The sequence below is a fragment of the Flavonifractor sp. An4 genome (assembly GCF_002161755.1).
Classification (GTDB): Bacteria; Bacillota; Clostridia; order Oscillospirales; family Oscillospiraceae; genus Flavonifractor; species Flavonifractor avicola.
Window position 1 is genome coordinate 1 of record NZ_NFIL01000005.1, and the last position, 115,343, is coordinate 115,343.

General features: G+C 57.0%; 92 protein-coding genes, 1 tRNA gene, 3 pseudogenes and 1 riboswitch (1 of these 97 running past the window's edge). Of the genes and pseudogenes, 57 read left to right on the forward strand and 39 right to left on the reverse strand.

The annotated features are described in order from the left end of the window. Window positions 1–436: pseudogene (locus B5F94_RS03645) on the forward strand (metallophosphatase); the annotation flags it as partial. Between the two features lie 75 nt (window positions 437–511). Here the strand turns inward: B5F94_RS03645 and B5F94_RS03650 are convergent. The 3 genes from B5F94_RS03650 to B5F94_RS03660 are packed head-to-tail and all read right to left on the reverse strand — an operon-like array spanning window position 512 to window position 7,381. Continuing rightward, on the reverse strand, window positions 512–1,177 hold the full coding sequence (locus B5F94_RS03650; RefSeq protein WP_087327786.1) for a hypothetical protein: 666 nt from the start codon (window positions 1,175–1,177) through the stop codon (window positions 512–514). A 29-nt stretch (window positions 1,178–1,206) separates the two neighbouring features. Continuing rightward, window positions 1,207–4,050, reverse strand: a complete 2,844-nt coding sequence (locus tag B5F94_RS03655; protein WP_143383236.1) for a hypothetical protein — start codon at window positions 4,048–4,050, stop codon at window positions 1,207–1,209. Next, window positions 4,043–7,381, reverse strand: coding sequence for a hypothetical protein (locus B5F94_RS03660; RefSeq protein WP_143383237.1), 3,339 nt, complete (start codon window positions 7,379–7,381; stop codon window positions 4,043–4,045). The genes B5F94_RS03655 and B5F94_RS03660 overlap by 8 nt, the downstream gene beginning before the upstream one ends. A gap of 979 nt (window positions 7,382–8,360) precedes the next feature. Here B5F94_RS03660 and B5F94_RS16135 point away from each other — a divergent pair. Beyond that, window positions 8,361–8,648 carry a hypothetical protein gene (locus B5F94_RS16135; RefSeq protein WP_143383238.1) on the forward strand — a complete coding sequence of 96 codons (288 nt, stop codon included), beginning with the start codon at window positions 8,361–8,363 and terminating at the stop codon, window positions 8,646–8,648. A gap of 359 nt (window positions 8,649–9,007) precedes the next feature. On the opposite strand, the gene B5F94_RS03670 is transcribed toward B5F94_RS16135, so the two are convergent. The 5 genes from B5F94_RS03670 to B5F94_RS03685 all read right to left on the reverse strand — a co-directional run bounded on the left by B5F94_RS03670 (window position 9,008) and on the right by B5F94_RS03685 (window position 12,180). Then, on the reverse strand, window positions 9,008–9,379 hold the full coding sequence (locus tag B5F94_RS03670; protein WP_087327799.1) for a recombinase family protein: 372 nt from the start codon (window positions 9,377–9,379) through the stop codon (window positions 9,008–9,010). Between the two features lie 14 nt (window positions 9,380–9,393). Beyond that, the gene (locus B5F94_RS03675; RefSeq protein WP_087327802.1) at window positions 9,394–9,654 is read right to left on the reverse strand and encodes a DUF4368 domain-containing protein; all 261 of its coding nucleotides are present in this window, start codon (window positions 9,652–9,654) and stop codon (window positions 9,394–9,396) included. A gap of 144 nt (window positions 9,655–9,798) precedes the next feature. Then, complete coding sequence (locus tag B5F94_RS16665; protein ID WP_169737580.1) at window positions 9,799–9,945, reverse strand: hypothetical protein; 147 nt, start codon at window positions 9,943–9,945, stop codon at window positions 9,799–9,801. A 134-nt stretch (window positions 9,946–10,079) separates the two neighbouring features. Further along, window positions 10,080–10,433 carry a hypothetical protein gene (locus B5F94_RS03680; protein WP_242965569.1) on the reverse strand — a complete coding sequence of 118 codons (354 nt, stop codon included), beginning with the start codon at window positions 10,431–10,433 and terminating at the stop codon, window positions 10,080–10,082. 277 nt (window positions 10,434–10,710) lie between these two features. Beyond that, complete coding sequence (locus B5F94_RS03685; protein ID WP_087327805.1) at window positions 10,711–12,180, reverse strand: ParB/RepB/Spo0J family partition protein; 1,470 nt, start codon at window positions 12,178–12,180, stop codon at window positions 10,711–10,713. Between the two features lie 577 nt (window positions 12,181–12,757). On the opposite strand from B5F94_RS03685, the gene B5F94_RS03690 reads away from it, so the two are divergent. The 3 genes and pseudogenes from B5F94_RS03690 (at window position 12,758) to B5F94_RS03700 (ending at window position 14,662) form a co-directional block, all read left to right on the forward strand. Next, window positions 12,758–12,833, forward strand: a tRNA-Thr gene (locus tag B5F94_RS03690). A 172-nt stretch (window positions 12,834–13,005) separates the two neighbouring features. Further along, window positions 13,006–13,272, forward strand: coding sequence for a DUF6809 family protein (locus tag B5F94_RS03695; protein WP_087327808.1), 267 nt, complete (start codon window positions 13,006–13,008; stop codon window positions 13,270–13,272). Window positions 13,273–13,472: 200 nt separating this feature from the next. Continuing rightward, a pseudogene (locus B5F94_RS03700) lies at window positions 13,473–14,662 on the forward strand (IS256 family transposase). A gap of 6 nt (window positions 14,663–14,668) precedes the next feature. Here B5F94_RS03700 and B5F94_RS03705 read toward each other — a convergent pair. From B5F94_RS03705 to B5F94_RS03715, 3 genes are all read right to left on the reverse strand, one after another. After that, complete coding sequence (locus tag B5F94_RS03705) at window positions 14,669–16,108, reverse strand: IS1182 family transposase (RefSeq protein ID WP_087327811.1); 1,440 nt, start codon at window positions 16,106–16,108, stop codon at window positions 14,669–14,671. Between the two features lie 267 nt (window positions 16,109–16,375). After that, window positions 16,376–16,756: a holo-ACP synthase gene (gene acpS, locus B5F94_RS03710; RefSeq protein WP_158099467.1), complete on the reverse strand. Its 381-nt coding sequence runs from the start codon at window positions 16,754–16,756 to the stop codon at window positions 16,376–16,378. Window positions 16,757–16,788: 32 nt separating this feature from the next. Then, entirely contained in the window at window positions 16,789–18,342 is a 1,554-nt protein-coding gene (locus B5F94_RS03715; protein ID WP_087327818.1) for a PucR family transcriptional regulator, read from the reverse strand. Between the two features lie 234 nt (window positions 18,343–18,576). On the opposite strand from B5F94_RS03715, the gene buk reads away from it, so the two are divergent. From buk to B5F94_RS03760, 9 genes are all read left to right on the forward strand, one after another. Further along, complete coding sequence (buk, locus tag B5F94_RS03720) at window positions 18,577–19,689, forward strand: butyrate kinase (protein ID WP_087327821.1); 1,113 nt, start codon at window positions 18,577–18,579, stop codon at window positions 19,687–19,689. A 58-nt stretch (window positions 19,690–19,747) separates the two neighbouring features. Next, entirely contained in the window at window positions 19,748–20,488 is a 741-nt protein-coding gene (locus tag B5F94_RS03725) for an acyl-ACP thioesterase domain-containing protein (protein ID WP_143383352.1), read from the forward strand. Between the two features lie 60 nt (window positions 20,489–20,548). Then, on the forward strand, window positions 20,549–20,836 hold the full coding sequence (locus B5F94_RS03730; RefSeq protein ID WP_087327828.1) for a 4Fe-4S dicluster domain-containing protein: 288 nt from the start codon (window positions 20,549–20,551) through the stop codon (window positions 20,834–20,836). Beyond that, window positions 20,836–22,587: an FAD-binding protein gene (locus B5F94_RS03735; RefSeq protein ID WP_087327831.1), complete on the forward strand. Its 1,752-nt coding sequence runs from the start codon at window positions 20,836–20,838 to the stop codon at window positions 22,585–22,587. Before B5F94_RS03730 ends, B5F94_RS03735 begins: the two co-directional genes overlap by 1 nt. Before the next feature lie 14 nt (window positions 22,588–22,601). Then, complete coding sequence (locus B5F94_RS03740) at window positions 22,602–24,353, forward strand: NADH-dependent [FeFe] hydrogenase, group A6 (RefSeq protein WP_087327834.1); 1,752 nt, start codon at window positions 22,602–22,604, stop codon at window positions 24,351–24,353. Window positions 24,354–24,462: 109 nt separating this feature from the next. After that, window positions 24,463–25,761: a thiolase family protein gene (locus B5F94_RS03745; protein WP_087327837.1), complete on the forward strand. Its 1,299-nt coding sequence runs from the start codon at window positions 24,463–24,465 to the stop codon at window positions 25,759–25,761. A gap of 19 nt (window positions 25,762–25,780) precedes the next feature. Next, window positions 25,781–26,854: a phosphopantetheine-binding protein gene (locus tag B5F94_RS03750; RefSeq protein ID WP_070103852.1), complete on the forward strand. Its 1,074-nt coding sequence runs from the start codon at window positions 25,781–25,783 to the stop codon at window positions 26,852–26,854. 2 nt (window positions 26,855–26,856) lie between these two features. Next, entirely contained in the window at window positions 26,857–27,867 is a 1,011-nt protein-coding gene (locus B5F94_RS03755) for a phosphate acyltransferase (protein ID WP_087327840.1), read from the forward strand. Between the two features lie 65 nt (window positions 27,868–27,932). After that, the gene (locus B5F94_RS03760; protein ID WP_087327843.1) at window positions 27,933–29,222 is read left to right on the forward strand and encodes an MFS transporter; all 1,290 of its coding nucleotides are present in this window, start codon (window positions 27,933–27,935) and stop codon (window positions 29,220–29,222) included. Window positions 29,223–29,799: 577 nt separating this feature from the next. Here the strand turns inward: B5F94_RS03760 and B5F94_RS03765 are convergent. From B5F94_RS03765 to B5F94_RS16670, 3 genes and pseudogenes are all read right to left on the reverse strand, one after another. Further along, a complete protein-coding gene (locus B5F94_RS03765; protein WP_087327846.1) occupies window positions 29,800–29,988 on the reverse strand; it encodes a hypothetical protein in 189 nt (62 codons plus the stop codon). 54 nt (window positions 29,989–30,042) lie between these two features. Beyond that, a complete protein-coding gene (locus B5F94_RS03770) occupies window positions 30,043–30,753 on the reverse strand; it encodes a ParB/RepB/Spo0J family partition protein (protein WP_343212784.1) in 711 nt (236 codons plus the stop codon). A 147-nt stretch (window positions 30,754–30,900) separates the two neighbouring features. Beyond that, window positions 30,901–31,677: pseudogene (locus B5F94_RS16670) on the reverse strand (AAA family ATPase); the annotation flags it as partial. 288 nt (window positions 31,678–31,965) lie between these two features. On the opposite strand from B5F94_RS16670, the gene B5F94_RS03775 reads away from it, so the two are divergent. The 9 genes from B5F94_RS03775 to B5F94_RS03815 all read left to right on the forward strand — a co-directional run bounded on the left by B5F94_RS03775 (window position 31,966) and on the right by B5F94_RS03815 (window position 43,323). Beyond that, complete coding sequence (locus B5F94_RS03775; protein WP_087327849.1) at window positions 31,966–32,610, forward strand: SprT-like domain-containing protein; 645 nt, start codon at window positions 31,966–31,968, stop codon at window positions 32,608–32,610. A 403-nt stretch (window positions 32,611–33,013) separates the two neighbouring features. After that, window positions 33,014–34,570: a DNA (cytosine-5-)-methyltransferase gene (gene dcm / locus B5F94_RS03780; protein WP_087327852.1), complete on the forward strand. Its 1,557-nt coding sequence runs from the start codon at window positions 33,014–33,016 to the stop codon at window positions 34,568–34,570. A 475-nt stretch (window positions 34,571–35,045) separates the two neighbouring features. After that, window positions 35,046–35,456, forward strand: coding sequence for a hypothetical protein (locus B5F94_RS03785; RefSeq protein WP_087327854.1), 411 nt, complete (start codon window positions 35,046–35,048; stop codon window positions 35,454–35,456). A gap of 166 nt (window positions 35,457–35,622) precedes the next feature. Continuing rightward, window positions 35,623–35,958 carry a hypothetical protein gene (locus tag B5F94_RS03790; protein ID WP_087327857.1) on the forward strand — a complete coding sequence of 112 codons (336 nt, stop codon included), beginning with the start codon at window positions 35,623–35,625 and terminating at the stop codon, window positions 35,956–35,958. 573 nt (window positions 35,959–36,531) lie between these two features. Further along, on the forward strand, window positions 36,532–39,417 hold the full coding sequence (locus tag B5F94_RS03795) for a phage/plasmid primase, P4 family (protein ID WP_158100249.1): 2,886 nt from the start codon (window positions 36,532–36,534) through the stop codon (window positions 39,415–39,417). Between the two features lie 211 nt (window positions 39,418–39,628). Further along, complete coding sequence (locus B5F94_RS03800; protein ID WP_087327863.1) at window positions 39,629–39,943, forward strand: hypothetical protein; 315 nt, start codon at window positions 39,629–39,631, stop codon at window positions 39,941–39,943. A gap of 414 nt (window positions 39,944–40,357) precedes the next feature. After that, the gene (locus tag B5F94_RS03805; protein ID WP_087271997.1) at window positions 40,358–40,915 is read left to right on the forward strand and encodes a helix-turn-helix domain-containing protein; all 558 of its coding nucleotides are present in this window, start codon (window positions 40,358–40,360) and stop codon (window positions 40,913–40,915) included. A 129-nt stretch (window positions 40,916–41,044) separates the two neighbouring features. After that, window positions 41,045–41,629: a tyrosine-type recombinase/integrase gene (locus B5F94_RS03810; RefSeq protein ID WP_087271995.1), complete on the forward strand. Its 585-nt coding sequence runs from the start codon at window positions 41,045–41,047 to the stop codon at window positions 41,627–41,629. Window positions 41,630–41,814: 185 nt separating this feature from the next. Further along, window positions 41,815–43,323: a tyrosine-type recombinase/integrase gene (locus B5F94_RS03815; RefSeq protein WP_087271992.1), complete on the forward strand. Its 1,509-nt coding sequence runs from the start codon at window positions 41,815–41,817 to the stop codon at window positions 43,321–43,323. Between the two features lie 280 nt (window positions 43,324–43,603). Here the strand turns inward: B5F94_RS03815 and B5F94_RS16850 are convergent, their stop codons facing one another. From B5F94_RS16850 to B5F94_RS03870, 10 genes are all read right to left on the reverse strand, one after another. Continuing rightward, a complete protein-coding gene (locus tag B5F94_RS16850; protein ID WP_242965577.1) occupies window positions 43,604–43,948 on the reverse strand; it encodes a hypothetical protein in 345 nt (114 codons plus the stop codon). A gap of 734 nt (window positions 43,949–44,682) precedes the next feature. Beyond that, window positions 44,683–45,804 carry an ABC transporter ATP-binding protein gene (gene ugpC / locus B5F94_RS03830; RefSeq protein WP_087188317.1) on the reverse strand — a complete coding sequence of 374 codons (1,122 nt, stop codon included), beginning with the start codon at window positions 45,802–45,804 and terminating at the stop codon, window positions 44,683–44,685. Between the two features lie 192 nt (window positions 45,805–45,996). Continuing rightward, on the reverse strand, window positions 45,997–47,118 hold the full coding sequence (nagA, locus tag B5F94_RS03835; RefSeq protein ID WP_087327869.1) for an N-acetylglucosamine-6-phosphate deacetylase: 1,122 nt from the start codon (window positions 47,116–47,118) through the stop codon (window positions 45,997–45,999). Then, the gene (gene nagB / locus B5F94_RS03840) at window positions 47,109–47,861 is read right to left on the reverse strand and encodes a glucosamine-6-phosphate deaminase (RefSeq protein WP_087271979.1); all 753 of its coding nucleotides are present in this window, start codon (window positions 47,859–47,861) and stop codon (window positions 47,109–47,111) included. The genes nagA and nagB overlap by 10 nt, the downstream gene beginning before the upstream one ends. A 75-nt stretch (window positions 47,862–47,936) precedes the next feature. Further along, the gene (locus tag B5F94_RS03845) at window positions 47,937–48,842 is read right to left on the reverse strand and encodes a dihydrodipicolinate synthase family protein (RefSeq protein WP_087327872.1); all 906 of its coding nucleotides are present in this window, start codon (window positions 48,840–48,842) and stop codon (window positions 47,937–47,939) included. A 118-nt stretch (window positions 48,843–48,960) separates the two neighbouring features. Beyond that, a complete protein-coding gene (locus B5F94_RS03850) occupies window positions 48,961–49,806 on the reverse strand; it encodes a carbohydrate ABC transporter permease (protein ID WP_087271976.1) in 846 nt (281 codons plus the stop codon). A 12-nt stretch (window positions 49,807–49,818) separates the two neighbouring features. Then, on the reverse strand, window positions 49,819–50,691 hold the full coding sequence (locus tag B5F94_RS03855; protein WP_343212785.1) for a carbohydrate ABC transporter permease: 873 nt from the start codon (window positions 50,689–50,691) through the stop codon (window positions 49,819–49,821). Between the two features lie 191 nt (window positions 50,692–50,882). Next, a complete protein-coding gene (locus B5F94_RS03860) occupies window positions 50,883–52,235 on the reverse strand; it encodes an extracellular solute-binding protein (protein WP_087327878.1) in 1,353 nt (450 codons plus the stop codon). 159 nt (window positions 52,236–52,394) lie between these two features. Further along, window positions 52,395–53,252 carry a MurR/RpiR family transcriptional regulator gene (locus tag B5F94_RS03865; protein ID WP_087188299.1) on the reverse strand — a complete coding sequence of 286 codons (858 nt, stop codon included), beginning with the start codon at window positions 53,250–53,252 and terminating at the stop codon, window positions 52,395–52,397. A gap of 10 nt (window positions 53,253–53,262) precedes the next feature. After that, the gene (locus B5F94_RS03870; RefSeq protein WP_087327881.1) at window positions 53,263–54,474 is read right to left on the reverse strand and encodes an AGE family epimerase/isomerase; all 1,212 of its coding nucleotides are present in this window, start codon (window positions 54,472–54,474) and stop codon (window positions 53,263–53,265) included. A 199-nt stretch (window positions 54,475–54,673) separates the two neighbouring features. Between B5F94_RS03870 and B5F94_RS03875 the strand changes: the two genes are divergently transcribed. Both B5F94_RS03875 and B5F94_RS03880 read left to right on the forward strand, forming a co-directional pair. Then, complete coding sequence (locus tag B5F94_RS03875; protein WP_087327884.1) at window positions 54,674–56,053, forward strand: ROK family protein; 1,380 nt, start codon at window positions 54,674–54,676, stop codon at window positions 56,051–56,053. Continuing rightward, on the forward strand, window positions 56,054–56,713 hold the full coding sequence (locus B5F94_RS03880; protein ID WP_087327886.1) for a GDSL-type esterase/lipase family protein: 660 nt from the start codon (window positions 56,054–56,056) through the stop codon (window positions 56,711–56,713). Window positions 56,714–56,764: 51 nt separating this feature from the next. Here B5F94_RS03880 and B5F94_RS03885 read toward each other — a convergent pair whose 3' ends face one another. From B5F94_RS03885 to alr, 3 genes are all read right to left on the reverse strand, one after another. Next, on the reverse strand, window positions 56,765–57,310 hold the full coding sequence (locus tag B5F94_RS03885) for a hypothetical protein (RefSeq protein ID WP_087327888.1): 546 nt from the start codon (window positions 57,308–57,310) through the stop codon (window positions 56,765–56,767). 54 nt (window positions 57,311–57,364) lie between these two features. Next, entirely contained in the window at window positions 57,365–57,730 is a 366-nt protein-coding gene (locus B5F94_RS03890) for a type II toxin-antitoxin system PemK/MazF family toxin (protein WP_087271958.1), read from the reverse strand. A gap of 200 nt (window positions 57,731–57,930) precedes the next feature. Next, entirely contained in the window at window positions 57,931–59,058 is a 1,128-nt protein-coding gene (gene alr, locus B5F94_RS03895) for an alanine racemase (protein WP_087327891.1), read from the reverse strand. 272 nt (window positions 59,059–59,330) lie between these two features. Between alr and B5F94_RS03900 the strand changes: the two genes are divergently transcribed. After that, entirely contained in the window at window positions 59,331–59,663 is a 333-nt protein-coding gene (locus tag B5F94_RS03900) for a hypothetical protein (protein ID WP_087188292.1), read from the forward strand. Window positions 59,664–59,699: 36 nt separating this feature from the next. On the opposite strand, the gene B5F94_RS03905 is transcribed toward B5F94_RS03900, so the two are convergent. Next, entirely contained in the window at window positions 59,700–60,299 is a 600-nt protein-coding gene (locus B5F94_RS03905; RefSeq protein WP_087327894.1) for a hypothetical protein, read from the reverse strand. Window positions 60,300–60,323: 24 nt separating this feature from the next. Next, window positions 60,324–61,859, reverse strand: a complete 1,536-nt coding sequence (locus B5F94_RS03910; protein ID WP_242965571.1) for an NAD(P)H-hydrate dehydratase — start codon at window positions 61,857–61,859, stop codon at window positions 60,324–60,326. A 381-nt stretch (window positions 61,860–62,240) separates the two neighbouring features. Here B5F94_RS03910 and pheS point away from each other — a divergent pair, with 381 nt between their 5' ends. The 3 genes from pheS (at window position 62,241) to B5F94_RS03925 (ending at window position 69,110) form a co-directional block, all read left to right on the forward strand. Next, window positions 62,241–63,266, forward strand: a complete 1,026-nt coding sequence (pheS, locus tag B5F94_RS03915) for a phenylalanine--tRNA ligase subunit alpha (protein ID WP_087271949.1) — start codon at window positions 62,241–62,243, stop codon at window positions 63,264–63,266. A gap of 18 nt (window positions 63,267–63,284) precedes the next feature. Then, window positions 63,285–65,975 (forward strand): phenylalanine--tRNA ligase subunit beta, encoded by a 2,691-nt coding sequence (gene pheT / locus B5F94_RS03920; RefSeq protein WP_087327900.1) that lies wholly within the window; start codon window positions 63,285–63,287, stop codon window positions 65,973–65,975. A gap of 957 nt (window positions 65,976–66,932) precedes the next feature. Further along, the gene (locus tag B5F94_RS03925; protein WP_158100250.1) at window positions 66,933–69,110 is read left to right on the forward strand and encodes a M28 family peptidase; all 2,178 of its coding nucleotides are present in this window, start codon (window positions 66,933–66,935) and stop codon (window positions 69,108–69,110) included. 59 nt (window positions 69,111–69,169) lie between these two features. On the opposite strand, the gene spoVAC is transcribed toward B5F94_RS03925, so the two are convergent. Continuing rightward, window positions 69,170–69,610: a stage V sporulation protein AC gene (gene spoVAC, locus B5F94_RS03930; protein WP_087327906.1), complete on the reverse strand. Its 441-nt coding sequence runs from the start codon at window positions 69,608–69,610 to the stop codon at window positions 69,170–69,172. A 122-nt stretch (window positions 69,611–69,732) separates the two neighbouring features. Here spoVAC and B5F94_RS03935 point away from each other — a divergent pair, with 122 nt between their 5' ends. The 9 genes from B5F94_RS03935 to B5F94_RS03975 all read left to right on the forward strand — a co-directional run bounded on the left by B5F94_RS03935 (window position 69,733) and on the right by B5F94_RS03975 (window position 77,640). Then, window positions 69,733–70,383 carry a MerR family transcriptional regulator gene (locus tag B5F94_RS03935; protein ID WP_087272485.1) on the forward strand — a complete coding sequence of 217 codons (651 nt, stop codon included), beginning with the start codon at window positions 69,733–69,735 and terminating at the stop codon, window positions 70,381–70,383. Beyond that, a complete protein-coding gene (locus B5F94_RS03940; RefSeq protein WP_087188284.1) occupies window positions 70,364–70,681 on the forward strand; it encodes a YbjQ family protein in 318 nt (105 codons plus the stop codon). Before B5F94_RS03935 ends, B5F94_RS03940 begins: the two co-directional genes overlap by 20 nt. A gap of 3 nt (window positions 70,682–70,684) precedes the next feature. Beyond that, complete coding sequence (locus B5F94_RS03945) at window positions 70,685–71,404, forward strand: ABC transporter ATP-binding protein (protein ID WP_087327910.1); 720 nt, start codon at window positions 70,685–70,687, stop codon at window positions 71,402–71,404. Beyond that, window positions 71,397–72,986: a hypothetical protein gene (locus tag B5F94_RS03950; RefSeq protein WP_087327912.1), complete on the forward strand. Its 1,590-nt coding sequence runs from the start codon at window positions 71,397–71,399 to the stop codon at window positions 72,984–72,986. The genes B5F94_RS03945 and B5F94_RS03950 overlap by 8 nt, the downstream gene beginning before the upstream one ends. Before the next feature lie 86 nt (window positions 72,987–73,072). Further along, window positions 73,073–74,962 (forward strand): S41 family peptidase, encoded by a 1,890-nt coding sequence (locus B5F94_RS03955; RefSeq protein WP_087327915.1) that lies wholly within the window; start codon window positions 73,073–73,075, stop codon window positions 74,960–74,962. Window positions 74,963–75,125: 163 nt separating this feature from the next. Beyond that, window positions 75,126–75,848, forward strand: a complete 723-nt coding sequence (locus B5F94_RS03960) for a WecB/TagA/CpsF family glycosyltransferase (protein WP_087327918.1) — start codon at window positions 75,126–75,128, stop codon at window positions 75,846–75,848. 1 nt (window position 75,849) lies between these two features. Then, window positions 75,850–76,521: a dTMP kinase gene (locus B5F94_RS03965; RefSeq protein WP_087327921.1), complete on the forward strand. Its 672-nt coding sequence runs from the start codon at window positions 75,850–75,852 to the stop codon at window positions 76,519–76,521. An 11-nt stretch (window positions 76,522–76,532) separates the two neighbouring features. Beyond that, entirely contained in the window at window positions 76,533–77,078 is a 546-nt protein-coding gene (locus tag B5F94_RS03970) for a DJ-1 family glyoxalase III (RefSeq protein WP_087327924.1), read from the forward strand. Next, window positions 77,056–77,640: a 5-formyltetrahydrofolate cyclo-ligase gene (locus B5F94_RS03975; protein WP_087327927.1), complete on the forward strand. Its 585-nt coding sequence runs from the start codon at window positions 77,056–77,058 to the stop codon at window positions 77,638–77,640. Before B5F94_RS03970 ends, B5F94_RS03975 begins: the two co-directional genes overlap by 23 nt. Before the next feature lie 46 nt (window positions 77,641–77,686). On the opposite strand, the gene B5F94_RS16675 is transcribed toward B5F94_RS03975, so the two are convergent. Then, window positions 77,687–77,839: a hypothetical protein gene (locus B5F94_RS16675; RefSeq protein WP_204247466.1), complete on the reverse strand. Its 153-nt coding sequence runs from the start codon at window positions 77,837–77,839 to the stop codon at window positions 77,687–77,689. A 101-nt stretch (window positions 77,840–77,940) separates the two neighbouring features. Between B5F94_RS16675 and mltG the strand changes: the two genes are divergently transcribed. Further along, a complete protein-coding gene (gene mltG, locus B5F94_RS03980; RefSeq protein ID WP_087327930.1) occupies window positions 77,941–79,152 on the forward strand; it encodes an endolytic transglycosylase MltG in 1,212 nt (403 codons plus the stop codon). Continuing rightward, entirely contained in the window at window positions 79,145–80,359 is a 1,215-nt protein-coding gene (locus tag B5F94_RS03985) for a peptidase U32 family protein (RefSeq protein WP_087327933.1), read from the forward strand. Before mltG ends, B5F94_RS03985 begins: the two co-directional genes overlap by 8 nt. A gap of 170 nt (window positions 80,360–80,529) precedes the next feature. Here B5F94_RS03985 and B5F94_RS03990 read toward each other — a convergent pair whose 3' ends face one another. Further along, window positions 80,530–82,248 carry a stalk domain-containing protein gene (locus B5F94_RS03990; protein WP_087188274.1) on the reverse strand — a complete coding sequence of 573 codons (1,719 nt, stop codon included), beginning with the start codon at window positions 82,246–82,248 and terminating at the stop codon, window positions 80,530–80,532. A gap of 419 nt (window positions 82,249–82,667) precedes the next feature. Between B5F94_RS03990 and alaS the strand changes: the two genes are divergently transcribed. Both alaS and B5F94_RS04000 read left to right on the forward strand, forming a co-directional pair. Next, complete coding sequence (alaS, locus tag B5F94_RS03995) at window positions 82,668–85,346, forward strand: alanine--tRNA ligase (RefSeq protein ID WP_087327936.1); 2,679 nt, start codon at window positions 82,668–82,670, stop codon at window positions 85,344–85,346. A gap of 480 nt (window positions 85,347–85,826) precedes the next feature. Next, entirely contained in the window at window positions 85,827–86,006 is a 180-nt protein-coding gene (locus B5F94_RS04000) for a DUF4250 domain-containing protein (RefSeq protein WP_087268852.1), read from the forward strand. 63 nt (window positions 86,007–86,069) lie between these two features. On the opposite strand, the gene B5F94_RS04005 is transcribed toward B5F94_RS04000, so the two are convergent. The 3 genes from B5F94_RS04005 to B5F94_RS04015 are packed head-to-tail and all read right to left on the reverse strand — an operon-like array spanning window position 86,070 to window position 87,948. Beyond that, entirely contained in the window at window positions 86,070–86,714 is a 645-nt protein-coding gene (locus B5F94_RS04005; RefSeq protein WP_087327939.1) for an ABC-2 transporter permease, read from the reverse strand. Next, complete coding sequence (locus tag B5F94_RS04010; RefSeq protein ID WP_087327942.1) at window positions 86,711–87,571, reverse strand: ABC transporter ATP-binding protein; 861 nt, start codon at window positions 87,569–87,571, stop codon at window positions 86,711–86,713. The genes B5F94_RS04005 and B5F94_RS04010 overlap by 4 nt, the downstream gene beginning before the upstream one ends. Beyond that, window positions 87,568–87,948 (reverse strand): GntR family transcriptional regulator, encoded by a 381-nt coding sequence (locus B5F94_RS04015; RefSeq protein WP_087327945.1) that lies wholly within the window; start codon window positions 87,946–87,948, stop codon window positions 87,568–87,570. Before B5F94_RS04015 ends, B5F94_RS04010 begins: the two co-directional genes overlap by 4 nt. A 150-nt stretch (window positions 87,949–88,098) precedes the next feature. Here B5F94_RS04015 and B5F94_RS04020 point away from each other — a divergent pair, with 150 nt between their 5' ends. Further along, complete coding sequence (locus B5F94_RS04020; RefSeq protein WP_087327948.1) at window positions 88,099–89,169, forward strand: alanine racemase; 1,071 nt, start codon at window positions 88,099–88,101, stop codon at window positions 89,167–89,169. A 230-nt stretch (window positions 89,170–89,399) separates the two neighbouring features. Here the strand turns inward: B5F94_RS04020 and B5F94_RS04025 are convergent, their stop codons facing one another. Further along, window positions 89,400–91,382, reverse strand: coding sequence for an S-layer homology domain-containing protein (locus B5F94_RS04025; RefSeq protein WP_158100251.1), 1,983 nt, complete (start codon window positions 91,380–91,382; stop codon window positions 89,400–89,402). A 252-nt stretch (window positions 91,383–91,634) separates the two neighbouring features. Here B5F94_RS04025 and B5F94_RS04030 point away from each other — a divergent pair, with 252 nt between their 5' ends. Beyond that, entirely contained in the window at window positions 91,635–93,980 is a 2,346-nt protein-coding gene (locus B5F94_RS04030; RefSeq protein WP_087327954.1) for a SpoIIE family protein phosphatase, read from the forward strand. Window positions 93,981–94,038: 58 nt separating this feature from the next. Here B5F94_RS04030 and B5F94_RS04035 read toward each other — a convergent pair whose 3' ends face one another. Both B5F94_RS04035 and B5F94_RS04040 read right to left on the reverse strand, forming a co-directional pair. Next, the gene (locus B5F94_RS04035; protein WP_242958717.1) at window positions 94,039–94,917 is read right to left on the reverse strand and encodes a rhomboid family intramembrane serine protease; all 879 of its coding nucleotides are present in this window, start codon (window positions 94,915–94,917) and stop codon (window positions 94,039–94,041) included. 112 nt (window positions 94,918–95,029) lie between these two features. Beyond that, complete coding sequence (locus B5F94_RS04040) at window positions 95,030–97,348, reverse strand: polysaccharide pyruvyl transferase family protein (protein ID WP_087327957.1); 2,319 nt, start codon at window positions 97,346–97,348, stop codon at window positions 95,030–95,032. Between the two features lie 273 nt (window positions 97,349–97,621). On the opposite strand from B5F94_RS04040, the gene B5F94_RS04045 reads away from it, so the two are divergent. The 6 genes from B5F94_RS04045 (at window position 97,622) to B5F94_RS04070 (ending at window position 105,862) form a co-directional block, all read left to right on the forward strand. Next, on the forward strand, window positions 97,622–98,575 hold the full coding sequence (locus tag B5F94_RS04045; protein ID WP_087327959.1) for a radical SAM protein: 954 nt from the start codon (window positions 97,622–97,624) through the stop codon (window positions 98,573–98,575). A gap of 4 nt (window positions 98,576–98,579) precedes the next feature. After that, entirely contained in the window at window positions 98,580–99,824 is a 1,245-nt protein-coding gene (locus tag B5F94_RS04050) for an adenosylhomocysteinase (RefSeq protein ID WP_087327962.1), read from the forward strand. Between the two features lie 93 nt (window positions 99,825–99,917). Continuing rightward, window positions 99,918–100,014: riboswitch (SAM riboswitch) on the forward strand. A gap of 74 nt (window positions 100,015–100,088) precedes the next feature. Further along, window positions 100,089–101,270, forward strand: coding sequence for a methionine adenosyltransferase (metK, locus tag B5F94_RS04055; protein ID WP_087268823.1), 1,182 nt, complete (start codon window positions 100,089–100,091; stop codon window positions 101,268–101,270). Window positions 101,271–101,414: 144 nt separating this feature from the next. Next, the gene (locus B5F94_RS04060) at window positions 101,415–103,955 is read left to right on the forward strand and encodes an RNA polymerase sigma factor (protein WP_158100252.1); all 2,541 of its coding nucleotides are present in this window, start codon (window positions 101,415–101,417) and stop codon (window positions 103,953–103,955) included. A 121-nt stretch (window positions 103,956–104,076) separates the two neighbouring features. Continuing rightward, a complete protein-coding gene (locus B5F94_RS04065; RefSeq protein WP_158100253.1) occupies window positions 104,077–104,583 on the forward strand; it encodes an RNA polymerase sigma factor in 507 nt (168 codons plus the stop codon). A gap of 31 nt (window positions 104,584–104,614) precedes the next feature. Next, a complete protein-coding gene (locus B5F94_RS04070; protein WP_087327971.1) occupies window positions 104,615–105,862 on the forward strand; it encodes a WG repeat-containing protein in 1,248 nt (415 codons plus the stop codon). Between the two features lie 198 nt (window positions 105,863–106,060). On the opposite strand, the gene B5F94_RS04075 is transcribed toward B5F94_RS04070, so the two are convergent. Continuing rightward, window positions 106,061–107,104: a LacI family DNA-binding transcriptional regulator gene (locus B5F94_RS04075; RefSeq protein WP_087188257.1), complete on the reverse strand. Its 1,044-nt coding sequence runs from the start codon at window positions 107,102–107,104 to the stop codon at window positions 106,061–106,063. A 373-nt stretch (window positions 107,105–107,477) separates the two neighbouring features. Here B5F94_RS04075 and B5F94_RS04080 point away from each other — a divergent pair, with 373 nt between their 5' ends. From B5F94_RS04080 to B5F94_RS04110, 7 genes are all read left to right on the forward strand, one after another. Beyond that, on the forward strand, window positions 107,478–108,854 hold the full coding sequence (locus tag B5F94_RS04080; RefSeq protein ID WP_087327974.1) for an ABC transporter substrate-binding protein: 1,377 nt from the start codon (window positions 107,478–107,480) through the stop codon (window positions 108,852–108,854). Window positions 108,855–108,866: 12 nt separating this feature from the next. After that, window positions 108,867–109,739 (forward strand): carbohydrate ABC transporter permease, encoded by an 873-nt coding sequence (locus B5F94_RS04085; protein WP_087188255.1) that lies wholly within the window; start codon window positions 108,867–108,869, stop codon window positions 109,737–109,739. Further along, window positions 109,739–110,599 (forward strand): carbohydrate ABC transporter permease, encoded by an 861-nt coding sequence (locus B5F94_RS04090; RefSeq protein WP_087188254.1) that lies wholly within the window; start codon window positions 109,739–109,741, stop codon window positions 110,597–110,599. The genes B5F94_RS04085 and B5F94_RS04090 overlap by 1 nt, the downstream gene beginning before the upstream one ends. Window positions 110,600–110,712: 113 nt before the next feature. After that, the gene (locus B5F94_RS04095; RefSeq protein ID WP_087327977.1) at window positions 110,713–112,053 is read left to right on the forward strand and encodes a glycoside hydrolase family 32 protein; all 1,341 of its coding nucleotides are present in this window, start codon (window positions 110,713–110,715) and stop codon (window positions 112,051–112,053) included. A gap of 34 nt (window positions 112,054–112,087) precedes the next feature. Next, complete coding sequence (locus B5F94_RS04100; protein WP_242965573.1) at window positions 112,088–113,044, forward strand: carbohydrate kinase family protein; 957 nt, start codon at window positions 112,088–112,090, stop codon at window positions 113,042–113,044. Continuing rightward, a complete protein-coding gene (locus tag B5F94_RS04105; protein ID WP_204247467.1) occupies window positions 113,034–115,037 on the forward strand; it encodes an alpha-amylase family protein in 2,004 nt (667 codons plus the stop codon). The genes B5F94_RS04100 and B5F94_RS04105 overlap by 11 nt, the downstream gene beginning before the upstream one ends. A 6-nt stretch (window positions 115,038–115,043) precedes the next feature. After that, a protein-coding gene (locus tag B5F94_RS04110; RefSeq protein WP_087327980.1) for a glycoside hydrolase family 13 protein crosses the window boundary here: on the forward strand, window positions 115,044–115,343 show its 5' end (the start). 1,398 nt of this gene lie beyond the right edge of the window; the window shows 300 of its 1,698 coding nt (coding positions 1–300); it begins with the start codon at window positions 115,044–115,046; its stop codon lies beyond the right edge, outside the window.

Here is a 115,343-nt window from a genome sequence, read left to right on the forward strand (position 1 = left end):
TGAGCTCAATGGCAGGAAGTTTTTTACCATGGGCGGCGCTTCCTCCCATGATATCCAGGACGGCATCCTGGAACCGGACGATCCTGACTTCGAGGAAAAGTTCCAGCAACTCGAACAGCTCGGTGCGCTGTTTCGTGTGAACCATCGTTCCTGGTGGGCCGAGGAACTGCCCAGCGAAGCGGAATATCTGGAAGCCAGAGCAAATATGATGCGTGTCCACTGGAATGTGGATTACATCATCAGCCACTGCTGCCCATCCAGCATACAGGACGTGTTCAGCGGTGGGATGTTCAAAAAAGATGCACTGACCGAGTTCTTCGACGAAGTGCGTCAGAAATGTACCTTCCGGTATTGGTTCTTCGGCCACTACCACAGCAACATGGTGATCGAGAAAAAATACGCTATGCTATATGAGCAGATCATAAGACTGAAATGACATAAAAAGGGCCTGTCGCAGAATGGAAACATTCTGCGACAGGTCCTTTCTGTGTTATCCCGGCAGCGCCCCCGCTCAGGGCGCCGCAGGCGTCTTCTTGCTGGCCCGCTCCTCCCCCAATATGAGGAAATCCCGATAGGCCCGCTCCTGGGTTATGCGGTAGAAGCGCCTGCTACGAACATACATGATCCCCGCCAGCACCGGGCAGAGCACAGGCGTCAAAAGGTCACTGGCAGAGATGGCGCTCTGGTGGCATACCGATATCCCGGCGATGACAAAGATGAGGAAGGCCGCCACGGTGCTGTTGCGCCCCATCCCATAGAAGGCCTGGAACAGATTCAGCTTGCTCCCGGCAACGCCGGGGTCTGACACGCAGAGGAAAATCTCCCTCCCCACCTGTTGGCTGCCCCCGTTGGTTCGCCCCTCTTCGATGGAGCGCCCGAAACGGTCCTGATAGTACGCCGCTATTTTCGGCGCACTCTGCCACTGGGTGTGGAGGGCATCCAGCTCCTTCACCCAGTTCTTTTCCAGACGCTTGCTCAGCTCCTGGAGCAGCATACCAGACAGGTAGCTGAGCATGATGAAGTAGACGACGAGAATGACCGTATTTTCGCCAAAAAACTGGATCACCGGCGCAGTCACCCCACCCACATAGTAATTCCACGCCAGAATGAGACAGCTGCCGGGCACGGCCATACTCAGAAAGTCAATGATGGTAAACTGCTTGATAAAATGCTCCATATTCTCTCTCCTTTCCGCTCCATCGGCGTCTAGCCGCCCCGGTACCACCCCATCACCCGCGTCAGATTCCCCACAATCTCCCGCAGCTCCTCCAAGATGCACGCCCGCTCTTTTTCCCCGCGGATGAAGCTGCTGTCCATCCCGTACTGCCGCACCTTGTTAATCCAGTTCAAGATCTCCTCCCGGCCATAGCCCCGGTGTGTCAGCATGTGGTAGACCAGCGCCAGCTCATTTTCCACATTGGTATTGAACACTAGGGGGTCGTCGGAGTTAATGGACAGGAGGATGGTCATGGGATCCGGCTCAGGCAGAGGGGGCGCATTCAGCCGGGTAATGGGATAGTCCCGGAGACTGCTGATGTCCCCAATGGACACGTTGGAGGTGGGGTTGGTCTCCACATAAATGCCCAGATTTTGAATCTTCTGCCGCATATGCCGCTGTACCGCCTGGAGCATGGGCAGATCCTCGGGCAGGGTGGACACCAGCATGGGCTTCTTGTAGTGGCGGGTATAGATGGGACAGTGGTTAGTCAGCCGCAGTTTTTCCGGATCCCAGATGGGCGTCTTCTCCCTGGTCAGGGCGCAAAATGGGCGCTGCCCCTCCATGCGAAACACCGGTTGCAGCGGAGTGATCTCTTCGGTGGAGGTGAAGGCGCACGTCCGTATCTGCCGACAGAAGATGGACTCCAATGCCGTAAACTTTTGGCTGTAGGCCGACCAAAGCACATAGGGGCTCAGCCCTGTGGTATTTTTCAGAATCTGGGTGGCCAGCTTCATCAGCTTGCCCTCCAGCTCAGACCGATACTTCCCCAGCTCCTCTGGGCACTCCTCACACAGAGACCATACCCAGATCAGGTCCTCCAGGCGATCCAGGCAGGGCACGGGGACGGTCTCGTGGTCGTGAATCCACGCCCCCAGCTCCACCTGGAGCACCATGCCGTGCCCCAGCCGGTCCCCAGCCTTATAGCCAAAGTGGGTGACGACCTCGTCGATGTGACGCAGTCCGGTGAGCACATGGTGGTAGTCCTCACCCACATGGTAGGTGAGGCCGATGCTCTGCATCTGTAGTCCGGTCTTGGGGTGGAGCGGCAGCGTGTTCTCCCGGCTGCGGGCATACCGGTACACCGGGGCGTAGACCCAGGGCTCCGCCCTCAGCTCCTGGCTGGCGGCATCCAGGGCCACCACATATTCATTCAGCATGGGGACCTCCTCGATGAGCTCCCGCAGCGCCTTTAAAAATCGGATGCACTGGGCCCGCACCAGACTGACCTCATCGGTGGGGCGTTCCCCCCGCAGCGCCGCCCAGCAGCCGTTGTCCACGGGGTGGTGGACGTCCTTCTTTGAAAAATGGTAGACGATCCCCAGGCAGGGGATCGGGTTTGTCCTCGGCTGCTCCTCACATACCTGTAGATAGGCCGTAAACACCTGGCTGAGCTGCCTAGCAATGGCCCGCTTGTCCGCTTCCAGGCTTCCCGCTCCATAGCCGGAGCCGCCCACCTCGCCCCCGGGGAGCCGGGGGGATATCTTAACCTCCAGCTTCCGCAGATTGAGACAGTGGAGCTGGTTGCGGAAGGCCGCCTGGTAGACCAGCTGCTCCTTCCGCCGATCCTCGTAATCGGAGCGCCATATGGCGGAGGCCGCCGCCTCAAAATACCGGTGGAAAAACGCCAAGCCGCTGCCGCCAAAGGTCTGAAATTTATCCCGAAAATAGCTGTTCTTCATCCTGACATAGTCCAGAAATACCCGGGCAAATTGGTGGTGCTCCGGGTGCGCCTGTATGTGCCGCAGGGCAAAGTAGAGCAGCAGCAGTTCCGGCTCCGTGTGGAGCCGGCGGTAGCGCCAATAGGGACCCCGCTGAAGGACATCCAGCTCCTCCCCCCGCTCGGCGGGGCAGAGCCGCCCCAGGTGGGCCATGTACGTCTGCCCGTTCCTCAGGATGACCTCCCGCAGGTGCTCCATGCGCTGCGGCCCGAAAGGCCCGTCGAACAGATGCCGCAGAATGTGCTCCTCCAGGGGGTTCTCCTCCCGGCGGGCGGAGACGTAGTAGCGCAGGTCCTCCCGGGCCGACGCCTCGTCCTCCAGATACCTGGCCATCAGCAGACGCAGCCACCCCGCCACCAGCAGACCGCTGTACGATCCCTGCTCCTCCCGCTGGATGGGCTGGAGCACCGGCTCCCTCCGCCAGGGAAATATTCGCTGGGCGGCCGGGTCGGTGACCACCTGCCACACCGTCAGATAGCTCATTCCGGCAGCCAGGTGCATATGGGTCTCGGCGATCCCCCGCCTGGCCACCCCCGCAAGCAGGTTGTCGCTCAGCGATAGGTTATCGGGCACCCCCGCCAGCTGCCGCACATCGTCGATCCCGTTGGAGGCAAAGTAGGCCGCAATCAACACATCCGGCGTCATAATACGTGAGAGCACGCTCCATAACTCCACCTTGTAGAGCTTGCTGCTGCCCTGGAAGTAGCGGTCCTTCCCCGCCTCATCCCACATGCGGATGGAGATCTGCCCGTCCCGCAGGGTGATGAACTCCACCGCCAGCTGGAGCAGTACGCCCACGTAGTAGCCGTCCAGATCCTCACGGCCCCACCCGCTCAGATGGGTGCGCAGCTCCTCCTCCGGATAGTACATCTCCAGCAGTTGGCCCATCTCGCTCAGCCGGTCAGGCCGCACCCAGCCCTCCAGCCACTGCTCCATCCTCTCGCAGGCGCGCTCATAGGCCCTCCGGTTCGAGGCCAGATCCCCCTCGCCGGCCACCATGCGCTGGTAGGCCTTGGCCTTCGCGCACAACAGATCCTCCCGCTGCGCGGGCAGCTCCAAAAACGGGCAGAGCAACACCCGCAGGAGCATCTCTATCCGGCGCTTCCTATCCATGCTCTCCGCTCTCCAGATGCTCGATGTAGAGCGTTACTATCCGGTCCCGGGCCCTCTCCATTGCCGCTACCAGCCACTTATCCCCCTTGTCGGCCAATAGCTGGCATTTGAGCGCCTCCAGCTGCTGGTTCACCAGCTCCTGCCGGGGATACTGCCCTGAGCTCATGCTGCGCCAGGACTGGACACCCAGCCTGTCGCCCTGCTGAACCAGCCTGGCCGCAAAATAGGTGGGCATCAGATACTCCACCATGCTCAGCATCAGCACCACCCACAGATTCATGGGTACCTCGACCACCTGCTTCTGGCCCGTCTTGTCCGAATAGACCAGCTGCCTGGGCTCCTCCCCGGGCAGAACCACCGGGTCGAGACTGCCCACCAGCTCAAAATAGCCCCGGATCATCTCCGCCTTCCAGTACTCCTCCGTGCTGTCCTGGATCAGATGGATTTTGGCGTGCTCCTTATACAGCAGCCGGGTATACTTCAACAGCCCGGACAGGGGAAACAGCACCTTCTTCGGGGGCTCCTCCGCAGCCTTTTTCCGGATGTCCTCCGGCTCACCGTCGGCCGGGCTCTCCTTCTTGAGCGGCTCCTGCTCCGCCGCCTCCTGCTCCTGTCTGCAGGCGTTGCGCACCTGGCTGCTGCTGGGCTTGGTCACCGGTATATCACTGAGCAGCTCCTGCTCTGCCGCCTCCAGCTCCAGCTGGCAGGCGCTGCGTGCCTGGCTGAGATTGCTATTGGTCACCGGTATTTTACTCAGCCGGCTATACAAACTCCGGCACCCCTCCAGCGTCAGCATGATCCCGCTCTGCCCTATCATGTACTTGCCCAGCGTCTTAATGGCATTCTCCACCGTCTGGATCACCCACCTGCCAAAGCTCTCCCGGGTCGCCTCCTCTTTTCCCTCGTCGATACCCTCCGCGATACACCACTCGGCCAGCCGCTCCTGCTCCGTCTCGCTGAAGCTCTGGTTGTACCAGTTGAACACTGCATAGATGGTCTCCCCGTCATGACCCTGAAGCAGGTCGATCCGCCCAGCCTCCAGAGCGGGGTCCCGCTTCTCAAAGATTCGCTGATAGCTCTCCTCCAGATACTGCCGCAGCGCCGTCTGGGAGATATCACGCTTCACCACGTCGGCCAGGCTCTCCCTGATACGCTGGTTCAAATGGCCGCCGAAGCCAAACTGCTCCAGAATCTCCCGGTCGTCCTGGGCAAAGCGCAGGATGTCGGCGGGCAGGTCGGCCAGACCGCTGCTCTGGAGGTAGAGCATGGCCAGTACCGTTTCCACCCAGGCCTGATCCTCAGAGAGTCCCAGGGTCAAAAGCATCTCGGGGCTGCACTGGCCCCACCAAATCCGCTCCTCCGGCGTCACCGTATTCTTCTTTTTGCCCTTAAAGTTCTCACAGTCGGCGGTGGCGGCATAGAAGGTGTCCATCAGGTATTCCTGTACCTTGAGTCGGTCGAAGGGGTCAAACTCCAGGTAGTGCTCCACGTGCTCCAGGGCATAGGGGGAGCGGATCAGAAAGGCCTCCACGTCCAGGTGCTGGGGAAAGAGCTTCAGCCAGCCCCAGCTGCGCTGGAGTTCCGCCCTGGCGGAATAGGTCATGCTGCCACCGTTGAGCAGATTGGCCAGGCCCTCTCCTCCCACCAGCCTCCCATCCCCCGTGGCGGATTGGCCGCCGGCCAACGCCCACAGCCGGTCCACGAAGGTGAGCATCACCAGCAAGGTGGTCATCTGCCGCTGGAGATTGCCCCGCCGCTCCTGCTCCTGCATGCGGAGCATGGCCTCCAGAAGCTCACTCTCGTCCTGCCATTTGGCCATCTGCTCATAGTGCTCCAGCTCCTCATCGCCCAGCGCTCGGCACCTTCTGTCATAGAGGTTCCACAGCCCGTCGTAGTCCACCCGGATCTCCCCGTCTCCCCCCTGGTAGAGCAACCCCAGCACCTCACCCCCCAGCTCCTTGACCATCCGGTTGGAGGAGATGAGCACGGTGAGCAGCTGCCGGAGGGCGTCATAGGCCTCTCCCCAGCGCTGCTGCTTGGCGTCTTTCCCCCGAACCGGCGTCTGACACCCCTTCAGCCTCGACACACAGTTTAAAATGGCCAGACAGCTGTTGGCGATGTTGCGGCTCTTGTCCCCGAACATCAGAAGATAGGCCTCCCGGAGCGGCTCGGCGCCCCCCTGAATAAAGAGCCCACTTTTTTGGGTGGTGAGCGACCGGATCTGCCCCACGAGAAAGTCGCTCAGCTGGATGGACACCTCCTCCTGGGGGAGATGGAAGCTCTGCCCCATGCTGGCATACCGATACCGCTTCCGATCTGCGATGGTGAGATACCGGCGCAGATGATAGCGATTGGCCGGCGGCACCACCTTGTCGTAGTACTCCCGGGCCATCCGGTCGATGCTCCCCAGGCTCAGTTTCCCCGTCCGATCCTCCCCCATATGCTCCGTCTTATAGAAGTCCGTGAACAGGGACTCGTAGTGGGAGCCCAGCATCCGCTCCAGCATCTTGGTCCAGATGACCTGCTCCAGCACCTTCTCCGCCGCCGTCAGAATGAGCACGATGTTGGGGTTGGTGAAGTACTGGAAGGTGGAGTTGAGCAGCTCCAGACTGCGCTCCGGAACCAGGTCCACATCGTCAAACATGAGGATAATCAGCGGCTGAACCGGCTCCCCCGCCCTGCCCTCCTCCTGCAGGCCCTTGATCGCCTTCCAGTAGGTGGTCACGTCCTCCCAAAACCGGTTGAGGTTGCGAACCAGGGTGTACTGCTTCTGGGACAGGTGGACCTGGAGCCCCACCATCTCGTCGTAGGAAAAGGCCCCCCCGGACGTAAGGTCAGGGATGCAGTCCCGCTTCAGAGACTCATACCGCTCCCGCAGCCGGTTGTTGTGCTGGAGGTGGCAGTCCTTGAAAAAGCCCATGGGATCCCGGGGCAGATGCTCGCAGACCCACGCCCCGCCCCGCCGATCCTCCAGCCCCCGCAGCTGCTCCTCGATGCTGTCGATGACCTGCTCCGCCATGGCCATGATCCAGCCCAAGATGGAGCAGTGGGGGTCGCTGATGGCCTCCGGGATGATGATGGGGAGAATGATGTCCCGGCTGTGCCCGCTGTGCTGGAGATATTCCCACAGACTTTGAATCACCGAGCTCTTACCAGCCCCTCTCCCCCCAAGTATAGCGAATACATTATCATACATTTGAGGATGAATTTTCCATGACTCCACCCCGCCAAAGCTCCTGCCCACAAAGTCCGCCACTTGCCGCTGATCCTCGATCCGATCCAGCAGAGCACGGTAGTCCGGGAAGTTGGCTTCCATTTGTTTCTGATCCAAATATTTCGCACCCAAATTACTGCTCGGGGATCTCCCAAATACTTTGCTATCCAAACCAATCACCTCTCCAGATGTCCGCGGCGCTTCCGCCGTCGGGCCATTTTTTATGGACGAATCGCATGGTTACGGGCCCGTCTCCCGGCATAGAATATGGTTGGGGGGGGTGAGAGAACCCGTTGGCACACAAATTGTGCTTGCAAAAGCAGCTGTACTGTGGTAGAATGATACATCGATGTTTGTGGGTCTTTTGCACTCCCTCAGCGGCTCGCCCTCCCAGTAGAGAGGTGGTAGGCAGAGGTTCACAATCAGCGACAAGTTTTTGCCTCTCAGCCCGTGGAACTACCTCGGAGGTGACTTTTAGACGGGGGAGGCAAGGAGGGGAGTACAATTATTATTACTTCGGCACAGACCAAACCTGTGAAGGCGCAGAAGCGCAGTGTCGTAGACAGTGTCTCTCTCTATGCTGCCTTAAGTCGGATGGATGGCCATAAGAGTATCCAGCACACCCAGGGGTATCAAATGTTGCGCCAGCTCTCCTACGCGATGCAGCAGGAATTGGCCAATGGAAGCGAGGTCGTGGGCGTCTCAACGAACGATTGAGCGGCCCTGTCGAGGTCGGCCCGATTCTACAGGAAAATTATAGCACCCTTGTGAATTTGCTGCAAGGGCCTCTTTCAAAACAGCCAGCGGTGTCACCGTTGGCTGTTTTGGTCTGTTACAGCAAGACGCCGCTGCGGCGAACTAAAGTCCACTCCGCTCCCTTGGCTCTCCTTCTCCTCATGGGCGTCCGCGGCGCGGACGCCCATGAAGGCCCCTTTTTTCCCACCCACCCCGCTTCGCTGGGCTTCGTTTGGGTCTCCGCGAATATAGGAAGGCGCCCCGCCGGCCAGTAGGCGCCTTCCTATGCTATCCCACGCACGGCGGGCTGCCGCCCCCTCGCGCTCCCCCCGCTTTTTAAGCAGAGAGGGTTCTTTGCAAAATGAGTGAGATCAGCAAATTTTGCGATATCGTTCAGTTTTTATATCACAACGACGATGATTGTTTTCAATTTGATTTTAATACGAGAACATTAGAATTGATAGTTGCAAAAAGTTATTTGCCCACACAAAGCGGGATATTTCAGTTAGCACAGTTCCTTTCCTATTCTGAGATAGTAGAATATAGGCGAGCAGAGGAAACGCAAAAAGACTTTACTCATAAATATCCGGGTATGATTGCTGGCTTGAAAACATTCGCTGACTATTTGAAAAACTGTAGATGCAATTAATCTACTCTTGGTAAAATCAATCTTCCAAACTTTCAGATTTCAGAAATTTGAAGAGCTCGATTTTCTCTTTGAATCTATTTGTATTTGCAGTAAAGTTTCAACTTGTCAATATTCGCTTGAAATCTGCAGCATCTATAGTGTTGCGATGTTCCACGTCGGAGCAAAATCCGCTTTGCTCCAATGTCTTTTTATGCCCACGGCAAAAAAGACGTCATCCGCCCGCTCACTTGTTCCTCCTCTCCAAATCGAACCCACTTCGCTGGGCTTCGATTTGGTCTTTGGTGCAGACTTGTGGGCTGCTGCATCTTTTTTGGCAACAAAAGGCATGCGGAGTGTCCTTATAGGATCTGAGTATCCGACTAAGGACACTCCGCATTTTTTATTGCCAAAATTGGGGTAGCGCCGTTCTCGTCGAACAGCAGCCGATCCCGGATGCACAGGAGCTTTACCTTGTGCTGGGTGAGCAGGTCAATGTAGCTTTGGGTCATGCCCCACTCCCGGCCTATCCGGGTCAGGTTGTGGACTAACACCACATCCACCCTGCCAGCGATCACGGCCTCGGTCACTTTCTGGAGCGCCGGGCGGTCTAATGTGAGCCCGCTGCCGTATTCGTCAGCAGCGCCGATGATGGTATATCCCGCCTGCTTTGCGTAGAGCTGGAGCAGAAACCGCTGGTGATCCAATGCGAAAGAATCTTCATGGGCGACACGGCAATAGAGAAATGCTCTCATATCCCACACCACCTTTACACCGCCGGGGCGTAGCTTAATGCTACGCCTTTTCTCGTTTCCAGCAGAACATCCCGCTCGGGGATTTTCCGGCGATCCGGCACCTCAAAGGCCCCGATGCAGTTGTAGTGGATCGTCACCCGCTGATTGGTAACACCGTCCTCCTTGACCGCAGGATAGACCTCGATATATTCAATGAGTTCGGCAACCATGCGCTTGGTGATGGTGGTGGCGTCGGTGTAGCGTCGCACCGTTTCCAAGAAGGTGTCCACATCCATCCGCTTAGAGAGCGGCTGTGCCGGTGGAGATTTTCTTGCTTGACTGTTTCAAAATATCCTCCTTCCTGCAATCAAGCAAGAGGTTCTTATCTATGTATATTATACCTCTGCCGACTGCCCGTGTTAAGGATGTCGATGGAACAGTTAGGCTGGCTCCAGATCGGCCAGCATCAGCTTCAACAGGATGTCACGCATGGACTCGCCTTTGTCCTTGTAGACGGGCGTGACAATGAATTGGATTTTGCCGATTTGATAGGTGTATTCCTCCTTGACGGGTACGGGATCTTCCATGTGGGCCTCCTTCCAGAGCGATACGAAACAATGACCGACAGTCCCCCTTGTCCCGTGGGGAAACGCAGAAAGGCGGCACCTTCGGCGGTGCCGTCCTCTTGCCTTGCTCCACTTTGGGACAACTTGTCCCAAGGTCAATAGGGGCTGTTCTCAAAGTGCAGCTGGGCCTCCTCCAGCCCGCAGAAATCAAAGACCTCATGGAGCTCCGCCACCACACGCTGGATGTCCGAGGGAGAAAACCCGCAGTTTTCCATATGGCCGCACACCACCAGCACATGGGAGCGCCGCAGCAGGTCACGGCTAATGTCGATGCCGTTCTTGTGCTCCTCGGGAACGGCGTCGTTGAGGAACAAGGGCAGATACAGCGTAGGGCAGATGGGCGAAAAGCCAGCCTCGTACACCGCCCGGCAGTACCGGGCCGCCTGTTCCGTGTTTTTGTAGTCCTCGCCGCACCATGCGGCGGTAATATAGGCAAGGGGTCTTTTCATAGAAAACCTCCGTTTCTTTGTGTTCAACCCTTTCCCCCCGCCCTTTCCCATTCATGGGAAAGGGGGCGGCTCTGGAGGATATGCCCCCGTCACGCCTCCGGGAATGGCACAGCCGGGGCCGCCCGTAAAGGGCAAGCCGCCGCAGGGCGGCGGTGCGATGCACCCTTGACGAACAGCGCCCGGCCATGCCGTGTAAAAGGCGGCGACGGGGGATAAATCCCAAGAGCCTTGAAAGAGGGAACGAAAAAGACCTCGGGACAAATTGTCCCAAGGCCGGTTACTTCTCCATATCCTTTTTCTTGTCGGGCTTGCCCAGCTCCGGGGGCTGCTTCTCCTTCCACTCGTCCAGCAGGGCCAGAATGGTGTCCTTCATCTCCCGGGGCGTCTTGTCTTTGCCAAAATACTTTTCCAGTTCGGCGCTATTGATGATCACCTTGTCAACCTCCTTTTTCTGTTCGCTCAAAATACCGTCGATCACATCGCCGTTCAGCTTGCCCTCCTTATCCAGTTCCCGCATCTTCTGCGCTTGGGAGAGTGACGGAGAGGACGCCTGCCCCTCAATGGCAACGGCAATATACTTCTGGTGCTTGGGGCGGATGAAAGAAATCTCCACGGCGGGAGTAAAGGCCAGTTTACTGGCATCCACCATATCCCGCAGTTCGGGGACAAGCTCGGTCAGGCGGATATACCGCTGCACCTGCTTGTAATTCATGCCGTTGCGATCCCCGACAATCTGCGTGGAGCGTTTTCCAGCGTCCTTATCAGCCTCGCCGGGCCGGGCTCCTTGATGCTTGATGGCCTCAACCTGCTGTTTCAGCGCAGCCCCTCTTTCTGTGGGCACGATCTTCTCCCGGTGCCGCAGGTTGTCATCCGTCATGGCGAGGATGGCCTCGTCATCGGTCATGTTGCGGACGATACAGGGCATATTGATAAACCCGGCCATTTCGCTGGCCCGCTGGCGGCGGTGTCCGGCGATGATCTCATATCCGCCGCCCTCACGGGGCCGCACCAGCGCAGGCTGATTGACCCCGGCAGCCTTGATCGACTCCACCAGCCCCTGCATTTCCGCATCGTCACGGACGCTAAAGGGATGATTTTTGAACGGGTGCAGTTCGGAAAGATTGAGATACACGATCTCCTCTTTCACGCCACGGGTGGCATCCCGAGGGGCGGGCGGCTGCTCGGTTGCAGCCGGGGCCTCCGTCGTAGCGGGAGCGCCTTTCCCGGCAGGCGGTTTGCTTTGGGACATTTTGTCCCGAGGTTGCGGCTTGGCCTTGTCGGGGGCCGCCTTGTCAGCCCTGGCCGGGCGGCCCCTGCGGGGCTTGGCCGCATCCTTCGCTTTATCCGCCTGCTTGCCCTTATCCGGGGCCGCAGCCTTTTCCGGGGGCTTGCCCTTCGCCGCCCCATCCCGGGCAGCGGTAAAATCCACCACCTTTCCGGCGGGGGCTGGATCTCCCATGCCGGGGATCGTGGTCTGCTTCTCGTCCTTGCCCGGCTGCGGTGTACCCTCCATAGACGGAGCAGGAGCGTCCTTATCTTTGGGAGCCTCCTTATCCGCCGGAGCCGGTTGCTCCGCCGCAGGGGGCGTTGCCACTTTGAACGCACCCTCTACCACGGAGGCATCCGCTTTGGCCGGAGTGGGCTGATCCTGCACCGGGGGATCAGCTTTGACAGGCTCTACCTTTTCCGGCTTGGGGGGCTCGTCTACCTTCCCGGCATCGGGAATATTCTTTTTATCGTCAGCCACTTAAAAACCTCCTCCGTTGTGAAATAGAAAAAGCCAGCCCGATGGCTGGCCTGTGGGGGAGCACCCCTCCTTTCTCGTTGGGATATATGAAAACGCCGCCCATAGTCCCGTTGGGCGGCGTAATTCTCAAAGAATAAATTTTTTAGATAAAAACCTCTTGCTTGCTGCTTGCAAACCATTGATATGACTGGATTTTTCCAAGTCCTATAATTACACTCCGACCATGCGGAGTGTCCTTATAGGATCTGAGTATCCTGCAAAGGCACTCCGCATTTTATTTACATCCATAGCAACACAAAACGCTAGATTGTGTGGAGGGCTTACCATAATGTCAGAGCATTATGAGCAGCTCCCCCACCACCGAGAATTCTCCTTGACAATTTGTTTCTTCTATTGTATCATGTTACAGGTAATTTGGAATAAATTATGCGCTAGTGTGGCTCAGAGGTAGAGCAGCTCACTCGTAATGAGATAGTCGCAAGTGGGGTGTGAGAAAGTCCTTGCCCCACTTGACTTTTCTTCTATTCCAAAAATGAGATAGTCGAAAAGGCCAAAAAAGTGATCAAAAATGCTGTTTGCTGGAATAGCTCAGTCGGTAGAGCAGCTGATTCGTAATCAGCAGGTCGCGTGTTCAAGTCACGTTTCCAGCTCCAGAAAGACCGTTTACCACATTGGTAAACGGTCTTTTTGTTGCCCACCTGTTGCCCATTTGGTCAACGATGGTCAACAGGACATTTTGAAGATACATCTTCAAAAACTGGCCCTTGGCTCTTCCCTTTGGAAGAGGTATCATGTCCCCACCAAAAGAATATAGGTGGTGAGGATATGGGCATTTTGGAAGAATTCTTTCTGGGTGAAGTCAGACCTTGGGAACAGTTTGGGTGTTCAGATGATCCAGTCTACAAGATGTACTCCCGCAAGATTGAGCAGTTGGAACACTCCCTGATGGTGGGTAGGTCTAAAAAAGAACAGAAAGTGTGCCAGGAGTTAAAGCATTTGAGGACAGTCCAGAGTAATATGGAGTTACAAAGGATGTTTATGTATGCTTTCCGTATGGGTGCTACTTTTGCTCTTGACCTTTTTGTGGAATAATTGGAAACACGGGTTGCCGATGTCGGCAACCCGTGTTATATTTAGTTCAGGAAGTTTTCAGGTTCAGTCAAACTCCAGCAGCTTGGATGCTGGTACTTGGGTCAGGTAGAATAAGTTTCGTAAAAACAAAAAGAGACATGGTTTGCAGATCTCTGGTAGAATGAAGTCGCGACACACCATTCGAAAGGAGACAGCAAACCATGTCGGAAAAGATTGTACAGCTAAATGAGGATGTTATCAAGGGCCAACTCAAGGAACTTGTGCGTGGAAGTGTAGAAGAAACGCTCAACGAGTTGCTGGAGGCCGAGGCAGAGAAATTGACCCAAGCGGCCCGGTACGAGCGCAACGAGCAGCGCCAGGGCTACCGCAGCGGCCACTATAACCGCAACCTCACCACCACTTCCGGGGATGTCACTCTCAAGGTGCCTAAGCTCAAGGGAATCTCCTTTGAGACTGCCATCATTGAACGGTATCGCCGCCGGGAGAGCAGTGTGGAAGAGGCTCTCATTGAGATGTACCTAGCCGGCATATCCGTCCGGCGTGTGGAGGACATCACCGAGGCCCTCTGGGGCAGCAAGGTCTCTCCCTCCACCATCAGTGAGCTGAACAAAAAAGCGTATGTCCATATTGAGGATTGGCGGAACCGTCCTCTGCAGGGCGGACGCTATCCGTATGTCTATGTGGATGGGATCTACCTGCGCCGCAACTGGGGTGGGGAGTTTGAAAATGTGGCTATTCTGGTGGCAATCGCGGTCAATGAGGATGGATACCGTGAGGTTTTGGGCGCCGCTGAGGGTATGAAGGAGGACAAGGCCAGCTGGATCAGCTTCTTTCAATGGCTCCGTGGGCGTGGCCTGGATGGCGTGAAACTCATTGTTGGCGACAAGTGCCTTGGTATGCTGGAGGCCGTGGCGAAGTGTTTCCTGAGGCTAAATACCAGCGGTGTACCGTCCATTTTTACCGTAATGTGTTCTCAGTCACACCTCGCTCCAAGGTAAAGCTGGTAGCTAAAATGCTCAAGGCGATCCACGCTCAGGAGAGCAAGAAAGCTGCCCGTGAAAAGGCTAAGGCTGTGGTGGAGGAGCTGCGCTCCATGAAGCTGAAAGAGGCTGCCAAGAAGGTGGAGAATGGCATTGAGGAAACACTGACTTACTGCGATTTTCCCAGCGAGCACTGGACTCGTATCCGTACTAACAATGTCATTGAGAGGCTGAACCGGGAGATCCGCCGCCGCACCCGTGTAGTTGGCAGCTTCCCGGACGGCAACTCTGCTTTGATGTTGGTCTGTGCCCGGCTCCGCCATGTGGCTGGTACCCAGTTGGGCAACAAGAAGTACATGAATATGAAGCATCTGGAGGCTTCCGTTGAGGATGCCTCCATTGCTGGCTGACTTCATTTACAACAGAGTCTGCGAACTAAAGTGCGAAAAATTCTGGACCTGTTGACAAAGATAAAATATGGGCCGAAAAATTATATTCTCAGCCCATATTTTATCCATATGTATTGCGGAAAAGATGGCCTTAACCATCCTCTTGAGATTTAATGCCATGGCAGATAGGAGGCATTCCTCCATGGCTGAGAGAATGCCCCTCTTATGTATTGTGGAAAGATTGTGTTCGCGCTTCATAACCGCAAAGCTGCCTTCGGCCCAGATTTTTCGTTTCCTCATCATGTGTAGGTATTCCGAAGTATTGACCCTTAAATGCCCTCTGTAAAACGCAGGATAGCAGCTGCTGGCCAAAATTCTTCTACGCACACTGGCCGTATCAAAACAAGCCTTACGGGAAGTGCATTTCCGGCAGACATCCCCTTGCACCTGGTAGCAGCGAAGGTATTTCCCTGTGGACTTATTGCAGTTCAGACGGTGATATACAAGGGGCTGTCCCATGGGGCAAATAAATGTATCCTGTTGCGGATCATATGAAAATCCATATTTACTTGGGTCATTGGGAAAACGGATGGTGGGAATATAACCGGTAATTCCCAATAGTTCCAAACCCCTGTGAACGGCACCAGTATCATACCCTCTATCCAAAGCAACTTTCTCCATAGACAGGCCCAACTGTTTTTGCTGCCGTTCAAGATGCCGCAAAACCAAGAGACTTTCTTTTTCATTTGCCGGGAATACGTCTACTCCTGTAACAATCCCATGCTTACAATCTACGGTCGCTTCCATGAGGTATCCCACACCTCGTTTGCTCCCGTGGTGGATATAGCCACACTCAGGATCTGTTGTACTTGTTGTAATCTTTTTGGTGATTGTATGACTCGCCGGCTTTTTAAATCCCGGCTGTGATGCAAGCTCTTGGTCCAGATCGTCAAGATAGCTCAGCATACTCTGCTCGACTTCAACTTCTATATCGATCCAGCTGTTCCTTGAAACTTCGGCGGGGATGTAGCTGCCATCGGCGGCCATCTCTTTGCCGTCTATCAAGTCCTGTTCCATACAGCGTCGGACAATTTTCAGAAAGATCTGTTGGAACAAGCTACTCTCATTCCACTTGCGGACTCTTGTTTTGCTGAAGGTAGAATGATCCGGTATTTTTTCTCCAAGTTCAAAGCCACAAAACCAACGATAAGCAATGTCTAGCTGAATTTCCTGGACAAGTCGGCGCTCTGACTTAATGCCGTAAAGGTATCCCACCAGCAGCATTTTAAACATACTAACAGGGTCAACAGATGGGCGGCCATTTGCAGGGTAATATGGCGCTACAAGATCGTAGATAAAGTCAAACGAAATCATCTGATTGATTTTCCGAAGTAAGTGATCGCGTGGAATTAATTCTGCTATATCCAGAATCACCATACTCATTTGACCGCTTTGCCGTCCCATCATGCTCCATTCCTCCCTTATTTCAATTATACCATGGGAATGGGGTATTTGGGACTTTTGTCAACAGGTCCAATTCTGGACACAACCTATAGAAAACAGTAGGAACTTTGATACACTCGTCATATAAGCACCTTTACAGTATTCCATATAGTCACGCCTTTCCCATATAAAAATATGCCGTACCTGAGTTGGTCAGGTACGGCATGACTCTTTTTGACACAAAATTGTACCTTCCACGCATGGCAAGGATTTTAATGTCAGGTCATAAACTCACGATTCTGCAACAACAAAAGCAGTGGCCATGCCGCCGGTTGTTGTGATGGAAACGAAAAGCGATGTGATCTCGGCACAGTCCAATATCGCTTGGAGAAAGCTGTCAACATAGATATATGGGCTTCCGTCCTCATTGTTTCTCGTCTCGATTCGGCGGTAGTCAAATCCCTTGTCAGCCAGCCTTGGGGCAATTGCTTTAAACGCAGCCTCTTTTACAGCAAATCGGGAGGCAAGATATTCTGCCGGGCCTGCCTTTTCTTGGGCGGCGGACAATTCTCCCTGGGTAAATACTTTGGACAGAGTGCCTTTGCTCATACGTTTTAACAGACCCTCGACGTCTCCGATGACGACCGTATCAATTCCGATCCCCCTGATCATGGCCATCTCCTCCTGCTCCCCTGTATGTTTACTCAACATTCCAGCGCGGAATTTTGAAACTGATACGAAAGGATATAATACTGCCGTTCTGTGGCAGATTCAGGTAGTTCTCCCAAAAGCTCGTTGATTTTTTCAAAACGATAATTGAGGGATGAACGGTGCATATTCATCGCCTTTGCCGTTTGGACTAGATTTCTGTCGTTCAAATAATACATATAGAGGGTATATGCCAGTTCAGTGTTGTTTTTTTGATCGTGTGCAGAGAGACATTTCAGTGTGGGGCAGAGGAAAACCTCCAGAGGCTCCTTTTGCAGGAACAAATTTTTCAAATGCACAAGATAATAATCTTCGTATCGGTAACAGCCGGGCACGTCGTGAATGGCCCGTGCCGCTTCCAAAGCCCTCAGTGCCTGAATATAGTAGGAACGGATCTCCATAATATTGGAAAAATGGTTGCTGAGGGAGGCATAGAGTTTATTTTTCACACAGAACGTGCAAAACGATTTGAGCGATGCTTCCGAAAGCCTGCCGTTGGGCATGACCGGGACCAAGGCGAGGAGCTTTTTCTCATAAACGACAATCCTGCTGTTGGCAAAGAGGTATTCAAGCTGATTGCGTATTTGCAGCATATTGACAGCGCCCGGCGTCAGCTCTGTTGAAATAACAAGGCAGCGCATATTGCCGGGGAAGGTGCGGTCCAGCTGATAAATAAATGCCTGATAGGCGCCGCTCACGACCACCGCCTCATCCAGCAGATCGAGGATAAAATGCTCAGACGGCCGTTTCCCATTTTGGTGCAGAAGCTCATCGTGTTTCATTTGCAAATAGATATAGCTGCGCAGAACCATCAGAAGCTCCCTGTCCATCTCAGTAAAGGTGTGCTCGAACTCATTGACCACGATATGGCCGTAATCCTTCTCGGCGCAGACAGATACCAGCAGCTGGTTGATCTGCATCTGCTCATGGAATGCCATGATCGGAATTTTGCTCTTTTTGACCCGGCTGTGGAGTGCCCCGCGATTTGCGAACGTGTAATCCCCGCTGGAAAATCCCCCGTTTTCAAGCAGCAGATCTGTAACCTGCATTTCTTGGGCCTGAAGTGCCTGTCTGGTAAGGCCAGCGATCCAGTAGGAGGAATCGAAAACCACGAGAGGGTTCCGCAGGAACGGATAGGCCGCATCCACCAGCGTCTGAACCCTTGCGCCCCCTGTCAAGGCATCCAAAAGCACAGCGCTCATGGCGCTTTTTTGATCCTCTATGAGAAAGCGTTCCCGAATGGTTTGGACGATGCGCCCTGTCTGTTCTGTTTGGATGAACAAAATGCAGCCCTGCCATGCGTTCAGCAACTGCGCTTTCTCAAATGCGGGGCCGGTGCAGAACACCAGATGGCCACAACCGCTCTGCGTCTGCCGCTTAACCGCCTCCAAGCTGTCGCTGATATACACCGTGTCCGGTAGCGGAGAGACATTCTGCTCCCGAAGGATCTCCCAGCGGGTCAGGCGGTCGTCTCCGAGGGGGGCGCCCAACAGCTCGGTTTTATCATGGGCGTCGAATAATTTCTGAAGCAAACTGACGGTAATACACATGAAACCTTCCTCCTCTGGAAAACTCTCATGCCGTTTTCTGTCGTATCTTTGTAATTATAGCAAATCGGTTGCCTACATTCATCGTACAAGTTTGTAGGAAACGGGTTTGCTTTTTCCAAAAGCTATGTATGTGGCATTTAGGGACAACCCGATTATAATTATATTATTCAAAAACGAACTGGTTCGCAACAAAAAATTCGTGGAAGTTTATAGGGGAACAGGAGGAACATGCTGATGAAAAACGCCTACACGATTCTAACGGTGAATCCCGGTTCGACGGGGACAAAGCTCGGGCTGGTCCGTGGGGACGAGATTTTGCTGGATCTGAACGTGGACACCCCGAAAGGGATGTTTCAGGACTGCCCGAATTTCGAGGATCAGGTACCCAAGCGTGAGCAAATGATTTGGGATATGCTGCGGGAGGCAAAGGTCGAACTGGAATCCATTGACGCCGTATCCGGTCGGGGCGTAGGCGTCCATTCCTGCACAGGCGGTACATATCTCATCAACGACCTCGCCTATGAGCACGCGCTGCACGACGTGGAAGGCATCAATCATCCTGCCACACTGGGCATCGTGCTTGCCGCCAAAATCGCGGCAAAGCTGAATGTGCCCGCCTACTTCGTAAATCCCATGAGTACGGACGAGTTGAGCGATGTGGCCCGGATGACCGGTATCCGAGATTTGTACCGGCCCTCCCACGCCCATCCGCTGAATATGAAGCAGGTGGCCATTCATCACAGCGAACTGATGAAGAAGCGCTATGAGGACTGCAATTATGTGATTCTGCACATGGGCGGCGGGACAAGCATCGCCGCCCACGAGAAGGGGCGGGCTGTGGACAGCACCCGCATCGGGGACGGCCAAGGTCCGATCTGCCCGAACCGGAGCGGTGATCTGTGCATTGACGATGTGATGACCCTGATCCGAAGGGGCATGACGCCGGAGGAGATTAACGAGATTGCCTCCCGCCGGGGCGGGCTCATGCAGCTGTGCGGTACCGACGATGTACGGAAAATCCGCAGCGAACTGATTCCTGCCGGAGATCAGCGGGCTAAGCTGGCGCTGGATGCCATGGAATATACGATGGTCAAATGGGCCGCCATGATGGCCGGGGCCCTGCGGGGGCAGGTGGACGCCATCCTGATGACGGGCGGCCTTGCCAACGACAAGGTCTTGGTGGAACAGCTCACCAAGGATCTGAGCTGGATCGCCCCCGTCTACGTCTATCCGGGCAGCTTCGAGACCGAGGCGCTGGCATCCGGGGCAATCCGTGTCCTGAGCGGCGTGGAGGAAGTCAAGACGTACACGGGCAAGCCGGTATGGAGCGGTTTTGCGTTTGACTGAGACAGGGCGGGCACAGTTTCCCGCGTTCACGGCGCACTGTCCCGAGGGTGTGCTGGAGATGAAGTTCACTGTCTCCCACTGTCACATAGACTCGTCCGGGCGGATGCCACCCCATGTGCTGGCCAAAGTGATGGAGGCCGCTGTAAAACGGCAGATGGAGGCGTACGGCTGGGACAGGGAAACGGTGGAGAAAAAGAATATCGCCTTGGTCGTCGGGTGGACCTCCATTCACATCAAGCGGCTGCCCCGTTTGGATGAGAACCTTTTGGTGCGGATCTGGCCGGGCCGGAAAAAATGCTCCATGCACGTTCGGAAATACGCGTTTTTCGCCGATACGGGCGAGACGCTGGTCAGTGCCGCGGTGTTGTTTCTGCCCATGGATCGAGCCAGTCGGAAGCTGACGGCGGCAGAAATCCCGGTTCTGCCGGAGGTGGTGATATCCGGAGAGGCAGATGTCCCCAGCCTGCGCAGGGCGTTCCCCGAGGAACTGCCCAACCGATTTGTACGGACAGTCTGTGCCTATGAAATCGACGAGAATGGGCATATGAACAACACTTGTTATCTGCAATGGGCCGATGAGCTTTGGGCGGGCGGTCACCATGGGCAGTATGAACCGCGCTCCATCTGGATGCAGTATATCAACGAGTTGATGGAAGGCCAGACGGTGGCGCTGGGCTACGCCGTAGAGGGACAGTGCCTGTATGTGCGCGGGAGCGTTAACCAAGTGGATTCGTTTCTTGCCGTGATCCAATATGAATCCTGTGACGTTCCTGCCGGCGGCAGGGATCGTCTACAGTAGATAAAATACACCGAAGGAGAAACACAAACAAAACTATTTTGAACGGAGGGGCAAGGAAGAATGGTCGTAGAAAACAGAGGTCAACAGCAGAGCGTGCGGTATGTGGTGGATACAGACCGCTGCTGCGGGTGCAGGCGGTGCATCCGCAGGTGTCAGGAGAACGTGTGGCAATGGGACGAGGAGCACCATCACGCATATCCGAAGTACCCGGATGAATGTGTCCTGTGCTATCAGTGTGAAATGGATTGCCTGAACAACGTCATTGACATTCAGGCAATCGCTACGCTGCAGGTCGATCCGCTGGAGTACAGTGCGGAGTTGATGAAGAAAAAGGAGGCGGAACAGTAATGGCAGATGTGAAGGATTACGGTGAACTGTTTACTGCGGATATCTTGGTTGTCGGCGGCAGCATGGCCGGCCTGACCACTGCCATCCGAGCCAAGGAAAAGAACCCGGAGCTGGATATTCTGGTGATCGACAAGGGCGTCATCGGCTGGAACGGGCAATCCACAAAAGCCGGCAACGGGATCCGAGCCACCTCAAAGCATCCGGACGGCGTGATGAACGCCTTGGGTTATCTGGTGAACGCCCACACCCCGTTTTTGAACGATCAGGAATTCCTCAAGCGGTACTTAGAGGTTCATCGGGACAACATTGACTACATGAAGCACTGCGGCGTCCAGCTCTCCTGCGATGAGCAGGGCAACGCCACGCCGCTGCCGTTTATCCCTGACGCACTGGATATGGCGGGCATCTCCATCAACGTCAACGCTCAGCTCCGGTCCTTTGCCCTGAAGCTGGGTATCCGCTTGATGAGCCGTGTCAACATTTTTGAACTGCTGACCAGCAAAACTGGCAAGGTCATCGGCGCCATCGGCTTTGATATGGACCACGGCGAATGCAAGATCTTCCACGCGAAGGCGGTAGCTATGGCCACGCAGGGCTGCCATTTCAAGAAGATCGGTTTGGAGTTTATGGGATACGGCACCGGCGTAGGCGCCATGTACCGCGTCGGCGCGGTGATGCGGAACGTGGAGTTCTCCACCCAAGTGGACGTGGTATTCAAAAAGACCAACACGCCCATCTATGGCGGTTTTAACATGATCTGCAACAAGCACGGGGAGAACCTGACCCAGAAATATATCGGCCACATCGAGTGGGAGGTGACCCCCACCTTGGTCAACGCCATGGTGCAGGAGATTGCGGCGGGCAATGGGCCGCTGTGGGTGGATCTGGAGAAGCCTGACGAGGTCCGTATGATGATCGGCGGCACGGACATGGACGAGTCCACCCAGCGTATGCTGCGCGACAAGATGGCGTGGGAGCATTTGGTGTTCACCAAGACGGCGAAAAACATCGGCGATGTGGGCACGAAACCGGAGGCCACCATCAAAACGGTCATCCAAGTGGAGCCAATCAAAGTGGATACCGACATCAAGACAGATGTGGAGGGCCTGTGGGCCCCCGGCAAGGTCTCCACCCAAGGCAACGCTTACTTCGGCTGGACCCGGGGCGACGGCTTGGGCAACGCCGCCACTACCGGCATGATGGCCGGCGACAGCATCGCTCCCTATGCGGCGGCCGCGGATTGGGATGAACTTGACCTTGCGCAGGTGGCCACACTGAAGGAAAAGATTTACGCTCCGCTGAACCGTCCCAACGGGCGGCAGCCGAAGGAGATCTATGATATGATCGAGCGCTATATCTTCGATGTCAACAAGTGTGTCCTGAAAAGCGAGGCTGAGATCCATAAGGTCTATCAGGACATTGCGGAGATGAAAAAGCTGATCCCCCAGCTCACGGCGGACGACCCCCACACGCTCTCCAAGTGCTTGGAGGCGGCGGACACCATCCTGTGCTTGGAAATGATCTTCCGCTCCGCGGATATGCGCAAGGAGAGCCGCGGCATCATGTATCCCCACTACCGGACGGACTATCCCGAGACGGATAACGAAAACTGGCTGAAGTGGATCAATATCCGTCAGGGCAAGGACGGCGAGATGGAGCTGTTCACGGAGGACATCCCCATGTGGAGATATCCCATCCGCCCGGAGGGGTACCAGATCCCTGAAGGCCATGTGGAAGAATACTACAAATAAGGAGGGGTGCGGGAATGAACACAGTCAATATCAAAATCAACGGCTATGACTATACCATGAAGCGTGGGATCACAATCTTGGACGCGTCCTTTGAGACACTGAAATTCCAGCGGGAGTTTTTACAGCAGCCGATCCCCACCCTTTATTACCTGAAGGGCGTCGTCGATGTGGACGATTCCGGCGTCTGCGTGGTGGAAGTGGACGGCAAGCTGATGAACGCCTCCACCACCCGCATCCGTGAGGGCATGGAGATCCAGACCCGGAGTGACGCGGTGATGGCGGCGCGGCGGGAGGCGCTGGCCAAGATCTTGGCGATCCACAACAAGTCCTGCGTCTATTGTATGCGCTCCACCCAGTGTGAGCTGCAAAACCTGCTCCATGAGTACGGTTTTACAGACGAGGCGGAGCTGCCCATGAGCAGCATCCAGCCCTTAGACCTCTCCTCGGTGGTGCTGGTGCGGGACAACAACAAGTGCATCCGCTGCAAGCGCTGTGTCAATGTATGTGCTAAGATGCAGGCTGTCTCCGCCATCGCCGCCACCGGCACCGGTTTAGAGGCCAGCATTGAACCAGCGTCCCCGAAGGGCCTTGCCGCGGCCAGCTGTGTCAACTGCGGCCAGTGTGTGGCCGTGTGTCCCGTGGGTGCGCTGACGGAAAAGCCCCAGTGGGAGCTGGTAAAAGAGGCGATTGCGGATCCCGACAAGTTTGTCGTGGTACAAGTGGCCCCGGCTGTCCGGGCCGCCCTGGGTGAAAACTTCGAGTTCCCCATCGGCATCGATACAGAGGGCCGGATCGCCGGTGCGCTGCGGCGGCTGGGCTTTGACAAGGTGTTTGACACCAAGGTGGGCGCCGATCTGACCATCATCGAGGAGGCCAACGAGCTGATCGAGCGGATTGAGAACGGCGGTGTGCTGCCTATGCTGACCTCCTGTTGCCCCGGCTGGGTAAAGTATGCGGAGCATTTCTACCCGGATATGCTGGACAATCTCTCCACCTGCAAATCCCCCCATACCATGTTTGGCGCCATCATCAAGTCTTGGTATGCGGAGAGGATGAACATACCCAAGGAGAAGATCATCACCGTCAGCGTCATGCCCTGCACGGCGAAAAAGTTTGAGATCACCCGCCCCGACGAGTGCGGCGCGGATGTGCCGGACGTGGACTATGTGATCACCACCAACGAGCTGGGCACCATGCTCAAGGACGCCGAGATCCAGTTGGAGGCCATCTCCCCCTCGGAGCGATTTGATGAACCTCTGGGTGAGGGAACCGGCGCGGGTGTGATCTTCGGCGCCAGCGGCGGCGTGATGGAGGCCGCCCTGCGCACCGCTGTGGAAAAGCTCACCGGGAAGCCTCTGGAGAACCTGGAGTTCACCGACGTGCGCGGCATGAACGGCATCAAGGAAGCCTCTTACGACCTCAACGGCACCCAGGTCAAGGTGGCTGTGGTCTCCGGTCTGGCCAACGCCAACGCCCTGCTGACCCGTATCAAGACCGGTGAGGCGGACTATCAGTTCGTGGAGATCATGGCCTGCCCCGGCGGCTGCGTCAACGGCGGCGGACAGCCTCACCAACCGGCGGTGGTACAGGCACTGCAGGATGTCCCCGCAGTGCGGGCAGCCGCGCTCTATCTCAACGACGACCAGAGCGTCCTGCGCAAGTCCCATGAGAACCCGGAGCTGAACAAGATCTACGCGGACTACCTTGGAAAGCCCGGCAGCGAGAAGGCCCACAAGCTGCTGCACACCAGCTACATCATGCGGTAAATCAGGCAAGGCCGGAAAACTCAATGGAACCATGCGGCGATCCGACTTGCCGCATGGATCCATTAACTTCCAACCAATCAATTCTATCAGACAGGAGGCTAGAAACGAAATGAGTTTCAACGATAACGTCCCGAAACTGAAGCCCTATTCCAGAAGCGTATCCATCATCGGCGTGGGCGCCACTCCATTTGTGCGCGTCCTGGACGACCCCGCCGTAGACGGCCTGTGTGAACCGGAACTCTTTGGCTACGCCGCCCGGGACGCCATGAAGGACGCCGGGATCGACGGCAGCGACGTGGAGTTCTACATCCACGGTCAGGCCGGCCCCGGCTGGACCAGCAACTACGCCACCCCCAATATGCACGTCGCCAACTGGATCGGCATGAAGGCCAAGGGTTCCTACCACCACAGCGAAGCCTGCGCCACGGGCTATGTGGCTCTGGAGACCGCGGTGCAGTTAGTGGCCTCCGGGCAGTATGACATGGTGCTGAGCGGTTGCATCGAGATGCCCTACTCCATCGCCTATCCCACCCGCGTGCTCACCAAGCGCCGCTTCGGCACCGACGCCATCTTCCATGAGACGCTGTGCTCCACCCTGCCCCGGGATTATACCCTGTTCACCCGCGGCGCCCTTCCCTTCAACTCCGAGTCCTGGCTGGACTATTACGTCAAAGAGAACAATATCAGCCCCGAGGACGTGGACGCCTTTATGACGGCGCTGTCCATTCACAGCCGCCGGGCCGCCGCGCTGAATCCCCTGTCCGCCATCACCAGCAAAACCTATGACGAGCTGGCCGCCGAGGCGGGCATGGACTCCGCTTATGAGTACCTCCACTCCAAGTTCAACCCACTGATCGGCAAGTATATGCGGGGTGCTCACTTTGAGCAGCGATGCGACGGCGCTGCCGCCGTAATCGTCTGCCCGACGGAGAAGGCTTACCAGTACACAGACCATCCCATCGAGGTGCTGGGCGTGGGCCACTCCTGTCTGGAGAACAGCAACCCGAGGCTGGAGATGCAGGCCACCACGAACGCCTACCGCCAGATGAAAGAGCTGACCGGCCTGACCGGCGCGGATATGGATCTATTCCTGACCAACGATTTCTATAACCAGTCCCAGATGCTGGCCGCCGAGATCTGCGAGTATCTGCCCAAGGGAGAGGGCTGGCAGTATGTCCGGGATGGCCGTATCGCCTTTGACGGGGACCGCCCGGTGAACTCCAACGGCGGGCGCTGCCATTACGGCCACGCGGCGGGCGCCTCCGGTCTGCACGATCTCTACGAGGCCGTGCACCAGATGCGCGGCGACGCCGGGGCCACCCAGGTGAAGCACGAGGTGAAGCGCACCATGCTCCGCGGCTTCGGCGGCGCGCAGAACCTGCTGAATATCATGTTGGAGAAAAAGTGAGATGGGAGGAAACGCTGTCATGACAAAGTATGATTTGAAGCCCATCGTAAAGACCTTTTATGACGCACTGGAAGAGGGCACGATATTGGGCCGCAAATGCCTGCGGTGCGGACACATCGAGTTTCCCCCGTTCCTCTGCTGCAACGCCTGCGGCGGTCTGGACACCGAGTGGGTGGATCTGACCAATGTGCGGGGCGTGGTCAAGCAGGCCCTGCCCACCAAGGGTGCTTTCGGCGACCCTGATTTCCGCAATCAGCACGGCGACTACTTCGCCGTCGAAGTGGAGATCCCCGGCGCCGACCCCTTTAACACCAGCCTTCTGCATGTGGATTACGACAAATACGCGGAGTTCGACAAGGCGATCAGCGAAAAGCCCGTGGCGGTCAAGCCGCTGATCATCCAGGACGAGGATGTCAAGGTCGTGGTGTGGGAGATCGACGGGGAGAGCGAGTTCAAGAAGATCCCCGAGTTGAAGCCCGCGAAGAAGGCCGAGGAGTCCGCCCCCGCGGCGGTCCCAGTCCCAGCTGGACCCGCCGGCGCGGACGATGAGATCGCCCAGACCGTCATCAGCTGCGCGGCGGAGGCCTACGGCGTAGACAAAGCGGCCATCACCCTGGACACCGACATCCGCGAGGACCTCTCCAACGAGTCCATGAAGATGATCGTGATGATCTCCGAGATTGAGGAGCGGCTTCAGGTCACCATCGAGATCCAGGAGGCCAGCCTGCTCAACACCGTCGGCGAGTTCGTCGCCACGGTAAAGGAGCGGAAGGGCATCACTGTCGATCCTCAGCCCGCGGGGACGCCGAACGCACCCCAGGCCAAGGAAAGCGCCGCGAAACGCGCCGCCGCCCCCGTGGACGACCCGGTGGGCCAGACCGTTATCGAATGCGCGGCCGAGGCCTACGGCGTGGACAAGGAGACTATCTCTCTGGACACGGACATCCGTGAGGACCTCTCCAACGAGTCCATGAAGATGATCGTGATGATCTCTGAGATCGAGGAGAGGCTCCAGGTCACCATCGAGATCCAGGAGGCCAGCCTGCTGAATACCATCGGCGAGTTCGTCGCCAAGGTGAAAGAGAGGCTTTGAGCATGAGCTTTATTGATTCGATTTATGAAAAGGCGAAGGCCGATGTAAAAACCATAGCCATTCCTGAGTACGACAACGACTACATGATGAAGGCCGCTGTAAAGGCCCATCACGACGGGATCGCCAATATCCTCCTGGTGGGCCCCGCCGCCGAGGTACAGGCGCGGGCGGACGAGCTGGGCCTGGACATCGCCGGCATCCCCATTGCTGACCCGGGGGACGAGACCTTTGTCAGCGCCCTTCTGGATCGCTATGCCGCCCTGCCGGAGAAAGTGATGCCCAAGAGCTTCATTGCCAAACGGATCACCAGCCCCCTGTACCTGGCTCTGGTGATCGAGGCCGTGGGCGACGCGGACGGCACGCTGGCCGGGGTGAACGCCACCACCTATGAGTTCATCATGGCGGCCAACAGCACCATCGGCCTGAAGCCCGGAGTCCCCACCGCGTCCGGCATGCTGATCGTGGAGGCGGAGGACTTCGGCGGCCAGCAGGGTACCTGCTTCGGTATGTCCGACGGCGCGGTCTGCATTTCTCCTACGGTGGAGCAGCACGCCAGCATCGCCATTGCTTCCTGTGAGACGTTCCGCGCAATTACGGGCGTCGAACCCCGGTGCGCGTTCCTCTCCTACTCCACCGACGGCAGCGGCGGTTCCAGTGAACCTGTCAAGAAGATCCGCGATGCGCTGGCTTTGGCGCAAAAGCTGCGCCCGGATCTCAAGATCGACGGAGAATTCCAGACGGATGCCGCCATTGACGAACGCGTCGGGGCAAAGAAGGTGAAACGCCCCAGCGAGGTTGCCGGCAGGGCCAATGTGCTCATTTTCCCAGATGCGGCAGCCTGCAATATCGGCTCGAAGCTGGTGCTTCGCTTTGCGAAAGGCGTGAAGCAGTACGGGCCTCTATATCAGGGGTTCCGCCTTCCAATCTTGGATTGCTCCCGGAGCGATACTGATGTGACTCTCTACAACAACATTGCGCTGCTCAGTGTGCTTGCGGCGGATCAGCAATCGTAATAACGCAGTGTAGCGCCAATTTAGAAAGGACCGTCTGGATATCTTGACAAGGGAGGAACTTCACTATGGACAGCAAGCAGTTGACCAACAACCGCTTCGGCAAATGGGGCTGGAGCATGATCATCTACACACTCCTGCTCTACTATATTTACGCAGGACTCTGTGTAGACAGCATGAACCTTTACCCGGATGTGTTTGCGGGTATGTATGGAATGGACCGAAACCTGCTTCTGGGTTTGGCCACCCCTGCCGGTGTCATTGGTGTATTGGGCGGTGTGGTATTTGGCCACATCTGCATGAAAACAGGTGTCCGCCTGATGTCCGGCATATCATTGATTATCGCCGGTATCCTGTATATCATCTTTGGTTTTGCCAGCACCCCCGTTTTATATTTGATCGTACTCACTGCGCTGTGCTTTGTGGCCAACGCTTTCGGACTCATTTCTACCGCCACCCTGATGGGCAACTGGTTTCCCCGCAAGAAAGGCATTGCGCTGGGCTGGGCCACCATGGGCGCGCCTTTGGCCACAGCCACCTTTGTAGCCCTGTTGAGCACCCTGTACGGTGCCATCGGTCTGCCAATGACTTCTGCGGGCGTGGGTATCGTGGTGATGCTGATGGGAATCATCACCTTCTTCTGGGTAAAGGATTATCCGGAGGAGGTAGGAGTCTATCCCGATAACATCAAAGAAGGCGGCGAACAGCTGTCTGCTCAACTCAACGAGATGAAGTCCTACAAGAGCAGCTTCACTGTGGGACGTCTGCTGCGGGATAAGGATATGTGGCTCATTGCCGTCGGCTTTGGCCTCCTGTGGATGGTCACTGTAGGGATCGTGTCCCAGTTTGTGCCCCGGATGATCAGCGTGTGGGCTCCCGCTATGGGAGCTGAAGCGGCCCAAGGCAAGGCTATGCTCATGCTCACCGTAGCCGCGTTGATTGGGCTGGTCGGCTCCTATTTTTGGGGTTGGTTGGACCAGAAGGTGGGGACCAAGCCCGCTTCTTGTGTCTACTCCCTGTCTTATATCGCCGCCCTACTGTTGCTGATTTTTGCACAGGTGGAGATCCTCATCTATATTGCCGTTCTCTTTGTGGGCTTTGGCATCGGCGGCCTGCTGAATCTGATGCCTTCTCTGGTCATTTCCGTGTATGGCCGGCATGATTTTCAAGCTGCCAACAGTTTGGTATCTCCCATTGCCTCTCTGCTGCAAAAGGCTGCTTTCGCCTTGATGGCTGTTCTGCTCACAATTTCCAATGGTGACTACACACTGCCCTATGCTGTATTTATCGGGGTGGATGTGCTGGGATTGATCCTGCTGCTGTGTGTCACCAATCAATGTAAGGGCCGGCAGGATTGAATTGATTGACCAATCCTGTTCTCCTCTCTTAGCCCCCCGTATGCTCTTTATACGGGAGGGCACCCTTTTATCGAGCACAGCAGTTTCCGATTAACCAGAAAATCAATACCATGTGGTCTGGCCGGCAGCTCAGCATCCAATGCTATGATTAATACAAGAAAAATATAGCAATGAAAAGAGAAAAAATATATGGTGCTGCTGATATACGTGCATCCAAAACGCAGGTTGCTCTGCGAAAAAACATTATACGTCTGTTCCTTTCTTGAAATCCGATGTTTCTGTGAAACATCGGATTTCTGTTTTTGTCGAGTTTTGATGGTTCATGTCGAAAAATTGTGCAGCTGGGACGACACCACAGTGTGGCAGCCCTATATCGCCAAATACCCATGATCACCAGCCTCAGAGTTCCACCTAAGAGGTCTGAAGCTGGTAACCATGTGCAGGTTGGCCAGCGCAGACCCCACAGCCTTTTTGCCACGATCTCCAACCTCAGATCCTCCAAAATTCTGAGATTGGAGACTATACATATGAGCTATGACATAACTGAAAGTGGGAAGCGTATTCGCCAACTCTGCATTCAAAAAGGATGCACACAAGAAAAAATGCACGAACGCTGAATATTGACAGAAGTTTTTATGGCCGCATTGAATCTGGGAAAAAGGGTTGCTCTGTGGATCCCAAGACGCCGGGCCGCTGCCGCCCCGCCGATCTCGTCCGCCAGCTTCAATGCCTCTGCTCGCTCCTCCGCAGTGTACCTCTTTCCCATGTTGAGCCCTCCTCAGCTTTCTCTATTTTACCATCTTTCCTTGCGTTCCGGGACTCAACTTTTATGATAACACTCCATTTTGAATTGCTCCACCTGATTTGGCTTTTCCTCCTGCATGATGGACAGGATCACATCCGGGTTTAACTTGCCTTGCTCTGAAAAGCTCCGTATTTTGATGGCCTGGGCATGGGACGGAGTGCGGTCCTCGCCCTCCATAACCTCCAGCAAGGCGGTCTGCTCACTTTCTGGCAGATAGGACAGCTCCACGGCGGGGCGCAGGGCCATTTGCGGCTTGCCCGTTTCTTTCAGCACAGTATTGTCAACCATGCTCAAAATTAGGGGAATCAGGTTTATTAGGCGGATATAGCGGTGGATTTGCCTGGAACTATCGGGGGCTTCCGCGGCTAAATCGTTTCTGGAATTGATAGTAGCAGACTTTTGGCCCACTGGGCCAAAAGTTAAATCTGTGCATTCTCCCTGTCGCTTCATGGCATCCAGCTTCATTTTGTAGGCAAACGCTTTTTCTGATGGTAAGACCTGCTCCCGCTGAAGGTTGCTGTCCACCATGACGATGATGGCTTCATCGTCGGTCAGCTCCCGGACAATGCAGGGAACCGTGGGCAGGCCCACCAGCTCTGCAGCCAGCTTGCACCGGTGGCCGGACACCATTTGATAGCTGTTGTCCGGCATGGGCCGCACCAGCACCGGGGAGAGGATGCCCCGTTCCTTCACACTATCCACCAGCCGCTCCATCTCCTCGTCCATCCGCACTTTGAACGGGTGGGAGGGAAAGTCGCTGATCCCGGTGGTGGGCAAGTCGGTCACATAACTGCGCTGGGCGTTGTCCCGTTCTGCCTGGGTCGAAACCAAGTCATTATAAGCCTCGTCAGGCCCAGATCGATCACGGTTCCTTTGCTCAAGGGCAATCACCTCCTTCACCAGCGCGGTATACGCCACCGCCACTTTTCCCTTGCTGTCATGGGCAAAGATTCTCTTTCCCTCCACGCTGCACTCCGCCGCACGGACGGAAAAGGGGATCTCTGTGTTCAACACCCGAAGATAGCTCCCGGTCTGCCGCAGGGCACCAATGATGCTTTTAGCGTTATTGGTGCGGTTGTCCACCATGGTCAGCAGGATACCGTCGATCTTCAGCGCCAGATTGATTTGCCGCCGCACCTTTGCAACTGAGCCCATCAGTAGCTTCAAGCCCTTGGTGGACAGATAGTTTGCCTGGCATGGAATGAGCACCAGCCATGGCATTGATAGTCAGCATACCCAGCGAGGGCATACAGTCGATGAGAACATAGTCATAGCTCTGCTTGACTGCCTCTAGGTAGCCCAGCAGCACAAACTCCCGGCTCATGGTGTTCACAAGGCTCACCTCAAAGCTGGACAGGCCGATGTTGGATAGTACAAGATTGACACCCTCAATGTCCTTCAAGATACCTCGGTCCATCGGTGAAATCACCGCATTCTCCACAACGCTCTGCATCAGGTCAGAGATGGTCGTGTCCAAGTCATCCGGGTCCTTCACGCCCAGACTCACCGTAAGACTTCCCTGGGGTTCTGTGTCCACCAGCAGCACCTTTTTCCCCTGCTGTGCCAGTCCCACACCTAAATTGACCGTGGTGGTCGTCTTTCCACCCCGCCTTTCTGATTGGTGACAGCAATCACCTTGCACTTGTTCATGGATTTCTGCCTCCTTTCTCTGGATATACAATTTAATCCAGAAGAAAGATTCAAGAAAGAAGATAGAGTTTGGAACAGTAATGGGTTGGGGTGTATTTATAAGTTTGGTATTTTTGATGTTCTTTTTATTAAAGGGTTGTGAAAGTGCCTTTGCTGTTTGATTTTTAGGGATTTATAAAAAATAAACTAAAAATGAACAGAATAGGCATAAATAAATCTGTCCTCAACATAAACGGGGACAGTTGAACTTATTCTCTTTGAAGATGTTTTTTCAAGGAGGATTTTTTTATGCGTGTAAGTGAGATAACAGAATTTTTGGAACACGCCTACGGCGTGCTGAATGAGGTCTACTTTGAGAGCAGCCTTCCCCCTGTGGTTATCACGGTCCAGAGCAGCCCTAAGGCTTATGGTCACTATACTACTTGGGATGCGTGGCGTCAGGATGAAAAGGGATATAGGGAAATCAATCTGGGGGCAGAAAGTTTGAACAGACCCATTGAATTTACCATAGCCACCTTGATACATGAGATGGTACACCACTACTGTGCTATGGCTGGTATCAAGGACACCTCAAGGGGTGGGACCTACCATAACAAGAAATTCAAAGCAGAAGCAGAAAAGCGTGGCCTGGTGATTGGGTATGATAGTAGGATTGGTCACTCCCCTACCAGCCCCTCAGAGGGTCTTATCGCCTTTATAGAGGGCCAGGGGTGGACAGGTATTGACCTGAGTAGGACAGGCTGGTATGGTGTGTCTGGTGGTGCTGAGGGTGGTTCTGGTGGTGATCCTGATGGTGGAGCAGAGACAGGAAAGAAAAAAAGTAATGTCAGGAAATACCTGTGTCCCTCTTGCGGGTGCAGCGTGAGAGCCACCAAGGAAGTACATATTGGGTGCCTGGACTGCGACTGCCCTATGGAGCTGGTGGAGAAGTGAATTTTGATATTATGGACGATTAAGCAGCCGGAGACCACCAACGGGTGGTCTCCGGTGTCTTTAGATGCTCAAAATCGTAAAAAATTGTTTTTGACAGGAAGGAAAAGTACAGACAGAGCAAGGAATTAAAACCCTTGCCAGACCTGAGAAATCAGGATGCTGCTGTTTTCCTTGTCCTGTAAGGGTTTTTGAGTGGTATGTCTAAAAATGAGATCTGGAGCTGGATTTTCAGGAGGATGGCTGCCTTTCCCTTACCCACCTTTTGTTCTTTTGACCTACTCAAAATATGGGGGGTGGGAGTGACACACTTTTTGTTCTTTTGTTTGAAAGTGTATATTCAAGATTGCCACTATCTCAGTCTTGGGTTATACTGGTAGAAAAAGAACAAAAGGTGGGCTGATGTGTGGGAGAGAACAAAAGATACAAAAAGAGTGAGAAGTACAAGGGCGTCTATCAGAGGAAAGATGGAACCTGGTTTTATAGAATCAAAATAACCCTTGGAGTTGGGGAAAAGCCTACATATATCCAGCAAGGTGGTTTTGACTCTGAAGAAGTAGCACATCGCAGCAGATTACTCAGATTAAATATAGAGTTGTACTCAGCAGATAAATGGAATGGGACTGCCAAATCAACAGCCATTGATAATACCTTTTCTACGGTGTTCAGCAGTTTTTTAGCAGACTGTGAGAGCAGCAGTTCCCAAAAGAAGTATCAGGCGTTATATAATGCTCACTTAAAAAGATGGAGTAGTAAGGATATTGCAGATATTCAAGATGGAGATATTGACATTCTCCTGCTTGGCCTGTCCCTGAAAGGGTATTCAGAAAGTTACATTTCCTCTACCAGAAAACTTGTGAAGAAGTTTTTTCAGTACGCACATCATATAGGAAAGTGTAATGGTGGGATTGCCCAAACTCTTTCTTCAAAGAACTACCAACTAAGAGTGCTGACACTTTTTAGCGGGATAGGCGCACCTGAGCAAGCACTGAAAAATATTGAGCAAAAAAGAGGAATTACTTTTCCATCAGTGGGATATTGTGAGGAGAATAATAGAACCTCGTTGGCCTACTCTTTGCTCCACAATATCAATATGGATAATGACCTTGTTGATGTTATGGAGATGGATAGAGAAGCTTGCAAGCACAATTTATCGGGTTATGACTTAATGATTTTTGGTTCACCTTGCCAGGATGTCAGTAATGCGGGAGAGCGTGCTGGCCTTTTGGAAGAAGGGAAATCTCACCCAAGTTACATTGACCTTCTCTATGATAGGGTAGATGGGCTGACCCGTAGTGGACTTTTTTATAGAGCCTTGCAGATAGCTTTATGGACACAGCCAAAATTTTTGATATTTGAGAATGTGGCGCAATTTTTGAAGTACGACTTTGAAATCGTCTCTCAGAAGATAGAGGAAGTAGGTTATAAACTCTATTATAGAACATACAACAGCAGGAATTTCAATGTTCCTCAGAATCGTTCTCGGGTGTTTTTTGTGATGATCAGGAAAGATATTCCCATCACCTTTGATTTTCCAGACCCACCCATCAACAAGGACACAGCCCCTATTGACATTATAAAAGCAGAAGATTGGTATGAGAAAAATGTATCGGACGAATATTATCTTACAGAAAAACAGGTGCTTAAAGCAAAAGAGCGTATAGCAAATAAAAAGAGTTATATTCCAAATTTCAGGAGAACTTACATTTCCTGTTTAACCACAAATGCAGGAAAAAATGATCCTTATGTACGTCAGACCTTGGTTGAAGATGAAAAGGGTGTGCGTTATCTGAGCAGTGAAGAACTGATGCGTTTTCAAGGTTTTCCTATGGAGTATGGAACCCTACTCAGAGAAAATGGATTTACTAATGAGGAAGTAGGAAAGTTGGTAGGCAACTCCATTACTGTTCCTGTCATTCAAGCCATTTTGGAAAAGCTGATTGATACTATTATTGAAGGATAGTTCAGCACACTTTTTGTTCTTTTGAAGATGTATATTCAAAATATCCCCCCACCATCATTGTATCAGCCCCGCCGGTGAACCGGCGGGGCTTTTCGTATCCCCTCTACTCTATCAATTGGAGGTTTTATACACACTGTGCTGGATTTTATACAAACAGGCAGGAGTTTTATAAAACATGAAGAAAATGTAGATTTTATAATAGTTTTTTTGATATTATCAATTTTATGCTATCAAAATAATACATTTTTGCAATGTTACAATTATGTTACAACGCTTTTATGGGTCTTGCTTTCACAAAAACAATGCGTTAGTATTCATTCACGCTAAAGCGAAATAATTTTGGGCATAAAAAGAAGTTTAGCGACAGTTAAAATTATATTATAACAGCAGGACAGGTGTTTTACAGGATGGTTCGATTCCTCCTACTGCTTTTGCCCCTTGTGGGTAAACCAAATATTTTAAGGAGGAAACTGATATGGTAAATAATGAGATTTTTGAAGTTGAGAATGAGGAAGAGATTGAGGTGCTGGGTAAGTGTCCTATCTGTGGTAAGGTTTGTACTAAGGAAAATGATAATGAATTTACTCATGTTTATTTCTCTGAAACAGAAGACTATGAGTATGTGTGTGAAGATTGTAAAAAAATAGTTGGTTTTGTGATTTTTGTGCAGAGTGCTATCCATGTATCAGACCTTCTAATGAGTTTGTTAGCCTGTGGGTATCAGAAGATGAAACTGTATGGATTTGCAAAGACATTGCTGATTCGTCTTATGAACAGTGTAGTAAGTGTGGTTGGTATTGTTATGAAGGTGTACTTTCAGAAGATGGCCTATGCCCTGACTGTGAATACGACAGGATTGAAGAAGAAAGAATTTGATAGAAAATAGTTTTACGCTTGTCTGAACATAAATAAATTACCTCAACGTGCAAAACTGGTAGAGCAGAATGGTTACATAGGTGGTTCGATTCCCCTACTGCTCATATCCACTTGTGGTAAGTGTTTTTTCCTGCTACTTGTGGATGAAAAATAATTTTTAGAAATGAGGGATTTTTATGTTAGGTGCAATCGTGCATAATAAGAAGTTTGAAGATGGTGAGCAGATAGACTGCTTTAAGGTGACAGCATCTCTCCCCTTTGCGGGTGGCGTGTCTACCTTTGGAAAAGCAGAGGTGGTGGAGTTTCCCCGTATAGACTGGGGAGAAGGTGCAATTCTCTTTAAGTTCAGAGGGCTTGAGTTTCAGATTTCGTTGGATGAATTTGAGCCTGTTGGGGTGGATGAGCTTCAGGATTGGTGTATTGAGGATTTTGACGCTGCAGACATTGATTGGCTGCATGGGGTGATAGTCTTTACATACACCACCACCCACCAGCTCCCCAAAGCGGGTTGATGGATGGCGGGGTAGACACCGGCGCTGCCGGTGTCTACCGATAAGGGTTTTTGGTGGTTTGGGTAGTTTGGGAAGTTGATCCTGCTCCCTTCCCCCAAAACCCTTGCCACTACTGAGAAAAAGGGCAATTACCCATTTGGGAGACTGCCTTCCCAAAGAAAACCTACACCAGATAAGGATTTTGAGCCATTTGGGAAGTTGGGAGACAGAATTTGAAAACTTTTTTATAAAAAATTATAATGGGGTATCGCCCCGTTATCTAAAAAATAAATTTACATTTTTAATTTTGAAAAAGTTATGAAATGGGATTACCCAAATTCCCAAACTGTATTTTTTCCTTATGTGGCAAGGGTTTTTGCTTGGGTAAAAGTTTGGATTTGGGAAGTTGAACTTCCCAAATGCTGAAAATGCAGATATAACAAGAAAAATTAAGGGTGGAATCAGGAAAAAGCAGAAAACGAAAAATGCTGAAAAACGGGGATACTTCCTTTTCGTATTTCAGATTTTGGGAAGTTGCTGATTTTCCTTGAAGGGAGTGGATTTTATAGAGTGATGAAAGTGAGGTATTCGTATATGGTGAAATTAAATATAGATGGTATTCCAGAGGAGTTGAAAAAGAACAGAAAGTGGGTAGGCTTTAAGATTGGAGAGCAAGGGAAAAAGCCCATTGACCCCAAGAGTATAGGTGGATTTATCACTTATGCCAGCATATCAGACCCATCTACCTGGGGTACATTTGAAGAAGCAGTTAAGCTGGTTGAAGCAGGTCTATGTGAGGGTATAGGGTACGCTATAACCAAAGACGATAAATTGATTTTTATAGATGTAGACCTGCATCTGGATAAGTTGACTCCTGAGGACGAAAAGCAGAAAGCAGAGAAAGTAGTTCACGCTTTTTGTAGAACCGTAAAGGATTTCCAGACTTATATGGAAACCAGTATTTCAGGAAAAGGGGTCCACCTTTTGGCAAGAGGAGCTTTGGACGAGACCTTGAAAACAGGGGCTTCGCCTATCGCCCCTGTTGAGATTTACGATAACAATCGATTTATCATTATGACTGGTAACAAAGTTGAAGATTTTGATATTTCAGATGATGAACGCACAATTCAAGGCATCAGGAATCTTCACAAACATTATTTTCAGAAGAAAAGCCCATCTTCTGAGTATGAGGTAGGACAGGGCAAAATAGACCCCTTAGACGGGGAGAAATACTCAGACCAGCAGGTATTAAGTGTGGCCCTCAAAGACAAGAAATTCAGTCTGCTTTGGAACGATAAGTGGGCTGAGGTAAAAGATAACGAGGGACAACCCCTCTACACACAGCAGCACTACGCTGATTTTGCTTTAATTTCAAAGTTGACCTACTATACGGGTAACTGCCCTACTCAGGTAGAAAGGCTTTTCAAGCAAAGCCCCTGTTATCTGGCTTATGGTAGGAATGGGAAGTGGAGCAAATACGAGAGTGATATACGCAAAGATATTGAGAAGGCAAGTTCCACCTGTACCAAAGTCTATACGCCTGCTGAGGTAGTCCAGGTGGATACTCAGGGTGATACGGGTAAGGTGGATGGGTCACAGATAGTTTTATTTGTAGATGATAAGCCACAATTTCAGTCTATCAAAAAATGGCTGGGCGATGGGCAAGACCCCTTGGTCAAAGACCCTGAATTAAAATCATATCTGATGGAGTACATAAAAAAGTATGAGAGCAAAAATATCATCTGCATCCCAGACCTTCATAAAGAGGATAACAATGTTAATGGGTGGAGTAGTATTGTAAGGCGTGTTTCTGGGGAGCAGTTGAAATTCAGCAGCAAGTTTGGGTTGTACTATATATGGAGGAAAAATAGATTTTTGGGGTGTATGGACCCTGAAATACTCATAAATTACATTACAGAAATATTAGGGTTGGTGGAACATTCTGCTTTTCAGTATGTAGTTGAAAAAGCAGCCACAAGGGATGATAAAAATGCTGAGGACTTTGAGAAATGGGCGTTGAAACTGCTGAACTCCAGCAAAAGGTATGTGTCAGTCGCACACACAAAAGATGTGCTGAAGAAGTACAAGGGTATGGATGTAGGAAATGACCTGCTTGGGTACTATGAAAGTCCATATATCAATATGAAAAATGGTGTTTTAGACCTTACCGCAAAGCAGCTCCTCCCTCACTCACCAGCATATAATCAGCACAAAATTACTGGGTGTGCGTATGATCCTGACGCCACCTGTCCAGAGTTTACAGGAATGATGGAGAGATTACTCCCCGATAAAGCCGTCAGGCGTGAATTCCAAAAGGCTGTAGGCTTGTGTCTGGCAAAAGAGCAGTTACCAGCAAAAAAGGTGCTGATGCTGCTGATTGGACCCAAAGACACTGGCAAAACAACTGTACTTAATATCTTGGTCGATGTTCTGGGTGAGTATGGAGCGTCCGTAGACAATTCTCTTTTAATGCAGACCAACAAGGATAAAACCCGTGGACCAGAGATGTATGATTTCAGGGAAACCTTGATGATTACCACCTCAGAAGCAAGCGAAAATGACAAGTTGGATACGGGTAGGGTTAAGGCTCTGACTGGTGAGACCACCATAAGTGTCAGAAATAATTACAGCACCAGTATGGATAAATTCAAAATGATAGGCTTAATTTTTATTGACAGTAATTTCAAGCCGTATATCCCACCCAGAGATACAGCAGCCTGGGGTAGGTTACGCCTATTCCCGTTTGAGCAGGTCATTACTCAAAAAGACCCCACCCTAAAGAGTAAGTTGGAGCAAGAAAAAGCAGGGATTTTCAACTGGATTTTAGAAGGTTTAGATTTGATTTTAGAAGAAAAAGAGATTTTTGAGACCGATAGTATGCAGGCTTATAAGGGTGAGTATAGAAAAGAAATGGATATCACTCAGCAGTTTATTGAGGATTGTTTGGGAAAAAGTGAAAATTCAACTGATAGAATACAAACCACCTTGCTTTTCTCCACTTATAAAAATTGGTGTAGGGACAACAACTTTAAGCCCACTATCCGTAACAAATTCTATGAGGAAATAAGTAGGTCATTTGAAAAGAAAAAGAGTGGTATAGAGTATTTTGTTGGTGTGCGCCTAAATGAAATGGGTGTTCTATATGCTAATATGGAGAAGAAAACCTCACAGCAGTTTGCCAAAGACAAAAAGAAGTTACTTGGTGGAGAGGGTGTAGGACTGACTTATGAAACCCTGAAATACGCTCATTTCAACAATTCCAAAGGTTGGTTTATCCAAAATATCAGGTCTGAGTGTCAGTTTCACGATAAAGGCAGTATGTATGATAGGTACAATGAATGGTGTATAGAACATCACCTGATGCCCATAAAGAAACCTGATTTTATCGCAAAGGTCAGTTATCTGTTTGAAAATATGGCTGGCTCTACCGTATCAGCAGACGATTTGGAAAAGGTCAAGGAGATCTGGAGTCAGAGTTGAGGATTTGAATATGTACATTCAACACTAACCCCACGCCGGTACCGGCGTGGGGTTCATCTTTGTCAGCAGCACTACCCACTATTTGTTCTTTTCTCAGAAAAATGAAGGGCATAAATGGAAAAGAAAGACACAGTTATAGGAAATGTGGGACAGTAATTTTTATATTGAGTAGTGGTTCAGGAAGATGGACTAAGAAAAAGAGGTGGTGTTTATGGAAAAAGCGGTAATCGCTTTGAAAGTCAAGAGTGATAAAAGTGGTATTAGGACAGCAGTTTATCAGGCCTGTCAACTCGCTATGCAGGCTTGGAAAAGTAATATTGAGGTTATTGATTGTATTGTAACTTTTGGTGGTTCAAAAGATATTCTTAGGGAAGTCAAGGTAATTGACGCAAAAGCAAGGTTTGACACGCTGCTGATTTACTCACCCAGTCAGATATGTAAAGATAAGATTGAATTTTTAGAGTTTGAAAATTTTATGACTGAGTGTTTCAAAGTGCAGATTAAGTTTCTACGCTCAGGAACTTAATGAGTGTGTCAAAACCTTATGGGATTGGGGATGGTTCTGTTATCCTTTGGATTGTAGTCCTTCCCCTTTTCCCTGATGGGTTACGGGAAAGTGTCAAAGTCCATTGGGATTTTGGTCATAATTCAATTTATTACCAAAATAGGATGAATATGGGAATTTAAATTATTTCCGCATTCTCAAGGGAATAAAGGCAAAAATATTTATTTTTTGAGCATCTAAAGTGTTATTTACCTATATTTTATGGTGCTGAAAATATTAGATGCAAAAAATCAGCAAATATTTTTATTTATTACCAAACCCCTTAGATTGTGGTCATAAATCCAAAATGTCAAGGGATTTTGATACAGTTTTCATTGTGTAGGGAATACGGGAAGTTCCCCTATTCCCTCTTAATAACAGGAAGGGGGTGTACCTATGGTTTGGGCCTATGTGATGGAAAATGGGAATGGTGTAGAAAAGCACAGCAATCAACCAGTTTTTCAACTGATCCAGAAGATGGGGCTTACAGATGAACAGCTTGTCTTTGACCAGGATAATAACAGGGGTGAATTCTGCAAACTTTTGGAGAGTATGGATGTAGGCGATAAGTTAATTATCAGGAGTGTCGCAGATTTGGCAGATGATTTGATGAATTTGATAAATGTATTTCAAAAACTGACTGACAAGCAGATTTCACTATGTAGCATTGAAGAACCTTTTTTGTCTGGTGAGGACTACTTGGGGAGCATTACGGAATTTACCCGCTTGTATGTGCTTTTCCAGAAAAAGAAACAGCAGGCAGGTTATAGAAAGGCTTGTGCTGAAGGCAGGGTGGGTAGGCCACCTACCAAGAGCAAGGATATTGAGCAGGCCATTGAACTTTATAAAAGTGACGCCTGTACCATCAGCCAGATCACCGCTCTTACAGGGGTCAGCAAGACTACCCTGTATAGGGTGCTGAAAGAACAAAAAGTGGGTAGACCAGAGGGTTAAAATCCCACTTCGTTAAATAGATAGATAAGGAAAAATGACACTCTGGTGTATGGTGAAATCTCAAAGGGAGAAAAGAACGAAAAGCGTGTCAGGAGTTAAACGAATATTTTTAGATAAGGGGTTGAGGAAATGGCAAATAAGAAAACACGGGCAGTCGATAAGGAAGAATTTGAAAAAATCATAAGTACCATAAGGACAGGCTTTGTCCTCCCTGGTGGGGATAGGGTCAGACCTAATGAACGAGTGGCAACAGCACTCACGCTGCAAGCAAATTTGGGGTTACGGATTGGCGACATAGTACATTTGAGGTTAGCAGATATCCTTTTTGAGGGTGGCAGGTATCACCTTGACATCGTGGAGCAGAAAACGGGAAAGTCCAGAACATTCACTGTACCAGCAGAGGTTTATATCTACTTACAGGACTACGCTTTGAAAAATGGGCTAAAACCTACTCAAAAGTTATTCCCACTTACAGTCAGAGCAGTCCAGCTCCATCTTCAAAAGGTGTGTAGGTATCTGGGGATCACTGGTGTCAGCACACATTCATTCCGAAAGTTCTTTGCAGTCAGCATCTATATAGAAAATGATTACAATGTAGAACTGGTACGCCAGCTGCTCCAGCATAGTAGTGTGGCAGTTACACAGCACTATTTAAGTGTGGAGCCTAAAATCGTAGAGCAAGCCTTACAGAAGCATATCGTATTACCCGCATAAAAAAGGACAGTTGAGCGTGATTGCTCAACTGTTTTCTTTTTTGAAGGACATAAATATATTTTATTTTGACATATACACTTCAAAAAGAACACAAAAAACGAAAAACACACTAAAACGATGACAGTTTTCCTTAATCAATGCAGAAACAAGTGGTTTCTATAAAATTGGTTAAGGAGATTTGATATATGAATAATAGTTTATTGATAAGTGTACCTTCAGCAGCAAAGAAGTTGGGAGTTCCCAAGAAAGCAGTCCTGTCAATGATTAATACGGGTGTTCTGGTAGGTATCGCCGCAGCTGGCGATACCTACATTACCACGCAAAGCATAGAAAGCCTTGCGGGACAAAATTCAACTGTTGATTCTGGGCAACATCCCAGTGGATATCCAGAACCCCAGGAGGTATCATGCCTGTTGACCAAAAATGATGTAGTCGTTGAGCCAGAGAAAGCAGGTGCAGATATGGTTTACAAGGGTTCTGTTTCATCCTTAAAGGATGGTAGGTTTATGGTGCAGATAGACCTTGGGAAGACCCCTGATGGCAAGAGGAAAAGAGAGAGCAAGAGTTTCAAGTCTCAGAAAGAGGCTGATGCCTACCTTGCTAAGAGGTTACAGGAATTGAATGGGGTTCAGGTAGTCAGCACACCTTTTGTTCCTGCTCAACCTATGGCATCCCTTGCCCTCTCCCAGTACACCCAACTGACCTTTGAGGAATACGCTATTGAACTGTTGAATTCTGGTGTTGGCAAGGCCACCACTCGCACGATTGAAAATTACAGACGAGGAAGCAAAATGATGCTGCCATACATAGGCAGCAAGAAGATGGTAGAGATTACAGAACAGGATATCAAAAAGGCTTTTGAAAAAATCAGGTACGCTTACGCTAAAAGTGGCGTAAGACACAGTTTCAATACAACCAAACTGATTTTTCAGACAGCCCTTGATAACAACGATATACCAGTAGATATTATGAGAAGATTAAGGTGTCCTACCAGTAAAAAGCCTGTCGCCAAAGACAAATATCCTACTTTCTCAGACGAGGATATAGATGTTCTGTTTCAAACCAGCAGAAAATACAGTCTGGAACTTTACACCATTTTTGCAGTTTTAGAGTGTACTGGAATGCGTCCTGGGGAATTGAGGGCTCTGGAATGGGATTCATTCGACCCACTCCAAAAGACAATCCGAATTCAGCAGGCTGCAACCGTGCAGTATGAAGAAATTACTACTTTGAAACGACAGGCAAAGCATAGGGACATCATCTCCACCCCTAAGTCTGAGTATAGTGTAAGGACACTCCGACTGTCTGATCTGGCCGTAAAAGCCTTACAGGAGTGGAAGCAATTTGTCAGTAGGAGCAGGAGTGCAGGCAAGCGTAACAGTCAATTTATTTTTTCAGATAAGGTAGGTAATGTCAGGTCAGAATCATCCTATCAATCTCTGATTCAAAGATACAGAAAGCAGTATCATATTGAGGATATGGGAATCAATCTCTATAAATTCAGACATACGATGTGTACTCGCTTGATCCTATCTGGTCAGCCAATCTCAGTCATCCAAAGAATAATGGGTGACAACACCCCAGATATTATTATGAAGATTTATACCCACGTCAACGAGGAAATGGCTATGAAAGCAACAGAGGGTTTTTATGATGAACTCAATCGAAAAAATGCCAACAGGATGGTAGTGTGAGCATAAGGGTGGTCAACAGACCACCCTTCATTTTTTGTTGACATCCGATGTCAAAGACGGTACAATAAGTGTGATTTTTGACGCAATTTATGTCATCATGCCAACAAAAACACATTTTGTCAACAAGTTAATTTCTTTACCATATCTCCCCAAAAGGGTGTTTCAGGAAGCGCTCGTAATGAGCAGGCCGTGGGTTCGATTCCCACCACTAGCTCCAAAAAAGGCACGACGTATGTCGTGCCTTTTTTGTTATTTTCCGGCGTTCTTGGTGCCCTCGCTGTCAAAGCGCCCGGCGCAGCTTCAGAATAGTTAGATTAATCTCTCCATCCACCGCATCTCCAGAGCCGGAATAGGTCAACGTAAACGTTGTGGCTGCTGGCGCCCGCAGAATAAGAAAGCTTGAGCCTGCCGCACTCCCACCGGCTGTATTGACAGCAAAATAGATCCCTGTCTCCAAATGGGTGGTACCGTTATAAGATGGCGTTACCTGCATATAGTTGGCCTGCCGAAAAACCGCTGATACCTTATAAGAAATCAAATAATAGCCAGGTTCCAGCGCAATAACCGTGGGACTGGCCTGGGTGATCTGCCCGGTTGGATCTGTCACATCCGGAAACACCACCAACTGACTCCCTCGAACAAGTGGATACTGATAATTCACATACGACGCAAACACATCATCCGGAGCGGTGCCGGCAGATCCAGTAGGGCCTGTGGGACCCGTGGGACCTTCTCCCCCCGCAGGGCCAGTTGGCCCCTGCGCTCCCGTCGGCCCTGTGGGGCCGGTGCTGCCCACCGCTCCTGTTGGGCCCATGGGACCCGTTGCTCCTGTTCCCGCAGGGCCTGTGGGGCCTGTAGGACCGACAGGGCCCGTATCACCCGCTGCCCCTGTTGGACCTGTTGGACCTGTGGAACCGGCGCCATCGGCCCCTGCAGGGCCTGTAGGACCTACTGGGCCAATACTGCCAGTCGCCCCTGTGGGACCCGTAGGGCCTGTGGGACCGGTACTGCCCACTGTCCCCGCCGGACCCATGGGACCTGTTGGGCCGGCATTGCCCGTTGCTCCTGTGGGGCCTGTGGGACCAGCACCGCCTGTTGCCCCTGTAGGGCCGGTAGGTCCCTGCCAGATACAGCAGGGCGGTCCGCTCAGGCGAAGCGGGTCCGGATTATAATATCGATACTGCTCGTTTTCCCATCGCCGCACGGCCGCTCCCTCGTCTCTCCTTAAATTCTCCGGCAACTCATGAAAGGATTGCCGTCTGCTTCATCCTATTCTCTCCCCTGGCCGCTGGTGCTGTCGACAAAGAAAAACCGGCCCCTGCCGCAGCTGCGGCAGGGGCCGGTTCTGTCTGCTGGAGATCAATACAGCAGGTTCTTCTCGGTCTGAGGATCAAACAGGTGAATGAGCTCAGGACGGAACGCAAAGTTGATGGCGGTACCATAGGGGATACCGGCACGATGCTCCTCAGGCAGCTCGGTGGTGGGAATACGCAGCACCACGTCCTTGCCGGCGGCGGTCACATGGAGGTACACCTCGCTGCCCATCATCTCGGACACATCCACCGTGCTGGACACGGTGTGAGGACCAGCCACAGGGGCAAAGGAGATGTGCTCAGGACGGATACCGGCCACCACATCCATGTCGCCCACACCCTTCTCGGTGAGGATCTTCTGGGCCTTGTCAGCCAGCTCAATCACAGCGTCGGCCACAGCGATCTGATACTTGCCGTCCTTCTTCTGCAGCTTGGCATCGAAGAAGTTCATCTGGGGAGAGCCGATGAAGCCGGCCACAAACAGGTTGGCGGGACGATCGAACACTTCCTGAGGAGTACCGATCTGCTGAATGAAGCCATCCTTCATGATGACGATACGGTCGCCCAGGGTCATAGCCTCGGTCTGATCGTGAGTCACGTAGATGAAGGTGGTGTTGATGCGCTGGCGCAGCTTGATGATCTCGGCGCGCATCTGGTTACGCAGCTTGGCATCCAGGTTGGACAGAGGTTCGTCCATCAGGAACACCTGAGGATCGCGGACGATGGCGCGGCCGATGGCCACACGCTGACGCTGGCCGCCGGACAGAGCCTTGGGCTTACGATCCAGGTACTGGGTGATATCCAGGATGGCAGCAGCCTCACGCACCTTCTTGTCGATCTCATCCTTGGGCACCTTGCGCAGCTTCAGGGCAAAGGCCATGTTCTCATACACGGTCATGTGGGGATAGAGCGCGTAGCTCTGGAACACCATGGCGATATCGCGGTCCTTGGGCTCCACATCGTTCATCCGCTTGCCGCCGATGAGCAGATCGCCCTCGGAGATATCCTCCAGGCCGGCCACCATCCGCAGAGTGGTGGACTTGCCGCAGCCGGAAGGACCGACCAGCACGATGAACTCCTTATCCGCGATCTCCAGATTGAAGTCGTGGACAGCGGTCACCTTGTTGTCATAGATCTTCTTGACGCCTTTCAGAACTACAGTTGCCATATACATGGACCGTAAGGGCAATGCCTCCGCAAATACCCTCTCGCTCCGGGAGAGCAAAACTCCCAGAACGTTACGACAGGTCTCCACACTGCCGCACCGCCGGTCCGGCGGATTTTCCTCCTTTTTTTCGACTCTTCCGGCCTATAGGAATGGAGTAGGACCGGAAGGCCTGTATTTGGGGGTGCGCTCTATTCAGCCGCGGACTAATTCGCCGCGGAAGAATACATCTTTCAGTTCCAGATTCTCATCCAGAACAACCACATTGGCCCGCTTGCCGGGCTCCAGGCTGCCGGCCCGGCTGAAAATGCCGATAGCCTTGGCAGGGTTGACCGCAGCAGCCCGCACGGCATCCGCCAGAGGGATGCCAAAAGACACAGCGGTCTTCATACAATTCATCAGATCGGTAACAGAACCGGCCAGGGTGCCGTCCTCCAGGGTAGCATACTTGCCCTTTACCTTGACGGCCTGGCCGCCCAGAGTATAATCGCCGTCAGGCATACCGGCAGCCCGCATGGTATCGGAAATCAGGATGACCCGCTTGGCACCGAACATCTTGAACACCGCCCGCACCACAGAGGGATGGATGTGAACGCCGTCACAGATCAATTCCACATTGCACAGCGGAGTGTCCAGAGCCGCGCCCACCACACCGGGAGCCCGGTGGGTAAAGGCCGGCATAGCGTTAAACAGGTGGGTCACCTGCCGGGCGCCCAGCCGGAAGGCTTCCATAGCAGTGTCATAGTCTGCAGTGGTGTGGGCCAGGGAGATGGTAACCTCACTCTCCATAGCCTCGATAAACTCCATGGCGCCAGGCTCCTCGGGAGCCAGGGACACCAGTTTTACCAGGCCCTGAGAGGCAGCAATAAGGCGGCGTAGCATATCCACATCAGGGGCATGGAGCCAATCGCCGTTCTGAGCGCCCTTCTTGGCCATGGAGAGGAAGGGCCCCTCCAGATTAATGCCGCACAGGGCAGCGCCGGGCTTATCGGCAGCTTTATGGGCGGCCGCCACCTGGCAGACCTTGGTGAGCTGATCCTCCAGCAGAGTCATGCCAGCGGGGCAGATCTGAGTTACGCCCCGGGACAGCTCGTACCGGGCCATGATCTCCAGGCCCTCGGGGTCGGCGTCGGAAAAGTCGCGGCCCTTGCAGCCGTGAAAATGCACGTCGGTCAGACCGGGGATCACATAGCAGCCGGTGGCATCATAGGTCTTGCCATCGCTGCTGGAGTTGGAAAGAAGCCGACCGTCAAAGCAGACGTCCCGCTTGACAAATCCCTCCTGCAGGTCAAAAACCTGGCAGCCGGTTATCCGCATACGGGAACACCTGCTTCCACAAGCTTATGGAGGGCAGCCTTATCGCCCACCAGGGTTACGTCGGGATGGAGCTGGAGCACGGAAGCAGGCACGTCCTTGGTGACGGGGCCGGTAAAGGCCTCCTTCACGATGTCGGCCTTCTCCTCGCCGCTGACGATAATCAGGATGCGGCGGGCATTCATGATGTTCTTGATGCCCATGCTCAGAGCGTGGCGGGGCACCTCGTCCCGGCTCTCAAAGAAGCGCTTGTTGGCCTCGATGGTGCTCTCGGTCAGGTCCACCAGATGAGTCTCCAGGCCGAAGTCGTCGCCCGGCTCGTTGAAGGCAATGTGGCCGTTGTGGCCCATACCCAGCAGCTGCAGGTCAATGCCGCCCAGATCCCGGATCAGCTTGTTGTAGGCCTCGCACTCGGCCTCGGGGTTCTTGGCCAGGCCGTTAAGCACATGGGTGTTCTCCGGCTTGATATCAATGTGGTCGAACAGGTTATCCTGCATAAAATAGCGGTAGCTCTGCTCATGGTGGGGAGAAAGGCCCAGGTACTCGTCCAGGTTGACGGAGCGGACCTCGGCGAAGGACAGATCGCCCTTCTTGTACCAGTCCACCAGCTGCTTGTAGGTTCCCACAGGGGTACCGCCGGTGGCGAGACCCAGCACGCAGTCGGGCTTGTAGATGACCTGGGCGGAGATGATGTTGGCCGCCCGGCGGCTCATGGCCTGATAATCTTCCGATTGATAAATACGCATAATAATGTAACTCCTAGCCTTTCATATCAAAGTGGGGCGGGCGGGTCACCGCCCGCCCCGGAACTTGATCTGGGATCAGCAGTATTTGGCAATGGCGGCGGTGATCATGGCATAAGCCTCGTCCACCAGGTTGGCATCGCTGTCGATCAGGCCGGGCATGGGCTTACGGACGGAGCCGCAGTTCACGCCGTTCTTGGCCAGGATGGCCTTCATCACGGCATACAGGTTGCCGTGAGCGGAGCACATCTTATAGATGATGCGGCAGATATCGTTCTGAATCTGGCGGGCAGGCTCCATCTCGCCCTTCTGGAAGTGCTCATACACCTTCAGGAAGAGCTCGGGCATAACGGCATAGGTGCCGCCGATGCCGGCGCAGGCGCCCATGGCCAGACCGGACACATACTGCTCGTCGGGACCGTTGAACACGATGACCCCGGCATCCTTCCACATCTGGATATCCTGAACAGGCATGGAGGAGTTCTTCACGCCGATGACCCGGGGATTCTTCTGCATCTCAGCCAGCAGAGAGGGAGTCAGGGCCACACCGGCCAGCTGGGGAATGTTGTAGATGATGAAGTCGGTGTTGGGAGCGGCAGAAGAGATGTCGTTCCAGTAGCCGGCGATGCCATACTCGGGCAGGTGGAAGTAGATGGGGGGAATGGCGGCAATGGCATCCACACCCAGGCTCTCAGCATGAGCAGCCAGCTCCATGCTGTCGGCGGTGTTGTTGCAGGCAACGTGGGCAATGACGACCACCTTGCCCTTGGCCTCGGCCATCACGTTCTCCAGTACCACCTTGCGCTCAGCCACGCTCTGGTAGATGCACTCACCGGAGGAGCCGCCCACATACAGGCCATTGACACCCTTGCCGATCAGGTAGCGGGTCAGGGCGCGGACCTCGTCGGGGGAAATGTTGCCGGCCTCGTCATAGCAGGCGTAAAAGGCCGGAATCACGCCCTGGTATTTTTTCAGATCGCTCATTTCAATATTCCTTCTCTCAAAACGATAATAAACGAACTTCTAAGATAAATCAACCCTTAAATACGCACACCGCAGGGTAAAATAACTGTGCCAGCGGAGCAGCGTCCGGTCAGCGGGATCAGCCCTTGACCGCGCCCATGGCGATGCCCTGGGTGAAATACTTCTGGAAGGCGATGAACACGGCCACGATGGGGATGGCGGCCAGGGTGGCGCCAGCCATGATGAGGCCGAAGTCGCTGGACATCTCGCCCTGCAGGCGGGCAATACCCAGAGAGATGGTCCAGTTGACACGGCTGGTCAGCATGATCAGCTGGAGGAAGTAGTCGTTCCAGGAGTTAACGAAGGTAAAGATAGCCAGAGCACCGATACCGGGCTTAATCATGGGGAATACCACGCTGAAGAAGGTGCGCAGCTCCCCGGCGCCGTCCACCCGGGCGGCCTCCAGGATCTCATTGGGTATGGTCTCCGAGAACTGTTTCATCAGGAACACGCCGAAGGGCCAGCCTACGGTGGGCAGGATAACGGCCCACAGGGTATCCGCCAGATGGAGGAGGTTCATCTCGCGCAGCAGGGGGATGACGATAACCTGCTTGGGCAGAGCCATGGCGCAGATGATGATGGTGAAGAGGAGGGCCCGGCCATAGAACCGCTTCTTAGCCAGAGCGTAACCAGCCAGAGCTGCGGTGAGGCAGGTGAGCACCAGCGCGCCCACAGCCATAATAATGGTGTTAAGCAGCCACTGGCCAGCGGGATTCTTGAACAGCTTGGCGTAGTTCTCCAAAGTAGGACTCAGGGGGAACCACTGAGGGGTACGGGCGTTGATGGTCATGGCGTCCTTGAAGGAGCCGGTGACGATCCAGTACAGCGGGAAGATGAAGAAAATTGCCAGGAGGACCAGGATCACGATGGTGATCGCCTTGTAACCGGTGGAAGTACCGGCCAGCTTGCTTTTCGCGTTATTCATCTTCTCACCTCCTTAACCGTTGTCAGTCTTCGCGAACTTGAACTGGATGGCAGAGAAGATCGCGATGATGATGGCCAGGACCACACCCATAGCGTTGGCGTAGCCGAAGTTCTGGTTGTTGTACGCCATCTGGAAGATGTAGTACATAATGGTGTCGGTGGCATGGTTGGGTCCACCGGAAGTCAGCAGCTGGATCAGTGCGAAGCACTGGAAGGAGTTGATGGTGGTGATAACCAGGATGTACAGGGTGGTGGGCATGATCTGGGGCCACTTGATCTTCCAGAACACCTGGAGCTTGGTGGCGCCATCCACCTGAGCAGCCTCCACCAGAGACTGGTCCACGTTACCCAGGGCAGCCACATACAGCACGATGGGCTGGCCAATGGAGGTAGTGAACAGGATCAGGATGATACACCAGATGGCGGTGGCGGAATTACCCAGCCAGTCATAGCCGGTGGTACCAAAGATCTGATTCAGCAGACCGTTATAGGGGTTGAACATCCACTTCCACACCACGGTAACTGCCACAGTACCGGTAACCACAGGCAGGTAGAACACGCAGCGGAAGAAGGAGCGGGTCACTGCCTTCATCTGATAGATGGCGGAGCTGACCCACAGGGAAAATGCGGTAACGGCGGGCACCGCTACCACCACGATGATGACGGTGTTCAGGAATCCCTTCCAGAAGATGGGATCCTGTGCCATCTTGACATAGTTGTCAAACCCAATAAACTTGGTGGCGGAGCTGTCCAGGCCCATTTCCTGCAAGCTGAACACCACGCACATGATCATTGGAATTACCACGAAGCCGATGAAGAAGATCAGGCTGGGCAGCAGGAACAGGTAGGCGGAAATAGTCTCCCGCCGGACCAGGGCCTTGCTCATGCCGGAGAACTGGGACCGTTTCTCCTTCTTGGGCTTCTTACCGACCGTTGCTACGGCGTTTTGTGCCATGAGTTTCTCCCCTCTTTTCGAACTTATTTGCACGCTTCTCCAAATCATTTCGGAAAAGCAACTGTGCCCGCCCCCTCACAGGGAGCGGGCACAGAAAGTGCGTCAAATCATACTTGCGCCGCTTAGCCGATGGCAGCGTTGCTGGCGCTGACGAACTCGTCAGCAGCAGTCTGGGCGTCCACGCCGCCGGTCAGGATCTTCTGGAGCATATTCCACCAGTTGGTGCGCTGCTCGGTCCAGCCGCCGATGACGTTGTAGTAGTCGCCCATGTAAGGCATCAGGGTCAGGAACTCAGCGGCATCAGCCTCGGTATCGGTACCCTCGTACACGTTGCCCAGAGAAGCACGGACGGGGAAGAAGCCGGTCAGCTGCACGCTCTCCTTGGCCTGCTCGGGATCGTCGCAGATGTAGCGGATGAAGTCCTTGGCAGCCTCGATCTTGGCCTCATCGCCATTGTCGAAGATACCGAAGCCCCAGATGCCGCCGCACAGCTCGGGCTTGCCGTCGTCAGAGGGGAAAGCCATGGCATAGGGAGTAAAAGCAACCTGAGAAGCGTACTGAGCCTTGTTGGAAGCGTTCCAGCAGAAGGTCACAGCAGCGGTGCCGTTGGCAAACTGCTGCAGCTCGTCAGCAGCCTGGAAGCCGGCGTTGGCGTTCAGGGAGCCATTGTCCACCATGGACTTGATGAGCTCCAGAGCCTTCACGTTCTCGGGAGAGTTAGCAGTGTACTCAGTGTGGTCGGCATTGGTGTAGGTGCCGGAGTACAGGTTGTTGACAAGGGCGCGGGTGCCCTGGTCGCCGCCCTGGCCGCCGCAGTAGACGATGCCGGGCACGGCCACCAGACCGGAGTCACGGATGGCCTCCATGGCCTTCACGAAGTTGTCGGTGGTCCAGGTGCGGGTCTCCTCGTCGATGTACTGCAGAGCACCGGCCTGCTCAAAGACCTCATAGTTGATGGCCATGCAGTGGGTGGTCATGCACAGAGGATACTCATAGTACTTGCCGTCCAGCTGGCAGGCATTCACAACAGCCTCGCTGGTGGCGGCGATGTCGGCAGTGGCCTCTTCGGTCCACAGGTCGGACAGGTCCACCATCAGGTTGTTGGCGCCCCAGTTGGTAACCAGACGCTCAGGACCCTCCATGATGATGTCAGGAGCGGTACCGCTGGTAATAGCGGAAGTGACCTGAGTATCACCGTTGGTGTAGTCCAGCAGCTCGAACTTGATGGACACGCCGGGGTTGGCGGCGGTGTACTCATCGATCAGAGCCTGCATGGTGTCATAGTCACCAAACTTGCCGATGGGGTAGGTCCAGATGGTCAGCTCCACAGTCTCGCCGGAGCCGGAGGGAGTGTTGCCGGACGGGGTGTCGGTGTTGCCGGCGGGGGATTCGCTGGTGCCGCCGCCGCCGCAGGCAGCCAGGCCCAGAGACATGGAGGCAGCCAGCATGAGCGCAAGAATACGTTTCTTCTTCATCATTCATCCTCCTCATTTTTGATAATTTTCGTGATTACTCAGTGGTAACCCGTTGTGTAGATTGTACAGTTCAACACAAGATTTGTCAATAGCGAATTGCACATTTTCTTTCTTCTTTTGCGGTGTCTGCAAATTTTTTTCAAATTCCACTGTTGACGGTCAAATGTGTTTGTCCGACAACACTTCAGCCACCAGTTCCTGTCTGGCACGGCAGCCCTCCCGATCCCGGCGGCATACCTCATGGAAGAGTACATCCATCAGATAGAGCTGGGCAATACGGGCAGCTACGGAACCGCCCTGGAGGGGGCCCTCCCGGGAACCGCATTGAAGCACAATGTCGGCATAGGCGGCGCCGGGAGACTTGGGGAACCGGGTAACCAGGATAATCCGTGCTTTCCGGTCCCGGATAATCTGGAGGTTCTTCATCAGCTCTTTGGTGGAGCCGGAGTAGGAGAAATAGATGACCAGATCGCCGGGGGTGAGCTGAGAGGCGGCAATCGCCTGAAGATGGGAGTCCATGACCGCTGTAAAATTCAGCTGAATGGTGCTGAACAGGTGGGCACACTCCTGAGAGAGGATCATGGATCCTCCCTGGCCCATGCACAGTACCCGGCCGGCGGAGACGATCATATCCGCCGCCTTGCGCACCGCATCCGCCTGGATCAGCTCCAGAGTCTGGGCCAGGGCCTCGGAATCGCTGCGATAAACAGCGCGGCACATTCCCTCCACGCTGTCCTCTTCCTCCAGCTCTCCCGCCTCTGCGGCACTGTGATCCATCCGGCCGGCAGTAGCGTTGGCAATGGCCAGCTTAAAAGCGCTGTAGCCCTTGTAACCCAGCCGTTTGCAGAAACGGGAGATGGTGGCCTCGGCCACGCCGGCCTCCTCCGCCAGTTCCGAGATGGACATAAACTGGGTCTGCTGCTGGTGGATAACGGCGTAGTCGGCCACCTTTTTCTCCGCGCTGGTCAGCTGGTAGTACTCGCTGTTGATCCGTTCAAAGACATTTACTAACGGCATTGCCGCCCTCTCAATTCCGCTCCAGGATCTGGCCGATCATCTGATCGCACATGATGAGCATCCGAGGCAGGTGGAAGGGACCTTTGAAGGTGGAACCCTTGCAGGGAGGCTCGGTGGGCTTGCCGTCCCGGCGCAGATAGCCGTACCAATCGCCGTACTCAGGATCAGAGAAGTATTTCTTGCAGTAATCCAGGGTCTTTTCAAACCACTCCAGATACTTCTCGTCGCCGGTATCACGATAGATCATCATAGAGGCGATGAGGATCTCGTCGTGAGGCCACCACAGCTTCATGTCGTGCTCGTAGGCCTCGGGGGGACGGCCCAGGCAGTCAATAAAGTAGAGCAGTCCGCCGTACTCCTTGTCCCAGCCAGCATTGATGGCCTGGTCAAAGATCTTGATGGCGGTGGCGTGCTGTTCCTTGTTGCCCCGCAGGTTGGCGTCCTCCATCAGGAACCAGGAGCACTCGATGTCATGACCGGGGTTGACCACACGGCCCTCGGTCACATCGCCCCGGAACTCGCCGTTGGGACCCACGCTCTCCAGAGTGCAGCCCAGCTCGGGCTTATAGTGGTAGCGGAAGATCTCGTCCACACACTGAGCGGCCCGCTGGTTATACAGCTCAGCCTGCTCGGGGTCCACCCGGCGCAGCACGGAGGTGATGTTCAGGTAGATCATGGGGTTGGCCAGAGCGCGGCCGGAACGGGTCTCAGGAATGGTCTTGGAGCCCAGTCCGGTGGGGTCCTTGATCAGGCCCTGATTCAGATTCCAGATCAGCTCATAGGCAGCGCGGGCACGCTCCAGGCACTCCTTGTCCCCGGTAACACCATAATATTCGGCGTTGGCGATGGCGTAGAACCCCTCGGAGAAACAATAGCGGCGCTGACGCAGGGGCTTGCCGTCACCGGTCACGGTGAAGTACATCCGGTTGCCTGCCTCCCGGTTGATGCAGCAGCGCTCCATAAAGTCCAGGCAGCTCTTGCTGGCAGCCAGCCACTCGTCCTTCACCCCATAGGTGTGGCACAGATAGGCAAACATCCAGGCGCAGCGGCCCTGCATCCATACGCTCTTGTCGGTGGAGAAGATCTTGCCTTCCCGGTCCAGGCAGGTGTAGACGCCCCCGTTTACCGGGTCCATGCCATTTTTCAGCCAGAAGTTGACGCTCCGCTCCAGCTCTTCCTTGATCCATTTCTGATGATCCTGCAGACGTGCAGTGATATCCATAATCGCAATTCCCACCTTTCCATTGTTGGGAGATGATCCCCCGTTGGTTCCATCATACCCGTCGGTCCATCCCCCGTCAAGACCTGGGAAGAAAATAATTTTCAGAATCCTGAAAATATGCTTGACAGATTTAAAAAAACTGGTAGCCTATACATATAACGAGCTTTCTGTTTCCCATATATGTTAAGGAGGATGTCTCATGAAACATCTTGGCATTGAAGTCCCTGTCAAACACGTCCCCGAGCTGGACCCCGGTTTCCTCCCCCTGGGCAAATTTTTTGCATCCTTCCTGAAGGACGCCAAAAAGCCTCTGGATCTGGCCGTTGAGCGGGCCGGCGGCGAGGTAGCCGTCTACAAGACCTTCATCCACGGTACCCCCGACATGGCTGAGGCCGACCGCTACTATGTGGACCGGCTCATCAAGACGATGCTGTGGTATATGGGCGGCTTCAAGGTCTACATCAGCGGCGACAAGGATATCTTCGAGGCTATGAAGGCCACCTACTGCGTGGGCGGCAAGCGCTCCTTCGACGCCGACTTCATGTCCAATGTGTATGAGAAGCCTTTTGAGGTGGTGTACTGCGACCAGGTGCCCGCCGAGAAGAGCAATCCTCAGGCCGTGGGCCGTCACCTGGGCGGCTGCCGCATCGGCTTTGACGCCGGCGGCTCGGACCGGAAGGTGTCCGCCGTCATCGATGGCGAGCCTGTGTTCAGCGAGGAAGTGGTCTGGTATCCCAAGATCACTGCCGACCCCGACTACCACTACGAGGGCATCGTGTCCGCCCTCAAGTCCGCCGCCCAGCATATGCCCCGGGTGGACGCGGTGGGCGTCTCCTCCGCCGGTATCTACATCGAGAACCGCACCATGGTGGCCTCCCTGTTCCTGAAGGTGCCCAAGGAGGACTTTGACGCCAAGGTGAAGGACATCTATATCCGCGCCATTAAGGATACCTTTGGCGATGTGCCCTATGTGGTAGCTAACGACGGCGACGTGTCCGCTCTGGCCGGTGCCATGAGCCTGGAAGAGAACAACATCATGGGCATTGCCATGGGCACCAGCGAGGCCGTCGGCTATGTGGACCAGAACGGCAACATCACCGGCTGGCTCAACGAGCTGGCCTTCGCCCCCGTGGATGCCAACCCCGACGCCATGGAGGACGAGTGGTCCGGCGACATCGGCTGCGGCGTGAAGTATTTCTCTCAGGACGGTGTCATCAAGCTGGCCCCCGCCGGCGGCATTGAGCTGGACCCCGCCCTCTCCCCCGCCGAGAAGCTGAAGGTGGTGCAGAAGGCTATGGAGGAGGGCAACCCCGGCGCCGCCGCGGTGTACCGCTCCATCGGCGTATATCTGGCCCACTCTCTGGCTCTGTACTATCACTTCTACGGCTTCAAACACGTGCTGCTGCTGGGCCGCGTTATGTCCGGCAAGGGCGGCGACCTGCTGCTGGACACCTGCAAGAGTGTGCTGGCCGACGAGTATCCTGATATCGCCTCCAAGATCAACCCCACCATGCCGGACGAGAAGGCCCGCCGTGTGGGTCAGTCCGTGGCCGCCGCCTCCCTGCCCGAGATCAAGTAAATGCGGCGCCACATCGTCTGTCTGGGAGACTCCAACACCCATGGCTACTGTCCCGATCCTGCCGACTGCGCCGACGGTTCCTGCTTCCGCTTCAATGAGGAGGAGCGTTGGACCTGCCGGCTGCAGCAGGCTCTGGGAGACAGGTATCTGGTGGTGGAGGAGGGTTTGTCCGGCCGCACCACCGTGTTTGACGACCCGGTGGAGGAGGGCCTGTCCGCCCTGTCCTGCCTCTATTCCTGCCTGAAAAGCCACAAGCCGGTGGACCTGCTGGTGGTCATGCTGGGCACCAATGATTCCAAGGAACGCTTCGGGACCAACGCCTACACCATCGGCCGGGGTATGGAACGGCTGGTCCGGGCCGCTCAGACCCTGGACTGCTGGCCGGACGGCAAGCCCAACATTCTTATGATTGCTCCCAAAGCCATTGAGGAGGGTGTCTATACCTCCCCGGTGGCCGATGAGATGGGACCCGGCTGTGTGGAAAAGACCCGGGGGCTGGCGGCGGAATATGAGGCCGTGGCCCGGCTGACCGGCTGCGCCTTTCTGGACGCCAACACCCTGGACCTTACCTGTAATACGGTGGATTATATGCACCTGACCCGGGAGAGCCACGCCAAACTGGCCCAAACTCTGGCCCAGTTGATTCCCACCCTGATCTGAATAAAAAATGTGGACGGCAATGCCGTCCACATTTTTTATCTTTACACATTATTATTTAATGGTATAGCTACCACGGACCATGATGGTCACATCGGCGGAGGCCTTGACCCCCCGGCCATCGATGGTTGCCAAATACAGGTGGTTGGTGGTCAGGTTTTTCCCGCCGGCCAGGGCCGAGCCGTCAGTGGTGTCGATGAGGCCGGGGGCCGTATCGGACACACAGACTGCCGTGCCGGTCCGCAGCAGAAATTCGCAGGCCGCGGTGCCCACCACAGTCTGTCCCGCCTTCAGATTAACGATCTGGAACACACCGCCGGCGGAAGTGGAGCCAGAACTGCCGCTGAGGGCTTTTTCCACCTCATCCACATAGCCGTCCACCACATCGGACAGCTTCTTCTCCAACTCAGACTGCTTGTCCGCCACTTTGTCATCCACCTGATCCAAAATGGCTGGGATCGCCTGATCCTCCAAATAGCTGAGGGTGACCAGGGGATCGTTCTTGCTGCCCTGCTGTCCGGCAGCCACCGCCACACCCACCAGGGCCAGGGTGACCAAACCGCCGGAGATGAGCCGGACCAGTCCTTTGCTCTGCTTCATATGTACCTCCTGTCTGACGGGGAGCCGCCCTTGGGGACGGCTCCCCTCTTGTCCTTAAACCATGGTTTCTGTGTGCAGGCCAAAGCTGACCGCGATGGCGTTGTCCACCCGCTGCATCTGCGCTTCGTCCAGCCGGCCCATGTGCTCTCTCAGCCGCCTTTTGTCCAGCGTCCGGATCTGTTCCAGCAGCACCACCGACTCCTTGGGGAGACCGTAGGTGTTGGCTGAGAGCTCGATGTGGGTGGGCAGACGGGCCTTGCCGGTCTGGGACGTAATGGCCGCCGCGATCACGGTGGGGCTGTGCCGGTTGCCGGTGTCGTTCTGCACGATGAGTACCGGCCGCACGCCTCCCTGCTCGCTGCCCACCACGGGGCTCAGATCGGCATAAAAAATGTCTCCGCGTTTTACGCTGTTGTCCACAAAAGCTCACACTCCGCCGGAAAATAGTCACCAGCGTCACACGACCGGAGGCCTATGTAACGCGGTCACTATGATTCTCCCACGGGGCGGCGGGAATTATACCCGTCCTGCAAAATTTCGCGGGGCAGGCCGGTCCTCCGCCGCCTGGCCGGACCTTTCTCCCCCGGCCCATTGTATGCGCCCGCCGGCCAGCCGGTGTCTCAGTCCAGATAGGCCCGGTGAACCCGGGGGGACACGGCGCACAACAGCTCATACTGAATGGTGCCCGCCAGAGCGGCTACATCCTCAATGGGCAGGTGCTCGCCGAACACCTCCACCTCATCTCCCGGCGCCACGTCCAGCCCGGTGACGTCCGCCATACACATATCCATACAGATCCGGCCCACAACGGGAGCCCGCTGGCCGCCAATCAGCACCTCCAGCTTGTCGGAGCACAGCCGGGGCAGACCGTCGGCATAACCGATGGTAAGAGCGGCCAGTTTGGTCTCTCGATCCAGCACATATGTGCAGCCGTAGCTCACCGGGGTCCCGGCAGGCACAGCCTTTACCGAGGCCACCCGGGTCTTGAGTGTCATCACCGGCCGCAGTCCGGGGCCGTCCAGCCCCTCGCAGGAGGGATCTGGATAGTGTCCGTACAGGGCGATGCCAGGCCGGACCATGTCCAGGTGGGTGCAGGGGAACTTCAGGGCAGCAGCACTGGCGGCGCAGTGACGGATGGCAAAGGTGATCCCCCGCTCCTTCAGCGCCTCCAACAGATCCAGAAAACGGGTAAACTGGAGCATGGTATAGTCCTCATCCCCGTCGGCGTTGGCAAAGTGGGTGTAGATGCCCTCCGCCTCCAGGCCGGGCAGAGCGCACACCTGGGCAATGGCCTCCACAGCGGCGCTCTGATCCTCCCCGCCGCACAGCCAGCCCAGCCGGGACATCCCGGTATCCGCCTTCACATGGATCTTCAGGGTCTTGCCCGCAGCAGCTGCCGCGTTGGATAGGGCGCGGGCCATCTCCACATCATAGACCGTCTGGGTAATGCCATTGTCCAGCAGAGCTTCCGCCCGCTCGGTGGGCGTATAACCTAGAATCAGGATAGGGGTGGTGATTCCAGCCTGGCGCAGCTCCAGAGCCTCGTCCAGGCAGGCCACTGCCAGATATTCCGCGCCCAGCGTCTCCAGTCGCCGGGCCACCTGTACCGCGCCGTGGCCATAGGCGTCCGCCTTCACCACGCCCAGAAACCGGCAGCCCTGGGGCAGCATGGCCCGCAGCGCCCGATAATTATGTTCCAGATTGGACAGGTCGATCTCCGTCCATGTTCTTGTCTGCGTTTGTTTCATCTGATTTCCTCTTTACCTTGAGATACAAAATGCCCGCCGCCGGGCGGCTGACACAGCAAAGCTGCCAAAGGGCAGTTCATTGGTCCTTATTATACTACGCCGCCCCGCCGGTCACAACCCCGAACCGAACGGTCTTTCATGGATTTTTCATCTAATGTTCATACAATTTCCAAGACATTTTTCCTGCTTCCGGATATACTATAGGCATAGAAACAGTTTTCGCACCATGCTCCCGCCGCCTGTATCAGGCGGGATCTAAGGAGGTTTGTTCCATGATGGAAGATGTAGGAAAGGTATTTGCCGATGTAGGCCTGGCCAGCGTAGGCCTGGTGGCTCTGGCCGCCGAGCAGATGGGCAAGGCCGGTAAGTTCCTGGTAGAAAAAGGCGCCGCCGCGGTGGAGGAAGGCCGCAAGCACGGCGCCGAGCTCCAGCGCAAATGTCAGGAGGAGGCCCAGCGCCGCCGGGAGGAGCAGTTCGACCGGCACGTCAGCCAGATGAATGCCCAGCAGCGGGAAGAGCTGCGCCGCCGTCTGGCAGAGCTGGACGACCTGGAGCAGGAAGCCGCTCAGGCCGACTCTGAGGACAACGATACCACCGCATTTTAATACAGCGGGGTGCTGCCAGGCAGCACCCCGCTGTATTTATTCCATCGTTGCAAAGCCGGAAAAGACGCACTGGATCACGGTAAAGCCATCCTGGGACAACTCTCCCCGAAGGAGGGCGTGGCTGTCCGGATCAAACCAGAGGGAGCACTCCTGGCCCTCCCCTGCCTTGGCCTCCGGGTCCCGGCAGATCACCCGCAGAACCTGCCCCTCTCCGGTCTCCTCCATGGCACACTCGGCGATAAAACCCTCGGTGGCATAGCGCAGTAAGACGGGTACCGCCTCCATGGGACTCATACCGCTTTCATCCAGGGGGCCGGTCTCTACCCACACGCCGTCATATTCCAGATACCCGCTGCCGTCCTTCAGCCGGGCGGTCACTCCGGCCACGGCGTCCGGGCTGGTGACGGTGAGCACACTCTCCCCTTCCCGCCGGTACTCCAGATCCAGGCCGTACTCATAGACCCGCTGTCCATAGTCAGCGGTCACAGTTAATTGGGCGGTACAGCCCTCCATGGCCAGATATTCACCCCGGATGTCCAGGGCCAGCTGCTCTGCGCCGGTGGCCCCGCCGCCGCAGGCAGCCAGAGCCAGGCACAGGGTTATCGTCAGTACGCACAAACCAAACCGGCGGCGCACTCCGTCTCCCCCTTTATTCCATGCTTATTCCACAGATTCCTTGATCACCCGGGGCAGCGCCGCCACCACGTCGGTAGGCGTCATGCCGTACTCCCCAATCTCCTGGGCGCACAGATCACCGGCCGCGCCGTGGAGCCACACCGCCATGGGCACCGCCTGCCGGGCGGGCAGGCCCTGTCCCAGCAGGGAGAGGATCACTCCCGCCAGCACGTCGCCGCTGCCTCCCTTGGCCATACCGGGATTGCCGGTGGTGTTGATGTAAGCAGTACCGTCCGGGAAAGCAGTGATGGTGCGGTGGCCCTTGAGCACCAGACAACAGGTGTGCTCCATGGCAAAACGCCGGGCCGCTCCCAGCCGGTCCCCGTCGGACAGATCGCCTCCCAGCCGGGCAAACTCCCTGTCATGGGGGGTGAGCACCGTGTGAAGGCCCTGCCGGGCGTCCAGTACATCTATATGTCCTTCCAGGGCGTTTATGCCGTCGGCGTCCAGGATCACGGGGATATGGATCTCATGCAGCAGGTGACGCACCACAGCCGCCACACCGTTGCCCCGGCCCAGGCCGGGGCCGATCAGGCACACACCGCAGCCCGCCAGCTTATGATGGATCACCTCTCCAGCCTCCAGAGACAGCTGGCCCTCCTTGCCTGCCGGCAGAGGGTAGGGCATAGCCTCGTCCAGCTTGGCAGCAGCCACCGGCCAGATGGGGGCAGGCACCCCCACCGACACCAGCCCCGCGCCGGAGCGCACCGCCGCCTGGGCCGCCAGCACCGGAGCGCCGGTATAGCCCACGCAGCCCCCCAGAATGGCGCACCGGCCGAAGTCACCCTTATGGGCGTCCAGAGGCCGGCGCGGCAGCTTCACACCAGCAGCCTCCACAGTGCTCACCGGACAGTCCAGGGCATCCACCAAATCTTTGGGAATCCCAATATCGGCTACCGTCAGCTTGCCGGTACACAGTCCGCCTTTCCCTACATAATGGCCCGCTTTGGGCAGGGTGAAGGTAACAGTACGGGCGGCGTGTACCGCCTCCCCCAGCACCCGGCCGGTGTCGGTCTCTACTCCGCTGGGGATATCGGCGGACACCACAGGGATGTCGCAGGTATTCATCATATGGACGGCGGTAAGGGCATCCCCCCGCACATCGCTGTTCAGCCCGATGCCGAAGAGGGCGTCCACCATCACATTGGCCTCCAGGCACCAGGCGGCAAACTCAGCATCATCAGGCTGGAAGGGTTCCAGCTTTCCCCCTGCCGCCGCCAGTTTCGCCTCCATGGCTCGGGTATCCTGGGTCATCTTCTCATGGCTGCCCACCAGGACACATCGCACTTCAAATCCCGCCTCCAGCAGCTGCCGGGCGCAGGCCACGCCGTCGCCGCCGTTGTTGCCCGGCCCGCAAAAGCACACTACCCGTCCAACGCAGTCCCCCGTTAGGTTCATGACCTCCTCGGCCAGGGCCGCTGCCGCCCGCTCCATCAAGCCGGTGGACGGGATTCCCCGTTCCTGAATGGCGATCCGGTCCGTCTCCCGCATCTGCTGTGCTGTGGCGATCCGCATATTCATACACACTCCTGTTCCTTGGTTCTTTCGTTCAGGCAGCCCCATTATATGCTGTCCATCCCGTCCCGTCAATTTTAATCTTGCACTTTCTGTCAAACTGTGCTATAAATAATCTTACTTGCGAAGAAGGGAAAAAGATCGGTTCCCCGCCCGGCAGAGAGCGTCCGTCACCGGCTGAAAGCGGATGTGGGGTTGGCCCGTTCGGTTCGTCCTGGAGCGGCCCTGGAGACAGGGACGGATTTGCCCCACGTTATCGGGGCCAAAGTGCCCGCTGCGTGCGGGAATTGCGGGTGGTACCGCGGAAGGTTTGCCTTTCGTCCCAATGGATTGGGATGGAAGGCTTTTTTGTTTACAAATCGTATCACTGCAAAAGGAGCTGCGAATATGAAGGAAACACTGGAGACCATACGCCGGGAAGCGCTGGCCGCACTGGACGGCGCCGGCAACGCCCAGGAGCTGGACGCCCTGCGGGTGAAGTACCTGGGTAAGAAGGGCGAGCTTACCGCCGTTCTGAAAATGATGGGCAAGCTGTCCGCCGAGGAGCGCCCCGCCATGGGTCAGCTGGCCAACGAGGTCCGTTCCGCCCTGGAGAGTGCCCTGGAGGCCAAGGGTAAGGAGCTGGAGGCCAAGGCTCTGGAGGACCGGCTGAAGGCTGAGGCCCTGGACATCACTGTCCCCGGCAAGGCTGTTAAGGCCGGCCACCGCCACCCCATGTATATCGCCCTGGACGAGATCAAGGAGATCTTCATCGGCATGGGCTTCACTGTGCTGGATGGCCCCGAAGTGGAGCTGGCCAAGCTGAACTTTGACCGCCTCAACGCCGAGGAGGGCCACCCCTCTCGTGACTGGTCGGATACCTTTTACTTTGATGAGGACAGCCGTGTGATGCTCCGCTCCCAGACCTCCCCCATGCAGGTCCGGGCCATGGACACCATGGAGCTGCCCATCCGCATCATCGCCCCCGGCCGGGTGTACCGCAAGGACGAGGTGGACGCCACCCACTCCCCCATGTTCCATCAGGTGGAGGGCATGGTCATCGACAAGGGTGTCACCATGGCCGACCTGAAGGGCACTCTGAATACCGTGGTGGAGCAGCTGTACGGCAAGGGCACCAAGACCCGGTTCCGTCCTCACCACTTTCCCTTCACCGAGCCCTCCTGCGAGATGGACGTGCAGTGCCACAAGTGCGGCGGCGTGGGCTGTCCCACCTGTAAGGGCGAGGGCTGGATCGAGCTGCTGGGCGCGGGCATGATCCATCCCCGCGTGCTGGAGATGAGCGGCATCGACCCCAATGTGTACTCCGGCTGGGCCTTCGGCATCGGTCTGGAGCGTACCGCCATGCGCCGGTTCAAGATCGCCGACCTGCGGCTCATCTTCGAAAACGACGTGCGGTTCCTGGAGCAATTCTAAGAAAGGAGTGTAGGAACAATGAATCTGAGCAGAAAATGGCTGAATGAATTTGTCACTGTGACTGCCTCCGACAAGGAATTTGCCGAGGCCATGACCCTGTCCGGCTCCAAGGTGGAGCTGACTCACGACCTGGGAGAGGAGATCTCCAATGTGGTGGTGGGCCGCCTGCTGTCCATGGAGCGTCATCCCGATTCCGATCATATGTGGATCTGCCAGGTGGACGTGGCTCAGGAGGAGCCCATCCAGATCGTCACCGGCGCCTGGAACATCCACCCCGGCGACCTGATGCCGGTGGCCCTCCACAAGTCCACCCTGCCCGGCGGCGTGAAGATTCAGAAGGGCAAGCTGCGCGGCGCGGTGTCCAACGGTATGTTCTGCGGCCTGGCTGAGCTTGGTCTGGATACCCGCGACTTCCCCTACGGCGTTATCACCCCCGCCGCCATTCTGGGTGACTATCACCCCCTGGACAAGGACAAGCCCTCCATCCCTGCCGACATCCAGCCCGGCCACAAAGTCTATGGCCCTGTGGTGTGCGCCAAGGTGACCGGCGTCACCACCACCGGCTATTCCACCTATGACGTCACTCTGGATACCGGCGACGGCACTGCTACCGTCTCCACCACCTGCCCCAACCTCCACGAGGAGGACCTGGTGGCCTACAACGCCAAGAGCAATACCATTTGCACCCTGGAGGATCTCCACGCCCAGCAGGCCGAGTTCCCCCACTGCATCCCCGACGGCATTTTTGTGCTGAACGAGGACTGCAAGCCCGGCGACGACATCAAGCCGGTCATCGGTCTGGACGACCATGTGGTGGAGTTTGAAATCACCCCCAACCGCCCCGACTGTCTCTCCGTCATCGGTCTGGCCCGGGAGGCCGCCGCCACCTTTGACGCCCCCCTTACCCTCCACGAGCCTGTGGTCAAGGGCGGCGGAAACGGCATCCTGATGGAGCTGCTGGACGTGGAGACCCCCGCCAGCGACCTGTGCCCCCGGTACACCGCCCGGATGGTGCGCAACGTGAAGATCGCCCCCTCCCCCAAGTGGATGCGGGAGCGGCTGCGCTCCATGGGCGTGCGTCCCATCAACAACATCGTGGACATCACCAACTACGTCATGCTGGAGTACGGCCAGCCCATGCACGCCTTTGACTACCGCTATGTGAAGGGCGGCAAGATCATCGTCCGCCGTGCAGAAGAGGGCGAAGAGCTCACCACTCTGGACGGCCAGGTGCGCAAGCTCAACGCCAACCACCTGGTCATTGCCGATGAACATCGGGCCGTGGGTCTTGCCGGCATCATGGGCGGCGAGAACAGCGAGATCGTGGACGACACTGTGGACGTGGTCTTTGAGTCCGCCTGCTTTGACGGCACCTGCATCCGCAAGGGCGCGCTGGCTCTGGGTATGCGTACCGAGGCCTCCGCCAAGTTTGAGAAGGGCCTGGATCCCCTGAACACCCTGCCCGCCGTCAACCGGGCCTGTGAGCTGGTGGAGCTGCTGGGCGCCGGCGAGGTGCTGGACGGCACCATCGATATTCTCAACTACGTGCCCCAGCCCCGGGTGCTCAAGCTGGAGCCCGAGAAGATCAACGGCCTGCTGGGCACTGACATCGCCGAGAGCGAGATGGTGTCCATTCTGAAGAAGCTGGACTTCCAGGTGGAAGGCGATCAGGTCACCGTACCCTCCTGGCGCGGCGACGTCATCGGTATGGCCGACCTGGCCGAGGAAGTGGCCCGTTTCCACGGCTACAACAACATCCCCATCACCCTCATGAAGGGTCAGACCACCCTGGGCGGCTTCTCTGTAGGGGAGAAGCTGGAGCGCCAGCTGGGCTCCCTGTGCCGGGCCATGGGCTTTGATGAGATCATCACCTACTCCTTCATCTCCCCCACCTGCTATGACAAGATCCGCTGGGACGCCCACGACCCCCGCCGTCAGTCCTTCAAGATTCTCAACCCCCTGGGTGAGGACACCTCCATCATGCGTACCACCGTACTGCCCTCCATGCTGGAGATCCTGACCCGGAACTACAACTACCGCAACCAGAACGTGCGCCTCTATGAGGTGGGCCGCATCTACCTGCCCGGCGGCGAGGACGGTCTGGCTGTGGAGAACAAGGTGCTGTCCATGGGCGCCTATGGCAGCGATATGGACTTCTACGCCCTTAAGGGCTGTGTGGAGGCCATTCTCAAGGACCTGCGGGCCGAGGACGTCCACTTCGAGGTTCCCAGCGTGACCAATCCCTCCTATCACCCCGGCCGGGTGGCCGATGTGTACGCCGGTGCCCAGCGCATCGGTGTGCTGGGCCAGGTCCATCCCCTGGTGGCGCAGAACTACGGCGTGGATGCCCAGTTCTACTGCGCTGAGCTGGAGCTGAACGCGCTCATGGCCGCCAAGGGCGCCGATCCCGAGTATGTGCCTCTGCCCAAGTTCCCCAACCTCACCCGCGACATCGCCGTGGTGTGCGACGAGGTGGTGACTGTGGGCGCGCTGGAGGCCTGTATCCGCAAGGGAGCCAAGGGCCTGCTGAAGGAGTGCAAGCTCTTCGACATCTACCGCGGCAAGGGCGTGGAGGAAGGCAAGAAGTCTGTGGCCTTCAACCTGGTCCTCCGGGCCGACGACCGCTCCCTCACCAGCGAGGAGGCCGACGAAGATGTGAAGAGCATCCTGGCCGCTCTGGAGAAGGAACTGGGCGCCGTACTGCGCTAACTTCCCCAAAATGTGAAAAGTCCCCCCGGCATTGCCGGGGGGACTTTTTATGTTGAGAGGTTTGCCGCATTTTTGCCCAGGAACAGCACAACCCCCCGGCCATCCATCGTGACCGGGGGGCTACTTTTCGACCTGGGGTTCAATCACTTGGTCTACCTCTACTTTCTACAGATTTGCCACGCATTGGGAAGGACTCGGTTTTGGGATTCGCCTGGATCACTGTCTCCTGCAACGTACTACCCTGATTTCCGTCTTCAGCGAACTTCGCATCTGAGGTTTCCGGGTCTCCTCGCTTCAATGAGTTTGTTGGGAACACGTGTTGCCTAAAACGAACCGTTCCTTTTCCTTCTGCGTTGAGGCTTTGATGATTTGGACTTTACTAGCCCATTGGGTTCACCTCTTTCTTTCTGGTTTTAGTATACTATTGGGTCTGCCGTTTGTCAAGTCTTTTTTATTTGTTTTTCATAATTTCTTATCTTTTCTCTTATTGGCTTCCAGTATATTTACACATACCCGGATCCATCCCACTTACCCGAAATTCAGGATTGACACCTGCATTGACCTGTGGTATAAATTGTATGTTCGTTTTTGAACGCCTGTGCGAATGCACGTCCTGACCATCCTTTCACAAGGATCAAGGCTACACGGACGGCCGGGTCAAATGCCGAAAACCCGTCGAAGAGCCGGGGACCGTACCGCGGGTACGGACTGGCAACTTTGTTGCCTTATTGATTGAGCGGAAAGGCTCAAGTTTTATAAGTTGGTTACTTCATAACCGATGCGTAGATACGCACATCAACTTGTGAACGGTCAATAAGAGTGATGAATCGGACTGCACGGTACGGGCCCCCGTAACAGGCGAACTATAACTCTCTTTGTGTTCCAGCCATGGTGTGTATCTGCGCCATGGCTTTTTTGCTGCCTTTCCGCTCCACACGTTTGGAGGAGAGAAAAAAGATGAGGAAACGTCTGATTGCCGCAACCGCCGCAGCAGCTCTGCTGCTGTCCCTGACCGCCTGCTCCCAACCGGATGAGCAGCCGGAACCCTCTGCCGGACAGGATACCCAGGCCCTGGTATCCGCCTATCTGGAGCAGGTAGACCAGGAATACGCCTACCAGATCGCCGAGACCCTGGCCTACGATCCCGCCTACCTGTCCAACGAACTGGGCTGGCGCACCGCCGGTTCCGATGCCGAGCACGCTGCCGCCGACTACATCGCCGCCGAGATGGAGTCCATCGGCCTGACGGTGGAAAAGGTGCCTGTCACCGTGGATAAGTGGCAGTTCAACGACGCCTCTCTCACCATCGCCGACACCGATATCCAGATCATGCCCGCCTCCTACGCCACCAACGGCACGGACGCTGACGGCATTACCGCCCAGCTGGTGGATGTGGGCACCGGTACCGCCGCCGAGTACGAGGGGGTGGACGTGGAAGGCAAGATCGCTCTGGTGGGCGTGGACCAGTGGAATGTGGCCTGGATCGACCAGTATATGAATGAGGCCGCTCTCCACGGCGCCAGCGCCATCGTCACCTACGATGTGGGCGGCTACGCCACCTATTCCGACGACATGATCAATATGCAGGACGTTTGCTCCAAGGATGTGATCCCCTGCGTCAGCATCAGCAAGAACCAGTATCTCCAGCTGGCGGAGGCTCTGGCCGCGGGACACGACACCGCTACCCTGATGGTGGACAACGTCATGGAGCCGGAGCAGGGAACCAGCTACAATGTGGTGGGCACCCTGAAGGGCCGCAGCTCTGAGCAGCAGATCCTGGTGGCAGGCCACTATGACGTCTACTTCAACGGCTTCCAGGACGACAGCTGCGCCATCGGCCTGGTGCTGGCCATGGCCAAAGCCATGGTGGATTCCGGTTACCAGCCGGAAAACGATATCCGCTTCATCGCCCACGGCTCCGAGGAGTGGGGCGCCTCGGGCACCCAGTTTGACTGGACCACCGGCGCCTGGGAAATGATCAACACCGCCCATCCCGAGTGGGCCGGCAAGACCATCGCTCTGCTGAACTTTGAGCTGCCCGCCTTCTACGACGGCATGGAGGAGGGACAGATCAGCTGCGTCCCCGAGTTTTCCACATTGACCCAGTCCTTTGTGGAAGAATCCGGTCTTTTGACCCAGCCTGTTAACAACGTGTACCCCGGCGGCATCAGCGGCCAGTCGGTGGACACCAACACCATGGAGGACGGCGTCTCCTACCGGGCTTCCGGCGTCCCTTACTTCATCAACATCCCCGGCACCCAGGACGGCGAGGAGGGCTGGATTCAGCAGCGCTACCACACCGCAGCCGACGACCGGGATACCTACAGCGCCGACGTGATGCACACCAATCTGAACATCTTCGGTACGCTGGCCATCTACCTGGATCAGACGCCCGCCCTGGAGCTGGACCTGACCGCCACCTGCGACGATCTGGCGGAGGCTCTGGACGCCGATCTGGTGGCCGCCGCCGGCGGCGACGGCGAAGCCTACACCACCGCCCTGGAGACGCTGCGGACAGCTGCCGACGGGTGGAATCAGGAAATCGCCGCTGTCAACAGCCGCTATCAGCAGGCTCTGTCCGAAGGAGCCAGCCAGGAGGACCTGGACGCCATCCGGGCCGAGGGCCGGGCGCTGAATGCTAAGACCCTGGAGGCCTTCCGCTTTGTCCAGGACCACTTCATCGGCATCGCTTCCACCTCCACCATTCTCATCAAGCATCAGGCCTATCAGGAGAATATCGCTCTGATCTCCGGCGTGGTTGACGCCCTGGAGCAGGGAGTCCTGGGCAATGAGGAGGGTACCGGCGCGCTGGATCTGGCTTGGATGATCAACGGCGGCACCGAGTACGGCTACTATAATTTCAGCCTGGAGACCAACGCCCGCTCCAAGGATGCTCTGCTGGAGGACTCCAACCCGGGCAACCTGTTCTGGGGTACCGGCAAGGGCTCCATCCTGGCGGAAACCTATCCCGCCACGATGTCTCTGCTGGCCAAGAGCATGGAGGAGGCCCCCTCCTTTGATGAGGAGATCGCCCTCTACAACGATGCCCTGACCCAGCAGCAGCAGCTTCTGGCCCAGCAGGTGGCTGCGGAGACGGCCGCCATGGGTGAGCTGACCCAGCTGCTTCAGGCTTAACCCAATGAAAAGACGCGGAGCACGGCTTTGCCGTGCTCCGCGTTTTCTGTTTATAGCAATCAGGCACTCAGCAGTACCAGGATCACACCATAGATCACACTGGCCACCAGGCCATAGACAATGACCGGCCCGGCGATGATAAACATCCTGGCGCCTACCCCCAGCACCAGTCCCTCGCTTTTGAACTCCAGGGCGGGAGAGGCCACCGCATTGGCAAAGCCGGTGATGGGTACCAGAGTACCCGCTCCAGCGTGCTGGGCCAGCTTATCAAACCACCCCAGGGCGGTGAAAAAGGCGGAAAGGAAAATCAGCGTGACGGACACCGCTGTCCCTGCGTCGGTCTTATCCAATCCCCAGCTCTGGTACAGGTCGCTCAGCCCCTGTCCCAGGGTGCAGATCAAACCGCCCACCAGAAAGGCCCAGATCAGATCCTTCCACAGGGGAGAGGGCTTGGCCATCCCAGCCACATAGCGGCTGTACTCCTCGTTGGTCATGTCCATGGTACGCGCCTCCTTTTCCTTCATTATGTCCGCCAGCCGTGGGAATATGTGCAAGGGTATATTTTTTACTTGACTTTCCACCGGGTAGAGGGTATATCTTTTTTGCATCGGAGGTGAGCGGCATGAAGATCAACGAGGTGGAGCAGCTGGTGGGCGTCACCAAGCGCAACATCCGCTTCTATGAAAAAGAGGGGCTGCTGAACCCCGGACGCAATGCGGACAACGGCTACCGGGATTATACCGACGCCGACGTGGAAGCACTGCGTAAAATCAAGCTGCTGCGGAAGCTGGACGTGCCCATGGAAGAGATCCGAAAAATGCAGCAGGGCATCCTGACCCTGGACGACGGCCTGCGCCGGCACATCATTCAGTTGGAACGGGAGCAGGCCAACCTGGCCACCATCCGGACCCTGTGCCAGACATTGGCCGACGCCGGCCAGCAGCTGGCCGACCTGGACGCGGACCGGTGGCTGTCGGAAATGGACCGTATGGAAGGAGAGGGGACCCGCTTTGTGAACATCCATAAGAAAGATACTGTGTCCCACTACATCCCGCCGGTGGTATGCGCCCTACTGTTCGTGGTCCTGATGGGGGGCGTCATGGCCCTGGTGGTGTGGGCCGCTGTGGCCTTCCCCACCGACGCGCCCCCGCTGCCGGTGGTGGTGGTACTCACCCTGATCCCGGCTGTGTTCATCGTCGGGGTCCTGCTGGCCCTCATCCAGCGCATCAAACAGATCCAAGGAGGAGAAGAAAATGCTGCTTCTAAATATTGAGTACATCCCCGGCAAAGAGATCCAGGCCCTGGGTATCGCCAAGGGCAGCGTGGTCCAGTCCAAGCACTTCGGCAAGGACTTTATGGCCGGTATGAAGACCCTGGTGGGCGGCGAGATCGAGAGCTATACCAAAATGCTCACCGAGGCCCGTCAGATCGCCACCAAGCGCATGGTGGATGACGCCGAGGCCATGGGGGCCGACGCCGTGGTGGGCGTACGCTATACCTCCGCCTCCATCATGCAGGGCGCGGCTGAGATCACCGCCTACGGCACCGCCGTCAAAATCGTGGAGGGATAACCCATGCTGCACATCGAACACTTTTCCAAGACCTACCCCGGCGGCAAGCGGGCGGTGGACGACCTGAGCCTCCATGTGGCTCCCGGCGAGATCTTCGGGTTCATTGGCCACAACGGTGCGGGCAAGACTACCACCCTCCGGGCGGTGGCCGGCGTCATGGACTTTACACAGGGCACCATCACCATTGACGGGCACAACGTCCGCACCGACGCCCTGGCTGCCAAGAAGGTCACCGCCTTCCTGCCCGACAACCCCGACCTCTATGAATTTCTCACCGGCATCCAGTTTCTCAATTTCATCGCCGATCTATACGAGATCTCCGGGGATACCCGTCAAAATCTCATCGCCAGGTACGGCGACGCTTTTCAGCTCACCGGCCATCTGGGCAGCCCCATCGGCAGCTACTCCCACGGCATGAAGCAGAAGCTGGCCCTCATCTCCGCCCTCATCCGCCAGCCCAAGCTGCTCATTTTGGACGAGCCCTTCGTAGGCCTGGACCCGTCGGCGGCCCACCTGCTCAAACAGTTCTGGGCGGAGCTGTGCGCCGCCGGCAGCGCGGTATTCTTCTCCACCCATGTGCTGGAGGTGGCCGAAAAGCTGTGCCACCGAGTGGCTATCATCAAGCAGGGCAAGCTGATCCGCATGGGCAATACCGCTGAACTGGTGGGAGACTCCACCCTGGAGGACGTATTCCTGGAACTGGAGGGAGACGGGCATGGCTAAATTTCTCGCCCTGCTGAAGCTGAATTTCCGGGCCCTGCTCTCCGCCATGCGGGTGGGCCGGAAGAAGCGCTCCTTCTCCGGCATAGGCGCCCTGGCCCTTCTGGCCGGGTTGTCGCTCTATATCTCCGGGGTGTACAGTTCCCTGCTGGCCGGACAGCTGGCGGCGGTGGGGGCCCTGCCCCTGCTGCTGGTGCTCATGTCCCTGGTGGCGGTCCTGCTGGGTTTCTTTTTCTCCCTCTTTGCAGCCCAGGGCGTGGTATATGGGGCTAAGGACAACGACCTGATGCTCTCCCTACCCATTTCCCCGTTTACCCTTATGCTCTCCCGTACCCTGGCGCTCTATCTGGAAAACCTGGTATCCACCGTGTTCGTGCTCCTCCCCGCCGGGGTGATCTATCTGTGGTACGGCGGGCCGGGAGGTTGGGCGGTGCTCCCGCTACTGCTGGTTTCCGCCCTCTTTCTCAACCTGCTGCCCACCCTGCTCACCCTCATCATAGGCTTTGTGCTGGCCTGGCTGTCCGGCCGGTTTTCCCGGAAGGCCCTGGCCTCCACCCTGCTCCAGCTGCTCCTGCTGGCTCTGATTCTGGTGGGCTCCTTCTGGCTGAGCGCCGCTGCCAACAATATGGAAAATGCCGCCCCCGCCATCCTGTCCTTCTTCCAGGGCTGGGGCCGTCCCTTCCTGCTGCTGGCAGAGGGGGTGAGCGGCGGAAATCTGCTCCAGCTGGCGGCTCTGTGGGCCCTGTGCCTGGTCCCCTTCCTGGTGGTAGTGTGGCTGTTGGCCTGGCAGTATAAGGCCATCATCACCCGGCTGTCCACCCACCGGACCCGCTCGGATTACAAGCTGGGCAGGCTGTCCTCCTCCAGCCAGCGGGGCGCCCTGCTGCGGAAGGAGGCCCGCCGGTGGTTCGGCACCCCCAGCTATGTATTCAACACCGGCATCGGTCTGCTCCTGCTGCCCGGCGCCGGGGTAGCCGCTCTCATCTACCGGGAATCCATCGCACAATTTTTAGAGATGGCTGGCGGCCTAGCTCTGGCTCCGCTGCTGCTGGCAGGCATTACGTTCTGCCTGTCCACCGTTGCCATCACCGGCTCCTCCATCAGCCTGGAGGGCAAACAGCTCTGGCTGCTCCAGTGCGCCCCCGTTCCGGTGACCACCATTCTGGGCATGAAGGTGGCCTTCCAGCTGCTGGTCATCCTACCCTGTCTGGCAGTGGGGTGGCTCATGCTCTGTCTGGCCTTTGCCCTAACTCCGGCAGAGTGGATACTCCTGCTGGTTGACGGATTACTCTTCGCCCTGATGTGCGCCCCCTTCGGGCTCTGGATCAACCTCCACTTCCCCAAGCTGGACGCCGTCAACGACGCCGTGGTGGTCAAGCAGTCGGCCGCCGCCATGCTGTCCACTTTCCTGCCCATGGTTCTGGTCCTGCTCTTTTTCCTGCTGTGGTTCTTTTCCCTGGAACCGCTGGGCAGCGTGGGTCTGCTGCTGGTATACGCCGTTATTCTGGCCGCTGCGGCTGTCCTCTCCTTCTTTGCACTTGTGCGCCAGGGGCCCGCATTGTTCCGCAGTCTGGAGGAAAAATGACAAATTGCTACAAAGTGGGGACGGGCCTTGCGCCCGCCCCCGCTTTGCTCTAAAATGGGGTTACATAATATTACGGGAGGCGTACTATGAAACTTCGCTTTCGCCTGCCGGCCGTCGGGCTGGCCGCAAGCCTTTTGCTGACAACTGCTGCTCAGGCGCTCAATCCCTCTCAGGCTCTGACGCTGCTGAACTGGTACTACCTGGACCCTCTTCCCGACCAGGTATTTGAGCAAACGGATATGAACGGGATTATCCAGGCCCTCGGAGACCCCTACACCGAATATTTTACCGCCGAAGAGTACGCCGCCTTTCACGCCTCTCTCTCCGACTCTGAGCTGGTAGGCGCCGGCGTTTCCATTCAGCTGGCTGACGATGGTCTGCTGGTAACCCGCGTGATCCCCGGCTCCGCCGCAGAGGCGGGTGGTCTGCTGGCAGGAGACGTAATTACCGCCATCGATGGCCAGTCTTGTATGAAAATCAGCCTGGAGCAGGCCTCCGCTCTGCTGGGCGGCGAGGTGGGGACCTCCTTCCAGCTGACTTATCTGCGGGACGGCCAGGCCCACACCGTCACCCTGACCCGCTGCGCCTTTGTGGTGCCCACCGCCTATACTGAACTTTGGGAGGACCACATCGGCTATGTGGCCTGCGACGCCTTTGGTCCTGAAACCGCCGGTCATGTGCAGGAAGGTTTGGAAACCTATGGCAGTCAGGCCGACCACTGGATCATGGACCTGCGCAACAACGGCGGCGGAGAAGTGACCGCCGCCCTCAACACCATCAGCTATTTTGCTGGTCCCAACGATCAGCTGGTTTATATGCGGGCCAGCGACGGCTCCATCAACGCCCAGGGCAGCCAGAGCGCCCAGATCACCGATGAACCGCTCATCGTCCTGACCAACTTCTATTCGGCCAGCGCCTCCGAGCTGTTTGCCTCCGCCATTCGGGACACCGGCTCCGGCCTGCTGGTGGGAGACCGCACCTACGGAAAAGGAGTCGCTCAGATCCTGTTGGACAGCACCCTCTTTCCTGCCTTTTTCTCCGAGGGCGATGCTCTGAAAATGACCGCCTATCGCTTTTTCGGGCCCGCCGGTACCAGCAACGACACCATCGGGGTCATGCCGCACCTGCTGCTGGACCCGTCTCTGGCGGACGAGGCTGCCGTGCTTCTGTCCAGTCCAGAGCCCCAGGGGGACACCTCCGGTACGGCGCGCATTGATCTGAACGGCGCCTGGTACATCGATCTGGAGCAGGCCTGCTCCGCCCCCTACCGGGCAGCCTTTACCGCGCTGCTGGAGGCCCTGCCCGACGGAGTCCTGCTGCGGACAGGCACCGGTGATGGCTGGGAGGCCACCACCGCCGCCGATCTGGCCGCCGCCTGCGGCCTCAGCGGCTATCATCACCGGGGGTTCTCCGACACCGCTCAGTCCCCCTATGCCGATGAAATCGGCCTGCTGGCCACCTACGGCGTGGTACTGGGCGCGGGAGACGGCACCTATCGTCCCGCGGAAGCTCTGACCCGGGGCCAACTGTGTACCCTGCTGGCCCAGGCCCTGAACTGCAAGGTTCCTACCGGGGAGAGCGCCTTTACCGACGTGTCCATGGACGACTGGTACGGTCCCTCCGTCAATGCCCTGGCCTCCATGGGACTGGTAAACGGCGTAGGCGGCGGTCGCTTCGCCCCCAACGATCCGGTGAGCCACGAGCAGTTTATCACCATCCTGTCCCGCCTGGGCAGGAAACTTGATCTGGATCTGATCCAGACCTGGCAGAATCGTCCGGAGGCGGCGTCCGCCGAGTATCAGAACTATTCCTCCTGGTCCTGGGAGTCGGTATGGCTGCTGGCACAGGATGAGGACGGCCTGCTTTGGGCCGCCCCCAGTGAGATCGATCCCGCCGGAGTCACCACCCGGGAGGAGGCTGCCGCCCTGACCTGCACTCTGCTGTGCAAGCTGAATCTGCTTCCCTCTCTGATCTGAGCAAAAGCGCCCTTCGCTGTGCGAAGGGCGCTTTTCCGGCTTTCTTCACAGAAACTTTATCATTTCTGCCCTCCTTTCTCCCTGTTTCCGCATGGACTTTTCTCTTCCGCTATGGTAGAATGGTGTGAAATTATGGACTTGATCCAATCGGAGGCAATTCATTTTGAGGACAGATGTTTTGGGCGTCGGCTTCGACGACCTGACGTTGGATGAGGCGGTACAGACTGGCTCCGGGCTGGTGGAAGCGGACGGCTTTCACTATGCTGTGACCCCCAACCCGGAATTTATCCTGGCCGCCCGGAAAAACCCCGAATTCAAGCAGGCCCTGCTGGGGGCTGACCTGGTGCTGGCCGACGGCATCGGTGTGATCTACTCCGCCAAGATTCTGGGCCGCCCCCTGAAAAGCAAAGTGCCGGGCATCGATTTTGCCCAGCGGCTGGTGGCATGGATGGCGGAACACGGAAAGCGGCTCTTTCTGCTGGGCGCCAAACCCGGCGTGGCCGAGCTGGCCGCTGCCAACCTGAAGAGTACCTATCCCGGACTTATTGTCTGCGGTACCCACGACGGCTACTTCAAGGAGGACGGTCCGGTGGTGGAGGAAATCCGCGCCGCCGCCGCAGATGTGGTCTTTGTCTGTCTGGGCGCGCCCAAGCAGGAGTTCTGGATGGTACAGAACGGTCCCGCCACCGGCGCGCACCTGATGATCGGCCTGGGCGGCTCCCTGGACGTCTTTGCCGGCGTGGTGGAACGGGCTCCCAAGGCCTTTCAAAAGCTGGGGCTGGAGTGGCTCCACCGGCTCATCAAGGAACCCAAGCGCATCGGGCGCATGGCCAAGCTCCCTCTGGTGCTGTGGTATGCCGTAGGCGCCCGGATCAGGAGGCGCTGACATGGCAGGAAAGCTGATTGTGTTTGAAGGAACCGACGGCTCCGGCAAATCCACCCAGTTCAAGCTGCTGTGTCAGCGGCTGGAGCAGGAGGATATCTCCTTCCGCCGTCTGGTCTTTCCCCAGTATCAGGAGCCCTCTTCCGCCCTGCTGCGGATGTATCTGGGCGGTGAGTTTGGCTCCCATCCCTCTGACGTAAATCCCTATGCCGCCTCCACCTTCTACGCGGTGGATCGGTACGCATCCTGGAAGAAAGTGTGGGGAGACTACTACCGGAACGGCGGGCTGGTACTCTCCGACCGGTACACCACCTCCAACGCCGTCCACCAGGCCAGCAAGCTGCCTGAGGACCAGTGGGAGGAGTTCTTTCATTGGCTCTTCGACTTTGAATGCTCCAAGCTGGGCCTGCCCTTCCCCGACCAGGTGATCTATCTGGATATGCCCACAGAACGGGCCGTGGAGCTGCTGCGCAGCCGGGAGGCGGCCACCCATACCAAAGGCGATATTCACGAAGTAGATACCGATTATCTGGCCCTGTGCCGCCGCACCGCTCTGCGGGCGGCTGACTGCCTGGGCTGGCACAAGGTCCCCTGCGTGGACCAGACAGGACGTCTGCGCTCCACGGAAGAAATCCAACAAGACATCTGGGCCATGGTAGCCCAAATCATAAAATGAGGTGCTGTTGAATGGTAGCGATTTTACTGGGTAACGGGTTTGAAGAGAGCGAAGCTCTGGTCCCCGCCGACCTGCTGCGCCGGGCCGGCGTCAAGGTAACCCTGGTGGGCCTGGACGGACTTCAGGTCACCGGCAGCCACGGGATCACTGTCACGGCGGACACCACCCTGGACCAACTGGAGCCCGACCAGCTGCGGATGCTTATGCTCCCCGGCGGACTGGGCGGCGTGGAGGCCATCAGCGGCGATATGCGGGCCCAGGCCCTCATCCAGCGCTGCTATGATCACGGCTGCTGGCTGGCCGCCATCTGTGCTGCTCCCACCATTCTGGCCAACCTGGGGATGCTGGACCGCCGCAACGCGGTGTGTTACCCCGGTATGGAGGATCTGATGGGTTCCGCCGTGGTGCAGAAGGGCTCCTCCGTAGTGGTGGACGGCCATATCGTCACCGGCGAGGCCGCCGGTTCCGCCTTCCCCTTCGGCCTGAAGCTGGTGGAGATCCTGAAGGGACCTGCCGCCGCCGCCCAGGTAAAGAATGCCGTCCACTATCACGGCTGAGAAGGCCCGCCTGCGCCGTCAGGCGCTGGACTGGCTGGCCGCGCTGTCTCCTCCGGAGCGGATCGCCGGAGATGAATCCCTGTTCCGCCGTTTTCTGGCCCTGCCTCAGATAGAGTCCGTCCGGACCGTCCTGCTCTACCACGGCATGGACACCGAGCCGGACACCGTCCGGCTGCTGTCACCCCTGTGGGATATGGGAAAGCAGGTGTGTCTGCCCAGGTGCCTGCCGGGGAACCAAATGGAGGCCAGGCTCGTCCAAAGGGACAGTACCCTCGTCCGCCATCCCTACGGAATGCTGGAACCGGGCCCGGACTGTCCCCTCATCCCGCCGGACCAGATCGATCTGGTTCTGGTGCCCGGGCTGGCCTTTGACCGCTCCGGCGGCCGGCTTGGGCGGGGCGGCGGGTATTACGACCGCTGGCTGGCCGGATTTTCCGGCATCACCGCCGCGCTGTGCCGGGATGGACTGCTGATGGAGGCCATTCCCCGTCTCCCCCACGACCTGGGGGTGGATCTGGTGATCACTGAAACCAGCCTGTACGGCCCGTCCGCACCGGGATAGGAGAAAAGCGGGGCCTGAGGCCCCGCTTCCCCGCGGTACGTACGGCTCAGCAGCAGCCGTCGTTGCAACCGCAGTTGTTATTGCAGCCGCAGCTGTTGCCGCAGCTGTTCCCGCCGCCGCAGCAGCAGCACAGCAGGATGATGATCAGGATGATCCACAGGCAGTTGTTGCCGCCAAAACCGTTATTGCCGAAACACATTGTCGTCTCACCTCACTTGCTTTAACTGACCTATTCTATGCGGAGGGAGCAATCGTGGTTCCGGCAGGCCACTGTTTTTCATTCGGTTAGGAGTTGAACCTATGTCTCAGGAAGATTATCACAACGAGGGCCGTCAGGAGACCTCTTCCCATGCCAACCATGGCGGAAAACGTCTGGCGCCTTCCAGCCGCTCGTCCGGCCGTGCCCCCTCCGCCCCGGAGGGGCAGCAACGGTCCCGGCCCCGCAAGAAGCGCAAGCGTCTGGGCTCATGGGGTATTTTGATCTATGTGGTATGCGTACTGGGCGCCTCCGTTCTGCTGGCAGGTGTCAGCTGGATGTGGGCCAACGACATCCTCGCTCTAAACAAAGCCCCCCTCACCGCTGTGGTGGAGATTAAGGAGGGCGATACAGTGAATCAGGTTGCCGACAAGCTGAAGGATGCCGGCCTGATCGAATACAAGTTTGTCTTTAAACTTTTCTGCAGCTTCACCCACGTCTCAGGTCAGGCTGGAGATGACGACGCCAAGATCACCCCGGGCAGCTACGAGCTGAATACCGACATGGACTATCGGGCCCTCATCAGCAGCATGGGTTCCAGTTCCGCCAACCGGCTCACCACCACGGTGACCATCCCGGAGGGCACCACAGAGGCTCAGATCTTTGAGATGCTGGAGAAGGCCGGCGTGGCCACGGTGGAAGATCTGGAGGCGACCGCCGCCAACTATGACTTCAAATTCTCCTTCCTCCAGGGCGTGCTGCCCCTGGGCGACGCCAAGCGGCTGGAGGGCTACCTCTTCCCCGACACCTACGAGTTCTATATGGGTGAGGACCCGGTGAGCGTGCTCAACAAGATGATCCTTCGTTTTGACCAGATCTTTACCGATGAGATGCGCCAGACCATGGCCGACAAGGGCATGAGCGTAAATGACGCCGTCATCATCGCCTCCATGATCGAAAAGGAAACCGACGGCAGCGATCAGGGTAAGATCTCCTCGGTCATCTACAACCGGCTCAACAACCCCACCAGCGAGACGGCGGGCTATCTGAACATCGACGCCACCATCCTGTATGTCACCGGAGGCACCCAAGTAAACACGCAGGCGGATACTCCCTATAACACTTATACCCACAAGGGACTCCCCCCCACCGCCATCTCCTGTCCCGGTGTGGACGCCCTGAAGGCGGCGGTGAACCCCGACTCTACCAATTACTACTACTATGCGCTGGGCGACGACGGGGTACACCACTTCTTCCGCTCCAGCAGTGAGCACCAATCTTTCCTCAATAGCCAGGAGCTGTACAAGAATGACTAAACAAATCGAACTGCTCTCCCCCGCCGGGGACATGGAACGGCTGAAAATGTCCCTGGCCTACGGGGCAGACGCGGTCTATCTGGCGGGCAATGATTTTGGTATGCGTGCCTTTGCCGGCAACTTCACCGAGGAGGAAATGCGTCAGGCAGTGGAACTGTGCCACAGCAAGGGCGTATCCATCCACGTTACCTGCAACACCATGCCCCGCAACGACGAGGTGGCCCGGCTGCCCCAGTGGCTGGAGTACCTCCAGTCTCTGGGGGTGGACGCCGCCATCGTGGCCGACGTAGGTGTGCTCTCTTTGCTGAAAAAGCACGCTCCCAAGGTCAAGGCACACATCTCCACCCAGGCCAGCATCTCCAACTATCAGGCTGCCCGTGCCTGGTACGATCTGGGTGCCAGCCGGGTGATTCTGGCCCGGGAGCTGTCCCTGGATGAGATCCGGGAGATCCGGGCCAAGGCCCCCAAGGAGCTGGAGATCGAGGCTTTTGTCCACGGCGCCATGTGCGTCAGCTACTCCGGCCGTTGCCTGCTGAGCAACTATATGACCGGCCGGGACGCCAACCGGGGCGCCTGCGCCCAGCCCTGCCGCTACAAGTACGCTCTGATGGAGGAAAAGCGCCCCGGGGAATACTTCCCCATCGGCGAAGATGAGGGCGGCGCCTTCATTATGAACTCCCGGGATATGTGCATGATCGACCACATTCCGGAGCTGATGGAGGCGGGCCTGAACTCTCTCAAAATCGAGGGCCGTGCCAAGAGCGCCTACTATGCCGCCGCTGTCACCGCCGCCTACCGCCACGCCATCGACGCAGCGGCCGCCGGTCAGCCCATGGACCCGGTGTGGCGGGAAGAGGTGGACAAGGTGAGCCACCGCCCCTACTCCACCGGTTTCTACTTCGGCCAGCCCGGCCAGTATACCGGAGACGCCCGGTATGTCCGGGAGTGGCAGGTGGTTGCCATCGTCACTTCCTGCGATTCTGAGGGCAACGCCACCCTGTCCCTGCGCAATAAGTTTGCCGTGGGAGACGAGCTGGAGCTGGTGGGCCCCGACGTGGCTGCCACCCCCTTTACCGCCGGTGCCATGGAGGATGAAAACGGCTGGCCCCTCACTGAGCCCCGTACTCCCCAGATGGTATTCCGCATGAAGCTGCCCCGTCCGGTGCCCCCTCTGTCCATCCTCCGGGCCTGCCGGGAAAATTCCTGATATGCAAAAGTCCAGGCGAACTTCGCCTGGACTTTTTTTGTGACCTGGAGGCCTGCCCAGTCCGGTCTTCACGCAATCTCTCCGAATCCGCGGCCAGCACAGTTGAACTGCACTCTGACAGCGGAGCTGCTGCGTCAATTCGCAGCAGCCCCGCTGTCCTCCCAAAGTTTTCAGTTTTTCACACCGGAGCCCCCGCAGCCGATGCACAGCCGCCGGCCGGTTCCGCCGCAGTAAGTGCAGCTCTGGGGAGTCTCCATCCCCATGATGGAGATAGACTGTCCCTGACCGGTGCCTCTGCAATAGGGACAGGTCACCATTCCGTCGCCGTTGCAGACGGCGCAGGGCTCGGAACCAGCAGTGGAGCCACCGCTGCCGGTGCTGCTGCCGCCCGAGGCGCTGGTGCCGTTGTTCCATATCTCCTTGACGTTGTTTCCATTACTATCCATGATATAAATGGAGGTAGCCCCCCAATTATTAGACCCATAATTGAATCCGTTCTCGTTCTCTACAAAAACCACCTTGGAGTCGTTATTGGCCAAGCGTCTGCACTGGTAGTGGCCCTGATAGAGCACCTCCTGGAGGTCGGTGCTGCGGTTGACCCGCACCACCTTGGTCTGGCTGTGGGTATAGCGCCAGTCTGCCGTCCAGGTGTAGTCGTTGGCATCCAGATAGTTATTCTTGGCGGCGTTGTAGCTGCTCTCGCTGACGGTCTGGCGGGCGCCGGTGGAGGCATTGTGGAAGTAATAGGTCTTTACATCGCCATCCTTGACATAGAAGTAGATGCCGGAGCCGTCTGCGGCACAGAAAATCTCACGCCCCACATCGTCATACTTATACAAGGTCCGACTGGCACTGGTAGCCGGATCGGCCTCAATAATGGAGTGGGACCAGCCGGAATCGGAGTCGAAGTAATCATTGAGATAGATTTTCCCATTGGCGGCAGTCATGGTAATATAACTGGAAAAATCATCGTTTTGGTAGAGCAGTTTGCTGCTTCCAGTGTTCAGGTCCACAACGTATACCGATGCGGCCAGAATACTGCTGTACTTCCCTGAGGGATCAGTATAGTGATCTGCAACACGAACCAACAGGTAGTCACGGTAAATCATCATCTCTTCGATCTCCAGCTCCCCGTTCTGGTTAAACACCATCGTCCGGGAACCGGTACTGGGGTCTATACAGAAGATGGTCTGATTGCTGTGGTTTCCGTAGTAGTAAACCTTACCGTTGTAAGGAATGATTTCAGAAGGATAGACCTCAGAATCGTAGGAGGTAACAGAGACACCGTCATACCGGTAGAGCATTTGCCGCCAGCCAAAGGAGAAATAGACAATGTCCCCATCAAACACCGCCCTGCACGGAACCTCCTTATAGCTGGTATCAGAATACACCCTGTTTTCATCCGTCGCGTTTTCATCCGCCGCCGTCTGGCCGCCAGAGGTGATGACTACCCGGTTGTTGGCGCCATCCCACTGCACATTGCAGTCCAGGGACTCAGACACCGCCCGGACAGGTACTAGAGTCCGGCCATTGAGGGCGATGGGAGCTACGTCCAGTTCGAAGTACTGAGCCTCACCGTCGCCTATCTGCTTTGCCAGCACATTTTTCCCCAACTGCATGGCAATCAGGGTATCGCCCCTCTGGGCCGCCACTCCCTGGTATTCTGGTACCCACTCCACTGTAGCACCCAGCTTCTCGAAGATGGCTCGGAAGGGCACCAGCACACGCCCGTTCTGGGCAATGGGCGGCTGGTCGAAGGTCAGCTTCTCCCCGTCCACATATACGGCAATCTCGCCCCCCGCGGCCTGGGCCACCCCTCCGGCGGGTATAAAGACCGCCGTCAGCAGCAGAGCAGAAAGTAATAGAGATAAGAGTCTGCTTCTTTTCATAGAGTTCACTCCAATTCCATTTTATTTTTCATGGAAAGTATTATACCATAATCATCCTTGAATATCAACTATTTCCTGCACCTGCCACCAGTTTACTTCTTTACTGACCGCCGCCTCCGTTTGCCGGGAAAAAGGTTGACAACGGCGAAAAATGTGATAGAATAAGGCAGTTGAAGCGCAATGACGAAGCCAAGCAGACCACGCCGCGACGAGCGAGAGGGGACGGTGAGAGCCCTCCGCGACACGAGCCTGCGCGCCACTTCTGAGCGGCCCGGGAGGACCGGGACGATTCATCCCCGTTACCGGATGCAATGAGATGCGCTCTTTGGGCGCAGATCAGGGTGGTACCGTGGAGTGAACCTTGCTCCGCCCCTGACATGGGGGCGGGGCTTATTTTTTTGCAGAGGAGATTGAATCATATGCCCAAGAAGTTCGGTCTGAACGAACTGCGCGAGATGTTCCTGTCCTTCTTTGAGACCAAGGGACACCTGCGCCTGCCCAGCTTTTCCCTGATTCCCCAGAACGACGCCTCCCTGCTGCTCATCAACAGCGGCATGGCGCCCATGAAGCCCTTCTTCACCGGCGAGCAGGAGCCCCCCCGCCACCGTGTGACCACCTGCCAGAAGTGCATCCGCACCGGCGACATTGAGAACATCGGTCACACCGCCCGTCACGGCACCTACTTCGAGATGCTGGGCAACTTCTCCTTCGGGGATTACTTCAAGAAGGAGGCCATTCACTGGGCCTGGGAGTTCCTGACCTCCCCCGAGTGGGTGGGCCTGGACCCCAACCGCCTCTACCCCTCTGTGTTCGCCGGCAATGAGACCACCCCCGCCGACGACGAGGCCTTCCGCATCTGGAACGAGGAGATCGGCATCCCTGCCGAGCGCATCTTCAAGTTCGGCAAGGAGGACAACTTCTGGGAGCATGGCTCCGGCCCCTGCGGCCCCTGCTCCGAGATCTACTACGACCGGGGCGAGCAGTGGGGCTGCGGCAAGCCCGGCTGCACCGTGGGCTGCGACTGCGACCGCTATATTGAGGTGTGGAACGTAGTGTTCTCCCAGTTCGACAACGACGGCGAGAACCACTACACCGAGCTCAAGCAGAAGAACATCGACACCGGCATGGGCCTGGAGCGTCTGGCCTGCGTGTGCCAGGATGTGGCCTCCCTGTTTGACGTGGACACCGTCATGAACATCACCAACAAGGTGAGCGAGATCACCCACGCCCACTACGGCGAGACCGCCGCCAAGGACGTGTCTCTTCGCGTTATCACCGACCACATCCGCTCCGCCACCTTTATGATCTGCGACGGCGTGCTCCCCTCCAACGAGGGCCGGGGCTACGTCCTCCGCCGCCTGCTCCGCCGGGCCGCCCGCCACGGCAAGCTGCTGGGCGTCAACGATCCCTTCCTGTATGAGGTGTGCGACACCGTTATTCACGAGAACGAGGGCCACTACCCCGAGCTTCGGGAGCGCCAGGACTATATTACCAAGGTCATCCGCACTGAGGAGGAGAACTTCGCCCGCACCATCGACGGCGGCCTGAAGATCTTCAACGATATGCTGGAGGGCCACAAGGCCGGCGGCGAGACCGTGTTCTCCGGCGCTGACGCCTTCAAGCTGTACGACACCTACGGCTTCCCCATCGACCTGACCATCGAGATGGTGGAGGAGCAGGGCATGACCGTGGATCAGGCCGCCTTCCAGAAGCTGATGCAGGAGCAGAAGGAGCGTGCCCGTAAGGCCCGCGAGGCTCTGGGCGATCTGGGCTGGGCCGGCGTGGAGTTCGGCAAGGACGTGCCAGAGACCGAATTCATGGGCTACGAAAACACCTCCATCACCGGTGCAAAGGTGGTGGCTTTAGTGGTGGAGAACGAGCAGGCCGAGGAACTCATGCCCGGCGTGGAGGGCATCGTGGTGCTGGACAAGACCCCCTTCTACGCTGAGATGGGCGGCCAGGTGGCTGACCACGGCGTCATTGCCAAGAGCGGGGAGGACGGCTGCCTGTTCCAGGTCACCGATGTGCAGAAGAACAAGGGCGGCAAGTATATGCACTACGGCAAAGTGACCGAGGGGGTCCTGAAGCTGGGGGACACTGTCTCCGCCCAGATCGACGTGCCCCGGCGGAAGGCCATCATGCGCGCCCACTCCGCCACCCACCTGCTGGACAAGGCCCTGCGCACCGTGCTGGGAGACCACGTGCATCAGGCGGGCTCCCTGGTGGAGCCCGACCGGCTGCGCTTCGACTTCACCCACTTCTCCGCTATGACTGCCGAGGAGCTGGGCCAGGTGTCTGCCATGGTCAACGAGGCCGTGCTGGAGGGCTACGACGTCCACACCGACGTGCTGCCCATCGAGGAGGCCAAAAAGAAGGGCGCCATCGCCCTGTTCGGTGAGAAGTACGGCGACACCGTCCGCGTGGTGGACATGGGCGAGGGCTACTCCGTGGAGTTCTGCGGCGGCACCCACCTGGACAACACCGCCAAGGTGGGCGTGTTCCACATCGAGAGCGAGTTCTCCGTGGCCTCCGGCGTCCGCCGTATTGAGGCCACCACCGGCGCTCAGTCCCTGAAGATTATGAACCAGAACCAGCAGAAGCTGTTTGAGGCTGCTGCCGTGCTCAAGGCCAAGCCCAGCGATCTGCGGGAGAAGGCCGAGCAGACCATCAGCGAACTGCGTGAGCTGCGCCACATGGTGGAGAGCTTCAAGGCCAAAGAAGCCATCAATCAGGCTGGCAACTTCCTGATGGGCGCCAAGGACGTGGGCGGCCTGAAGGTGCTTACCGCCACCCTCAACGACGCCGATGCCGACCGTCTGCGCAAGATGGGCGACTTCCTGCGGGATAAGGACTCCAGCGTAGTAGCCGTTCTGTCCAGCGTGAAGGACGGCAAGATCACCTTCCTGTCCGTGTGCGGCAAGGACGCCGTGGCCAAGGGCATCAAGGCCGGCGACCTGGTGAAGCAGGTGTGCTGCTGCTGCGGCGGCAAGGGCGGCGGCAAGCCTGACAGCGCCATGGGCGGCGGCTCCGACGTCCTCAAGCTGGACGACGCTCTCGCCAAAGTGGACGACTTTGTGGCCGAGAAGCTGGGGCTGTAAGCCGCCCAGCGCTTAGGGTGCAGACGACGCCCTTCCAAGCGTTTTGATCCGGCATCGCCGGACCAAAACCTTGATGCCGGGGCAATTCACTTGCCCCGCGCAGATCAAATAAACGGGGTCCCCATGAAATGATCTCATTTTATGGGGCTCGGCGGCAAGCCCGACAGTGCCATGGGCGGCGGCTCCGACGTCCTCAAGCTGGACGACGCTCTCGCCAAAGTGGACAACTTTGTGGCCGAGAAGCTGGGGCTGTAAGTCATCTAGTTGTCCTAGCGGACGTCGTTTAGCCCCGCCGCAAGTGCGGCGTTCCAAGCGTTTTGCCAAAGGCAAAACCTTGATGCCGGGACAATTCACTTGCCCCGCGCAGATAAAATAACAGGGTCCCCACACGACAGGGTCGTGTGGGGCGGCCGAGAAGCTGGGGCTGTAAATCACCCCCACTTTGAAGTATTTTAGACACAGAAAGTAGGCACATTTTTCATGTTTCCCCAAGATCCCATGATTCTGCTCAGTTATGTCAACACCAAACTGCGGGACTTCTATCCCTCCCTGGACGCCCTGTGCGACGATCTCCAGGCAGATAAGGACGAAATCTCCCAAAAGCTGGCCGTGCTGGATTGCCAGTACGATCCGGACCGGAACCAGTTTGTACGGATGTAATCTGCACAGAATCAATTTGGGCCCGCTGCATAGCGCAGCGGGCCCATTTTTCTGTTCTGGTATTCAAAATTCCTTTTTGGCGTAGATCCCCTGTGTGATGAAGTAGGAGATCAGGTAGCCGCCAATAGCCAGCAATCCCAAGAGGACGGGCAAGGCGGTCAGCAGCCACGCCGGAGGCGTGGGCAGAGTGATCTGGTTCTTGGCCAGTCCCCCAAGCAACACAGCGCCGCCAAAAATCACTACAAAGGTGATCATGCTGATCACTCTGGCCTTCTCCGCCCCATACTTGAGCAGGAAGGGCAGAATGATGGCGTCCAACACCAGCGTAAGCACGCCGCAGGACAGGGCAATGAGTACCAGATCATCCAGCGTTGTCTCGGTCAGTCCGGCCAAGGAAAGGCACACCATCAGGCCCGCCGCCACCGCCACACTTACCACGATTACCAACAGGGTGAACACATATTTCCCGGCCACCACCCCCCGCCGTCCGGCGGGGGTGGCCACCGCGTACCGGTCCCAATGGGCGGCATCGTCCAGTGCCACCGAGGACACGGGAATGGTGAGACCGAATACGGCCACCAAGGCTCCCAGGATGGAGAAATCAAACACCCCGGTCACGCAGAAGCCTCCGTACACGATGAGAAAGAGCAGCAGGGTGGAAAGCTGCTTGCGCAGGGCCACAATATCCTTATAGATCAGCCCGGTCATTTTTCATTCCCCTTTCCGGTAAAGACCATGATATCCTCCAGGGTGGCGGGGTCCACCGTCAGGCCCGGATAGTGGCGGGCAAAGGCGTGCCGGTCCTTTACCAGGGCCTCACACCCGAACTGTCCCACCCGGCTGCCCGCCAGCAGGGACCGGTCCACCCGCTCCAGATCGGTGCGGCTGCACACCAGCTTGCCGTAGGAGTCCAGCAGTTCGTCCTTGGCGCCGGACAAAACTACCCGCCCCTTGTGGAGATAGGTTACATAGTCCGCGGCCTTCTCCAAGTCGCTGGTGATATGGCTGGAAATGAGGATAGAATGCTCCTCGTCCTGAATAAAGTTGAGAAACTCATCCAGAATCTCATCCCGCACCACCGGGTCCAGGCCGGAGGTGGCCTCGTCCAGGATCAGCAGCCTGGGTTTGGCTGCAAAGGCAGCCGCAATAGCCAGCTTCATTTTCATGCCCCGGGAAAAGGTCTTGACGGTCTTTTTCTCCGGCAGCTCAAATTTCCGCAGATAGCTCCCGTAGCACGTTCCATCCCAGTTGGGATAGAGTTTGGACAGGATCTTGCCAACCTGGACCGGGTTGAGGGTATCGTGGAAGAGGGACTCGTCCAGTACCACCCCCACCTGACTCTTTACTGCCCGCTCGTCACGGACAGCGTCCAGCCCAAAGACGGAGATCTCCCCACCATCCCGGTGGATCAGATTCAGAATACATTTGATGGTGGTGGACTTCCCTGCCCCGTTCTCCCCGATCAGACCCATAATGGTGCCGCCGGGCACAGTGAAGGATACGTCGTCCAGCTTAAAGGAGCCGTAATCCTTAGTGAGATGGCATACTTCCAATACGTTATTCATACGATTTCCTCTCCATACAGAAGGCTGAGGGTCTCGGTCAGCTCCGCCAGGGTGATGCCGCCGGTCTTGGCGATGTCCACCGCCTGGGAGAGATGCTCCTCCGCCCGGCGGAGGGTCTCCTCATGGACCAGCTCCAGGTTTCGTGGGGCTACAAAGCACCCCTTCCCCGGCACGGTGGTGATAAAGCCGTCCCGCTCCAGCTCTTCATAGGCTCGTTTGGTGGTGATGACAGAAATACGCAGTTCCTTGGCCAGCAGCCGCATGGAGGGAAGGGCCTCCCCCTCGGCCAGCTCTCCCCGGAGGATGAGGCCCTTCATCTGCCGGGTGATCTGGTCGTAAATGGGCACGCCGCCGGAGTTGCTGATGATGATATCCATGGTGCACCTCGTTGTCATGTTGTATATACTTGACATATACAGTAATAACACATAGATACACAGTTGTCAAGGGGCAGGAAACATTTTCTTGCCATTGGGCCACAGACCCGGTATGATGGTGGCAAAGGATCCATAAAGGAGGAACGTGTCATGTATGCGCCTATCCTGGAGATCAACACAAAAAAAGTGACCGAAAACGCCAAAAAGCTCCATGATTTCTGTGCATCCAAGGGGGTGGAGCTGGTCTTTGCCACCAAAGGCTTCTCGGCCCGGCCGGAGGTGATTCGGGTGGCCATGGCAGGGGGCATCACCTCCTTTGCCGACAGCCGGATGAAGAATATCATGGCCGCCAAGGATGCCATCCCCGGCCTCAAGTACCTGCTCATCCGTATCCCCGCCATCCCGGAGGCCGAGGAGGTGGTCCGCTGGGCAGACTGGAGTCTCCAGAGCCAGATCGAGGTGATCCGGGCAGTATCAGAGGCCGCCCTCCGGCAGGGCAAGGTCCACCCCATCATCCTGATGATTGACGTGGGAGATCTGCGGGAGGGGGTGTTCGGCCGGGAGCAGCTGGACGAGATCGTACCCCAGATTCTGGACTGCCCCGGTGTGAAATTGGTGGGGTTAGGCACCAACGTGGGATGCTACGGCAGCGTACTGCCCTCGGTGGACAACACCGCCATTCTGGTGGAGCTGCGGGACTACCTCAACAACACCTACGGCTGCTCCATCTCGGTGCTGTCGGCAGGAGGTACCTGCGCCCTCAAGCTGCTGGAGGATGGGGTCATGCCCGCCGGGATCAACCAGCTGCGGGTGGGCGAAGCGGTACTTTTCGGCGAGGACACCACCGGCAATCGATTTTTGGAGGGCTATCACCACGACGCCTTTTTGTTCAAGGCCCAGGTGGTGGAGCTGCGCCGCAAGCCCTCGGTGCCCATCGGCGAGCTGGGCCGGGACGGCAAGGGGGACACCCCGGAGTATCCTGACCGTGGTGTGCGCCTGCGGGCCATCTGCGCCGCCGGAAAACAGGACGTGGCCTGGGCCGCCCTCACCCCCACCCTGCCGGGGGCGGAGATGATCGGAGCCAGTTCCGATCACCTGATCGTGGACGTGGAGGACTGCGGCGGGCAGGTGCAGGTGGGGGACTGGCTGGAGTTCCGGTGCGGCTATATGGCGGTGCTGGACGCCACCACCTCCGCCTATGTGGATATTGTGGTGAAGTAAATAAAAAAGGTCCCGGATCAACGCTCTACCGCGATGCCTCTTGGTGCGGCATCTCTCCTATGCCGCTATAGACCTGCTCTTAAGCGGCAGTACTCAAATGTGTGTCACTTGGCTTTCCCATGACAAGACCCCCTGATGTAGTCTGTTTCCTACATCAGGGGGTCTTTTGTCTCAGTCTGTTGTTACAGGGCCTGCCTCTTTTGTCCTTTCGGCCCCACTCTTTGGTCATCTCAGGAAATCTCTATCACATATACGGAGGTTTTGGTCCTGGAAACGGTACGGTCGATCCCGGTAAGCACGTCAGGCTCACGGGCTCCATAGGTATATGTGACCTGAACCCGTGCCACCCCACTGGCCAGGGCACGCACGGTACAGGTTTGGCTGCTGGTGTTGGTCAGGGAGATAAGGGTATCTCCAGAGAGGATCTCCCAGGAATAGGTTTCATAGGCGGGTAGGAACTCCCGATTATTGAAAGAGAGCGCCTGGCTCTCTCCACGACGCATCTGGACACGTTCCCCCTCCGACGGGTTCTCCCGGCTTACCGGAGCAGCGGCCAAAAGTTCCAGCTCATAGGGTGCGGTGTCAAAGCGGGCGTACACATAGAAGACCGCATCGCCGCTCCGGTCCAAATAGAGGACCCGAACAGTTGCTTCCCGCAGGGTGGAGGCGTTATCGTAGAGCGGGGTGGTCCACGCCCCGCTGTGAAGGACGCCCAGGATGGTGCCCCAGTCGATACCGGTAAGAAATCCCTCATCCAGCGTACCGGGAAGCAGAATACCTTTTCCCTCCCGTTCCAGCTCCCGCTGGGTATACTGGTCGCCGGAGATCATCTGACCCGCCGGAGCGGTAAAATAGACCTTTTCATTGCGGTAGTAGTCCTCTACCCACAGCTCGTCCCGTGTCTCCGAGGAGACGAAAGATACGTTGCCGGTCAGCCGAGCGCCATCCCGAAGTATCATGGCGCGGCCCGAGGTAGTGCGGAGACGGCCGTCGGTGGTCTCATAGCTGCCGTCAGCCAGGCGGTAGAGCCCGGCGGAGGCGGAGGGACCGGAAGGCTGCACCGACACGTTCTGGCTTCCATAGCGCAAGCCGGCGTCAGCAATGGAGATCTGCCGGGGCACATAAATCTTCACCTTGATCCGGGAGGAGGTGACGGTACCCCACACGCACAGGTTGCAAGAAGAATCGTCATCCAGATACTGGATGTTCATCGTGGAGAGCGCATCGGCATTTGGCCCGGTATAGTCCAGCCCCCAAGAGAAGAATCGCTCCCTGGAGTAACTGCGGTCATAGCTGTCCACTACCTGGAAGCCTTGCTGGCAGAGCAGCTCTATATAGGCCTGCACCACGTCCATGTCTTCCGGTTCGCCTTTGAAGGAGCGTACCACAAAGCCATTGTTCTCCGAAGGCTCTTCGTACGAGAAGGCGCCGTTGCAGTAGTCGGCAAAATCCTGGATCCAGGCCCCTTCCGGGGCAGAGGCATTCTGACTCAGAGGGCTGGAGATCAGTTCCTTACCGTTACCGGAGCCTGCGGAAGGACGGGTCTGCAGCTGAATATGCTTGCGTTGGGAGGGAACGGCGATACGGGAAACCAAAGCCGCTACCTCGCTTCTGGTAATGGTGGAGTTGGGGGCGAAGGTGCCGTAGGCGTCGTTCCCGGTCAGGATCCCGGCCCGATAGAGGAGATAGATCTCATCCTTGGAGGAGACTACGTCGCTGAGGCTGCCGTCAGCAATGGTATTAATGGCAGGGAAGGCAGAGGCAGGCAGGGCGCGGGAAAACAGCACCGCGCAGGTCTCCCGGGTGGCCTGTGCAGTATAGTCGGAGTAATCCCGGGGCAGGATATCCTGCTCCAGAGCATAGTCCACATAGACCTGATACCAGGGCGAACTCTGACGGAAGGCCTCCGTGCCGGTGTAGTAGATGCTGTGAAGCCGAGCGGCCAGAGCCACCGCTTCTCCCAGTGTCATGGTGCCGCCCGGCAAAAAGGAGGAGGCACCCACGCCTTTCATCAGACCCAGCTCATATGCCGTCTCAACACTGGAGGAAAACCAGTCGGAATCCCTGACGTCAGTGAAAAGGCCGCTCTGATAGGTAGATACAGCGGTAAAATTGGACAGGCCCTGAGCTGCGGAGGCGCTCGTCAGGAAAAGTGTGCTGCTGAGGAGAATCGCAAGGCAGACGGAAAGCAATCGCTTGCAGCGGGTTTTCATAGCTGACATCCTTTCTTTTTTTGCATGGACACTGGTGCCGTCCGGCCTAGAGTGACTACAATATAGCACAATTCCCCTAATAAAGCAATCCCAGGGAGTCCCACAGGATTAAGTAAACATAGAAGAAAAAGCCTTCATATAACCCACGCATCACACGCCGCCTTATTGCGACCATATTTTTCCAGTTTATGGGTTACACTGTCTCTGATACCGGAAGGGCAAATACGCCCCAAAGCAAAGGAGACAGGGACCATGGCAACAAAAGAGAAGCTGAAAACCAAGGCGGCGCGGCTGCGGGAGGAGGCCCGGGAGACGGGAAAGGTGGTATTCCGTGCCCCGGCGCTGGTGCGCTTTGCCGAGTGCGTCATCCGCTTTTTGCTGGGGGCCCTGCTGGCGGGGGCGGAGATCTTCGGGGGCTATGCCCCCTTCGGACTGGGACTGGTGGGCGCCTCCGGCTCCGGCCTGGACGGCTTCTGCGCCCTGCTGGGGGCCTGCTTCGGCTACCTGACCATGGAGGGCTTTGTGGAGGGCCTGCGGTACGCAGCGGCCTGTGTGCTGGTCTTTTCGGTGGCCTTCGCCTTCTTTGACGTAGGGGCCTACCGGAAAAGCTGGTTTATGCCGCTGGCCGCCGCCGCCATCGACGGGGTTACCGGCTTCATCTACCTGTCCGACCAAGGCTGGACGCCGGAAAGTTTGATCTTCTTCGGCACTGAACTGCTGTTGTGTGGGGCGTCGGTATACTTCTACCGCATTGCCTTCACCCCCTGGACCGAAAAGCGTGAGGAAGAGGGACTGACCGCCCGGCAGACCATCAGCCTGCTGCTGCTGTTGGGAACCCTGCTGCTCACCCTGTCCAAGCTGACCCTGCTGGGGGATCTGTCGGTAGGCCGCTTTGCTGCCGCGGTGGCGGTGATGGCGGTGGCCTACAAGGGAGGCGTCAGCATCGGAGCCACCGTCGGCGTGGCGGTTGGTCTGGGTATGGACCTGTCCACCGGCGGGATGCCCTTTTACGCCATGGCCTACGCCCTGTCCGGGGTGATGACCGGTGTGTTCCACCGCCAGGGCAAACTGGCCGCCACCCTGGCCTATGTGCTGTCCAACGCTCTGGCGGTACTGTGGACCTGGAAGGACGGGCTACACATTCCTCTGCTCTACGAGGTGTTTGCCGCCTCGGTGGTCTTTCTCCTGCTGCCGGACAAGCTGCTGCGGCAGGTGGGCGCCCTGGTGGCCCGGGAGCCCAAGCACGGCACTCAGGAGCGAGCCATGGCCTATGTAAAGGGCCGGATGGAGGACACCGCCGCCGCCTTCAAGAGTCTGTACGAATCCATGCGGGGTACCCTCCACACCGGACGCCCCAACGATAACGACACTGCCGCTATCTTTGACCGGGCGGCGGACCGGGTGTGCAAGCGCTGCCCGCTCCAGACCTCCTGCTGGCAGCGGGATTATGTGTCCACCTACAACGCCCTCAACGACGCCCTGCCCGCCATGCTGGAGCGGGGCCGGGGCGAGGGGGGCGACTTCCCCGCTTATTTCTCCAACCGCTGCATGAAGTTTGCCGACTTCCTCACTTCCGTCAACGAGGAGCTGGCAGGACTGCTCTACCGGCGGCAGTACCAGAGCCGTCTGCGGGAGAATCGGGCGGCGGTCTGCCGGCAGTACGGCGAGCTGGCTGAGGTGCTGGGCACGGCGGCGGCGGAGCTGAGCGCCGAGCTGATCCCCGACCCGGTGCGGGAAAAGCGGCTGCGGCAGTATCTCACCGCCCAGGGGGTGGAGTGCGAGCTGGCCGTGTATTACGACGAAGCGGGCCACTTACGGGTAGAGCTGGAGGGGGCCGGTCTCTCTCCCCTGCGGCAGAGCAGCCAGGTGGACAAGCTGGCCAAGCTGATGAACTTCCCCCTCCGGCTGGTGGAGGAGGGCCGCCGGGACAGGCTGGTGCTGGTGCAAAGCGAGCCGCTGATGGCGGTGGCCGGGGTGGCCGCCCGAAAGAAGGACGGGCAGACCGTGTCGGGTGATACGGGGGCCTGGTTTAAACACGACGACGGCGCCCTCTATGTGCTGCTGTGCGACGGCATGGGCTCGGGACGGCTGGCCCAGCGGGAGAGCACCCTGGCGGTGCGGCTGCTGGAGCAGTTCCTCCGGGCGGGCGTGCGGCCGGAAAATGCCCTGCGGACTCTCAGCTCCGCCCTGGCCCTCCGGGGTGAGGATGAAATCGGCTTCACCACCATCGACCTTTTGCGGGTGGATCTTTTCACCGGCGAAGGCGACATCTACAAATACGGCGCGGCCCCCAGCTATGTAAAAAAAGGGACCGCCGTCAGCCGGGTTACCGGCTGCGCCCTCCCCGCCGGGCTGGCGGGGGGCGAGGGAGGCGCCCCCGACGTGACCCACCTAAAGCTGGAGGCGGGAGACTGCGTACTGCTTATCAGCGACGGAGTCACCGGCGGACAGCCAGACCAGTGGGTACGGGACAAGCTGTCCGCCTTTGACGGCCAGAGCCCCCGGGATCTGGCCCAAGAACTCATAGACGAGAGCGAACAGCAGGCCGGCGCGGCGGACGACCGCACCGCCCTGGTACTCCGGCTGAGCAAACGGTAACACCACACAAGAAAGCGCCCCCATCGGAAGGTTCCGATGGGGGCGCTTTTGGTATCTTTTATTCGATGTGAACGTGGTTGTGAATGTGCTCCGAACAGTAGCAGTAGTAGCCGTTGCACTTGGAGCAGTACCGGAACTCCTCGTCGGGGTAGTCGGTGTCGGTCTTGCCGCAGACGGCGCACTTGTGAATATAACCCTTGGTTTGCTGGGCGTGCTTGGTAGCCTGCTTGAAGTTGACGGTCTGGCGGGAGTGGCGGTGGGCCGTCTGCCGCTTTACCCGGCCCAGGCTGGCCATCAGGTCATCCCAGAAGAAGATCAGGTAGTTGAGGATAGCCACGATGGGAGCCACGATGCCCGCCAGTGCAAACATCCCGACCGTGGGGAGCTGCACCAGGTTGTAAATGATGTCGTAGGCAAAGAGAGCGGCGTCCAGCCAGGCCAGCCATTTGACCTTTACCGGAATCACGAAGAAAAGCAGTACCTGCATTTCCCCGTACAGGGTGGCAAAGGAGAAGAACATAGACAGGTTGACATAGTGCATGGTGGCGGTCTCCACGGGCAGAGGGATGAACAGATAGACCAGGAAGCCCGCAATAATGTTAAGCACCACCCCAAGCAGGTAGAACACCGTAAACTTGGTCACGCCCCACTGCCGCTCCAGGATGGAGCCGATCCAGTAGTAGAAATACAGGGAGATGGCCAGGAAAAAGAGATTACTGGTCGTAGGCACAAAGATAAAGGTGAGCAACCGCCAGATCTCGCCTTTGTGGATGATATAGTAGGGCGCAAAGCACAGGGCGGACGACAGGGAAAAGCCCTGACTGAACTGATCCAGCAGCCACACCAGAACATTGCCGATGACCACCACCAGCATCAGGTTGGGGATACCGAACCGGGGATGCTTATAGCAGAACCGGTCCAGCCAGCGTTGTATCACACTCAAAAATCATTACCTCCCGAGGGGCGGCTCCACCGCCCCGCTTCCATGTGTGCCCAGTGTATCAGGGCATGGGAGAAAATTCCCAAACAATTTGTAAACTTTCCATCCGTTATTTCAGGATCTTGCGGATCTTCTCTTTCATCTTGGGGGTGAGCACCTTAGCTGCCGCCCGGTAAGGCAGCGGAGGCGGGGTCAGGTATTTCTGCTCCACCTGCTCAAAGGGCATGGCGGCAAAGGCAGCGAAGAAGGCCCCACGCTTGGCGTTGTGGGTCAGAGGATAGGCCAGCCGGGGATTGCCCGCCACAGCCTCGGCCAGAGGCCGCTCCACCTGGCCCAGCTTGTCCGCCAGGGCGTCAAAGACCTTCTGTCCCTTGGCGCTGTTGACCAGCACCAGAGAAACACCCTTCTCCCGGTCGGTGGGCAGCTTCAGCTTGGGGTCAAGACCCCAGAAGTCACCCAAAGTCAAGTCCGCCGGACGGCTGACGCTGGTATACCGGCACTTGGCACACACCGGACGCAGGAAGAGCTGCATCCCGAAGCCCCGGCCGAAGGTGGTACGGTGGAGGGGGATCGTGGTGCTGCCTCCGTCGGCAAAGCGGACCGTCATATGGGAGTGGGACCAGCCGTGGGCCTTGTCCCGGAACCGCAGCCCGGTGACCGGCGCGCCGTGCTCCATCCCCAGCTTTTTCAGATAGGCCTGGAATACCGCCGGAGAGGGTACGCCGTTACACACCAGATCGCAGGTGAGCAGGTTGTCGTAGTCCCGGCCCAGGTAGTGCTTCAGGCCGTCCACCTGACAGGCAAGGCCGGTAAAGAGCACCGGCTTACCCGCCTCCAGCTGCTCTTTCACCTGATGGAAGGTTTCCCCAAGATCGCTCTGAACATACTTGGAGCCCCGCATGGCGGCCACTTCCTCCATGGAGGCGGCACAGGTATGGCGCGCCGCCATGTAGCCGTCAAAGGCAGCGCCGTACACCACGCCTCCCTGGTCCAGCACATGGCCGGCCAGCAGAGAGAATACACCGCCGGAGGAGCTGCCCGAGCGCACCTCGTCATTTTTGTTCCACACCCCGTGGGCGCAGTTGGGATCGGGGCCCTTTACCGGCTCAGTCAGGGCGGGACAGGCGTTTTCACACTTGCGGCAGAGGATGCACTTCTCCCCCACCACAGGCCGCAGGAAGCCCTCATGGTCGGGTTTCATCTCAATGGCCCCAACCGGGCAGACAGCGGCACAGGCGGTGCAGCCGGTGCAGTCCTCCGCCTTGCACAGGTTGGGCTTAGCCTGCTCCTGGGCCGTGCCCATTTCCTCCGGCAGGGCGGTGCCCTCCACCGCCGCTTTCAGATAGGCCAGGGAGTCCGCCCGGGCAGCCTCCAGCTTTTCATAAACCTGGTCATAGTCCATCTTGGCGTCGATGGGCACAGTGGTATCCAGACCGATGATGCGGTCGGCGCACCCCAGCCGGGAGAGCAGGCTGTAGATCCGGGAGAAGGTGGGCTCCCGCCGCTCCTTGGGGGACATGGAGGTGAAGAAATCCTTCTTGAACTGGAGGGAGAAGGCCGCCCCGTGGAAGGAGTTGGTCACCACTGCGGCGGCGTGCTGGAACAGGCCCAGGAACTCCCGGGGGCCGGCGTCAAAGACGATCTCCTTGGCTCCGTCGATCTTCCGGCGGGCTCCCGCCAGCTGGACGATGGGCCACCCCGTCTGTCTGGACAGCGCCTGGGCATAAGGGGCCGCCTCTCCGGGATCGGAGACAAAGTAACACAGGATGTAAGGCCCCTGGTGTCTGGGGGCCGCGGCCAGCTTGCCCCAGTCCTCGCCGTTCAGCAGCAGGGTGGGGTCCAGCACTACCCGGGCCTCCCGGCCGGCTGCCTGACGTACCAGCACCTGGCCCCGCTTCTCACGGACCGACAGGGCGGAAAAGGGCGCCAGAAAGCGCTTCAGCTCCGCAGCCTTGTCCTCCGGCAGCTGGGGCACGCCCAGGCTGGGGGCATAGGCAATGCGGCGGCCCTCCTGCACAAAGTCCAGCAGGAAGGCGGGGTCAAACTGCTTGGTCTGGAAAATGTAAGGATTCCAGATCTGATCGCTGCCCGACACATAGACATCGTAGGCCGGGGGCGCGTCCTGAAGTTGTCTGAAATCGGTATACCGCTGGGGAGACAGCTCCATCTCCTCCGCCACAAAGGCCTCAAAGCGCTGGAACCGGCGCTGGAAGGCGGCGTAATGGAGGGCGGTATGGGCGTCTGACGCCATATCCCGCACAGAGGTGCTCTTCTTGAACAGCTGATTGGTGCGGGTGGTATGGGGCAGGCGGTAATCAATGATCTGGCACTCATGCCCCAGGCGCTGAATGGCCTTCATCGTGGCCAGGGCCTGGAGCTGAGCGCCGTAGTGATGAGCAAAATGGAATGTGATGAGACCGGTGCGCATAGGCTCACTCCTCGTTTGCAGGCTATCCGTAATGATTCTATTTAGTATACCACAGGAATGGGCTGTTGTATATCGTCAGAATGGAAATCCGCTGCTTTCATAGACATTCCGCTCCTTCTGTCGGAAATATTGACAGGATTCCCATTTTGTCTATGGCATTGCGGACGTCAAACCGGTATGATATGCTATAGATTATTATGGACAGGCTGTCCCCTGCCCTTTTGGGGGGACGGGCCTTCTTCTTACTACAGGGCGAAAGGAGGGTATACATCAATGAGCATTCCGGCCCGGCTCAAGGCATTCGGCATCTCCAAGGCCCTGGATTATCTGGATCGCGACCCGGACGCCAACCTCCCCAAGCTGATGGAGTGGCTGGACAGATACGCGGGGGTACATCTCTCTCCCCCTTACCAGTCGCTGTTCCACCAGGCAATGACCGATCCGGACAACAACTGGCATCAGTTGATCCGCAGTATGTATACCGATATTGACAGCAGTATTCTGAAAAAGATCTTTGAGAACTTTATCATTCACGGGGGCCTGCTGGAGTGGCCCGGCAAAAAGGAAGCCGGCGCTCTGGGACAGGACGAGGCCCCCTGGTCCGTTATCATCGACCCGTCCTTCCCCTGCGCCATGAACTGTGCCGGCTGCGGCGCATCCATCTTCGGCGTACGGCCCTCCATGGAGTTTGACAGTTTGGATGAGGAGCTGGAGGCCCGTAAGGCCAGAGGCTGTCATCTGTTTATTTTCAACGGCGGCAATCCCCTGGCCCGTCAGGAGGAGATCATCGCTCTGTGCAACAAGCACACCGACTGTGTATTCGCCGTGTTTACACCGCCCGCCTCCATTACCCCCTCCCTGTGCGAGGATCTGCTGCGGGTACGCAACCTCTTCCCTGCCATTCAGGTGGATGTGGACCCGCTGGACGCCGAGCGTGCCTCCGTACTGCTGCGGACGCACAGGCTCCCCTTTGGCGTAGCCTGCCGCTGTACGGCGGAAAATGCGGACCGGGTAGCCACTGAGGAGTACTATGACCGGATCATTGGCAGCGGAGCCAAGTTCTGCTGGTTCTTTACCTGTCCCGCTTACGGCGGGCCCACCTCACCCACCCAGGCGCAGCTGCTGGACCTGCACCAGCGGGTCCAGGCTTTCCGGAAAACCAAGCCCCTGCTTACCCTTGATTTCTGGGACGGGCCCAGCCCCTCAGCGGCCCCCCAAGGAGGTTAATGACATGAGTATTGTAAAAGATCCTTCCCTGGCCCCCTCTGGACGCCGCAAAATCAACTGGGTGCGGGACTTCATGCCCGCTCTGGGCGGCATCGAAGCCCGTTTTGAAAAGGAGAAGCCCTTTGCCGGTCTGCGGGTGGCCGTATCCGTCCATCTGGAGGCCAAAACTGCCAATCTGGGCTATGTGCTGGCCAAGGGCGGCGCTCAGGTACATCTGACCGGCTCCAACCCCCTGTCCACTCAGGACGACGTAGCCGCCGGTCTGGCCGATATGGGCGTAGAGACCTTCGGCATCCACGGCGCTATGGGCGAGGACTATGAGCATCTGCTCATTGAGACCCTGAAGTTCAAGCCTCATCTCATCATCGATGACGGCGGCGATCTGGTGGATCTGCTGGGCGGCAAGTGCGCCGATCTGGGCGAAAACCTCATCGGCGGCTGCGAAGAGACCACCACCGGCATTCTGCGTCTCAAGGCCCGGGAGCGGGAGGGCATCCTGCCCTGCCCCATGATGGCGGTCAACGACGCCAAGGCCAAGCACTACTATGACAACAAGTACGGCACCGGTCAGTCCGTGTGGGACGCCATTATGCACACCTCCAACCTGGTGGTGGCCGGCAAGACCGTGGTGGTGGCCGGCTACGGCTGGTGCGGCAAGGGCGTGGCCATGCGTGCCAGCGGCATGGGCGCCAACGTGATCGTCACCGAGGTGGACCCCTTCAAGGCACTGGACGCCACCATGAACGGTTTCCGTGTCATGCCCATGGACGAGGCCGCCAAGTACGGCGATATCTTTGTCACCGTCACCGGCTGCAAGGACGTCATCACTCCCCGCCACTTTGCCGTTATGAAGCACAACGCCATCCTCACCAACGCCGGTCACTTCGACTGCGAGGTAGACGTGAAGAGCCTGGCCGAAATGGCTGTCAAGCGTGAACTCCGCCGGGATAACATTGAGGGCTTCACCCTGCCCGACGGCCGGGTGCTCAACGTCATCGGCGAGGGCCGCCTGGTCAATCTGGCTGCCGGCAACGGCCACCCCGCCGAGATCATGGATATGTCCTTCTCCGTCCAGGCTCTGGCTCTGGAGTGGCTGCTCAAGCATCAGGATAGCCTGGAGAAGAAGCTCTATCAGGTGCCCGCCGAGATCGATGACGAGATCGGCCGGGTCAAGCTGGCCGCCATGGGTTTTGCCATCGACAAGCTCACTCCGGAGCAGGTGGACTACCTCAACGGCTGGAAGGCCTGAGGAAGCAAGTTCTTCTAACTCTATACAAAGCCCGGTTTTTGTCTATTGAAAAAGTGGGAAAAAGTCGATAAAATACCCACAGTCAATTGAATAGCCTTATCGAGAGTGGTGGAGGGAACGGCCCGATGAAGCCCGGCAACCTGCTTTGCTGCAAGGTGCCAAATCCGGCGAGGAAATCGAAAGATGAGGATGGAAGAGCCCAATGCGCTCCGCCGTCCGGCGGAGCGCGTTTTTGCTCCAGCTTAGAAAGGAAGGTAATTACCAATGGCAAACCGTCTGTTTACCTCGGAGTCCGTTACCGAGGGTCACCCCGACAAAGTGTGCGACCAGATCTCCGACGCTGTCCTGGACGACATCCTGGCCGCCGACCCCACCGCCCATGTGGCCTGTGAGACCTTCACCACCACCGGCATCGTCACCGTAATGGGCGAGATCACCACCAGCCACTACACCGACATTCCCTCCATCGTCCGCCGCACCGTGCAGCGCATCGGTTACACCGATCCCGCCTACGGCTTTGACTATCGCTCCTGCGCGGTCATGACTGCCATTGACGAGCAGTCCCCCGACATCGCCATGGGCGTCAACCAGTCCTTTGAGCACCAGGAGGGCGGCACCGACGAGGCCGACCTTATCGGCGCCGGTGACCAGGGCATGATGTTTGGCTACGCCTGCGACGAGACCCCCGAGCTGATGCCCGCCCCCATCTCCATGGCCCACAAGCTGTCCCGCCAGCTCACCGATGTGCGCAAGGCCGGCAAGCTGAAGTGGCTCCGCCCCGACGGCAAGAGCCAGGTCACCGTGGAGTACGACGACAACGGCAAGGTGCTCTCCTGCCCCGCCATCGTGGTCTCCACCCAGCACGACCCCGATATCGCTCTGAAGGACCTGCGTGAGGCCGTGGTGGAGGAAATCATCAAGCCCATCATCCCCGCTCAGTACATCACCAAGGACACCAAGTTCTACGTCAACCCCACCGGCCGCTTCGTGGTGGGCGGCCCTGTGGGCGACACCGGCCTCACCGGCCGTAAGATCATCGTGGACACCTACGGCGGTTCCGCTGCCCACGGCGGCGGCTGCTTCTCCGGCAAGGACCCCACCAAGGTGGACCGCTCCGCTGCCTACATGGCCCGCTACATCGCCAAGAACCTGGTGGCTGCCGGCCTGTGCCGCAAGTGCCAGATCGAGCTGGCCTACGCCATCGGCGTGGCTCACCCCGTCAGCGTGCTGGTAGACACCTACGGCACCGGCGTCCTCTCCGAGGAGAAGCTGTCCGCTATCGTCAACGAGTGCTTTGATATGCGTCCGGCCAAGATCATCGAGAAGCTGGACCTGCGCCGTCCCATCTACGAGCAGACTGCCGCTTACGGTCACTTCGGCCGTACCGACATCGATCTGCCCTGGGAGCACACCGACATGGTGGAGAAGCTGAAGAGCTATCTGTAAGCTTTCTAAAAAGACCTGCCGTCCGCATTTTGCGGATGGCAGGTCTTTTTATTTTTTGCACTCTGATTTCCAGCACTTGTCCCATTTTCCAGCTTATGAGATAATACATAAATAAAGCTTCTCATGAAAAGGGGCGATGTGTTCATGGAGCAGGACCGGAAGCTGCTGGCCCTTCTGGACCGGGATCCGGAACAGGGCATGGCGGACTTGATCGAAGGGTACAGCGGCCTGCTTTGGTCGGTGTGCCGCACTTATCTTCAAAGTGCCGAAGACATCAAGGAGTGTGTCAACGAGACCTTCTCGGAATTCTACTTACAGAGGGACCACTTTGATCCCAGCAAGGGCACCCTGAAAGGATACCTGGCCGTCATCGCCCGGCGGTGTGCCATACGCCGGCACCAGGAAAATTGCCGTTGGGAACGTTCCTCCTCACCACAGCCGGAGGAAGTAACGGACCCCTTCGCCCATTTGGAACAGCAGGATGAACTGGAGCGGGCCCTGTCGGCGCTGGACCCGGTAGACCAACAGATCATCCGCCTGAAATATTACGGCGGACTGACGGCCCGTGAGATCGCCGCCTCCCTGGGCCTGCCCTATGAGACGGTGAAAAAGCGGCAGCAGCGCAGTCTGAAAAAGCTGCTGCGGGCGCTGTCCCTGGGTCTGCTGGTGGCCCTCATCCTGGCCGCGCTGGCTGCCTGCGCCTACATGATCCTGCGCCACTTCGGCTTTGTACCCGGTTACGGCGTGGACTCCGATCCTCAGGCCGGCACCTACATTCTGGAGCAAAGCGCTGTCATTCAGGGTGAGCTGTACGAGATCCATCTGGAGGACGCCTATTGGCAGAACGGCTCCTTCCTGGCCGATCTGAGCCTGTACGGCCAAACCAGTCCCTACCTCACGCCTCTGGATATCTCTCTCAGCGGCCTGGATAACCTCCAGCCCATCTCCATCAGCCAGAACGGGCTGGACGTTCTCGGAGCTTACTCCCTGCGGCTGATCTATGAGGGAGATCTGCCGCAGTCCTCCGCCTCCTCCCTGGAGCTGATTCTGACCCTGGATGGTACCGACCTACCCATCACCCTGGTGGCCGCGGAGGAAACTGCCCTGGAGCAGGCCGGATTCTACTCGGTGACTGAGGCCGACGGCGGCCTGCTGGCGGTGCCCCGGCTTGAAAATGGGGAGCTGGTGGTCTCCATCCATCCGCTGAACACCGGCCCGTTCAACACCTCTCCCTCCCTGACCAAAGGGATCTGGAGCCACTACGGAGGACCTCAACTGCCCATCACCGTCACCGCGCCGGACGGCACCGTACTGGAGGGCGAGCCCACCTCCTATTCTCCCTTCAATGGCGATACCTATCTGAACTGGTATTTCGGCCCTGCTGAGCCGGGGGATTATGTGCTCAACGTCCCCTATGTCTATCAATATCCAGCCGCCGGTACAGACTCCCCCACGGTACAGCTGTCCCTCTCTGCTTCTGACGGAGCACCGGTCTCCCTCTCCCTGCCCGGCGGCACGCTGACCCTGGATCGCCCCTTCCCCATTGACGACGTCACCGCCTACTGTAGCACCATTTCCCACTCCTATGACGAGGCTGGCTACACCTGGTGGGCTATGGAGGCCACCTGGGAGGGAGAGGACCCGGAGCGTGTCCCGGCAGCCATTCCGGTATTGGAGGACGGGGCCGGCACTGTGATACTGAACAATACGACCTACCACAATGTGGAGGCCGGTCTATGGACAGAGCCGGTCTATGATTCGGACGGGCAATATACCCAGTTCCGAGGCTATGTGGTAGGCACACTGAACGGGCTGGATCAGGCCACCCTCTCTCTGCCTGCGGAAAAACTCTGTTACCGCTGGAACCACCCCTTCACCATTTCCATGACGGTACAGCCCGAGCCGGAGCGGCCTTCCTATACCGGCACATCGGGAAACTACAGCCTTACCGCCACGCCACGCCGGACCGACGGCGCAGTGATTCTTAATTTGTCCCCCGCCTCCTCCGACAAATATATGATTCCCACCAGCACGCTGACCCGCAGCCCATTGACTGCTCTGGGCGCCACGGACGCGCCCATTACCCTGACGGCCGCCGACGGCACCGTATATGAGGGAGAATATCAGCCCGGACGGCAGAATAACGCCAGTGACTGGAGTTTTGGAGACATCCCCGCCGGGGATTACACCCTCCATGTCCCCTACCTCTACCTGACGGCGCCGGAAAGCTGGCATATGGCCATTCCCCTGCCCCAGCAGCAGGGACAGGTTCTGCCTGTGGGACCGGTCTATACCTGCTTCTCAGGCCGGATCGAGCTGTCATCCATCACCGGGATAGGGACCGACCCGGCGATTCTGGAGCAGTTTGCCGCCGCCGTCATCACTTACCCCTCCGGCGGGATTAACCAGCCCCAGGAGGCCCCTCTGGTGTCCCGGCTGGACCTCTCCCTCCACTCCGGCATGGAGGACTATACCCTGGTAGATGTGGGTCTTCAGCTCTTTTTGACCGACGAGGCCTACTTTTCCGGCGCCTGCGAGCGACAATATGTCTTTGAGGAGGGTGAACCCCGGCTGACCAGCCTGCTGCTGCGCCACGCACCCGGCCTCTATGCCACAGATCTTACCTTTACCGATCCTGTCTTACGCTGGAACCACCCCTTCGATATCCCCGTCACCATTCCATAGTACCTCTATCAAATCCGCCTCCTTCCCCATTGGAAGGAGGCGGATTTTTTCCCAATCTTTTGTCCAGCTGTCCCCTTTTTCCCTTTTGCCTGCAATTAGTATGTGGAAGGGAGGGACACACTTGGACGATCGACAGCTGCTGGAACTGTTGGATGCTGATCCCACTGCAGGTATGGACCTGCTGTGGAAGCGCTACGGGGAGCCGGTTCGCTTTGCCGCCGCTCAAAAGCTGGATTGCGACGAGGATATTCATATTTGCGTGCAGGATACCTTTTCTGACTTTTATCTGCAAAGAAAGCAGTTCGATCCGGAAAAAGGAAGTCTGCGAGCCTATCTGACGGCCATCTCCGAGCGCAAAGCCATTCGGCGCTGGAGGCAAAATCAGCAGCAATGGCTGGCAGCACAGTCGGCAGACCCGCCTGATGATCCCATCGCAGTCTGGGAACAACAGGAGCACTTCCGTCAGGCGCTGGCCCGGCTTCCCGAACTGGACCGAGAGATCTTGCAGCTGAAATACTTTGAAGGACACACCATCAGAGAAATCGCCATCCGCTTGAATATCGACTACGAGCGGGTCAAAAAACGGGCCCAGCGAGCCCTGAAAAAGCTGCCCCAATTTCTCGAATAAGCCACCCTATCTGAAAAGGAGATCTGACACTATGAAGCGCACAACCGGAAAAATTTTTGCACTGACAGCGCTGAGCAGCCTGCTTCTGCTGGCCTCCGCCTGCGGACAGTCCTCCGGCCAGTCCCCCTCCGGCTCCGCCGGTGGATCGGAGCCGGCCGGCGGCAACGCCTCCTACACCGACACCTACGATCCCGACGCCCTGTTCCAGTACGGCATGACCCCCGCCAAGGACAGCGAGACAGGAAAATACGGCTACAAAAATCCCCAGGGGACATGGGTAATCGAGCCTCAGTATACCTTTGCCCGTGATTTCCAAGTCAACGGCACCGCCTTTGTCCGCACCGGCAGCAACAGCGACGAGTTCCGCCTCATTGACCGGGAGGGCAACTTTGTCTCGGACTATATCTTCATGCGCTTTTTTGACGAGCTGGCCTTCTCCGCCAACGGCATCGCCGTGGGGACGGTATGTGAGGCCGACGGCACCAAACTGGGCACCGGCTACTTCTACCTGGAGGACGGGGAGATCGTCTTTGAGCCTCGGGAGGAAGAGAGCTTCACCGCCTTTTCCGACGACGGTTACGCTGTGGTGGACAACAAGGCCGTCATCAACGATCAGTTTGAGTATGTCATTGAACCCCAGGAGGACTACTATCTGGTCCAGGTATCCAATGGCATGGTGAGTTTTGATTTCAAGAACACCCCGAAGGGGTACTCTGAGTACGGCTACATGGATGTGGAAGGCAATATCGTCATTCGGGGCCTGAGCTCCCGGGGCGGTCCCTTCGCCGACAACGGCATCGCGGTGGTGGAAAACCAGCTCATCGACAAGAGCGGCAACGTGGTTTTTGATGTAGCCGACAGCCACTATTCCACCATCACCAGCAACTTCAACAACACCGACTGGGTGGAGGTCTCCTCTCACCTCTCCAGTCGGGGCGGTACCGACTTCAACTTCATCAACGCCGAGGGCGAGACCTTCTTCCCCACCGACGCCTACGAGCACTCCCACATGGACGGCTCCCTGGCCATCAAGAACGGGGTCTATGTGGGTCCGGCGCCCGTCCTCAAGGATGATCAGGGCAACATCACCGGCATTGGCGGCACTGAGGACTACGCCACTGTTGCTGTCAATGAGGATATGGAGATCCTGTATGTCCCCTACGACAAGGGTATCCAGGATGTGAGCGCCTATTATTCCGACGGCTATGCCAAGGCGGAAACCCAGGATGAACAACGTGTGATCGTCGATCTGGAAGGCAATATCGTCATGGAATATTGACGCTGTGCCCCGGAGCTGTCTCCCCGCTGCTGCAAATGTCAGACAGTCCCTCTTCGTCTGCTGCTTCCATTCCTTTCCCTTCATTCAGCGGAACATTTTGACTGTCTCTTGCCGCCCCGGAAGTTCCGGCCAGAACGTGCGATAAAAAACCGGCGGACTGCTGTAACAGCAGTCCGCCGGTTTTTTATCGTTCAGCCCTCAAATCACATCCACGCCTCCAGCGGTGGCCCGCCGGAACAGGACAGGAGGGACAATTTTATGGACGGGGGCCGACTCCGCCAGCGGCTTTCCCTGTTTGCGGACCTTGATTTGGTCCACCAACAGCTGGACCGCCTCATGGGCCAGCCGGTCCACCTGCTGCCCAACTGTACTGAGCGGAATAATGGCCTCTCTGGACGTGGGCGAGTTATCAAACCCAACGATGCAATACTCCTTGGGCAGATAACCATACCGCCGGATAATCAGGTTCAGCAGGGTGTTGGCCGTAGTATCGTTGGCCATAAACACACCGATTTTCTTGCGGGCATATTTCTTGTCCCATTCCCTCAAAATATCCTGCAGGATGGCCTGGTCCTCCTCATAGGACCGGTCCAGCTCCCGCAGAATCACCTCATGAGCCAGACCGTTGGTCTGGCAATAATCCTCAAACCCCCGGATGCGCCCGTAGGCAGGGATGCGGGGATCTGTAGGGGAGTTGATATGGATCAGAATATCACACTGCTGCTCCTCCAGCAGGGCAGCCGCCTGCCGTCCTCCCGCCTCATTGTCGGTATTCACGCTGCACACGAACTGGTCCTCCCGCTCGATGGCCACCACCGGGATCTGAAACTGGGCCAACTCCTGGGAGGAGAGAGTGTGGCTCAATACAATCATGCCCTCGATCTGATAGGAGAGCAGCTCTTTGATGTACCGGCGCTCGCTCTCCTTATTATTGTTGCCGATAAACACCAGGAATTTATAGCCAAAGGTCTCGTAAGTGGCCAGAATCTGGTTGAGCACCTCTGAATAAAAGCGGTGGTAAAACTCAGGGACGATGACGCCGATGAATTCCGTCTTTCCCATGGCCAGAATGCGGGCCACCCGGTTCTCATGGTAATCCAGCTTCTCCAGTGCATCGGAAATGATCTGCTGGCTTTTCTCCGTCAAAGAATCCGGGTCGTTAAAATATCTGGATATGGTTGTCTTGGAAAAATTGGTATATCTGGCAATGTCGTCAAAGGTCACTCTTTTTTTCTCTTCCATATCAAGCCCTTCAATCTGCCGAGGTCATGTACCAATCTGCTTTGGCGCAAACAGAACACACGGCTGGTAAAACCTTGAAGATAAATGCGCGATTTCTTCTCGGAATTGATTGAATTTTATTATAGCAAAGAGAAGAAATGGATGCAATCCCTTGGTCTCGGGGAAGCTGGGTGTAATTGTGCATAATTTCAAGCACTGGAAATGAGGCGGATTTTACAAAAATATTTCCAGCGGGGGAAAAGCATTGACGGAAGCTCATCATAAGGAGTAATATTATTTAAGAATAACCGGTTCCATTACCGGTTACATAACCGGTTTTTATATTCTTTCGTCACCAATTCAAAGAAAAAAAGAGGAAACAGGAGGAGAGACAATGAAGAAACACGCATTGACCAAATTCATTGCGTTGGGTCTTTCGGCTTCCCTGATGGCTGGAATGCTGTCGGGATGCCGGTTCGGCTTTGCCAGCGATCCGGACGACCCCAACGCGGTGGAAGCGGTGGAGCCCATCGATATGTCGGTGGACACCTTTGAATACGACCCGTCCCTGAGCGGCACCAACATCACCCTGCTCAACTCCAAGGCCGAGATCCAGACCGCTCTGGTGGAAATGGCAGCGGCCTTCGAGGAAAAGTCCGGTGTACACGTGGAAGTCATGCCCGTCACTGACGGCGACTCCCCCTATACCAAAGTAGTCAGCCTGTACAACTCTGGTAATCCCCCCACGCTGTCCATTTTGGACACCACTGACGTCATCGCCCTGGCTGAGGAAAAGGCGGCTGACCTGTCCGACCAGCCCTGGATCGCCGAGGCAGAGGGCTATACCACTGAAATCAACGGCAAAGTGTACAGCTTCCCGCTCTGTATTGAGGGCCGCGGCATCATCTACCACAAGGAAGTCATCGAGGAGACCCTGGGCGAGCCCTTTGATCCCACCACCATCCGGACCCAGGACGACTTTGTGGCCCTGCTGGACCGGCTGGTGGAAGCCGGCATGGAGCACCCCATCTCCCTGGCTATGGAGGACTGGTCCCTGGGCGCCCATCACCTGCAGTACATCTATGAGACCTACGACGGCACCTCTGACGGCGCCGCGGAGTGTATCAACCTGATCAAGGACGGTCAGCTGGATCTGACCACCTATGACCGTATGTCCCAGTTCCTGGATATGTTTGATATCCTGAAGAAGTACAATGTGGCCTATCGTGACCCTCTGGGCGCCGACTATGACGAGATGGCCATCGACCTGGCCGACGGCAAGACTGCTTTCTGGTTCAACGGCAACTGGGCCTGGCCCAACCTGGCCGAGGCCGACGCCGAGGAGGACGATGAGTACGGCTTCCTGCCCTACTTCATGAACAATGACCCCGACGATTTCGTGAACCAGCAGATCCAGGCCTCTCCCTCCAAGCAGGTCATGCTGGACGGGGTCGTGGCCACGGAGCAGGAGCAGGCTGCGGCTAAGGAGTTTTTGAATTGGATCGTGTTCAGCGAGATCGGCCAGCAGATGCTGGTCAAGACCTGCAAGATCATCCCCCCCTTCCAGAACAACCCCTATGAGCCTTCTGATCCCCTGAGCCGGGACATCTACAGCCGGGTGCATGAGGGTACCGCCTTCAACGCGTCCGCCATTGTTCCCAACGACCACTGGTCTGTTCTGGGCGCCGCCATGCAGAAGTATCTGGCCGACAGAAGCGACCGGGCGGAGCTGATCGATTCCATCGTGGCCTATTGGGACGAGCAGCAATAAGGAGGAGCTAGGATGAAAAGAAAAAGCGGAGGAAAAGATTTCTGCGGATTTGCCCTGCCCGGCCTGTTCTGTTTCGCGGCAGTGGTAATCATCCCCTTTATCTACGGTATTTATCTGACCCTGACCGACTGGAACGGCGTCTCCGATACAAAGAACTTCATCGGCGGAGCCAACTTCCTCAGTGTACTTAAGGACAGCCAATTCTGGTCCTCCCTGCTGCTGACCTTCAAATATGTGGTGGTCGTGGTAGTGGTGGTCAACATTCTGGCCTTTGCCATCGCCTACCTGCTGACCCGCGGCTTTAAGGGTCAGAACTTCTTCCGGGCCGGCTTCTTTACTCCCAACCTGATCGGCGGCCTGGTGCTGGGCTATATCTGGCAGTTCGTATTCTCCCGTGTGTTCGTGGGCATCGGCGAGGCCACCGGCTGGGAGCTCTTCGGTGCCTCCTGGCTGTCTGACCCCACCCTGGCCTTTGTGGCTCTGGTGTTCGTCTCCGTATGGCAGCTGTCCGGTTACATGATCCTCATCTATGTGGCCGGCTTTATGGGCCTGAACAAGGACGTGATGGAGGCCGCCAGCATCGACGGCGCTACCGGCTGGACCAAGCTGCGTCACATCATCCTGCCCCTGATGATGTCCTCCATCACCATCTGCCTGTTCCTCACCCTGTCCCGCGCCTTCATGGTGTACGATGTCAACCTGTCCCTGACCGCCGGCGCTCCCTATGGCACCACCGAGATGGCCGCCATGCACGTCTACGAAAAGGCCTTTACCTCCCGTCAGTTCGGCGTGGGCCAGGCTGAGGCCCTGATCCTGTTTGTGATCGTGGCTATCATCAGCGGTATTCAGGTGTACCTGACCAAGAAACGTGAGGTGGATGCATAATGAATAACTCGACCATCGGCGGCACCAAGCGCAAGGTAGCCAATGCGCTGGCCATGACCGGCATGATCATCATCTTCATCGCCTATATGTTCCCCTTCATCATGGTGGTCATCAACTCCCTGAAGGAAAAGCGGGATATCATCACCGATCCCTTCTCCTGGCTGTTTACCATCAAGGGTCTGTCCTTCGACAACTTCGTGAAGGCCTTTACCCAGATGGACTTCCTCAACGCGTTTAAAAACTCCCTGATCGTAACGGTGTCGGCCACCGTGCTGGTCACCCTGCTGTCCTCCATGCTGGCCTACTACATCGTCCGCCGCAACAACATCATCTCCAAGATTGCCTTTGCTCTGATGGTGGCCTCCATGATCATCCCCTTCCAGGCCATCATGATTCCCCTGGTGAGCATCTACGGCGGCACCCTCAACGTGCTCAACCACCGCATCACCCTGATCTTCATGCACACCGGCTTCTCCATGGCCATGTCGGTGTTCATGTTCCACGGCTTTATCAAGGGCAATATCCCCATCGCCCTGGAGGAAGCGGCCTACATCGACGGCTGCACCCACCGGCAGACCTTCTTCAAGATCGTCTTCCCCTTGCTCAAGCCCATCATCGCCACCATGGTGATCCTCAACTCCCTGGCTTTCTGGAACGACTACCTGCTGCCCTCCCTGGTGCTGACCGACAAGGAGCTGCTCACTCTGCCCCTGTCCACCTACAGCTTCTACGGTACTTATTCCGCCGACTACGGCACCATCATGGCCGGCCTGCTGCTGTGCGTTATCCCCATTCTCATCCTCTATGTGATCCTCCAGAAGCAGATCATCGGCGGCGTTGTTTCCGGCGCAGTCAAATAACAAAACCCGTTCAATTCTACCACAAGGGTCTCTTGCCCTTGTGGTAGAATTTCGGTTATACTGCTTTCAGCATTGCCCCCAGGGGCTACAGGGAAAGGAGAAAAAGCACACCCATGCGGAAAGACACCCTGCATTTGAAAGCGCCGGGAAACTGGATCAACGATCCCAACGGCTTTATTTATTATCGAGGTGAGTACCACCTTTTTTACCAACACTTCCCCTACGCCCCCCGCTGGGGTACCATGCACTGGGGCCATGCGGTGAGCCGCGACCTGGTCCATTGGGAGCACCTGGGGGTAGCCCTCTATCCCACCAAGAGCTACGATCAGAACGGCGTTTTTTCGGGCAGCGCCCTGGAACGGGACGGAAAGCTGTATCTGTACTACTCCGCCGTGCACTACCTCCAGCAGAACGAGGAGGACATCCACATTCCCCCCAACGACGCATTTGTGACCAGTCAGGCCATGGTAATCTCCGACGACGGGCGCACCTTTGACAACATGGGAGCCAAGCGCCAGATCATCCCGGTGCTGGCCGACGAATCCATCGGCGACCCCAAGGACACCAGAGACCCCAAGGTGTGGGAAAAGGATGGGCTCTATTACATGATTCTGGGCAGCACCTTCCGCAAGGAGCAGGGCAAGGCCCTCTTTTACCGCAGCCGGGACGCTCTGCACTGGGACTATGTGAACCAGTACTCCTCCCCGGAGTTCCGTACCATGCTGGAGTGCCCCGATCTGGTCCGGCTGGGGGAGGCATTTGTGCTCCTGGGCTCCCCCATGGGCGTCACCCAACCGGAGATTGAATATGCCCACCACGCCATGTGGGGCCTGGCGGACTTTGACCACCAGACCTGCACCCTCGCCCTCAAGGGGCCGATGCAGTTTGTGGATTATGGTCTGGATCTCTATGCCCCCCAGACCGCTGTGGATCAGGAGGGCCGTCGGGTGCTCATCGCCTGGATGCGGATGCCCCAGGCGGCAGAGGACCCTGGGGACGGCCGGGGCCCCTGGAATGGCATGATGAGCCTGCCCCGGGTGCTGGAGCTGCGGCAGGGCAAGCTTTGCTTTGTCCCCCATCCCAATGTGGAGTCCCTTTTCCGCCCTGTGGACGGCAGCTGGGACCAGGCGGTGCGGAATCGTCCCTTCCGCCTGAAAACCACCCTCCGGTCCGGGGATGTGCTGGACGTGTGCGGCTACCGGATTGCGCTGGAGGACGGCCGGATCGTCACCGACCGCAGCCAGGTATTCCCCCATCTGCCCAACTATCGGACCACCGCCCAGACTCCGGCGCTGGGCGAGGATTGCTGCCGGCTGGATATATTTGTAGACGACCATCTGATCGAGATATTTGTGGACGGCGGCCGTTATGTGGTCAGCCATGTGGTATACGGCCTGAAGGACCGGCTGGAAGGTCCGGTGGAGCAGCTGCTTACCCCCAGGGAGGACGGCTGAGGACCTATTTCAAGGAGAAAGGGATGGATTGTCCATGATGGATATTACCGCCATTGGCGAAGTATTGATCGACCTGACCCAGACTGGGGTCAATGAGCAAAAGGTACCGCTGTTTGCCGCCAATCCCGGCGGCGCCCCTGCCAACGTAGCAGTGGCTGCCGCCCGGCTGGGGGCCAATACCGCGTTTATCGGAAAGGTGGGCCAGGACGGATTCGGCGCCTACCTGACCCGGGTGCTGACTGAGAACCGGGTAGACGTGTCCGGCCTGCGGACCGACGACGCTGCCACCACCATGGCTGTGGTGGCCGTGTCCGACACCGGCGAGCGCTCCTTCCGCTTTGTGCGGGGGGCAGACTGCAACCTGAAGCCGGAAGAGGTGGACACTGGGCTGATCGCCGGAAGCAAAGTGCTCCACTTCGGCTCGGTCAGCCTGACCGCCGGTCCCGCCCGGGAGGCCACCCTCTTTGCCGCACAGAGCGCCCGGGAGGCCGGTGTGCTGGTAAGCTATGATCCCAACTACAGAGACGCCCTATGGAACAGCCAGGAAGAGGCGGTGGAGTGGATGAAGAGGCCTCTGCCCCTGGTGGATGTACTTAAACTGTCCGACGAGGAGCTGCCCCTCATCACCGGCACCGACAATCCCGAAGAGGGAACCCGTCGGCTGGAGGCTGAAGGGATTCGCCTGATCCTTGTGACTCTGGGCGACAAGGGTGCTTTTTACCGCTGGCAGGGCAAGACCGGCCTGGTGCCCGGCGTAGCCACCACTGTGGCCGATACCAACGGCGCCGGGGATACCTTCCTGGGCGCAGTGCTCAGCCGTCTGGTGAGTCGGGGCGAAAAGCCCCTGGAGGGCCTGACTGCCCCGGAACTGGAAGCCATCCTTGCCTTTGCCAACCGGGCGGCCTCCAAGACCTGCTCCCGCAGCGGAGCCATTCCCGCCATGCCCACCATGGCGGAGCTGGAGGAAGGAGACAACACCCATGAAGCGTAAGCAGACCAAGGAAGCCGCCCCCACCACCGCCGGACAGACCGACCGGCTGATTCAGCAGGCGGCGGAGACAACCGTCCCCAAGGCGTCCAAACCCAAAAAGAAAACCAAGGCGGCAGAACCACTAACCCCCGCCCAGGTGGGGATCGGAGCGGATTTCTCCGTCTTTGAGCACCGTCTGGCCCGGCACTACGATGAATTGAAGTGGCTCTACTGCGAGCTGTACCACGGCGATTTGGGCGCCTTTGACTACTTTACCCAGATGCTCCGCCGGAGCTGGGAGGACCGCAAGGCGGACCTGCGGGTCCAGGACGCCCAGCGGGAAGCCGACCCCAACTGGTACCGCCGCCGGGAACTGCTGGGCATGATGCTCTACACCAACGCCTTTGCCGGCACCCTCAATGGGGTGGCTGAGAAGCTGCCCTATCTGAAGGAGTGCGGGGTCAACTATCTCCATCTGATGCCCCTGCTGGAGAGCCCCAAGGGCCGCAGCGACGGCGGCTACGCCGTCTCCAACTTCCGGAAGGTGCAGCCCGAGCTGGGCACCATGGCCGACCTGGAGCACCTGGCGGATTCCTGCCGGAAAGACGGCATCAGCCTCTGTCTGGATTTCGTCATGAATCACACCAGCGAGGACCACGAGTGGGCCAAAAAGGCCCGGGCCGGCGAGCCCGGCTACCGGGAGCGCTATTTCTTCTATGACAGCTGGGATATCCCCCGGGAGTTCGAAAAGACAGTGCCCCAGGTCTTCCCCACTACCGCCCCCGGCAGCTTTACCTGGCTGGACGACTGCAAGCAGGCGGTCATGACCAACTTCTACCCCTACCAGTGGGATCTGAACTACGCCAACCCCATGGTATTTAACGACATGACCGAGAACCTGCTCTACCTGGCCAACCGTGGCATCGACGTGATCCGGCTGGACGCGGTGCCCTATATCTGGAAGGAGCTGGGCACCGACTGCCGCAATCTGCCCCAGGTCCACACCCTGGTGCGGATGGTGCGTATGGTGTGCGAGATCGTCTGCCCCAGTGTACTGCTGCTGGGCGAGGTAGTGATGGAGCCGGCCAAGGTGGCCCCCTACTTCGGCAGCACCGACAAGCCGGAATGCCATATGCTCTACAACGTGACCACCATGGCCACCACCTGGCACACCCTGGCCACCGCCGATGTGTCCCTGCTGCGCCACCAGGTGGACGCGGTGTGCGCCCTGCCCCGGGACTTTCTCTTCCTCAACTATCTGCGCTGCCACGACGACATCGGCTGGGGCCTGGACTACCCCTGGCTGAAGGAGCACTTCGGCACCGACGAGGTCGCCCACAAGAAGTATCTCAATGATTTCTTTACCGGTAAGCTGCCCGGCAGCAACAGCCGGGGCGAACTCTACAACGACGATCCCCGGCTGGGCGACGCCCGGCTGTGCGGCACCACCGCCTCCCTGTGCGGAGTGGAGGCCGCCGACTATGAGCGTGACCCCTTCAAGCTGGAGCGGGCAATCTCCTGCGACCTGATGCTCCACGCCTGGATGCTCACCCAGAGCGGTATCCCCGTGCTGTACAGCGGGGACGAAGTGGGGCAGCTCAACGACTACTCCTACCACCACGACGGCGAGAAGTGGGACGACAGCCGCTACATCCACCGGGGCGACTTCCAGTGGGATCTGGCCAAGATGCGCCACGATCCCACCACCCGCCAGGGCAAGCAGTTCATCGGCCTGCGCCGGTTGGAGGAGCTGCGGGCAGCAGAGCCTGCTTTTGACGCCCGGGCGGAGATGTGGACCTTTGACACCGGGGACAGCCGGGTGCTGGGCATCGGCCGGTGGTACCAGGGCCGCAAGCTCATCGCCCTGTTCAACTTCAGTCAGGAATTTGTCACCGTCTCCAACGCTGACCAGGGTCCCTTTGAGGAGCTGATCTACGGCGGGACCTTTGATGATCTCAGGCAAGTAAAGCTCTACCCCTACGGCTTTGCCTGGTACCTGCATACGGAGGAGTGATTGGTCATGAACAAAGCATGGTGGAAAGAGAGCGTTATCTATCAAATCTATCCCCGCAGCTTCTGTGACTCCAACGGCGACGGCATCGGCGACCTGCCCGGCATCACCAGCAAGCTGGACTACATCAAGGAGCTGGGAGCCAATGTGATCTGGCTCTCCCCCGTCTACCGCTCTCCCAACGACGACAATGGCTACGACATCAGCGACTATCAGGCCATTATGGAGGAGTTCGGCACCATGGCCGACTTTGACCGCCTGCTGGCCGAGGCCCACGCTCGGGGCATCAAGATCGTAATGGATCTGGTG

What these genes read in the sequence shown, in the direction of transcription:
- B5F94_RS03650 (WP_087327786.1), bottom strand. Translation starts at nt 1,177, where the DNA reads ATGGAGCATTTTATCAAGCAGTTTACCATCATTGACTTTCTGAGTATG.
- B5F94_RS03655 (WP_143383236.1), bottom strand. Translation starts at nt 4,050, where the DNA reads ATGGATAGGAAGCGCCGGATAGAGATGCTCCTGCGGGTGTTGCTCTGC.
- B5F94_RS16135 (WP_143383238.1), top strand. Translation starts at nt 8,361, where the DNA reads ATGAGTGAGATCAGCAAATTTTGCGATATCGTTCAGTTTTTATATCAC.
- B5F94_RS03670 (WP_087327799.1), bottom strand. Translation starts at nt 9,379, where the DNA reads ATGAGAGCATTTCTCTATTGCCGTGTCGCCCATGAAGATTCTTTCGCA.
- B5F94_RS03675 (WP_087327802.1), bottom strand. Translation starts at nt 9,654, where the DNA reads ATGGATGTGGACACCTTCTTGGAAACGGTGCGACGCTACACCGACGCC.
- B5F94_RS16665 (WP_169737580.1), bottom strand. Translation starts at nt 9,945, where the DNA reads ATGGAAGATCCCGTACCCGTCAAGGAGGAATACACCTATCAAATCGGC.
- B5F94_RS03680 (WP_242965569.1), bottom strand. Translation starts at nt 10,433, where the DNA reads ATGAAAAGACCCCTTGCCTATATTACCGCCGCATGGTGCGGCGAGGAC.
- B5F94_RS03695 (WP_087327808.1), top strand. Translation starts at nt 13,006, where the DNA reads ATGGGCATTTTGGAAGAATTCTTTCTGGGTGAAGTCAGACCTTGGGAA.
- B5F94_RS03705 (WP_087327811.1), bottom strand. Translation starts at nt 16,108, where the DNA reads ATGATGGGACGGCAAAGCGGTCAAATGAGTATGGTGATTCTGGATATA.
- acpS (WP_158099467.1), bottom strand. Translation starts at nt 16,756, where the DNA reads ATGATCAGGGGGATCGGAATTGATACGGTCGTCATCGGAGACGTCGAG.
- B5F94_RS03715 (WP_087327818.1), bottom strand. Translation starts at nt 18,342, where the DNA reads ATGTGTATTACCGTCAGTTTGCTTCAGAAATTATTCGACGCCCATGAT.
- buk (WP_087327821.1), top strand. Translation starts at nt 18,577, where the DNA reads ATGAAAAACGCCTACACGATTCTAACGGTGAATCCCGGTTCGACGGGG.
- B5F94_RS03725 (WP_143383352.1), top strand. Translation starts at nt 19,748, where the DNA reads ATGAAGTTCACTGTCTCCCACTGTCACATAGACTCGTCCGGGCGGATG.
- B5F94_RS03730 (WP_087327828.1), top strand. Translation starts at nt 20,549, where the DNA reads ATGGTCGTAGAAAACAGAGGTCAACAGCAGAGCGTGCGGTATGTGGTG.
- B5F94_RS03735 (WP_087327831.1), top strand. Translation starts at nt 20,836, where the DNA reads ATGGCAGATGTGAAGGATTACGGTGAACTGTTTACTGCGGATATCTTG.
- B5F94_RS03740 (WP_087327834.1), top strand. Translation starts at nt 22,602, where the DNA reads ATGAACACAGTCAATATCAAAATCAACGGCTATGACTATACCATGAAG.
- B5F94_RS03745 (WP_087327837.1), top strand. Translation starts at nt 24,463, where the DNA reads ATGAGTTTCAACGATAACGTCCCGAAACTGAAGCCCTATTCCAGAAGC.
- B5F94_RS03750 (WP_070103852.1), top strand. Translation starts at nt 25,781, where the DNA reads ATGACAAAGTATGATTTGAAGCCCATCGTAAAGACCTTTTATGACGCA.
- B5F94_RS03755 (WP_087327840.1), top strand. Translation starts at nt 26,857, where the DNA reads ATGAGCTTTATTGATTCGATTTATGAAAAGGCGAAGGCCGATGTAAAA.
- B5F94_RS03760 (WP_087327843.1), top strand. Translation starts at nt 27,933, where the DNA reads ATGGACAGCAAGCAGTTGACCAACAACCGCTTCGGCAAATGGGGCTGG.
- B5F94_RS03765 (WP_087327846.1), bottom strand. Translation starts at nt 29,988, where the DNA reads ATGGGAAAGAGGTACACTGCGGAGGAGCGAGCAGAGGCATTGAAGCTG.
- B5F94_RS03770 (WP_343212784.1), bottom strand. Translation starts at nt 30,753, where the DNA reads ATGGACGAGGAGATGGAGCGGCTGGTGGATAGTGTGAAGGAACGGGGC.
- B5F94_RS03775 (WP_087327849.1), top strand. Translation starts at nt 31,966, where the DNA reads ATGCGTGTAAGTGAGATAACAGAATTTTTGGAACACGCCTACGGCGTG.
- B5F94_RS03785 (WP_087327854.1), top strand. Translation starts at nt 35,046, where the DNA reads ATGGTAAATAATGAGATTTTTGAAGTTGAGAATGAGGAAGAGATTGAG.
- B5F94_RS03790 (WP_087327857.1), top strand. Translation starts at nt 35,623, where the DNA reads ATGTTAGGTGCAATCGTGCATAATAAGAAGTTTGAAGATGGTGAGCAG.
- B5F94_RS03795 (WP_158100249.1), top strand. Translation starts at nt 36,532, where the DNA reads ATGGTGAAATTAAATATAGATGGTATTCCAGAGGAGTTGAAAAAGAAC.
- B5F94_RS03800 (WP_087327863.1), top strand. Translation starts at nt 39,629, where the DNA reads ATGGAAAAAGCGGTAATCGCTTTGAAAGTCAAGAGTGATAAAAGTGGT.
- B5F94_RS03805 (WP_087271997.1), top strand. Translation starts at nt 40,358, where the DNA reads ATGGTTTGGGCCTATGTGATGGAAAATGGGAATGGTGTAGAAAAGCAC.
- B5F94_RS03810 (WP_087271995.1), top strand. Translation starts at nt 41,045, where the DNA reads ATGGCAAATAAGAAAACACGGGCAGTCGATAAGGAAGAATTTGAAAAA.
- B5F94_RS03815 (WP_087271992.1), top strand. Translation starts at nt 41,815, where the DNA reads ATGAATAATAGTTTATTGATAAGTGTACCTTCAGCAGCAAAGAAGTTG.
- ugpC (WP_087188317.1), bottom strand. Translation starts at nt 45,804, where the DNA reads ATGGCAACTGTAGTTCTGAAAGGCGTCAAGAAGATCTATGACAACAAG.
- nagA (WP_087327869.1), bottom strand. Translation starts at nt 47,118, where the DNA reads ATGCGGATAACCGGCTGCCAGGTTTTTGACCTGCAGGAGGGATTTGTC.
- nagB (WP_087271979.1), bottom strand. Translation starts at nt 47,861, where the DNA reads ATGCGTATTTATCAATCGGAAGATTATCAGGCCATGAGCCGCCGGGCG.
- B5F94_RS03845 (WP_087327872.1), bottom strand. Translation starts at nt 48,842, where the DNA reads ATGAGCGATCTGAAAAAATACCAGGGCGTGATTCCGGCCTTTTACGCC.
- B5F94_RS03850 (WP_087271976.1), bottom strand. Translation starts at nt 49,806, where the DNA reads ATGAATAACGCGAAAAGCAAGCTGGCCGGTACTTCCACCGGTTACAAG.
- B5F94_RS03855 (WP_343212785.1), bottom strand. Translation starts at nt 50,691, where the DNA reads ATGAGCAAGGCCCTGGTCCGGCGGGAGACTATTTCCGCCTACCTGTTC.
- B5F94_RS03860 (WP_087327878.1), bottom strand. Translation starts at nt 52,235, where the DNA reads ATGAAGAAGAAACGTATTCTTGCGCTCATGCTGGCTGCCTCCATGTCT.
- B5F94_RS03865 (WP_087188299.1), bottom strand. Translation starts at nt 53,252, where the DNA reads ATGCCGTTAGTAAATGTCTTTGAACGGATCAACAGCGAGTACTACCAG.
- B5F94_RS03870 (WP_087327881.1), bottom strand. Translation starts at nt 54,474, where the DNA reads ATGGATATCACTGCACGTCTGCAGGATCATCAGAAATGGATCAAGGAA.
- B5F94_RS03875 (WP_087327884.1), top strand. Translation starts at nt 54,674, where the DNA reads ATGAAACATCTTGGCATTGAAGTCCCTGTCAAACACGTCCCCGAGCTG.
- B5F94_RS03880 (WP_087327886.1), top strand. Translation starts at nt 56,054, where the DNA reads ATGCGGCGCCACATCGTCTGTCTGGGAGACTCCAACACCCATGGCTAC.
- B5F94_RS03885 (WP_087327888.1), bottom strand. Translation starts at nt 57,310, where the DNA reads ATGAAGCAGAGCAAAGGACTGGTCCGGCTCATCTCCGGCGGTTTGGTC.
- alr (WP_087327891.1), bottom strand. Translation starts at nt 59,058, where the DNA reads ATGAAACAAACGCAGACAAGAACATGGACGGAGATCGACCTGTCCAAT.
- B5F94_RS03900 (WP_087188292.1), top strand. Translation starts at nt 59,331, where the DNA reads ATGATGGAAGATGTAGGAAAGGTATTTGCCGATGTAGGCCTGGCCAGC.
- B5F94_RS03910 (WP_242965571.1), bottom strand. Translation starts at nt 61,859, where the DNA reads ATGAATATGCGGATCGCCACAGCACAGCAGATGCGGGAGACGGACCGG.
- pheS (WP_087271949.1), top strand. Translation starts at nt 62,241, where the DNA reads ATGAAGGAAACACTGGAGACCATACGCCGGGAAGCGCTGGCCGCACTG.
- pheT (WP_087327900.1), top strand. Translation starts at nt 63,285, where the DNA reads ATGAATCTGAGCAGAAAATGGCTGAATGAATTTGTCACTGTGACTGCC.
- B5F94_RS03925 (WP_158100250.1), top strand. Translation starts at nt 66,933, where the DNA reads ATGAGGAAACGTCTGATTGCCGCAACCGCCGCAGCAGCTCTGCTGCTG.
- spoVAC (WP_087327906.1), bottom strand. Translation starts at nt 69,610, where the DNA reads ATGGACATGACCAACGAGGAGTACAGCCGCTATGTGGCTGGGATGGCC.
- B5F94_RS03935 (WP_087272485.1), top strand. Translation starts at nt 69,733, where the DNA reads ATGAAGATCAACGAGGTGGAGCAGCTGGTGGGCGTCACCAAGCGCAAC.
- B5F94_RS03940 (WP_087188284.1), top strand. Translation starts at nt 70,364, where the DNA reads ATGCTGCTTCTAAATATTGAGTACATCCCCGGCAAAGAGATCCAGGCC.
- B5F94_RS03945 (WP_087327910.1), top strand. Translation starts at nt 70,685, where the DNA reads ATGCTGCACATCGAACACTTTTCCAAGACCTACCCCGGCGGCAAGCGG.
- B5F94_RS03950 (WP_087327912.1), top strand. Translation starts at nt 71,397, where the DNA reads ATGGCTAAATTTCTCGCCCTGCTGAAGCTGAATTTCCGGGCCCTGCTC.
- B5F94_RS03955 (WP_087327915.1), top strand. Translation starts at nt 73,073, where the DNA reads ATGAAACTTCGCTTTCGCCTGCCGGCCGTCGGGCTGGCCGCAAGCCTT.
- B5F94_RS03965 (WP_087327921.1), top strand. Translation starts at nt 75,850, where the DNA reads ATGGCAGGAAAGCTGATTGTGTTTGAAGGAACCGACGGCTCCGGCAAA.
- B5F94_RS03970 (WP_087327924.1), top strand. Translation starts at nt 76,533, where the DNA reads ATGGTAGCGATTTTACTGGGTAACGGGTTTGAAGAGAGCGAAGCTCTG.
- B5F94_RS03975 (WP_087327927.1), top strand. Translation starts at nt 77,056, where the DNA reads ATGCCGTCCACTATCACGGCTGAGAAGGCCCGCCTGCGCCGTCAGGCG.
- B5F94_RS16675 (WP_204247466.1), bottom strand. Translation starts at nt 77,839, where the DNA reads ATGTGTTTCGGCAATAACGGTTTTGGCGGCAACAACTGCCTGTGGATC.
- mltG (WP_087327930.1), top strand. Translation starts at nt 77,941, where the DNA reads ATGTCTCAGGAAGATTATCACAACGAGGGCCGTCAGGAGACCTCTTCC.
- B5F94_RS03985 (WP_087327933.1), top strand. Translation starts at nt 79,145, where the DNA reads ATGACTAAACAAATCGAACTGCTCTCCCCCGCCGGGGACATGGAACGG.
- B5F94_RS03990 (WP_087188274.1), bottom strand. Translation starts at nt 82,248, where the DNA reads ATGAAAAGAAGCAGACTCTTATCTCTATTACTTTCTGCTCTGCTGCTG.
- alaS (WP_087327936.1), top strand. Translation starts at nt 82,668, where the DNA reads ATGCCCAAGAAGTTCGGTCTGAACGAACTGCGCGAGATGTTCCTGTCC.
- B5F94_RS04000 (WP_087268852.1), top strand. Translation starts at nt 85,827, where the DNA reads ATGTTTCCCCAAGATCCCATGATTCTGCTCAGTTATGTCAACACCAAA.
- B5F94_RS04005 (WP_087327939.1), bottom strand. Translation starts at nt 86,714, where the DNA reads ATGACCGGGCTGATCTATAAGGATATTGTGGCCCTGCGCAAGCAGCTT.
- B5F94_RS04010 (WP_087327942.1), bottom strand. Translation starts at nt 87,571, where the DNA reads ATGAATAACGTATTGGAAGTATGCCATCTCACTAAGGATTACGGCTCC.
- B5F94_RS04015 (WP_087327945.1), bottom strand. Translation starts at nt 87,948, where the DNA reads ATGGATATCATCATCAGCAACTCCGGCGGCGTGCCCATTTACGACCAG.
- B5F94_RS04020 (WP_087327948.1), top strand. Translation starts at nt 88,099, where the DNA reads ATGTATGCGCCTATCCTGGAGATCAACACAAAAAAAGTGACCGAAAAC.
- B5F94_RS04025 (WP_158100251.1), bottom strand. Translation starts at nt 91,382, where the DNA reads ATGAAAACCCGCTGCAAGCGATTGCTTTCCGTCTGCCTTGCGATTCTC.
- B5F94_RS04030 (WP_087327954.1), top strand. Translation starts at nt 91,635, where the DNA reads ATGGCAACAAAAGAGAAGCTGAAAACCAAGGCGGCGCGGCTGCGGGAG.
- B5F94_RS04040 (WP_087327957.1), bottom strand. Translation starts at nt 97,348, where the DNA reads ATGCGCACCGGTCTCATCACATTCCATTTTGCTCATCACTACGGCGCT.
- B5F94_RS04045 (WP_087327959.1), top strand. Translation starts at nt 97,622, where the DNA reads ATGAGCATTCCGGCCCGGCTCAAGGCATTCGGCATCTCCAAGGCCCTG.
- B5F94_RS04050 (WP_087327962.1), top strand. Translation starts at nt 98,580, where the DNA reads ATGAGTATTGTAAAAGATCCTTCCCTGGCCCCCTCTGGACGCCGCAAA.
- metK (WP_087268823.1), top strand. Translation starts at nt 100,089, where the DNA reads ATGGCAAACCGTCTGTTTACCTCGGAGTCCGTTACCGAGGGTCACCCC.
- B5F94_RS04060 (WP_158100252.1), top strand. Translation starts at nt 101,415, where the DNA reads ATGGAGCAGGACCGGAAGCTGCTGGCCCTTCTGGACCGGGATCCGGAA.
- B5F94_RS04070 (WP_087327971.1), top strand. Translation starts at nt 104,615, where the DNA reads ATGAAGCGCACAACCGGAAAAATTTTTGCACTGACAGCGCTGAGCAGC.
- B5F94_RS04075 (WP_087188257.1), bottom strand. Translation starts at nt 107,104, where the DNA reads ATGGAAGAGAAAAAAAGAGTGACCTTTGACGACATTGCCAGATATACC.
- B5F94_RS04080 (WP_087327974.1), top strand. Translation starts at nt 107,478, where the DNA reads ATGAAGAAACACGCATTGACCAAATTCATTGCGTTGGGTCTTTCGGCT.
- B5F94_RS04085 (WP_087188255.1), top strand. Translation starts at nt 108,867, where the DNA reads ATGAAAAGAAAAAGCGGAGGAAAAGATTTCTGCGGATTTGCCCTGCCC.
- B5F94_RS04090 (WP_087188254.1), top strand. Translation starts at nt 109,739, where the DNA reads ATGAATAACTCGACCATCGGCGGCACCAAGCGCAAGGTAGCCAATGCG.
- B5F94_RS04095 (WP_087327977.1), top strand. Translation starts at nt 110,713, where the DNA reads ATGCGGAAAGACACCCTGCATTTGAAAGCGCCGGGAAACTGGATCAAC.
- B5F94_RS04100 (WP_242965573.1), top strand. Translation starts at nt 112,088, where the DNA reads ATGATGGATATTACCGCCATTGGCGAAGTATTGATCGACCTGACCCAG.
- B5F94_RS04105 (WP_204247467.1), top strand. Translation starts at nt 113,034, where the DNA reads ATGAAGCGTAAGCAGACCAAGGAAGCCGCCCCCACCACCGCCGGACAG.